92 protein-coding genes and 3 pseudogenes are annotated in these 115,343 nt (G+C 70.4%); 36 read left to right on the top strand and 59 right to left on the bottom strand.

The features are described 5' to 3' along the window. Window positions 1–114: 114 nt before the first annotated feature. The gene (locus AB0959_RS13565) at window positions 115–738 is read left to right on the top strand and encodes a TetR/AcrR family transcriptional regulator (RefSeq protein ID WP_366826546.1); all 624 of its coding nucleotides are present in this window, start codon (window positions 115–117) and stop codon (window positions 736–738) included. A gap of 214 nt (window positions 739–952) precedes the next feature. Further along, a complete protein-coding gene (locus AB0959_RS13560; protein WP_366826545.1) occupies window positions 953–1,681 on the top strand; it encodes a bifunctional DNA primase/polymerase in 729 nt (242 codons plus the stop codon). A 43-nt stretch (window positions 1,682–1,724) separates the two neighbouring features. Here AB0959_RS13560 and AB0959_RS13555 read toward each other — a convergent pair whose 3' ends face one another. Genes AB0959_RS13555 through efeO form a run of 4 tightly spaced genes read right to left on the bottom strand, consistent with a single transcriptional unit; the run spans window position 1,725 to window position 6,146 of the window. Further along, window positions 1,725–2,822: a hypothetical protein gene (locus AB0959_RS13555; RefSeq protein WP_366826544.1), complete on the bottom strand. Its 1,098-nt coding sequence runs from the start codon at window positions 2,820–2,822 to the stop codon at window positions 1,725–1,727. Then, complete coding sequence (gene efeU, locus AB0959_RS13550) at window positions 2,779–3,654, bottom strand: iron uptake transporter permease EfeU (protein ID WP_366826543.1); 876 nt, start codon at window positions 3,652–3,654, stop codon at window positions 2,779–2,781. Before efeU ends, AB0959_RS13555 begins: the two co-directional genes overlap by 44 nt. 4 nt (window positions 3,655–3,658) lie before the next feature. Then, complete coding sequence (efeB, locus tag AB0959_RS13545) at window positions 3,659–4,969, bottom strand: iron uptake transporter deferrochelatase/peroxidase subunit (RefSeq protein WP_366826542.1); 1,311 nt, start codon at window positions 4,967–4,969, stop codon at window positions 3,659–3,661. 22 nt (window positions 4,970–4,991) lie between these two features. Further along, the gene (efeO, locus tag AB0959_RS13540; RefSeq protein ID WP_366826541.1) at window positions 4,992–6,146 is read right to left on the bottom strand and encodes an iron uptake system protein EfeO; all 1,155 of its coding nucleotides are present in this window, start codon (window positions 6,144–6,146) and stop codon (window positions 4,992–4,994) included. A gap of 290 nt (window positions 6,147–6,436) precedes the next feature. Here efeO and AB0959_RS13535 point away from each other — a divergent pair, with 290 nt between their 5' ends. The 5 genes from AB0959_RS13535 (at window position 6,437) to AB0959_RS13515 (ending at window position 10,348) form a co-directional block, all read left to right on the top strand. Continuing rightward, on the top strand, window positions 6,437–7,114 hold the full coding sequence (locus tag AB0959_RS13535) for a PhzF family phenazine biosynthesis protein (RefSeq protein WP_366826540.1): 678 nt from the start codon (window positions 6,437–6,439) through the stop codon (window positions 7,112–7,114). 94 nt (window positions 7,115–7,208) lie between these two features. After that, window positions 7,209–8,123, top strand: a complete 915-nt coding sequence (locus AB0959_RS13530) for a carbohydrate kinase family protein (protein ID WP_366826539.1) — start codon at window positions 7,209–7,211, stop codon at window positions 8,121–8,123. Window positions 8,124–8,134: 11 nt separating this feature from the next. Further along, window positions 8,135–8,578: an NUDIX domain-containing protein gene (locus tag AB0959_RS13525; RefSeq protein WP_366826538.1), complete on the top strand. Its 444-nt coding sequence runs from the start codon at window positions 8,135–8,137 to the stop codon at window positions 8,576–8,578. 31 nt (window positions 8,579–8,609) lie between these two features. Further along, complete coding sequence (locus tag AB0959_RS13520) at window positions 8,610–9,374, top strand: hypothetical protein (RefSeq protein WP_366826537.1); 765 nt, start codon at window positions 8,610–8,612, stop codon at window positions 9,372–9,374. A gap of 23 nt (window positions 9,375–9,397) precedes the next feature. Continuing rightward, a complete protein-coding gene (locus AB0959_RS13515; RefSeq protein ID WP_366826536.1) occupies window positions 9,398–10,348 on the top strand; it encodes a beta-ribofuranosylaminobenzene 5'-phosphate synthase family protein in 951 nt (316 codons plus the stop codon). Window positions 10,349–10,357: 9 nt separating this feature from the next. Here AB0959_RS13515 and AB0959_RS13510 read toward each other — a convergent pair whose 3' ends face one another. Both AB0959_RS13510 and map read right to left on the bottom strand, forming a co-directional pair. Then, the gene (locus AB0959_RS13510; protein WP_366826535.1) at window positions 10,358–11,005 is read right to left on the bottom strand and encodes a biliverdin-producing heme oxygenase; all 648 of its coding nucleotides are present in this window, start codon (window positions 11,003–11,005) and stop codon (window positions 10,358–10,360) included. A gap of 189 nt (window positions 11,006–11,194) precedes the next feature. Then, on the bottom strand, window positions 11,195–12,052 hold the full coding sequence (map, locus tag AB0959_RS13505; RefSeq protein ID WP_366826534.1) for a type I methionyl aminopeptidase: 858 nt from the start codon (window positions 12,050–12,052) through the stop codon (window positions 11,195–11,197). Between the two features lie 61 nt (window positions 12,053–12,113). On the opposite strand from map, the gene AB0959_RS13500 reads away from it, so the two are divergent. Beyond that, on the top strand, window positions 12,114–12,344 hold the full coding sequence (locus AB0959_RS13500; protein ID WP_366826533.1) for a hypothetical protein: 231 nt from the start codon (window positions 12,114–12,116) through the stop codon (window positions 12,342–12,344). 295 nt (window positions 12,345–12,639) lie between these two features. Here the strand turns inward: AB0959_RS13500 and AB0959_RS13495 are convergent, their stop codons facing one another. Beyond that, a complete protein-coding gene (locus AB0959_RS13495) occupies window positions 12,640–13,242 on the bottom strand; it encodes a hypothetical protein (RefSeq protein WP_366826532.1) in 603 nt (200 codons plus the stop codon). A 125-nt stretch (window positions 13,243–13,367) separates the two neighbouring features. Between AB0959_RS13495 and AB0959_RS13490 the strand changes: the two genes are divergently transcribed. The 3 genes from AB0959_RS13490 to AB0959_RS13480 all read left to right on the top strand — a co-directional run bounded on the left by AB0959_RS13490 (window position 13,368) and on the right by AB0959_RS13480 (window position 15,471). Next, complete coding sequence (locus AB0959_RS13490) at window positions 13,368–14,441, top strand: sialidase family protein (RefSeq protein ID WP_366826531.1); 1,074 nt, start codon at window positions 13,368–13,370, stop codon at window positions 14,439–14,441. A 37-nt stretch (window positions 14,442–14,478) separates the two neighbouring features. Continuing rightward, window positions 14,479–15,195, top strand: a complete 717-nt coding sequence (npdG, locus tag AB0959_RS13485) for an NADPH-dependent F420 reductase (protein WP_366826530.1) — start codon at window positions 14,479–14,481, stop codon at window positions 15,193–15,195. 84 nt (window positions 15,196–15,279) lie between these two features. Beyond that, window positions 15,280–15,471, top strand: coding sequence for a hypothetical protein (locus tag AB0959_RS13480; protein ID WP_366826529.1), 192 nt, complete (start codon window positions 15,280–15,282; stop codon window positions 15,469–15,471). Here AB0959_RS13480 and AB0959_RS13475 read toward each other — a convergent pair. Beyond that, window positions 15,461–16,258: a site-2 protease family protein gene (locus tag AB0959_RS13475; protein WP_366826528.1), complete on the bottom strand. Its 798-nt coding sequence runs from the start codon at window positions 16,256–16,258 to the stop codon at window positions 15,461–15,463. The two genes, AB0959_RS13480 and AB0959_RS13475, sit on opposite strands and share 11 nt — an antisense overlap. A 216-nt stretch (window positions 16,259–16,474) precedes the next feature. Here AB0959_RS13475 and AB0959_RS13470 point away from each other — a divergent pair, with 216 nt between their 5' ends. Beyond that, entirely contained in the window at window positions 16,475–19,936 is a 3,462-nt protein-coding gene (locus AB0959_RS13470) for a BTAD domain-containing putative transcriptional regulator (RefSeq protein WP_366826527.1), read from the top strand. Between the two features lie 42 nt (window positions 19,937–19,978). Here AB0959_RS13470 and AB0959_RS13465 read toward each other — a convergent pair whose 3' ends face one another. The 4 genes from AB0959_RS13465 to AB0959_RS13450 all read right to left on the bottom strand — a co-directional run bounded on the left by AB0959_RS13465 (window position 19,979) and on the right by AB0959_RS13450 (window position 26,763). Continuing rightward, complete coding sequence (locus tag AB0959_RS13465) at window positions 19,979–20,809, bottom strand: ABC transporter permease (protein WP_366826526.1); 831 nt, start codon at window positions 20,807–20,809, stop codon at window positions 19,979–19,981. After that, a complete protein-coding gene (locus AB0959_RS13460) occupies window positions 20,806–21,831 on the bottom strand; it encodes an ATP-binding cassette domain-containing protein (protein ID WP_366826525.1) in 1,026 nt (341 codons plus the stop codon). The genes AB0959_RS13465 and AB0959_RS13460 overlap by 4 nt, the downstream gene beginning before the upstream one ends. 136 nt (window positions 21,832–21,967) lie before the next feature. Further along, a complete protein-coding gene (locus AB0959_RS13455; RefSeq protein WP_366826524.1) occupies window positions 21,968–22,558 on the bottom strand; it encodes a response regulator in 591 nt (196 codons plus the stop codon). Beyond that, window positions 22,555–26,763 (bottom strand): HAMP domain-containing protein, encoded by a 4,209-nt coding sequence (locus tag AB0959_RS13450; protein ID WP_366826662.1) that lies wholly within the window; start codon window positions 26,761–26,763, stop codon window positions 22,555–22,557. Before AB0959_RS13450 ends, AB0959_RS13455 begins: the two co-directional genes overlap by 4 nt. A gap of 290 nt (window positions 26,764–27,053) precedes the next feature. On the opposite strand from AB0959_RS13450, the gene AB0959_RS13445 reads away from it, so the two are divergent. Beyond that, window positions 27,054–28,976 carry a SpoIIE family protein phosphatase gene (locus tag AB0959_RS13445; RefSeq protein WP_366826522.1) on the top strand — a complete coding sequence of 641 codons (1,923 nt, stop codon included), beginning with the start codon at window positions 27,054–27,056 and terminating at the stop codon, window positions 28,974–28,976. A 263-nt stretch (window positions 28,977–29,239) separates the two neighbouring features. Here the strand turns inward: AB0959_RS13445 and AB0959_RS13440 are convergent, their stop codons facing one another. The 16 genes from AB0959_RS13440 to AB0959_RS13365 all read right to left on the bottom strand — a co-directional run bounded on the left by AB0959_RS13440 (window position 29,240) and on the right by AB0959_RS13365 (window position 50,890). Next, window positions 29,240–30,490, bottom strand: a complete 1,251-nt coding sequence (locus AB0959_RS13440) for an MFS transporter (protein WP_366826520.1) — start codon at window positions 30,488–30,490, stop codon at window positions 29,240–29,242. A gap of 109 nt (window positions 30,491–30,599) precedes the next feature. Beyond that, window positions 30,600–31,637, bottom strand: a complete 1,038-nt coding sequence (locus AB0959_RS13435; protein ID WP_366826519.1) for an endonuclease/exonuclease/phosphatase family protein — start codon at window positions 31,635–31,637, stop codon at window positions 30,600–30,602. A gap of 345 nt (window positions 31,638–31,982) precedes the next feature. Further along, window positions 31,983–32,621: a TetR/AcrR family transcriptional regulator gene (locus AB0959_RS13430; RefSeq protein ID WP_366826518.1), complete on the bottom strand. Its 639-nt coding sequence runs from the start codon at window positions 32,619–32,621 to the stop codon at window positions 31,983–31,985. 143 nt (window positions 32,622–32,764) lie between these two features. After that, window positions 32,765–34,348 carry an MFS transporter gene (locus AB0959_RS13425; RefSeq protein WP_366826517.1) on the bottom strand — a complete coding sequence of 528 codons (1,584 nt, stop codon included), beginning with the start codon at window positions 34,346–34,348 and terminating at the stop codon, window positions 32,765–32,767. Between the two features lie 101 nt (window positions 34,349–34,449). Continuing rightward, on the bottom strand, window positions 34,450–35,199 hold the full coding sequence (locus AB0959_RS13420; protein WP_366826661.1) for a phosphate ABC transporter ATP-binding protein: 750 nt from the start codon (window positions 35,197–35,199) through the stop codon (window positions 34,450–34,452). Window positions 35,200–35,475: 276 nt separating this feature from the next. After that, window positions 35,476–36,444 (bottom strand): sortase, encoded by a 969-nt coding sequence (locus AB0959_RS13415; RefSeq protein WP_366826516.1) that lies wholly within the window; start codon window positions 36,442–36,444, stop codon window positions 35,476–35,478. Then, the gene (locus tag AB0959_RS13410; RefSeq protein ID WP_366826515.1) at window positions 36,441–37,739 is read right to left on the bottom strand and encodes an Ig-like domain repeat protein; all 1,299 of its coding nucleotides are present in this window, start codon (window positions 37,737–37,739) and stop codon (window positions 36,441–36,443) included. Before AB0959_RS13410 ends, AB0959_RS13415 begins: the two co-directional genes overlap by 4 nt. Before the next feature lie 21 nt (window positions 37,740–37,760). Next, window positions 37,761–38,696 carry a hypothetical protein gene (locus AB0959_RS13405; RefSeq protein WP_366826514.1) on the bottom strand — a complete coding sequence of 312 codons (936 nt, stop codon included), beginning with the start codon at window positions 38,694–38,696 and terminating at the stop codon, window positions 37,761–37,763. Window positions 38,697–38,719: 23 nt separating this feature from the next. Next, window positions 38,720–40,630 (bottom strand): DUF916 domain-containing protein, encoded by a 1,911-nt coding sequence (locus tag AB0959_RS13400; protein WP_366826513.1) that lies wholly within the window; start codon window positions 40,628–40,630, stop codon window positions 38,720–38,722. A gap of 176 nt (window positions 40,631–40,806) precedes the next feature. Beyond that, complete coding sequence (locus tag AB0959_RS13395; RefSeq protein WP_366826512.1) at window positions 40,807–42,381, bottom strand: Ig-like domain-containing protein; 1,575 nt, start codon at window positions 42,379–42,381, stop codon at window positions 40,807–40,809. 41 nt (window positions 42,382–42,422) lie between these two features. Beyond that, entirely contained in the window at window positions 42,423–43,421 is a 999-nt protein-coding gene (locus AB0959_RS13390) for a substrate-binding domain-containing protein (protein ID WP_366826511.1), read from the bottom strand. A 101-nt stretch (window positions 43,422–43,522) separates the two neighbouring features. After that, entirely contained in the window at window positions 43,523–46,033 is a 2,511-nt protein-coding gene (locus AB0959_RS13385) for a hypothetical protein (protein ID WP_366826510.1), read from the bottom strand. Window positions 46,034–46,191: 158 nt separating this feature from the next. Further along, complete coding sequence (pstS, locus tag AB0959_RS13380) at window positions 46,192–47,883, bottom strand: phosphate ABC transporter substrate-binding protein PstS (RefSeq protein ID WP_366826509.1); 1,692 nt, start codon at window positions 47,881–47,883, stop codon at window positions 46,192–46,194. A 207-nt stretch (window positions 47,884–48,090) separates the two neighbouring features. After that, window positions 48,091–49,419, bottom strand: a complete 1,329-nt coding sequence (gene pstA / locus AB0959_RS13375; protein WP_366826508.1) for a phosphate ABC transporter permease PstA — start codon at window positions 49,417–49,419, stop codon at window positions 48,091–48,093. Window positions 49,420–49,421: 2 nt separating this feature from the next. Further along, window positions 49,422–50,447 carry a phosphate ABC transporter permease subunit PstC gene (gene pstC, locus AB0959_RS13370; protein ID WP_366826507.1) on the bottom strand — a complete coding sequence of 342 codons (1,026 nt, stop codon included), beginning with the start codon at window positions 50,445–50,447 and terminating at the stop codon, window positions 49,422–49,424. A gap of 8 nt (window positions 50,448–50,455) precedes the next feature. Next, window positions 50,456–50,890, bottom strand: a complete 435-nt coding sequence (locus AB0959_RS13365) for a hypothetical protein (protein WP_366826506.1) — start codon at window positions 50,888–50,890, stop codon at window positions 50,456–50,458. 313 nt (window positions 50,891–51,203) lie between these two features. On the opposite strand from AB0959_RS13365, the gene panB reads away from it, so the two are divergent. Further along, the gene (panB, locus tag AB0959_RS13360) at window positions 51,204–52,100 is read left to right on the top strand and encodes a 3-methyl-2-oxobutanoate hydroxymethyltransferase (RefSeq protein ID WP_366826505.1); all 897 of its coding nucleotides are present in this window, start codon (window positions 51,204–51,206) and stop codon (window positions 52,098–52,100) included. A gap of 343 nt (window positions 52,101–52,443) precedes the next feature. Here panB and AB0959_RS13355 read toward each other — a convergent pair whose 3' ends face one another. The 5 genes and pseudogenes from AB0959_RS13355 to AB0959_RS13335 form a co-directional block, all read right to left on the bottom strand. Continuing rightward, the gene (locus AB0959_RS13355) at window positions 52,444–54,378 is read right to left on the bottom strand and encodes a S53 family peptidase (protein WP_366826504.1); all 1,935 of its coding nucleotides are present in this window, start codon (window positions 54,376–54,378) and stop codon (window positions 52,444–52,446) included. Between the two features lie 227 nt (window positions 54,379–54,605). Then, entirely contained in the window at window positions 54,606–55,226 is a 621-nt protein-coding gene (locus AB0959_RS13350; RefSeq protein ID WP_366826503.1) for a DUF305 domain-containing protein, read from the bottom strand. 24 nt (window positions 55,227–55,250) lie between these two features. Further along, window positions 55,251–55,910 carry a DUF3105 domain-containing protein gene (locus AB0959_RS13345; RefSeq protein ID WP_366826502.1) on the bottom strand — a complete coding sequence of 220 codons (660 nt, stop codon included), beginning with the start codon at window positions 55,908–55,910 and terminating at the stop codon, window positions 55,251–55,253. A gap of 94 nt (window positions 55,911–56,004) precedes the next feature. Further along, window positions 56,005–57,226: pseudogene (locus AB0959_RS13340) on the bottom strand (transposase). 275 nt (window positions 57,227–57,501) lie between these two features. Then, window positions 57,502–57,714, bottom strand: a pseudogene (locus tag AB0959_RS13335) (MFS transporter); the annotation flags it as partial. A 43-nt stretch (window positions 57,715–57,757) separates the two neighbouring features. On the opposite strand from AB0959_RS13335, the gene AB0959_RS13330 reads away from it, so the two are divergent. Continuing rightward, entirely contained in the window at window positions 57,758–58,192 is a 435-nt protein-coding gene (locus tag AB0959_RS13330; RefSeq protein WP_366826501.1) for an Rrf2 family transcriptional regulator, read from the top strand. A gap of 266 nt (window positions 58,193–58,458) precedes the next feature. Next, window positions 58,459–59,334: a triacylglycerol lipase gene (locus AB0959_RS13325; protein WP_366826500.1), complete on the top strand. Its 876-nt coding sequence runs from the start codon at window positions 58,459–58,461 to the stop codon at window positions 59,332–59,334. A 109-nt stretch (window positions 59,335–59,443) separates the two neighbouring features. Here the strand turns inward: AB0959_RS13325 and AB0959_RS13320 are convergent, their stop codons facing one another. After that, entirely contained in the window at window positions 59,444–60,226 is a 783-nt protein-coding gene (locus tag AB0959_RS13320) for an IclR family transcriptional regulator (RefSeq protein WP_366826499.1), read from the bottom strand. Window positions 60,227–60,673: 447 nt separating this feature from the next. Between AB0959_RS13320 and AB0959_RS13315 the strand changes: the two genes are divergently transcribed. Next, on the top strand, window positions 60,674–62,053 hold the full coding sequence (locus tag AB0959_RS13315; RefSeq protein WP_366826498.1) for a PHB depolymerase family esterase: 1,380 nt from the start codon (window positions 60,674–60,676) through the stop codon (window positions 62,051–62,053). Between the two features lie 81 nt (window positions 62,054–62,134). Here AB0959_RS13315 and AB0959_RS13310 read toward each other — a convergent pair whose 3' ends face one another. Then, complete coding sequence (locus AB0959_RS13310) at window positions 62,135–63,328, bottom strand: globin domain-containing protein (protein ID WP_366826497.1); 1,194 nt, start codon at window positions 63,326–63,328, stop codon at window positions 62,135–62,137. Between the two features lie 342 nt (window positions 63,329–63,670). On the opposite strand from AB0959_RS13310, the gene glnA reads away from it, so the two are divergent. Beyond that, complete coding sequence (gene glnA, locus AB0959_RS13305; protein ID WP_366826496.1) at window positions 63,671–65,032, top strand: type I glutamate--ammonia ligase; 1,362 nt, start codon at window positions 63,671–63,673, stop codon at window positions 65,030–65,032. 111 nt (window positions 65,033–65,143) lie between these two features. Here glnA and AB0959_RS13300 read toward each other — a convergent pair whose 3' ends face one another. Together AB0959_RS13300 and AB0959_RS13295 are read right to left on the bottom strand one after the other, a co-directional pair. Then, window positions 65,144–65,590 (bottom strand): VOC family protein, encoded by a 447-nt coding sequence (locus AB0959_RS13300; protein WP_366826495.1) that lies wholly within the window; start codon window positions 65,588–65,590, stop codon window positions 65,144–65,146. 19 nt (window positions 65,591–65,609) lie between these two features. Next, entirely contained in the window at window positions 65,610–66,125 is a 516-nt protein-coding gene (locus AB0959_RS13295) for a pyridoxamine 5'-phosphate oxidase family protein (RefSeq protein WP_366826494.1), read from the bottom strand. A gap of 604 nt (window positions 66,126–66,729) precedes the next feature. Here AB0959_RS13295 and AB0959_RS13290 point away from each other — a divergent pair. Next, a complete protein-coding gene (locus tag AB0959_RS13290) occupies window positions 66,730–69,732 on the top strand; it encodes a bifunctional [glutamine synthetase] adenylyltransferase/[glutamine synthetase]-adenylyl-L-tyrosine phosphorylase (protein WP_366826493.1) in 3,003 nt (1,000 codons plus the stop codon). Between the two features lie 485 nt (window positions 69,733–70,217). Here the strand turns inward: AB0959_RS13290 and AB0959_RS13285 are convergent. Together AB0959_RS13285 and AB0959_RS13280 are read right to left on the bottom strand one after the other, a co-directional pair. After that, a pseudogene (locus AB0959_RS13285) lies at window positions 70,218–71,030 on the bottom strand (phosphatase PAP2 family protein); the annotation flags it as partial. 133 nt (window positions 71,031–71,163) lie between these two features. Then, window positions 71,164–72,198: a LacI family DNA-binding transcriptional regulator gene (locus tag AB0959_RS13280; protein WP_366826492.1), complete on the bottom strand. Its 1,035-nt coding sequence runs from the start codon at window positions 72,196–72,198 to the stop codon at window positions 71,164–71,166. A 416-nt stretch (window positions 72,199–72,614) separates the two neighbouring features. Between AB0959_RS13280 and AB0959_RS13275 the strand changes: the two genes are divergently transcribed. The 4 genes from AB0959_RS13275 to AB0959_RS13260 all read left to right on the top strand — a co-directional run bounded on the left by AB0959_RS13275 (window position 72,615) and on the right by AB0959_RS13260 (window position 77,800). Beyond that, a complete protein-coding gene (locus tag AB0959_RS13275; RefSeq protein ID WP_366826491.1) occupies window positions 72,615–73,886 on the top strand; it encodes an extracellular solute-binding protein in 1,272 nt (423 codons plus the stop codon). A 124-nt stretch (window positions 73,887–74,010) separates the two neighbouring features. Next, a complete protein-coding gene (locus tag AB0959_RS13270) occupies window positions 74,011–75,015 on the top strand; it encodes a sugar ABC transporter permease (protein ID WP_366826490.1) in 1,005 nt (334 codons plus the stop codon). A gap of 16 nt (window positions 75,016–75,031) precedes the next feature. Further along, window positions 75,032–75,943, top strand: a complete 912-nt coding sequence (locus AB0959_RS13265; protein ID WP_366826489.1) for an ABC transporter permease subunit — start codon at window positions 75,032–75,034, stop codon at window positions 75,941–75,943. Between the two features lie 153 nt (window positions 75,944–76,096). Beyond that, entirely contained in the window at window positions 76,097–77,800 is a 1,704-nt protein-coding gene (locus tag AB0959_RS13260; protein ID WP_366826488.1) for a glycoside hydrolase family 13 protein, read from the top strand. Window positions 77,801–78,315: 515 nt separating this feature from the next. Here the strand turns inward: AB0959_RS13260 and AB0959_RS13255 are convergent. Beyond that, window positions 78,316–79,374 (bottom strand): M4 family metallopeptidase, encoded by a 1,059-nt coding sequence (locus AB0959_RS13255; protein ID WP_366826487.1) that lies wholly within the window; start codon window positions 79,372–79,374, stop codon window positions 78,316–78,318. Between the two features lie 212 nt (window positions 79,375–79,586). Between AB0959_RS13255 and AB0959_RS13250 the strand changes: the two genes are divergently transcribed. From AB0959_RS13250 to AB0959_RS13220, 7 genes are all read left to right on the top strand, one after another. Beyond that, complete coding sequence (locus tag AB0959_RS13250; protein ID WP_366826486.1) at window positions 79,587–80,786, top strand: FAD-dependent oxidoreductase; 1,200 nt, start codon at window positions 79,587–79,589, stop codon at window positions 80,784–80,786. Between the two features lie 30 nt (window positions 80,787–80,816). Continuing rightward, entirely contained in the window at window positions 80,817–81,713 is an 897-nt protein-coding gene (locus AB0959_RS13245; RefSeq protein WP_366826485.1) for an RNA polymerase sigma-70 factor, read from the top strand. 201 nt (window positions 81,714–81,914) lie between these two features. After that, window positions 81,915–83,294: an alpha-amylase family protein gene (locus tag AB0959_RS13240; RefSeq protein WP_366826484.1), complete on the top strand. Its 1,380-nt coding sequence runs from the start codon at window positions 81,915–81,917 to the stop codon at window positions 83,292–83,294. A 224-nt stretch (window positions 83,295–83,518) separates the two neighbouring features. Continuing rightward, window positions 83,519–84,265 carry a class I SAM-dependent methyltransferase gene (locus AB0959_RS13235; protein WP_366826483.1) on the top strand — a complete coding sequence of 249 codons (747 nt, stop codon included), beginning with the start codon at window positions 83,519–83,521 and terminating at the stop codon, window positions 84,263–84,265. Window positions 84,266–84,889: 624 nt separating this feature from the next. Next, window positions 84,890–90,379, top strand: coding sequence for a pullulanase-type alpha-1,6-glucosidase (gene pulA, locus AB0959_RS13230; protein WP_366826482.1), 5,490 nt, complete (start codon window positions 84,890–84,892; stop codon window positions 90,377–90,379). Between the two features lie 90 nt (window positions 90,380–90,469). Next, window positions 90,470–92,074, top strand: a complete 1,605-nt coding sequence (locus tag AB0959_RS13225) for a SpoIIE family protein phosphatase (protein WP_366826481.1) — start codon at window positions 90,470–90,472, stop codon at window positions 92,072–92,074. A 29-nt stretch (window positions 92,075–92,103) separates the two neighbouring features. After that, window positions 92,104–92,460, top strand: a complete 357-nt coding sequence (locus AB0959_RS13220; RefSeq protein ID WP_366826480.1) for an isomerase — start codon at window positions 92,104–92,106, stop codon at window positions 92,458–92,460. A gap of 96 nt (window positions 92,461–92,556) precedes the next feature. Here AB0959_RS13220 and AB0959_RS13215 read toward each other — a convergent pair whose 3' ends face one another. Next, window positions 92,557–93,279, bottom strand: a complete 723-nt coding sequence (locus AB0959_RS13215) for a TetR/AcrR family transcriptional regulator (RefSeq protein WP_366826479.1) — start codon at window positions 93,277–93,279, stop codon at window positions 92,557–92,559. Window positions 93,280–93,369: 90 nt separating this feature from the next. Next, window positions 93,370–95,301, bottom strand: a complete 1,932-nt coding sequence (locus tag AB0959_RS13210; RefSeq protein WP_366826478.1) for a hypothetical protein — start codon at window positions 95,299–95,301, stop codon at window positions 93,370–93,372. A 164-nt stretch (window positions 95,302–95,465) separates the two neighbouring features. On the opposite strand from AB0959_RS13210, the gene AB0959_RS13205 reads away from it, so the two are divergent. Next, window positions 95,466–95,918 carry a hypothetical protein gene (locus tag AB0959_RS13205; RefSeq protein ID WP_366826476.1) on the top strand — a complete coding sequence of 151 codons (453 nt, stop codon included), beginning with the start codon at window positions 95,466–95,468 and terminating at the stop codon, window positions 95,916–95,918. Between the two features lie 80 nt (window positions 95,919–95,998). Here AB0959_RS13205 and AB0959_RS13200 read toward each other — a convergent pair whose 3' ends face one another. The 7 genes from AB0959_RS13200 to AB0959_RS13170 form a co-directional block, all read right to left on the bottom strand. Then, a complete protein-coding gene (locus tag AB0959_RS13200; RefSeq protein ID WP_366826475.1) occupies window positions 95,999–97,525 on the bottom strand; it encodes a DUF1996 domain-containing protein in 1,527 nt (508 codons plus the stop codon). A 235-nt stretch (window positions 97,526–97,760) separates the two neighbouring features. Further along, complete coding sequence (locus AB0959_RS13195) at window positions 97,761–98,414, bottom strand: response regulator transcription factor (protein ID WP_366826474.1); 654 nt, start codon at window positions 98,412–98,414, stop codon at window positions 97,761–97,763. Then, window positions 98,405–99,685 carry a sensor domain-containing protein gene (locus AB0959_RS13190; protein ID WP_366826473.1) on the bottom strand — a complete coding sequence of 427 codons (1,281 nt, stop codon included), beginning with the start codon at window positions 99,683–99,685 and terminating at the stop codon, window positions 98,405–98,407. The genes AB0959_RS13195 and AB0959_RS13190 overlap by 10 nt, the downstream gene beginning before the upstream one ends. Window positions 99,686–99,716: 31 nt before the next feature. Continuing rightward, complete coding sequence (locus AB0959_RS13185) at window positions 99,717–100,763, bottom strand: NAD-dependent epimerase/dehydratase family protein (protein ID WP_366826472.1); 1,047 nt, start codon at window positions 100,761–100,763, stop codon at window positions 99,717–99,719. 78 nt (window positions 100,764–100,841) lie between these two features. Next, a complete protein-coding gene (locus AB0959_RS13180; protein ID WP_366826471.1) occupies window positions 100,842–101,450 on the bottom strand; it encodes a winged helix-turn-helix domain-containing protein in 609 nt (202 codons plus the stop codon). 335 nt (window positions 101,451–101,785) lie between these two features. Continuing rightward, window positions 101,786–102,814, bottom strand: coding sequence for a glutamine synthetase (gene glnII, locus AB0959_RS13175; RefSeq protein WP_366826470.1), 1,029 nt, complete (start codon window positions 102,812–102,814; stop codon window positions 101,786–101,788). Between the two features lie 199 nt (window positions 102,815–103,013). After that, on the bottom strand, window positions 103,014–103,469 hold the full coding sequence (locus AB0959_RS13170; protein ID WP_366826660.1) for a MarR family transcriptional regulator: 456 nt from the start codon (window positions 103,467–103,469) through the stop codon (window positions 103,014–103,016). A 126-nt stretch (window positions 103,470–103,595) separates the two neighbouring features. Between AB0959_RS13170 and AB0959_RS13165 the strand changes: the two genes are divergently transcribed. Beyond that, on the top strand, window positions 103,596–104,471 hold the full coding sequence (locus AB0959_RS13165) for an alpha/beta fold hydrolase (RefSeq protein ID WP_366826469.1): 876 nt from the start codon (window positions 103,596–103,598) through the stop codon (window positions 104,469–104,471). A gap of 2 nt (window positions 104,472–104,473) precedes the next feature. Here the strand turns inward: AB0959_RS13165 and AB0959_RS13160 are convergent, their stop codons facing one another. After that, on the bottom strand, window positions 104,474–105,193 hold the full coding sequence (locus AB0959_RS13160; RefSeq protein WP_366826468.1) for a hypothetical protein: 720 nt from the start codon (window positions 105,191–105,193) through the stop codon (window positions 104,474–104,476). 144 nt (window positions 105,194–105,337) lie between these two features. Beyond that, on the bottom strand, window positions 105,338–105,697 hold the full coding sequence (locus tag AB0959_RS13155) for an arsenate reductase family protein (protein WP_366826467.1): 360 nt from the start codon (window positions 105,695–105,697) through the stop codon (window positions 105,338–105,340). A 112-nt stretch (window positions 105,698–105,809) separates the two neighbouring features. Between AB0959_RS13155 and AB0959_RS13150 the strand changes: the two genes are divergently transcribed. From AB0959_RS13150 to AB0959_RS13140, 3 genes are all read left to right on the top strand, one after another. Then, entirely contained in the window at window positions 105,810–106,208 is a 399-nt protein-coding gene (locus tag AB0959_RS13150) for an SgcJ/EcaC family oxidoreductase (RefSeq protein ID WP_366826466.1), read from the top strand. 226 nt (window positions 106,209–106,434) lie between these two features. Continuing rightward, window positions 106,435–106,749, top strand: a complete 315-nt coding sequence (locus AB0959_RS13145; RefSeq protein WP_366826465.1) for a hypothetical protein — start codon at window positions 106,435–106,437, stop codon at window positions 106,747–106,749. Window positions 106,750–107,113: 364 nt separating this feature from the next. Then, window positions 107,114–107,770, top strand: coding sequence for a DUF4360 domain-containing protein (locus AB0959_RS13140; protein WP_366826464.1), 657 nt, complete (start codon window positions 107,114–107,116; stop codon window positions 107,768–107,770). 108 nt (window positions 107,771–107,878) lie between these two features. Here the strand turns inward: AB0959_RS13140 and AB0959_RS13135 are convergent, their stop codons facing one another. Together AB0959_RS13135 and AB0959_RS13130 are read right to left on the bottom strand one after the other, a co-directional pair. Next, window positions 107,879–109,066: a winged helix DNA-binding domain-containing protein gene (locus AB0959_RS13135; RefSeq protein WP_366826463.1), complete on the bottom strand. Its 1,188-nt coding sequence runs from the start codon at window positions 109,064–109,066 to the stop codon at window positions 107,879–107,881. Between the two features lie 82 nt (window positions 109,067–109,148). Beyond that, entirely contained in the window at window positions 109,149–110,819 is a 1,671-nt protein-coding gene (locus AB0959_RS13130) for an alpha/beta fold hydrolase (protein ID WP_366826462.1), read from the bottom strand. A 194-nt stretch (window positions 110,820–111,013) separates the two neighbouring features. On the opposite strand from AB0959_RS13130, the gene AB0959_RS13125 reads away from it, so the two are divergent. After that, window positions 111,014–111,295, top strand: a complete 282-nt coding sequence (locus tag AB0959_RS13125) for a hypothetical protein (RefSeq protein WP_366826461.1) — start codon at window positions 111,014–111,016, stop codon at window positions 111,293–111,295. A gap of 16 nt (window positions 111,296–111,311) precedes the next feature. Here AB0959_RS13125 and AB0959_RS13120 read toward each other — a convergent pair whose 3' ends face one another. The 6 genes from AB0959_RS13120 to htpX form a co-directional block, all read right to left on the bottom strand. Next, a complete protein-coding gene (locus AB0959_RS13120; protein ID WP_366826670.1) occupies window positions 111,312–111,455 on the bottom strand; it encodes a hypothetical protein in 144 nt (47 codons plus the stop codon). Between the two features lie 263 nt (window positions 111,456–111,718). Next, window positions 111,719–112,183, bottom strand: coding sequence for a hypothetical protein (locus AB0959_RS13115; RefSeq protein WP_366826460.1), 465 nt, complete (start codon window positions 112,181–112,183; stop codon window positions 111,719–111,721). Then, a complete protein-coding gene (locus AB0959_RS13110) occupies window positions 112,180–113,007 on the bottom strand; it encodes a recombinase family protein (RefSeq protein ID WP_366826659.1) in 828 nt (275 codons plus the stop codon). The genes AB0959_RS13115 and AB0959_RS13110 overlap by 4 nt, the downstream gene beginning before the upstream one ends. A gap of 30 nt (window positions 113,008–113,037) precedes the next feature. Next, the gene (locus AB0959_RS13105) at window positions 113,038–113,301 is read right to left on the bottom strand and encodes a hypothetical protein (protein WP_366826459.1); all 264 of its coding nucleotides are present in this window, start codon (window positions 113,299–113,301) and stop codon (window positions 113,038–113,040) included. Window positions 113,302–113,358: 57 nt separating this feature from the next. After that, window positions 113,359–113,958, bottom strand: coding sequence for a hypothetical protein (locus AB0959_RS13100; RefSeq protein ID WP_366826458.1), 600 nt, complete (start codon window positions 113,956–113,958; stop codon window positions 113,359–113,361). 4 nt (window positions 113,959–113,962) lie between these two features. Further along, window positions 113,963–114,880, bottom strand: coding sequence for a zinc metalloprotease HtpX (gene htpX, locus AB0959_RS13095; protein WP_366826457.1), 918 nt, complete (start codon window positions 114,878–114,880; stop codon window positions 113,963–113,965). Window positions 114,881–115,343 lie beyond the last annotated feature (463 nt).

Below are 115,343 nucleotides of genomic sequence, written 5' to 3'. Positions count from 1 at the left end.
CGTTTCCACAGCTCGCGAGCCCGTGATTGGTGTGACGACACGTATCGTCTCGTGAACTCGCTCCACGAGCGTGCGGCGAGACGCTGCGTCTTGTCAACTGATAAATTTGGCCGCATGAGCCAGAAGACCGCCCCCGACTCCACCCGCCGCAGCGAGAAGTCGCGCCGCGCCATCTACGACGCCGCCCTCGCCCTCGTCGTGGAGGCCGGTTACGCGAAGACCACCATCGAGGGCATCGCCGCCCGCGCCGGAGTCGGCAAGCAGACGATCTACCGGTGGTGGCCGTCGAAGGCGGACGTACTGCTGGAGGCCTTCCTCGATCTGAGCGAGCAGTACGCCGAGGCCGTGGCCACGCCGGAGGAGTTGCAGCACGGGATCCCGGACACCGGTGACCTGGCCGCCGACCTCAAGTACGTTCTGCGCGCCACCGTCGACGAACTCCTGGAGCCGAGGTTCGAGGCGCCCTCCCGGGCCCTGGCCGCCGAGGGGGTCGTCAGCGAGCAGTTCGCCACCCAGGTCGTCTCCCGGCTGCTGGAACCCTCGCTCCAGCTCTACGTCCGGAGGCTGAAGGCCGCTCAGGACGCCGGAGACGTACGCCGCGACATCGACCCGCGCATCGCCCTCGAACTCTTCGTGTCCCCGCTCGCCCAGCGCTGGCTCCAGCGCACCGGGCCCATCACCTACGAGTACACGGACGCGCTCGTCGACTATGCCCTCAACGGACTGGCTCCTCGCTGAGCTTCAGCCGAAGGTGTGACCAAAGCGACCACGACGGTCCCGCAACGCCCCGGAACCGCGTGGCAAATCATGCCAAAGCGCTCAATAACCCTCGATCCCTGACGAGGGTTGGCATCACCCCACCTGCCCCGGATGCGGTCTCCGGCCACCCGAAGCGCAGGATGGTGGGACCATGGGGGCATGCTGTCCGCACCACAGCAAGGCGAGGGGATACATGAGCGCTGAGTTCGGCCGCCGCTCCGGCGGACAGGGCAGGATCTCCCAGTGGCTGCGCGGTCGTCGCACCGACCCCAAGGCCGAAGACAGTGGCCGTGAAGCCCTGTTGCTCGCCGCCGCCGGTGCGGGACTGCCGCTCGCGCCGGCCGCGTACCCGTCCGGTTACCGCTGTTCGTGCGACCGGGTCGGCTGTCCCACCCCCGCGCGTCACCCCGTCTCGTTCGCCTGGCAGACGCAGTCCACCACCGACCGCGCCCAGATCGAGCGCTGGGCCCGCCACCAGCCGCAGGCCAACTTCATCACCGCGACCGGCATGGTGCACGACGTGCTCGACGTGCCCTTCGACGCCGGACGTGAGGCGCTGGAGCGGCTCCTCGCCTCCGGGATCGAGGTCGGACCCGTGGCCGAGACCGGCGACGGGCGCATGCTGTTCTTCACCCTCACCCGCGGCACGCCCGAGGACGAGGACGAGTGGTGGCCCTGCGAACTGGACTGCCACCCCGAGACCATGGACGAGCACCCCGGACTGCGCTGGCACTGCCGCGGCAGTTACGTCCTCGTACCGCCCGCCCAGCTCCCCGGTGACCTCACCGTCCAGTGGGTGCGGGGCCCCGAGCATCCGCTGCCCGACCCGCTGAGCCTGCTGGAGATCCTCACCGACGAGTGCTCCCGGTACGTGGGGGAGGAGCAGGACCACGCGACGGCGGCCTGGCCCCTGCGCGGCTGAGCCGCTCCCGGCGGCCCGGCCCACCTCACCCCGTCCGGAAGCCCTATTCGCCCTTCACGCTCGTCAGCCCGTCCACCCGGCTCAGGAACTTCACCTGCTGGTCCGACGCCGACTTCGCCGGGTCCAGGACCACCTGGTTGGACACCCGCTGCAGCGTCAGCGCGGACTTGACCTCGCCGGTCAGCAGGGCCTGGACCGCGGGGTCGACGTCGAGGTCGACACCGGGTGCGGCCGTCTGCTTCTCGTAGTGGTGCGTGGCGAAGAAGACCAGGGCCCCGCCGTCCGTCGTGCGCAGACCCACGGGGGCGTAGTCGCCCTTCGACAGCGGCTCGTCGATGTACTGGCGGGCGAGCCCCGGCGTGTTCGCGTCCTTCTCGCGGTCGGACCGCCACACGGAGGTGTGCCTGCCGGGCGCGAAGGCCTCATCTCCGGTACCGGCGGAACCCTTCGCCTTCAGGTACGACGCGTACTCCTCGCCCAGCTCGTCCGGGGCTATCGCCAGTGCCGCGTCATCGGCCGGGACGGTCTGCGCGTAACCGTCCTTGTCCTTCTTGAACTCCGGTACGTCGTCGGAGGCGACGATCGTCAGGTACGACACCGCCCACACGTCGTTCGCGTCGGAGCGCGTGAACACCAGCAGCCAACGGGTGCTCTTCAGGCCCTTGTTGGCGGCCGTGTCGGCGACGAACCAGCGCGGCCAGCCCGCCTTCTCGGGGATCGTGAACTTCGCGTCCGTCAGCTTCAGCGGCGAGTACGACGGATTGCCGTCCGGGCTGTTCTTGCGGCCCGCCCTCAGCTTCGCGCCGTCGATGTCCCGGAGCGCGCCGGTGACCCGCTCCGCGTCCGCGGCCTGGTCGTACGTCTTGTCGGCCTTGTTGTACGCGTCCGTGAAGTCCCCCAGCGCGCGGGCGGCGTCGGCCCGCGTCGTCGTCGGAACGATCTCCCGCTCGCCGTGGACGACCACACAGCCGCTCGCCGTCACCGACAGCACGGCAACCGACGCGGTCGCCAGGGCGAATCGGCCGTGCCCGCCAAGACGTCCCCCGCCGAGACGTCGCGGACGGTCGTACGTGCCGAGCTGTCGGTGGCCTGTGCGCTCAACCAGCCCTCGACGGCTCCGAACCCCGCGATCCCTGCTCATCAGGTCCTTTCACCTTCCCCTTCCCGGAGGCGAACCCTACCGGGGCCAGGAAGAGCGCGAGCGTCGGGATCAGGTACAGGAGCCATACCGTGACCTGGAGAACGGTCGGATCGGGCTGGAAGTTGAAGATTCCCTTCAGAAGCGTCCCGTACCAACTCGACGGGTCCACGGTGTCGCTGATGTCGAACGCCTTGTCCGTCAGACCAGGCAGGAAGTCCGCCTCCTGCAGATCGTGGAAGCCGTACGCGAGCACGCCCGCCGCCACCACGACCAGCATGCCGCCGGTCCACGTGAAGAACCTGGAGAGATTGATGCGCAGGGCGCCCCGGTAGAAGAGCCAGCCGAGCACGACGGCCGTCAGGATGCCCAACAGCACACCGATCAGCGGGCCTTGGGTGCCGTCGCTGGAGGCGCGCACGGACGCCCACACGAACAGGGCGGTCTCCAGGCCCTCGCGGCCCACCGCGAGGAACGCCGTGGCGACCAGCGCGCCCGTGCCCATCCGCAGGGCAGCGTCCAGCTTGCCGTGCAGTTCGGACTTCAGGTGCCGCGCCGTACGGCGCATCCAGAAGACCATCCACGTCACCAGGCCCACCGCGATGATCGACAGTGAGCCGCCGAGGGCCTCCTGCGCCTCGAACGTCAGCTCCTGCGAGCCGAATTCGAGGACGCAGCCGAAGCCGAGGGCGAGCCCCACCGCGACGCCGATGCCGATCCAGATGGGCTTCAACGCGTCCCGGCGGTCGGTCTTGACCAGGTACGCGATGAGGATGCAGACGACGAGGCTGGCTTCCAGGCCCTCACGCAGACCGATCAGATAGTTCGCGAACACGGCGTCAGCCCTCCGTAGACGATGCGGAGAACAGCGCCCGGCCCCACCAGTCGTCCGCGTCCCGGACGCCCGGCGGGACCGCGAAGACCGCCGAACCCACGTGCTGGATGTACTCGTTGAGCGCGTCCGTGGCGAGGTTGCGCTGGATCGGGATGAAGCCCTCGCGCACGTCCCGCTGGTACGCGAGGAAGAACAGTCCCGCGTCCAGGCGGCCGAGGCCGTCCGTGCCGTCGGTGAAGGAGTAGCCGCGGCGCAGGATCCTCACGCCGTGGTTGGAGTCCGGGTGCGCGAGCCGTACGTGCGCGTCCGGCAGCATCGCCTTCAGGAACGGCTGGTCACGCTCCTTCGCCTTGCCGACGGGCGCGCCCTCGCCCTTGTCGCGGCCGAAGATGTCCTCCTGCTCCTGCAGCGAGGTGCGGTCCCAGGGCTCGATGTGCATCCGGATGCGCCGCGCCACCAGGTACGAGCCGCCGGCCATCCACTCCGGGCCGTCGGACTTCGCCACCCACACGTGCTTGTCCAGCCCGGCCGTGTCGGTGCCCGCGATGTTGCGGGTGCCGTCCTTGAAGCCCATGAGGTTGCGCGGGGTCTGGGCCTCCGGCGTCGTCGAGGACGTCTTGCCGAAGCCGAGCTGGGACCAGCGGACGGAGACCTTGCCGAAGCCGATACGGGCGAGGTTGCGGATCGCGTGCACCGCGACCTGCGGGTCGTCCGCGCACGCCTGGACGCACAGGTCGCCGTCGCTGCGGGCCTTGTCCAGGTTGTCGCCGGCGAACTGCGGCAGGTCCACCAGCGCTTCGGGGCGCGCGTCCTTCAGGCCGAACTTCTCGAAGAGCGAGGGCCCGAAGCCGACGGTGAGGGTCAGCCTGGACGGCTTCAGCCCCAGCGCCTCGCCGGTGTCGTCCGGCGGCGCCTCCGCGAGCCCGCCGTAGGCGCCCTCGCCGACCGCCTTACCGGCCGTCATCCGTCGCGCGGCCGCCGTCCAGTCCTTGAGCATCTGCACGAACTCGGCGCGGTCGTCCGTCTTCACGTCGAACGCGGCGAAATGCAGCCGGTCCTGCACCGCGGTGGCGATGCCGGCCTGGTGGGCGCCGTGGAAGGCGACCGGCGCCCCTGAATCGGTTCCGGCGGGGGCGGTGTCGTCGCCCGTCGTGGCCATGGCCACCGCGCCACCGGCCGCGGCGGCGCCGAGCGCGAGCCCGGCCCCGCCCCAGCCGATCAGTGAACGCCGCGACGGCGCACGGGAGTTGTCCTCGGCCGTGGTCGTGCTCTCGGCGATCTCTGTCCCGGTCTCTGTTGTGGTGCTGTCCGTCATCTCTGCAGGCCCTCGCTCACTGCTACTTGACGACGGCGGCGGCGAGGCGGGAGAGCGGCTCGGCGAGCGCGTTCACCGCGTCCGAGAGCTCCTTGCGCTCGTCCTTGCCGACCTTGTCGTAACTGACGAAGTCGTAACCGTTCTTGTCCTCGCGGTACTTGTCGAGGAGCGTGCTCAGCGCCGCGAACTGCTTGTCGAGCTCCTTCGTCAGCGCCGCGTCGTTCTCGGCGGCGACCGGCTTCAGCAGCTCGTAGGACTCCTCGGCGCCCTCGACGTTGGCCTTGAAGTCGACGAGGTCGGTGTGCGAGTAGCGCTCCTCCTCGCCGGTGACCTTGCCGGTGGAGACCTCGTCGAGGAGCTCCTTGGCGCCGTTGGCCATCGAGGTCGGGGTGATCTCGGCCTTGCCGACCCGCTTCTGCCAGTCCTGAAGGTCCTTAACCAGCTGGTCGGCGAGCTCGGAGTCGCGGGCGGTGAGCTTGCCGTCCTTCCACAGCGAGCGCTCCAGGCGGTGCCAGCCGGTCCAGTCCTTCTCCGGGTCCTGACCGTCCTCAAGACCGTCCTCGCGTACGTCGACCTTCGGGTCGATGTCACCGAAGGACTCGGCGACCGGCTCGGTGCGCTCCCAGCCGATGCGGGAGGGGGCGTACGCCTTCTTCGCGGCCTCGATGTCACCGGCCTTGACGGCATCGGCGAACACCTTGACCAGCGGGATGGTCGCGTCGGCCTGCTCCTGCGTGTACTTGCGGTAGGCGGCGACCGCCTTGTCCAGGCGCGGGTCGCGCTTCGCGGCCTGGCCACCGCCGGTGGCCGTGACCTTCTGCCGGATGCCGTCGCCCTTCATGCCCGGCTTGCAGGCGATCTGGTAGTCACCCGCCTTCACTTCGGCGGTGACCTTCTGCTTTGTGCCGGGGCCTATGTTCTCCCGCTCGGTGACCACCCGGTCGTCCGGGAAGAGGACGTAGACCTCGGTGACCTTGGAACCCTTGTTCTGGATGTCGAGTTCGACGTGCCCGGCCGGGAACTCCTTCTTCGACACCTCGCACTTGCTGTCGGTGGCGGTCACCTCGATGGCGCCGTCGCCGCCCTTGGCGCTGCTCTTCTCGGTGCAGCCGGTGACGGCGGTCAGGGCCGCCACGGTGGCGACGGCGGTGACGACGGACAGTCTGAGGGGGCGCATTTCGGCTCCAAGGAAGGACACGGGGGACGCACAGATAAGGTGAGGCTGCCCCAACTTATCTGAGGCTTACCTCACCAATTCCTGCTCGTCCAGTGAATCTCCTCTCATCGCGGGCGTACGAGCACGGCTTGATCACGGTGGCTTAAAACAGCCCTGATGATTCGGTCAAGCGCGGGTCAAGAACGCGAGTGTGGATCAAGAGCCCCGTTTCGGAGCGATCGGGACACCGACGGTCCGGGGATGCGGGAGCACCTCCACCGGCTGCCGGTCGACGATGTTTCAATGCCCGGGTGACTGATTACGACGTGCTGCGGGTCTTCTGTGGGCCCAGCGGGGGATACGGCAACGAACTGGGCGTCGTCCGCGAGGGTTCGGTCATGCCGGAGCGCGGCGACCGGCAGGCGTTCGCGGCGAAACTCGGCTTCAGCGAGACCGTGTTCGTGGACGACCCCGAGCGCGGGGTCGTGGACATCTACACGCCCACCCTCCGCCTGCCCTTCGCCGGGCACCCGTGCGTGGGCACGGCCTGGCTCCTGGACGTGCCCGAACTGGTCACACCCGCCGGAGTCGTCGGCGCCCGCCTGGACGGGGAGTTCAGCTGGATCGAGGCCCGCCCGGAGTGGGCCCCGCCGCGCACCCTGCGCCAGTACGGTTCGGCCGCCGAGGTGGACGCCTTGGCCGTGCCGCCCGAGGGGGTGGGGGTACCTCCCACGCCTTTCGGGCAGTGGGGGAGGATCTACGCCTGGGCGTGGCAGGACGAGGCGGCGGGCCGGGTCCGCGCCCGCGGCTTCCCCGGCCGCGGCGACGGCATCGACGAGGACGAGGCGACCGGGGCGGCCGCGCTGCTCCTGACGGACCGGCTGGGCCGCGCCCTGAACATCACGCAGGGTACGGGCTCACAGATCCTCACGGCACCGCAGCCGGGGGGCTGGATCGAGGTCGGGGGGCGCGTGTTCCTGGAGCGGTGACCGATGCCCGTCTTGCGCGTCTTGATGCCCCCTGGTGCGGGGGATCGGTGTACGTCACCATGGGTCCCGCCGGGTCGAAGCTGCGGGGGCTCATATGCCGGGGGAATCGGGCGAACCATCGATCGTGATTCTTGGCGATCTCCGTGTTGATTTCCGGTCACGGCTACGGGATCACAGTTTCGCGTTGTTGCCCACGGATCATCTTGAATACGCCGAGATAACCATGAAGGTGTCGGGAACGGCGGTCAATCTCGCCCGGCATGCTCGGTGTTCTTTCTCGGCGGTGGACGTCATCTCCTGCATCGGAACCGATCACTTCGCCGGTGTGATCCGCTCCGTCCTGGACGACCTGGGTGTTCGATGCCATCTTCAGGAAGTCCGGGATGTACAAAACGGCACCAGCCTGCTCGTACGGGAACCCGATGCACAAGGGCCGCGTCTCCTCGTCGCGAGCAGGGCCACCCCGGCCTCTCGGCTGTCGGTCGAGCACGTCCGGGGCGTTCGCCCGGTCATCGAAGGCGCTGACGTCCTGTTCGCGGATGGCTACCTCGCCCTGTATGAGGCTTCACGAGCGGCCATGACCGAAGCCGCTCACATGGCCCGCGCCGCCGGAGCCGTCTTCTGCTTCGACCTGCTGCCGCATCACGCCGAGAAGTATTTCTCGCTGACCGACCTCCAGGAAATACTCGAGGCGTCGGACATTGTCATCAGCAGCGCTCGGACGCTCGCTCGTTTGCTCGCACTGGACGATCCCTACCCCTACCGGGAGGAAGACGTGACGTCCCTGGTGCGGCACAACCTGAGCGACGGGCCGGGCAGCGGCGCCACCTGGCTCCTCCGATTCGGGGTCAAGGACTTGCAGAAGACGGCGGTCTGCCGGAAGGGCGCGGTCTCCGTCGTGTACGACACGGGGTACCTTGCCGCCAAGGAGAGGTCGGAATACGGGGACCGGCTGGCCGCACGAGAGCTCAGGAACCATGTACTTCACGGATACATCAGTCCGGAGTAGTCGGGGATGGCATGCGTAACGCACCGAGAAGTCTTCATCATGAAATCGACAGGATCTTCCCGTCTGTGGGTGTGGGAGCAATGGTGATCCGTGGCAACCGGGTCCTTCTGGGCAAGCGGAAGGGCGATCACGGCGCCGGCTCGTACGCCTGGTGCGGTGGCGGGCTTGAGTTCGGTGAGTCCTTGGAAGAGGCGGCCGAGCGGGAGTTGCTCGAGGAATCGGGCATGGTTGCGGCCCGTCTTTCCTTTCTCTGTGTCAGCAACGTTCGGGAATACGGCAGGCACTATGTCGACTTCGAATTCGTGGTCGAAGCCCTGGGGGAGCCGGAGGTGAGGGAGCCGGACAAAGTCGAGTCCTGGGGGTGGTACGACCTCGATGCCCTCCCCTCCCCGATCTTCAAGCCGGTCGAGATCGCGATCAACAGCTACCGCTCAGGGGTGATCTACAACCCTTAGAGGCCTTCTGAGGTGCAAAGGAAAGTGGGGGGTGACTGCACTGGGCAGACGAATGGGGCGTAGCTTCAGCCCGACGCAGTGGATTTATCTGCTTGTCCATGCGTTGATCTTCGCTGCGGGCATCGCGCTTTATCAGGTCAAGGGGGCATTGTCCTTCTCCGTCGCCACATCGCTGATCTCGACGGGAGTGGCCGGCTGGGTCATCTTCCTGTGGGTCAGGCAGAGCGAGAGTCGTTTCAGTACGGTGCAGGCTCTTGAGAGCCTGGGGATCATAAAGGCTTTCACTGCCCGGTCCATATCGATCCGTCACGAGTACGAACCCAGATTCTCGGCATCGCGCCGAGAGATCTCGATCATGGGGTTCGGGCTGCGGGCTCTGAGGGAGGATTTCGGCGACGAATTCGCCAACTGGGCGACGAGATCGAAGGTGCGTATCCTGCTCCTCGATCCGGACGCTCCTAGTGTTCACTGGTCCTACTCCGCCCAACGGGACCGCGAGGAAGGGAACTCCGCCGGCAGCATCGCCAACGACGTGAGGGCGTTTCTCGATTACACCCGGGAGGTTCGGGCTGCACACCCGCAGACGTTCCAAGTCCGGTTGTACCGGTGTATCCCCAGCATCAACCTCTGCATAGTCGACGACGACCTCTTCTGGGGGCCGTACCTGTTGGGCCGGCAGAGCCGGGACACCGCAACGCTCCTGTGTGGAAAGGGAGGGCCCTTGTACGCGACTTTCGTCAGGCATTTCGAGCAGATATGGAGTGACCCTGAGATGTCGTACGAGGCAGCACTGTGAGCGGCTTACACGGCACGGGGAGCATGATCGTCTGCCACCCGCGGCTTCATCTGGGGTTGCTGGACACCGCGGGTGTCAGCGGACGGGTGTTCGGAGGCGCGGGTTTCTCGATCGCGTTCGCGCCCATCGCGCTGAAGGGCCGTCGGGCCAGGCGCTGTGCTGTGACCGGAGGAACCCTGACCGTTGCGGAGCGCCGCTCGTTCACAGCGATGCTGGAGTCCCTGAGCTGCGACCCGGTGGAGGTGGAGATCGAACAGGAGTTGCCCAGGCACGTGGGTCTCGGCACGGGGACGGCGCTCAGCCTCGGGCTCGTCCGGCTTGCGGGGGAACTGAGTGGCGCCACGCCGTCAGAAGCCGACCTGCTGGTGCACAGCCGTCGGGCGGGAACCTCGGGCATCGGCTTCCACTCGTTCCTGAAGGGTGGCTTCATCATCGACGGAGGGCAGCCCAACCGCGGCCAGGAGCTCAGACCCAGTGGCGCTTCTCGGCCTCGGGAATCGCCACCGCTCATCGCGCGCATGGAACTGCCTGGCACCTGGCGGGTGGCGCTGATGCTTCCCGAGGCTGGGCGCAGGGTGTCGGGTGCGGCGGAGCGGGAGTTCTTCGCCAAGAACACGCCGACCTCTGCCGAGGAGTGCCTCCGCGCCTTTCCCGCGCTGTATCACGGGCTGGCCGTCGCGGTGGCCCAGGCGGACATCGGTCTGCTGAAGTCGAGCTTGCTGGAATACCAGAGGCTTGGTTTCAAGAGACTGGAGATCTCCGCGCAGTCACCACAGGTCCAGGATCTGCTCAGCGCCCTTCACGAGCTCCCGGACTGCGCTTCGGGGATGAGCAGCTTCGGCCCGCTGATTTTCACGGTCTACGACGGGGACGACCGAGAGAGCCGACGCAGAGTGGAGAAGGTGGCAGGGGAGCGCGCGGTGCCCGTGTACGGGCACGGACTGTGCAGGAACTACGGATATCAGCTCATGTGACGGTCGCTGTCACGCGCTCAGGGGGAACTCCTCGCCCAACGCGCCGAGCATCGTGATGTTCAGCGCGAACGCCTGCTTGCACTCCGCGATCATCCGCTGCTTCTCCAGGTCGTCCGCCCGCACCTGGTCCAGCAGCTCGCGGTACCCCCGCTTGAACGCGGCCGGGTTGGCGATGTCCTCGAACACGTAGAAGCGCACACCGTCGCCCTTCCTGGCGAAGCCCCACGTCTTCTCCGCCGTGTCGCGGACGACCTGGCCGCCGGAGAGGTCGCCGAGGTAGCGGGTGTAGTGGTGGGCGACGTATCCGCCCGGCCAGGTGCGCGCGCACGCGGTGATCCTCCGCGCGTAGTGCTCCGTCGTGGGCAGGGCGGCCATCGTCGACCGCCAGTTCGGACCCCGCAGGTGCGCCAGGTCCTGCTCCAGCGCGGACAGGCGCATCAGCTCGGGCTGGATGAACGGCCCCGCCACCGGGTCGTCGGCCAGCTCCCGCGCCGGGCCCTCCAGTGCCTCGTAGACGAACCACAGCTGCTCCGTGTACCGCGCGTACGCGTCGACGCCGAGTCGGCCGCCCAGCAGGTCGCTCATGAACGTCGCGTCGTGCGCGGCCGTGTGCTGGTCGCGCGACGCGGTGCGGATGAGCGTCGAGAACGAGTCCATGGTGTCTCCGGTGTCGAGGGGGCGGTACCGCCGACGATTTTCTTTGGTTAGCCTTACCTAAGTCAAGGAGATGCCGACGCCCTGTCGGTAACTGTGTACCCGGAAACATCACCGATCCCACACGAAAAGCCCGCCCTCCTGAGAGAGCGGGCCATGGCCGGGCGCAGTGCGGTGTGGTGCGGTGCGGAGCTACGGCAGCGTGAGGATGTCGGCGCCCGTGTCCGTCACGACCAGCGTGTGCTCGAACTGGGCGGTCCGCTTCCTGTCCTTGGTCAGGACCGTCCAGCCGTCGTCCCACATGTCGTACTCGTGCGTCCCGAGCGTGAGCATCGGCTCGATCGTGAACGTCATCCCGGGCTGCATGACGGTCGTCGCGTGCGGGCTGTCGTAGTGCGGGATGATCAGCCCGGAGTGGAACGACGAGTTGATCCCGTGCCCGGTGAAGTCCCGCACGACGCCGTACCCGAAGCGCTTCGCGTACGACTCGATGACCCGCCCGATGATGTTGATCTGCCGTCCCGGCTTGACCGCCTTGATCGCCCGGGTGAGGGACTCACGGGTCCGCTCCACCAGCAGCCTCGACTCCTCGTCGACGTCTCCGACGAGGTACGTGGCGTTGTTGTCGCCGTGGACGCCGCCGATGTACGCCGTCACGTCCAGGTTGATGATGTCGCCGTCGCGCAGGACCGTGGAGTCCGGAATGCCGTGGCAGATGACCTCGTTGACCGAGGTGCACAGCGACTTGGGGAAGCCGCGGTAGCCGAGCGTGGAGGGGTAGGCGCCGTGGTCGCACATGTACGCGTGCGCGACGCGGTCCAGCTCGTCCGTCGTCACGCCGGGCGCGATGAGCTTCGCGGCCTCCTCCATCGCCCGCGCGGCGATCCGCCCGGCGATCCGCATCGCCTCGATCGTCTCGGGCGTCTGGATCTCCGGGCCGGTGTACGGGGTGGGGGCGGGCCTGCCCACGTACTCGGGTCGGCGGATGTGGCCCGGGACGGTACGGGTGGGGGAGAGCTTCCCCGGGGCGAGCAGCGACTGGGCAGACATGCCAGCGAGTTTAACCAGCGGGTGTGGGGGACGATGTCCCTGGCGAAAGGAGCCGTGAGTCATGGCCCTGTTCAAGAGGCGCAAGGCGGTCGGGAAGCCGGGCGAGTGGTACTACTGCCTGGAGCACAGGAAGGTCGAGGAGGGGCCGGAGTGCCCCGGCAAGGACCGTATGGGGCCGTACGCCTCCCCCGACGAGGCGGCCCACGCGATGGAGACGGCCCGCGAACGGAATCTTGAGTGGGAGGGTGACGCCCGCTGGCAGAACGGTGCCACGCGGGAGGCCGACGACTGAGGGTGCCCCGGCTCAGTGAGCCAGCCCTCGCGGGGGCGCGCCGTTCTCTCCGGGGTGCCCCCGCGAGGGCGTCTCGTCTGCGGGGTGCCCCCGCGAGGGCGTCTCGTCTGCGGGGTTGTTGTCGGAGGGCGGCTGCGGGTGCGTCGTGGCCGCTCGCGCCCACGCGGCGGAGCCGCACATCGACACAGCCCCGCGCCCCTGAAAGCTCGGGCGCGCCCGAGTGCTTCTAAGGGGCGCGGGGAACTGCGCGACCAGCCACAACGCACCCGCAGCTACCCACCACCCGACAGCGCAGCTACCACCGCTCAGGCGGCGGAGCCGTCAGCTGGTCCGCCAGCCGGGCCAACCGGTCCCGCAGCCGCCGCCTCCCCCGCGGCAGCGGCACCGCGTTCTCGCCCGCCGCCGCGCTCACCAGGTGCTGGACCGTGTCCAGGTCCAGATCCGTGTCCGGCGGCACGGACAGCGCCTCGTGGGCCATCGCCCCCAGCTCACGATCCCCGGCATCGAGCGCGAGCACCCGCGCCCCGGCCCGCCGGGCGTCGTGCACCCGCTCCAGCAGCGCGTCGCCCGGAGCCGACGGGGACACCACGAGCAGCGTCTCGCCCCGCCGCGCCGCCGACACACGGCCCAGCCCCACCGCCAGATGCGCGGGGTCGCCGGGGCGCGCCCCGTGCCGTACGAGCGTGGGGGAGAGCTCCGGCGTGCCCGACCACGCCGCCTCGTCCACGAGGTGCGCGGCCAGATGCCACGGTTCGTACTCCGCCGTGCCCACGAGCAGCAGCCCGCCGCCGTACGACACCACGGAACCCCTGAGCGCCCCCGCGAACCGGCGCGTGGCGACCGGCCACTCGGTTCCGGCGAGCACTTCCCGCAACAACGCGACCCGTACGGCGTCCATGCGCACGCATCCTGACGCACGGCACCACTCGTGACGCGGCGTTCACCCCGAATTCGCCCGTGTGGGGCACAGGGTGAATCCAGCCGTCCTCCAAGGAGCCCTCGTCCTCCCCCAAGGAGCCCCCCATGACCGAGAGCAGCATCCCCTTCCGCGCCGGACGCGAGGGGTACGCGAGCTTCCGTATCCCCGCCGTCGTCGCCACCGCCGCCGGCACCCTGCTGGCCTTCTGCGAGGGCCGGGTCGGTTCGGGGGACGACTTCGGGAACATCGACGTCGTGCTGAAGCGGTCCACGGACGGCGGCCGCACCTGGGGCCCGCTCCAGGTGGCCGCGAAGAACGGCGACGACCTCGCGGGCAACCCGGCCCCCATCGTCCTCGACACCGGCCGCGTCCTGCTCGTCCACGTCCGCAACGCCGCCCACGCCACCGAGGACGCCATCCGTCGCGGTGTGGTGACCGCCGCGGACGGCCGGCGTGTCTGGGTGCAGCACAGCGACGACGACGGGGTCACCTGGTCCGAGGCGAAGGAGATCACCAAGGAGACCAAGAGGGCCACGTGGCGGTGGTACGCCACCACGCCCGGGCACGCGTTGCAGCTGAGCACGGGCCGGGTCGTCGTCCCCGCCAACCACTCCCTGCCCCCGGCCGGCGAGGACACCGGCACGGAGGGCAAGTACAACGGCGGCCACTGCCTGCTCAGCGACGACCGCGGCGCTACCTGGCGCATCGGATACGTCGACGACAACACCGACGGCTACATCAACGTCAACGAGACCACCGCGGCCGAACTCCCCGACGGCCGCGTCTACTTCAACACCCGCAACGACTCCCCGGCCCCCGGCACCCGCGCCGACGCCCACTCCGCCGACGGCGGCGCCACCCTCGTCAGGCCCTTCCGCCCCCAGGCCGGCCTCGTCGCCCCCGTCTGCGAGGGCAGCGTCCTCCAGCTCCAGGACCCCGACCTGCTCCTCTACTCCGGCCCGGCCGACCCCGGCTTCCGCGCCCTGATGACCGTACGGGTCTCCGAGGACGGCGGTACGACGTGGCGGTCCGCCCACACCGTCGACGGGCTGCCCGCCGCGTACTCCGACCTCGTCCGCGTCGACGCGGACACCGTCGGGCTGCTGTACGAGACGGGTGACTTCAGCGCGTACGAGACGATCACCTTCCGCCGGTTCCCCGTGACGGCCCTCACCTGATCGTCCCCGTCACCGGCCGCGCACGTACAGTCGGCCCATGACCTCTACCGACAGTGCACAGAAGGCCCCCGCCAAGGCTCCCGCGAAGGACCCGTGGGACCTGCCCGACGTGTCCGGGCTCGTCGTCGGCGTGCTCGGCGGCACCGGACCGCAGGGCAAGGGCCTCGCCTACCGGCTCGCCAGGGCCGGACAGAAGGTGATCATCGGTTCGCGGGCCGCCGACCGCGCGCGGTCCGCCGCCGAGGAGCTCGGGCACGGCGTCGAGGGCGCCGACAACGCCGAGACCGCGCGCCGCAGCGACATCGTGATCGTCGCGGTGCCGTGGGACGGCCACGGCAAGACCCTGGAGTCCCTGCGCGAGGAACTGGCCGGCAAGCTCGTCGTCGACTGCGTCAACCCGCTCGGCTTCGACAAGAAGGGCGCGTACGCCCTGAAGCCGGAGGAGGGCAGCGCCGCCGAGCAGGCCGCCGCCCTGCTGCCGGACTCGCGGGTCACCGCCGCCTTCCACCACCTCTCCGCCGTCCTCCTCCAGGACCCGGAGATCGAGGAGATCGACACGGACGTGATGGTGCTCGGCGAGGAGCGGGCCGACGTCGAGATCGTGCAGGCGCTCGCGAACCGCATCCCCGGCATGCGCGGCATCTTCGCGGGCCGCCTCCGCAACGCCCACCAGGTCGAGTCCCTGGTCGCCAACCTGATCTCCGTGAACCGGCGCTACAAGGCCCACGCGGGCCTCAGGCTGACCGACGTCTAGGACGCCGACGGGCATGGGGGACACTGGACGCCGTAGCTGTCACGTCCGTACCTCGTCCGACCGTTCTCCCAGGAGCCGACCCCCATGCCCCGCCTCGCCCTGTTCGCCCTCGCCTTCTGCCTGCTCTCCGTGGCCGCCGCCGTGGTCTCCTTCGTCCAGGGCAGCTGGCTGGGGATCGTGTGGGTGCTGCTGGCAGGGCTGTCGTCCAACATGACGTGGTACTACGCGCGGCGGGCGAGGATGACGAGGACGGGCCGCGGATCCGTCACCGAGTGACGCACACGCCGCTGCCCTCCTGCCAGAAGCGGTACAGGTCCTGGCCGCAGTACGTCTCGAGGTCGCCGATGCCCAGGACCCGCAGGATCGCGTCGACCGCGTCGAAGAACACGCCGTTCACCTGGGGGATCCACAGCACGGCGAACACCAGCAGCAGCCCGAACGGCGCCAGCGGCTCCATCTGGCGGCGGGCCTTGTGCGACAGCCAGGGCTCGATCACCCCGTAGCCGTCCAGACCCGGCACCGGCAGGAAGTTCAGGATCGCGGCCGTGACCTGGAGCAGCGCCAGGAAGGCCAGCGCGTACTGGAACGCCTCCGGGACGCCGTCCAGTGCGTCCAGCCAGAACGGCGCCGTGCAGACGACGGCGAACGCCACGTTGGTCAGCGGGCCCGCCGCCGAGATCAGGCTGTGCCTCCAGCGGCCCCGGATGCGCCCGCGCTCGATGAACACCGCGCCGCCGGGCAGACCGATCCCGCCCATGATCACGAAGAGGACGGGCAGCACGATGCTGAGCAGCGCGTGGGTGTACTTGAGCGGGTTGAGGGTCAGGTACCCCTTCGCGCCGATCGAGATGTCCCCGCTGTGCAGGGCCGTGCGGGCGTGCGCGTACTCGTGCAGACAGAGCGAGACGATCCAGGCCGCCGTCACGAAGAGGAAGACAGCGATCCCGGGCTGCTCGGCGAACCCGGTCCACGTGGCCCAGCCCGTGACCGCCATCACGGCCACGATGCCCAGGAAGACGGGGCTGATCCTCCGGTCGCTCCGGCGGGACGCGGCGGTGGTCATGGGGTGTGCTCCCTGGTGTGGGCCGATGATGCGATGTCCGGTGCGGGGGTGTGCGGGTCGACCGTACCGGGTGCTGAGGGGGCAACGTCCTGGGGGCCGTCCCGGGTTCCTGGCGGCCGTCATGTCACCGGCCGGACCCCTGGTCGGCGGTTACTCCCGGTTCACGGGGACATAAAACCCGCAAGAGATGCCGAGCCGACCAGAGACAATGGCCCTGTGCGCTATCGCATCCTCGGCACCACCCAGGCATTCCTGCCCGACGGCACCTCCGCCCCGGTCGGCGGAGCACGACTGCGTGCCCTGCTGACCGTGCTCGCCCTTCGGCCCGGGCGTACGGTTCCCGTGCGCCGGCTGGTCGACGAGGTGTGGGACGACGACCCGCCCGCGGACGCGTCCGGCGCCGTGCAGGCGCTCGTCGGCCGGCTGCGCAGGGCGCTCGGGCCGGACTCGGTCGCCTCGGTCGACGGCGGCTACCGGCTGGTCGCGGGCGCCGACGACGTCGACCTCCACCGTTTCGAACGGCTCGTCGGCGAGGGGACGCGCGCCCTGGCCGACGGGGACGCGGCGAAGGCGGCCGGGGTGCTGGACGACGCCCTGGACCTCTGGCAGGGGCCGGCCCTCGCCGACCTTCCCGACCGTACGGCCGTGGCGGGCCGCTGGGAGGCCCGGCGGCTCGACGCCCGCCGGGCCCGGCTCACGGCGGCCCTCGCCCTGGGCCAGGCCGAGCAGCACCTTCCCGAGCTCGCGGCGCTCAGCGACGCCCACCCGCTGGACGAGCCCCTCCAGGCCCTGCGGCTGCGGGCGCTGCGGGACGCGGGGCGTACGGCGCAGGCGCTGGCCGCGTACGAGGACGTACGGCAGCGGTTGGTGGACCGGCTGGGCACCGATCCCGGCGCCGAGTTGAGGGCGCTGCACGGGGAGTTGCTGAGGGGGGTTTCCTCGCCCCCGCCGCCCCTACCCGTCCCTCCCCCACTCTCGGCTCCGCTCGAGCGGGGGGACCCCCATCCGGGGCTCCGCCCCGGACCCCGCTCCTCAAACGCCGGAGGGGCTGACTCTTCAGCCGGTCCGGCGTTTGAGGACGAGGCCGCAAGGCCGATTGCGGGGGTCTGGGGGCGCAGCCCCCAGGGACAGGATGGGACGGGCAGGGGCGGCGGGGGCGACATCCACAAGCCCGGCAACCTCCGCGCCCGCCTCACCTCCTTCGTCGGCCGGGACGCCGACATCGACGCCATCCGGGGCGACCTGACGGCGGCCCGGCTCGTGACGCTGCTGGGCCCCGGAGGCGCCGGCAAGACCCGTCTGTCGCAGGAGGCCGGCGAGGCCGTCGCCGAGGCCGTCCCCGACGGCGTCTGGCTGGCCGAACTCGCCCCGGTCGACGACCCGGAGAACGTCCCGGAGGCCGTCCTGACCGCCATGGGCGCCCGTGAGACCGTGCTGCGCGGCGCGGGCGCCGAGGAGATGCGGGTGGTGACCGACCGGCACGACGACCCGGTCAGCCGTCTCGTCGAGCACTGCGGCAGGCGCCGCATGCTGCTCATCCTCGACAACTGCGAGCACGTGATCGACGCGGCGGCGCGTCTGACCGAGCGGCTGCTGGAGCGCTGCCCCGGACTGACCGTCCTGGCCACGAGCCGTGAACCCCTCGGCGTACCGGGGGAGTTGCTGCGTCCCGTGGAACCACTGGCGCGGCCGGACGCGCTGCGGCTGCTCGCCGACCGCGGCGCCGCCGCCCGCCCTGGCTTCGACCCCGCGGAGGACCCGGAGGCGGCCGAGGAGATCTGCCGGCGTCTCGACGGCCTGCCGCTCGCCATCGAGCTGGCGGCCGCCCGGCTCCGGATGCTGACGTTGCGTCAGATAGCGGTGCGGCTCGACGACCGGTTCCGGTTGCTCACCAGCGGCAGCCGGACCGTCCTGCCCCGCCAGCAGACCCTGCGGGCCGTCGTCGACTGGTCCTGGGACCTTCTCGACGAGGACGAACGGGACGTCCTGCGGCGGCTGTCGGTGTTCGCGGGCGGCTGCGACCTGGCCGCCGCCGAGGCCGTCTGCGGCGCCGCCGCACTGGAGGCACTGGGCTCGCTCGTCGACAAGTCCCTCGTGGCGGCGAGCCCCACCGACGACGGCGCGATGCGCTACCGGCTCCTGGAGACCGTCGCCGAGTACGCGCGCGAGCGGCTCCACGACGTGGGTGCGCGGGCCGCGGCCGAGCGCGCCCACCTCACGTACTACCGCGAACTCGCCCGCACCACCGACCCGCTGCTGCGCGGCCCCGGCCAGCGCGCGGCGATCGCGCTGCTGGAGCTGGAGTACGAGAACATCCGCAGCGCCCTGAGGCACGCCGTCGCCGAGCGCGACGAGCAGGAGGCTCTCAGCCTGGTGCTGTCACTGTGCTGGTACTGGCAGATGCGCGATCTGCGCAGCGAGGCCCGCACCTGGTCCACCGAGGTCAAGGAGCTCGGCCCCGACCCCTTCACCGCACCCCCGCGCCCCGCCCCGGACCTGCTCGATCGTCTCACCGACAGTCCGCCACCGCTGTCCCCCGAGGTCCTCGCCGAGGCCCGCCGCGGCGTGCACCTCATCCACCTCGCCGGCATGGACCTGGACGTGTCGGCCTGGGATACCCCCGAGGCCAAGGAGAAGCTGCGCGTCATCAGCGAGACCTACCGGCCGGGCCAGCCGCAGACCTGCCGTTTCCCCGGCTTCATGTGGTTCTTCGCCGCCCTGCTCAGCGCCGATCTGGAGCGTACCCGCGCCATCATCAACGAGACCGTGAACACCTGCCGCGAGCTCGGCTACTCCTGGGAGCTGGCCGCGGCCCTGCAGATGCGGGCCAACATCCTCGCCAACCGCACCGACTGGGCGGGCGACGCCACCCGCGACGCGGAGGAGGCGCTGGAGCTGTTCACCCGGATCGGCGACGACTGGGGCGCGGCCGAGGCCCTCTCCGCGCGAGGCGAGGCCCAGGAGCGCAACGGCGACTACGCGGGCGCCGCCACGGACTACTCACGGGCCCTGGAGTACGCCGAACGGCTCGGCGCCCGTGCCCAGCTGGGTGTCCTCAGAGCGCGCCTCGGCGGTGCGCTCCTCGAGGGCGGGGACGCCGAGCGGGGCGAGAAGATGCTGTTCGACGTGCTGGAGAGCGCTCACGGCAGCACCAACGAGGCCCTGCCGGCCGCCCGGCTCTTCCTCGCGGTCTGGCTCGGCCGCAGCGGGCGGTTCGAGGAGGCGTGGGAGCAGATCCGGCTGCTGCGTGAGGACTTCGACGCCGTCAACTTCGTGCTCTTCTCCAGCTTCGTCACCGGGGTCGAGGGCTGGCTGAAGGCGCTGGAGGGCCGCTACGAGGAGTCCCTGGCCAAGATGAGCGAGGCACTGGAACGGGCAGCGGACCCGCTCACCCGCAACATCGCGCCCCACTTCGTCTCCATCCAGCTCACCGGGGCCGCCATCGCCGTCGCCGGTATGGACGGCGGCAGCCGGGCGGCGGACGCGGCCCGGCTGTTGGGCGCCGCCGACGCGATGCTCCCGCCCGGCCACTTCTGCAGCCCCATGGAAGTCGAGAACCGAAGCCGGGCCGAGTCCGCGGCCCGGGCCGCACTGGGCGACGCGGCGTACGAGACGGGGTACGCCGAGGGCGGTGGGCTCTCCGTGGAGGAGGCCACCGCCCTGGTCCGACCGTCGTGAACCGGCCGTCCGGCTCCACGCCCCCGTGCGCGTGGACCCACGTCAGCTCTTCGTACGGAACTTGTGGATCGCGACCGGCGCCATCACCGCCGTGATGGCCACCGACCAGCCCAGCGTCACCCACAGGTCGTGCGCGACGGGGCCGCCCACCATCAGTCCGCGCGCCGCGTCCGCGAGCGTGGACAGCGGGTTGTAGTCGGTGAAGGCCTGGAGCCAGCCCGGCATCGACTGCGTCGGCGCGAAGATCGACGAGCCGAACTGCAGCGGGAACAGCACCAGGAAGCCCATCGCCTGCACGGACTGGGCGTTCTTCAGGACCACGCCCAGGGTGAGGAACACCCACATGATCGACGAGGCGAACGCCGCGGACAGGGCCACGGTCGCGAACAGACCGGGCCAGTTGGTGATGTCGAACCCGACCAGAAGGGCGACGACCATCAGTACGGCCGTCGCGAACAGCATCCGCCCCAGCTCCACCGTGATCTTCGCGAAGAGCACCGAGCCGCGCCCGATCGGCAGGGACCGGAAGCGGTCCATGACACCGGAGTTGAAGTCCTGGCTGAACCCGGTGCCGACGCCCTGGGACAGCGTCATGCTCATCATCGCGATCATGCCGGGGATCACGTACTGCACGTAGCCGTCCTGCCCGCCGCCGAGCGCCTGGCCGATCGAGCCGCCGAAGACGTACACGAACAGCAGGGTGAAGACGACCGGCATCAGCACCGCGTCGAACATCGACTCGGGGTCCTGCCGGATCCACAGCAGGTTGCGCCGGATGAGGGCGCCGGTGTGCCGCAGGTGCCCGCGCAGCCCGATGCGGGCGTCGGCGGTGGGCGCAGTGGTGGGGACGTCGGTGATGGTGGCGGCGCTCATACGGCGACCTCCTCGCGGGTGTCGGCGGGCGTGGTGTCCTGCGGGGCACTGGCGCGGTGGCCGGTGAGGGACAGGAACACCTCGTCCAGGCTGGGCAGTTCGGTGGAGATGGAGGCGAGTGTGATGCCGCGCGCGGTGACGGCGCCGACGATCGCGGTGAGCTGCTCGTCGCTGAGGACCGGGACGAGGAGCGTGCCGGACTGGGGGTCCACGGTGGTGGAGGCGAGCCCGGTGATGCCGAGGTCGTCGAGGTACTCGGCGAGGGGCCGCAGCTGCAGCGGATCGACCGGCCGCACTCGCAGGGTCCGCCCGCCGACCTTGGCCTTGAGCTCCTCGATACCGCCCTGGGCGATGACCTTGCCCCGGTCGACGACGGTCAGCTCGGAGGCGAGCTGCTCGGCCTCCTCCATGTACTGCGTGGTCAGCAGCACGGTGACACCGTCACCGACCATGGCCTTGACCTCGTCCCACACCTCGTTGCGGGTGCGCGGGTCGAGCCCGGTGGTCGGCTCGTCGAGATACAGGACGGCGGGCCGCCCGATCATCGAGGCGGCGAGGTCGAGCCGCCGCCGCATACCGCCGGAGTAGGTGCTGGTGGGCCGCTTGGCGGCCTCGGTGAGCGAGAACCGCTCCAGCAGCTCGTCGGCACGTGTGCGTGCCTCCTTGCGGGGCAGGTCGAGCAGCCGCCCGATCATGTAGAGGTTCTCCCAGCCGGGGAGCTTCTCGTCCACCGATGCGTACTGCCCGGTGAGCCCGATCACCTTCCGCAACTGCCGGGGCTGCCGTACGACGTCGTAGCCGGCGACGACGGCCTGCCCCGCGTCGGGAGCCAGCAGGGTGGACAGGATCCGTACGAGGGTGGTCTTCCCGGCGCCGTTCGGCCCGAGCACCCCCATCACGGTGCCCTCCCGCACATCCAGGTCGACGCCGTCCAGCGCCTTGGTCTCGCCGTAGTGCTTGACCAGTCCCCGGACGGTGACGGCGTTCTTACGGCCGCTTGGGTTCTTGTCGTTTCGCGTCATGTGGATGACGGTGTCAGGGCCCACCGACAAACCACCGACAGCCCGCCGACAACCTCCGAGGTCCGCCGACAGCCCGCCGACACGTCACCGACAGGGCTTTGCCGTGCGGCGTGGCAGCGTGCTTCCACAGGGTCTGCTACCGGGTCGTCCCGGTGCGATCCGGCAGGAGGGTCCCCACGGCGCGTTCCAGCTCCGCGATGCGGTCGGCGAGGCCGGGCGGGTCGGTGTCCGGCCTGTCGCGCAGCAGCAGCTCGATCCGGCTGAGCCGGTCGGTGATCTCCGTGAGCCGGTCCGCGTCCCCCGTCACCGTGCGCACCGCCAGTTGGCGGTTCTTGCGGTACAGGTCGAGGAAGACGTTGACCTTGGTGCGCAGCACCCACGGGTCGACGGGCTTGGCGATGAAGTCGGCGGCTCCGATCGCGTAGCCCCGGTAGGCGTGGTCCGCCCCGCCCTCGGACCCGGTCACCAGGATGATGGGCACGTCCTTGGTCTGGTCGAGGCGCTTGATGTTGGCGGCGGTCTCGAAGCCGTCCATGCCGGGCATCCGGACGTCCAGCAGGACGACCGCGAACTCCTGGCGCAGCATCGCCTTCAGCGCCTGCTCTCCCGAGCGCGCGCGGACCAGGTGCTGGTGCAGCGGGCCGAGTACGGCCTCGAACGCGATGAGGTTCTCCTCCATGTCATCGACGATGAGGATGCTGCTCGGGTCGGCGTGGCTGGTGCTCATGGCGTGCCCCCGGGCTGGTCGTCGGGACTGTCGTCGGCGCCCGGCGTCTCGTCGAGTTCGTCGAGTTCATCCAGTTCGTCGAGTTCGTCGACGACGCCGGGTTCCTCCTCCGGTGCCGGAGCGTCGCTCTGCGGGTCGAGCAGATCGCAGATGACCGACAGCAGGCGGTCGACGTTCACCGGCTTGGGCACGTAACCGTCGGCGCCGCTGTCGATCGCCTTGTCGCGGTCTCCGGGCATCGCCTTGGCGGTGAGCGCGATGATCGGCAGGTGGGCGAGCCGAGGGGTGTCCCGGATGGTGCGGATGGCCTCGTATCCGTCCATCTCGGGCATCATGATGTCCATCAGGACCAGGGACAGGTCGGGGGACCGCTCCAGGACCTCGAGGCCCTCCCGGCCGTTCTCCGCGTACCGCACGGTGACGCCGACACGGCCCAGCGCGTGCGTGAGGGCGAAGACGTTGCGGATGTCGTCGTCGACGATCAGGATGCGCCGGCCCTCCAGGACGCGTCCGGGGCGGCCCCTGAGCCATTCCTTGAGCCGCGTCGTCTCCGGCCAGGTGTCCTCGCGGCTGTCCGCGGCCGCCGCGGTTCCCCGGCCCTCCTGGTCGTCCGTGAGAGGGGCCGGCGCCAGGACGCCGGTACCGAGGCCGCTCGCGCTGTCGAGCACGTGCTCGGGTGACCCGTCCCCGGCGGCGGCCGCCGCCAGCGCCTGGGCCTCCACGGGAAGGGCGGGCGGGACACCGACGGCGGGCAGTTCCCCCGGGTCCTGCTCGGCGAGGGAGCCGGGGTGGTGCGAGGGAACGTAGAGGGTGAACTGCGAGCCCACACCCGGCTCGCTCTCGGCGACGATCTTGCCGCCGAGCATCCCGGCGATCTCCCGGCTGATGGACAGGCCGAGGCCGGTGCCGCCGTACTTGCGGTTGGCGTTGCCGTCGGACTGCTGGAACGCCTCGAAGATCATCGGAAGCTTCTCGGGGGCGATACCGATCCCCGTGTCCTTCACGCAGAACGCGATGACGGCTTCCGCGTCCTTGAGCGTCTCCTCGGCGAACCCCTGCGCCGGCAGCCGGCTGACACGCAGCTCCACGCTGCCGGAGTGGGTGAACTTCACCGCGTTGGACAGCAGGTTGCGCAGCACCTGCTGGAGGCGCTGCTCGTCGGAGTACAGCTCGGCCGGTACCTCCTTCTCGACCGCGATCTCGAAGCCCAGGCCGCGATCGATGGTGAGCGGCCGGAAGGTCGCGTGGACGTAGTCCAGCAGCTTGATCAGCGGGAGCGTCTTCGGGCGTACGTCCATCCGCCCGGCCTCGATCTTCGACAGGTCGAGGATGTCGCTGATCAGCTGGAGCAGGTCCGAACCCGAGCGGTGGATGGTGGTCGCGAACTGCACCTCCTGTTCGGTCAGGTGCCCGTCGGGGTTGTCGGCGAGCAGCCGGGCCAGGATCAGCAGCGAGTTGAGCGGTGTGCGCAGTTCGTGGGACATGTTCGCGAGGAACTCCGACTTGTACTGCGAGGCGGTCGCGAGCAGGGCGGCCTTCTCCTCCAACTCGGCGTTGGAGCGCTGGAGTTCGTCCGACCGCTCACGCAACTCGGAGGTGAGCCGCTGGGACTGCGACAGCAGCGACTCCGTACGCGAGTTGGCGATGATCGTGTTGATCGAGACGCCGATCGTGTTGGCGAACTGGTCGATGAAGGCCAGGTGCACATCGCTGAACTTGCTGAGCGAGGCCAGCTCGATCACTCCGAGCACCTGGTCCTCGAAGAGGACGGGCCGGATGACGATGCTGGCCGGGCGGGCCGTGCCGAGCCCCGAGTTGATGGTGATGTAGTCGGGCGGGGCGTTCATGATGATGATGCGCTGTTTCTCCTGCGCGGCCTGTGCGATCAGTCCCCGGCCCGGCGTGCCGGTGCCCGGGAGCGGGCTGCCCCCGCCGGCCTGGTCGGTGCCGTACCCGGCGATGAACTGCAGGCCCTTGCCGGGCGCCGCCCCCGCCTCGGCCAGGAAGAACGCGCCGAACTGCGCGTTCACCAACGGGGTCAGCTCGCGCAGGATCAGGTCGGCGACCTCCACCAGGTCGCGGTGGCCCTGCATGAGCGCGGCCATGCGGGTGAGGTTGGACTCCAGCCAGTCCTTGGCGCGGGTGGTCTCCCGGAGGTTGGAGACCATGAGGTTGATGTTGTTCTTCAGTTCGGCGACCTCACCCTCCGCCTCGACCGTGATGGCGCGGGACATGTCGCCCTGGGTGACCGCGCTGGCCACCTCCGCGATCGCCCGGACCTGGGTGGTGAGGTTCAGGGCCAGCTCGTTCACGTTCGTCGTCAGGCGCTTCCACGTGCCGTACACGCCCTCGACACGGGCCTGACCGCCCAGCTGCCCCTCGGTGCCGACCTCGCGGGCGACACGGGTGACCTCGCCCGCGAACGAGGAGAGCGTGTCGACCATCGTGTTGATCGTGGTCTTCAGCTCCAGGATCTCGCCGCGCGCGTCCACGTCGATCTTCTTCGACAGGTCGCCCTGGGCGACGGCCGTGGCGACCTGGGCGATGTTGCGGACCTGGGAGGTGAGGTTGTCCGCCATGAAGTTGACGTTCTCCGTGAGGTCCTTCCAGACCCCGGAGACGCCCCGGACCTGTGCCCGGCCGCCCAGCCGTCCCTCCGTGCCGACCTCGCGGGACACCCTCGTGACCTCGTCGGCGAACGCGCGCAGCTGCTCGACCATCGTGTTCACGGTGTCCTTCAGCTGCAGGATCTCCCCGCGCGCGTCGACCGTGATCTTCTTCGACAGGTCACCGTTGGCGACCGACGTGGTCACCTGGGCGATGTTGCGGACCTGAGAGGTCAGGTTCGACGCCATGAAGTTGACGTTGTCCGTCAGCTCCTTCCACACGCCCGACACCCCTCGGACCTGCGCCTGTCCGCCCAGGTTGCCCTCGGTGCCGACCTCGCGGGCGACACGGGTGACCTCGTCGGCGAACGCGGACAGCTGGTCGACCATCGTGTTGATCGTCGACTTGAGCTCCAGGATCTCGCCCTTCGCCTCCACCGTGATCGTCTTGCCGAGGTCGCCCTGGGCGACGGCCGTGGCGACCTGGGCGATGTTGCGGACCTGGGAGGTGAGGTTGTCCGCCATGAAGTTGACGTTCTCCGTGAGGTCCTTCCAGACCCCGGAGACGCCCCGGACCTGTGCCCGGCCGCCGAGCTGCCCCTCGGTGCCGACCTCGCGGGCGACACGGGTGACCTCGCCCGCGAACGCGGACAGCTGGTCGACCATCGTGTTCACGGTGCTCTTGAGCTGCAGGATCTCGCCGCGCGCGTCCACCGTGATCTTCTGGCTCAGATCGCCGGTGGCCACCGCCGTGGTCACCTGGGCGATGTTGCGGACCTGCGAGGTCAGGTTCGACGCCATGAAGTTGACGTTGTCGGTGAGGTCCTTCCACACCCCGGAGACGCCCGGCACCTGGGCCCGGCCGCCCAGCTGTCCTTCCGTGCCGACCTCACGGGACACCCGGGTCACCTCGTCGGCGAACGCGCGCAGCTGGTCGACCATCGTGTTCACGGTGAGCTTCAGCTCCAGCAGCTCGCCGGTCGCCTCGACCGTGACCTGCCGGGCCAGATCGCCGCGCGCGACCGCCGTGGTCACCACCGCGATGTCGCGCACCTGCGCGGTCAGCCGGGAGGCCATCGTGTTGACGGCCTCGGTCACGTAACGCCAGTCGCCGGACAGCCCCTGCACCGTGGCACGTCCACCGAGACGGCCCTCGGTGCCGACCTCACGGGAGACGCGGGTCAGCTCGCCGGTGAACAGCGACAGCTGTTCCACCATGCGGTTCACCCCGCGCCCCAGGCGCCGTAGATCGCCGCGGAGCTGGCGTCTGCCGTCGTGCAGCTCGGCGCGCTGCGTCAGATCACCGTCCGCCACCGCGTCCAGGACGCGCGTGGCGTTCACGATCGGGACGGCCAGCGCTTCCAGCAGCGCGTTGGCCGCGTCCACGCTCGTCGTCCACCCGCCCTGGCCGGGACTGGCCGCGAGCCGTTCGTCCAGGTGCCCCTGCCGGACCACCTCCCGGCGCACCCGCTCCAGCTCCGAGGCAAGGTGCGCGTTCCGCGTGACGACCTGGTTGAACAGCCCCGCGATCTCGGCAAGGATTCCTTCGGGCATATTTCCCGTTCGTACGGTGAAGTCACCGTCACTAAGGGAATTCATGGCCGCGAGCAGCGGACGCAGCTCGGCCGCGCGCACCCACTCGCCGTCCCGGACGGGAGCGGGCCGACCTGTGGCCTCGGGGCCGATTTCCGTGGGCTCCCGCCCCCGCAGTTCGGGCTCAGGGGAAGTGAGTTCGGGCTGGGTGGCAGATTCCATGGCGCTACATTTCTCGGGACAAAAATACGATTTCTTCCCATTTAGGCTACATTCGTCCTGTATTTATCGGTGGCGAATCTGGCAGGGAGGCGTCAGTGGGTTCATCCCTTGACCCGCGTGCGACCGTGGCGCGGATGCGCGTACCCGCCAACGAGCTGGCGGCCTCGGCGGCGCGCAAGTTCCTGCGCGCCGTGTTCGCCGAGCGGACCGAACTGCGCTTCCCGGGGACGCCGACGATCAGCGGCCGGTCCGTCGACGACGCCGTGCTCCTCGTCAGTGAGCTGGTGACCAGCGCCGTCGCGCACGCCGGGTTCGAGATCGAGGTGGCCTTCCGCCTCGAGGCCGGCCCCGGCCCCCCGGCCGCTCCCGCTCCCGCACGGGCCGGGCCCGGGTACGTGGGCGTCGTGGTCGAGGTGCTGCAGCGCGGCACCTCCGGCTGCCTCGACGAGGGAAAGGGCGAGGGAGAGGGAGAGGGCGAGGGGAAGCGCGTACGGAGCCATCTGCGCGGCTATGGCCGTCAGCTGATGTGCTCCCTGGCCGAGTCCTGGGGGGTGACCTTCCGGGACACCGGGGAGGCCACGTGGTTCCGTCTGGAGTGCGCGACGGCGACCCCGCCCGTCACCACGGAGCAAGATGTCACCGGCGCTCTCACCGGCACCCTCAGCGAGGCCGCTCGTCGTGGCCTGCCCGTCCCCGGGCCCGCCCTGCCGCGCGACCTCCCGGGCCGCGGAGCCGACTGGGCCGAGCGTGAAGGACAGTGGTTCCTCGCCGAGGCCGGAGAGCTCCTCGCCGGCCAGCTGGACGAGGACATGGTCGCGGCCCTCGCCGGACAGCTCCTCGTTCCGAGGCTCGCCGACTGGTGCGGCGTATGGCTGACCACGGACAATGCCGAGATGCGGCTCTCCCGTGTCTGGCACATGGACGAGCGGCGGATCCGCACACTCCGCCTGGCCCTGGAGAAGGAGCGCCCGTCCGCCGGGCTGAGCACGACCGGTGTCCCCTGGCCGTGGCCCGAGGAGGGAGGCACCGAGAACACGGGCGGCTCGGCGCTGGCGTTCCCGCTCGTCGCGGGCGGCAGATGCCACGGCATGCTCCTGATCGGCCGAGGGGGACTGCTCCGGCTGACCGACGCCGTCGTACGGCTCGCGGAGGACGTGGCCCGGCGCATGGCCCAGGCGGTGGTCACCGCCCGCCACTACACGCGGCAGGCGAGCATCAGCCGGACGCTCCAGCGCAGGCAGCTCCCCACCTCCCTCGCCGCCATCCCGGGTGTCGACACGGCGCTCGTCTACGAGCCCTGGGGCGAGGGCCAGACGGTCGGCGGGGACTTCTACGACCTGTTCCCGATCGGGGACCGCCGGTGGTGCTTCCTGCTCGGTGACGTCGCCGGCCATGACGTGGAGGCGATGTCCGTCACCGGCCTGACCCGGCACCTCGTACGGCTGCTGGCACGTGAGGGCCACGGCGTCGAGTCCCTGCTCAACCGGCTGAACCTCGCCATGGCGGAGGAGGCGGCCGAGCTCATGACGCCCCGCGGCGAGCGGGAGGGCTCGCCCTTCCTGAGCCTGCTGTACGGGGAGTTGGAGCCCGACCGGTTCGCCGGCGGCGCTCGGTGCACGATAGCCAGCGCCGGGCACCCGCCACCGTTGCGGCTGGCGACGGACGGCTCGGTGACGCCGGTCGCGGGCCCGCAGATGCTGCTGGGCATCGAGGAACACACGGAGTTCCAGGCCGACTCCTTCAGCCTGGCACCGGGTGAGACGCTGCTGTGCGTGACCGACGGGGTGACCGAACGCCGCAGAGGCACACGGCAGTTGGACGACGACGACGGCCTGGCGGAGGTACTGCGCGGATGCGTGGGCCTCGGCGCGAAGGCCGTCGCGGAACGGGTCCGGCGAGCCGCCCACGACTTCAGTACCGAGCCGATCGACGACGACCTCGCCGTACTGGTACTGGAGGCGGTACCGCTGCCCAGAAGCGCGGCAACGGTGACGACACCTTTCCACGACGACCGCCCGGGCTTGACCCTGCCGAGGCGCCGCACCCCGGAATCCTGAGCGGAGGGCACGGAAGATTCAGCCCCTTGGGGGCACCTCCCAGCGGTAGCTGGGGGAGTTTGAGGAGCGGGGGTCCGGGGGCCGGCCCCCGAACGGGGTCCGGAGCGGAGCCCCGAAAGGATGGGGGCTCCAGGGGCGCAGCCCCCTTGGCCGGGGTCGAAGGGGCGGACCCCCTGGGGATGATGGGGGTCCCCCCGCTCGAGCGAAGCCGAGAGTGGGGGAGGGTAGGGGCGGCGGGGGCGAAAACCCCCGGTACCGACCCCTCAGCGCACCACCGACTCCGACTCCGACTCCGACTCGGACTTCCGCGGCACATACGAAGCCACCAAACGCCCCGGCCCACTCGGCCGCACCACAAGCCCCCGCCGCACATCAACCACGTACGACACGACCGCGACACCGAGCCCCAGCACAGCCAGCCCCGCCCCCGCGACCGCGGGAGACGTCACCCCGAACCCGGCCGCGAGCGTCAGCCCACCGATCCACGCACCCCCGGCGTTCGCCAGGTTGAAGGCCGCCTGGTTGGCGGAGGAGGCCAGGGACGGAGCGGTGGACGCCTTCTCCATGACCATCAGCTGCAGAGGCGAACCCGTGGCGAAGGCCGCCATCCCGAGCAGCGTCACCGCGAGCGCCGCCGTCCACGCCGACTCCATCAGCAGCGGGAACAGACCCAGCACGACCACCAGCGACACCAGACCGCCGAACAGCGTCCCGCGCAGCGAGTGGTCCGCCAGCCGGCCCCCCATGAGGTTGCCCACCGTCGCACCCACACCGAACAGCGCCAGCAGCAGCGTCACGCTCGCCTCCGCGTACCCGGCGGCAGCCGTCAGCATGGGCGCGATGTAGCTGTACGCGGCGAAGAGGGCACCGAAACCGGCGACCGTCGTCCCCAGCGCCAGCCAGACGGGCAGCGAACGCAGAGCGGCCAGTTCACCGCGCAGACCGCCACCGGCCGACACACCGCTCGCGTGGTCACGCGGCAGCAGCATCGCCAGGGAGCCGATCGCGGCCAGCCCGATCACGCTCACACCGAGGAACGCGGCACGCCAGCCGAGGTGCTGGCCCACCAGCGTCGCGACGGGCACCCCGGCGACGTTCGCGACCGTCAGCCCCAGGAACATCAGCGAGACCGAACGGGCCTTGCGCTCGGGCGCCACCAGGCTCGTGGCGACGACGGCACCCACACCGAAGAAGGCACCGTGCGGCAGCCCGCTCAGGAAACGGGCGGCCAACAGCCAGTTCTCGTCAGGCGCGAGGGCCGACAGGGCGTTACCGAAGACGAACAGCGCCATCAGCGCGATCAGGACCGTACGGCGGGGCATGCGGGCCGTCACCGCGGCGAGCAGCGGAGCACCGATCACCACGCCCAGCGCGTACGCCGACACGAGATGCCCGGCGGTGGGGATGGAGACGCGCAGGTCGACCGCGACATCGGGCAGCAGGCCCATCATCACGAACTCGGTCGTACCGATCCCGAACGCGCCCACGGCAAGGGCGAGCAGGGCGAGGGGCATGGAGCAACCTTTCAAAGGGAGGGATTCGTTCCATCGTATGTTCATCTTCGGAACAAACTCTCCCCGGCCCACTATTCCAGCGGGTGGGGCCCCAGTTTCAGACGGGTGGTCAGGAGCCCGACGTGCCGAGCTTCACACGCGCCGCGATCGGCAGATGGTCGCTCCCCGTCGCCGGCAGCGTCCACGACGCCTCGGGCTCGGCGTCCCGCACCATGATCTGGTCGATGCGGGCCATCGGGAACGACGCCGGCCAGCTGAAGCCGAAGCCGCTGCCGGCCGCTCCCTGCGTGGAACGCATCTGCGCGGTGACCGCGTTGAGCGCGCGGTCGTTCATCGTGCCGTTGAGGTCGCCGAGCAGGACGACCTGCTTGATCGGCTCGTGCGAGATGGCGGCGCCCAGGGCGTTGGCGCTCTTGTCGCGCTGCCGCGCGGTGAACCCGGCCTCCAGCTTCACCCGCACCGAGGGCAGATGGGCCACGTAGACGGCGACCTGTCCTTCCGGCGTCGTCACGGTCGAGCGCATCGCGCGCTCCCAGCCCAGCTCGATGTCGACGGCCTTGGTGCCGCTCATCGGGTACTTGCTCCACAGCCCGACGGTGCCGACCACCTCGTGGTACTTGTACGTCGGGTCCAGCGCCTTCTCGTAGACCGGCACGGCCTCCTCGGTCAGCTCCTCCAGCGCCACCACGTCCGCCCCGGACGCGGCCACGTCGCGGGCCGTGCCGGACGGGTCCGGGTTGTCCGCGTTGACGTTGTGCGTGGCGACGGTCAGCTCACCGCCGCTGCCGGCCTTGTCGGTGACCAGCCCGCCGAAGAGGTTCAGCCAGACGATCGTGGGCAGGGTCACGGCGACGAGCGCGGTGGCGGACCGGCGGACGAGCGCGAGGATCAGGAGCACCGGCACGAACACGCCGAGCCACGGCAGAAACGTGTCAGTGAGGCTGCCGAGGTTGCCGATCGTGTTGGGGATCCGGGCGTGCAGCACCATCACCAGCGCGAGGACCACCGCGAGGGCGGCGATCACGACGCCGCGGCGCCAGATGCCCCGGTCCCGCCTCCAGCCGTCCCACAGGCGCCGGAACCGGGACCCCTCGCGGCCCGACCCCGAGCCGCCGCTGCCCGTCTCCGTCACAAACGCCTGCGCCATACCGTCGCCTCACAACCTGCCGTGCACGTCGTCACCCGCCCTACGACCCTAGGGGATGATCGCCGTCGTTCCCGCCGTCCCATGACGGCCGTACGGGCACGATGACGAACATCCCGGTGTTCGGAGTTCCGAACCGGCGGCCGGAGAACGTGCTCTGTGACGAATCCCGCACATTCCCCGGGAGTTGTGAGCGGTGGTGTGGTGACGTCGCCTCAGGAACGGCTCGCCATTTCAAGTTTCAAGCGAAATCGCGACCCGGCGACGGGGCTCGCATGCCTCTGCGAGAAATGTCACTCACGTGTGAATGGGGCGCCACGACGAGCGCGGCGAAAGGGAGCGAAAGAGTTATCCGCCGTCCGGCCGCAGCCCCTCCAGGACCGTGTCGACGATGTGTTCGGCCAGGGCCTCGTCGAGTGTGGCGTCCGGCCGCATGACGGTGCGTACGAGCATCGGGCCGACGAACAGGTCGCTGATCAGCTCGATGTCGAGATCGGCGCGGAGTTCGCCGTTCTCCCGGCCCCGGCGCAGCACGTCGAAGGTGGTGCGGCGCCGGGGTTCGATCACGACGGCGTGGTAGGCGGCCCAGATCTTCGGGCTGCTCTTCATCTGCGCGTGGACGTTGTGCAGGATCGCCGAGGAACGGCTCATCAGGGCGCGCCGGCGCATCGACTCCAGCAGGGCGACCAGGTCGTCGCGCACGGAGGTGCCGGGGAGCACGGGGTCCGGGGGTTCGGACGCGCGCAGGACGTCGACGAAGAGCTCCTCCTTGCCCCTCCACCGGCGGTAGATGGTGGCCTTGCCGACGCCCGCGGTGCGCGCCACCCGCTCGATGGACAGCTCCGCGAGCGGCACGCCGTCCTCAAGGAGCCTCATCACCCCTTCGATGATGGAGCGTTCCACGGCCTCGCTGCGCGGGCGTCCCCGGACGGGACTCCCGGGAGTCCCGGGGTTCCCGTCCCTGGCTCGGCTGTCGGCGAGGCTCACGATCGGCTCCGTCCCTGTGTCGTCGGCGTCGGGCAATTCTCCCGTCTGAACGACCGTGAGGGGCACGCGGTGCCCGAACAGGCCCCTCACGTCCGCCGAACGGCGCCACCGCCGCCCTCCGCCCTGTTGGCGCCACCGCCGCCCTACTGATCCGTCGTCACCAGTTCCGTCTCCCCGGGCGCCTGCTGCGGCTGCGGTACCTTCCCCGGCAGGAACAGCGCCACCACCACCGCCCCGAACACGGCCACTGCCGCCCCGCACAGCGCGGTCACGTGCATCGCGTGCAGGAAGGCGTCGTGGGCCGGGGCGATCAGCGCCTCGCCCCTGGCGCCGAGCTTCCCGGCGAAGCCGAGGGTGGCCTCGATGGACTCGCCCGCCTCGTGCCGGGCGGCAACCGGCAACTTGTCCTCGATGCCCGAGCGGTACACCGTCGACAGCACCGAACCGAGGACCGCGATACCGAGTGCACCGCCGACCTGGCGGAAGGTGTTGCTGAGCGCGGACGCCGAGCCGGCCTTCTCGCGCGGCAGCGCCTGCATGATGACGACGCTCACCGGGGTCATGATGTGCGCCATGCCGGTCCCCATGCAGAAGAAGATCACTTCGAGGATCCAGATCGGCGTGTCCGCCTCCAGCGTGGCGAAGGCGGCCAGCATCGCCGCGATCACCAACAGCCCCGCCGTGCACACCGCCTTGTTGCCGAACCGGTCCACGACCAGCCGGGCCCGCGGCGCGAACACCATCTGCGCGACGGCCAGCGGCAGCATCAGCAGACCGGTCTGCAAAGGCGTGTAGCCGCGCACGCTCTGGGTGTAGAAGACCGAGAAGAAGGTCACGCCCATGAGCGCGAAGAACACGAGCGCGATGGCGCCTATCGCCGCCGAGAAGACCTTGTTCTTGAAGTACGTGACGTCGATGGACGGATGGTCGCTGCGCTTCTCGAACACGACGAAGGCCGCGAGCACCGCGAGTCCGGCCCCGATGGTCGCGAGCACGGTGGCGTCCGTGAAGTCGGCGAGCTGGCCGCCCTTGATGATGCCGTACACGAGCAGCACGAGCCCGACGACGGAGAGCACCACACCGACCGGGTCGACGCGCCCCGGACTCGGGTCCCGGGAGTCGGGCACCAGCCACAGCATCAGCGCCAGCGCGATGAGGACGATCGGCACGTTGATGAGGAAGACGGACCCCCACCAGAAGTGGTCGAGGAGGATCCCTCCGGTGATGGGCCCGATGGCGATGGCGAGTCCGACGCCACCGGCCCATATACCGATGGCCTTCGGCTGCTCGTCCCGCTCGAAGACGTTCATCAGGACGGCGAGGGTCGCGGGCATCACGAAGGCGGCCCCGAGGCCCATCACGGCACGGAACGCGATGAGTTCGCCGGGGGAGCCCGACTGGGCCGCCAGCGCCGACCCGGCACCGAACACCACGAGCCCGGCGAGCAGCACCTTCTTCCGCCCGAGCCGGTCTCCCAGGAGCCCCGCGCTGAACAGCAGCCCGGCGAAGACGAGCGTGTAGGCGTTGATCGCCCACTCCAGCTCGCTCTGGGTGGCGCCGAGACCGGTCGGCGCGGGCGTGGAGATCGTCTTGATGGCGACGTTCAGGATCGAGTTGTCCAGCACGACGATCAACAGGCTCAGCATCAGAACGCCGAGGATCGCCCAGCGGCGCCTGTGCACGGCTTCCGGGACCCGTCGTTGGTCCGGGGCGGCAGGAGAAGTCATGCGCCCGACCCTAATGGACTTTCGATACGGCACCGTATCGTATTGAAATTCTTTGCGGAGTCCTTAAGGAGGGAGGGCGCTCGGCCCTGTCGTTTCCCTGCCTAACCGAAGCGCCCCTCCACGTAGTCGGCGGTGCGGGGGTCCGAGGGGGTGGAGAACATCGCCGGGGTCGGGCCGTGTTCGATGACGGCGCCGGGCGTGTTCTGTTCGGCGAGGAAGAAGGCGCACTGGTCGGAGACCCGGGCGGCCTGCTGCATGTTGTGGGTGACGATCACGATGGTGACCTCGTGGGCCAGTTCGCGGATCGTCTCCTCGATCCGGCGGGTGGAGGTGGGGTCCAGGGCCGAGCAGGGCTCGTCCATCAGCAGGACCTTCGGGCGTACGGCGAGGGAGCGGGCGATGCACAGACGCTGCTGCTGCCCGCCCGAGAGCGCGCCCCCAGGCTGGCGGAGGCGGTCCCTGACCTCCTTCCACAGGCCCGCCTTGGCCAGACACTCCTCGACCAGATCGTCCTTGCCGTCGCCGCTCATCCTCGTACCGGTGAGCTTCAGGCCGGCGGTGACGTTGTCGTAGATGGACATCGCGGGGAACGGGTTCGGCTTCTGGAAGACCATGCCGACCGCGCGCCGCGCCTGGGTCAGCCGCTGGCCCGGGGCGTAGATGTCGCTGCCGTCGACCAGCACCTCGCCCGCGAGCGAGGCGGACGGGACCAGTTCGTGCATGCGGTTGAGGATGCGCAGGAACGTCGACTTGCCGCAGCCGGACGGGCCGATGAGGGCCGTGACCAGACCGGCCGGCATGGTCAGGGACACGCGGTCGAGGACCTTGTGGTCGCCGAACCAGGCCGAGATCCGGCGCGCCTCAAGGGAGGCCCCGGTGGCCCCGGTGGCACCGGTCGCTCCGGTGGCCCCCGTCCCCCCGGTCTCGGTGACTGCCGGGAGGGGAAGTGTGGTCGCGGTCGCGGTCGCGGTCTCGGTCCGGGTTGTCTGGTCGGTCACGGCTTGTCCTTCGTCAGCAGCGGGGGCTCGTCAGCAGCGGGGGCTCGTCAGCGGCGGGGTTCATGGGCGGTGGGAAACACGGGCAGTGGGAGAACATGGGTCGGCAGGGCCCACGGGCCCCGGCACGCGTCACAGCAGGTTCGGCAGCAGCAGCAACGTCTGGTCGGCCACCGCCAGGCCCAGCGCGCCCAGCAGCGGGACGCCGACCACCCAGGTGTGCGGCCGGCCCCAGCGGGCGTGTGCCCAGGCGAGGGCCGCGGCGGCCAGGACGAGGGCCTGCCCCCACAGCACCAGCGCCAGCCAGGCCGTCTGCTGCCCGGCCATCGCCGTCTCGTCCTGCGGCAGGGCACCGGGCGCGACGGCGGGCGCCGGTGTGGGCTGGACGTTCGAGACCAGGTCGGCGTCCACCCGCAGGACGCCGCGGGGCATGAACGGGGTGCCGTCGGCCGTGATGAGCGTGAGACGGCCCCGGCCCGCGGCGGGCGCGGGCGGCTGGGGATCGCCGGCCCGGCGCGGCCCGATGACCCGGTACGTGTGCTTGCCCTGCCCCGTGGTCACGGTGAACGTGTCACCCGTGCTCAGCTCGCCCAGCCGCCGGAAGGGCCCGCCGTACGTGGCCTGGCGGCCCATGATGACGCTGACTCCCGACTGGCCCGGCAGGGGCGTGTCCCGGCGGTGGCCAGGTCCCCGGGCCAGGTCCTCGGCGGTGGTGCCCTCCCGGACGACCTCACGCAGATGGAGCGCGGGGACATCCAGGAGCGCCACGGGCTCGCCCTGTTCCGGAGCCTGGCCGCCTCCCGCCGACCGCCCGACGGGGGCGACCCCGTTGGCCAGGGCCGAGCGGAAGCCGGCGTAGTCGACCTGCCGGTCGCGGGCGTGCCGCAGGTTGCCGACCAGGCCCGCGTCGGCGACGAAACCGAGCAGCAGAGCGGCCAGGATGCTGAGCGCGGCGCCGGCGACGCGCAGTCCGGGGCCGGCGGCCGGGCGGCCCGACCGCGCGTGGCGCGCCGTGCGGGCCGGCCGCGCCCGGCCGGGCCCGGAAGCCGACGCGGTGTCGGCTGTCGCGGGCCCGGCCTGGGAGGTCACGGGTGCCGTCATCCGATCCTCACCGAGGCGGAGGTGGCGGTGCCCTTGGCGTATCCGGCGCGCTTCGCCGTGACGGTCACGGTGAGCAGGTGGCCGCGGTCCGAGCGGGTCGGGGTGTACGTCGAGTGGGTGGCGCCGGTGATCGCCCGCCCGTCGCGCTTCCAGACGTAGCTGTACGAGGTGGCCGTCGGGTTCCAGCTGCCGGGCTTGGCGGTCTGCCGGTAGCCCACCCGGTGGGTGCCGCTGATCGAGGGCTTGGTGAGGTTCTTCAGGGCGGGGCCCAGAGCCACTGTCACGGCCGCGCTGGTCGAGGTCGTGCTGCCGGTGCTGTTGGTGGCCTTCGCCCGGCAGGCGGTCTTGTGCGGGTAGTCGGCGGCGACGAGCGTACGGGTGCTCCCGGTCGCGCCGCTGATCACCGTGCCGTCCCGGAGCCAGGCGTACGACACGGAGGTCGCGCCGCTGAACGACACCGAGCAGGTCACCTTGGAGCCGACCCGCACGGTGCCGGTCACCTTCGCGGGCGTGACGACCGCCGGGGGCTTGATCTTGACCGTGTACGACAGCGGCGCGGAGACGGAGGCGCCGTACGCCGCCGCGTCGGACGGTGTGAACGCGGCCTTCAGGGTGTGGGTGCCGACGGCCAGGGTGCTGGTGGTCAGGGTGGCCGTTCCGCCGGACACGGCGACCGGGCTGCCGAGCTGTCCGGCTCCGTCGAGGAAGCGCACCGTGCCGGCCGCGGTCGCCGGTGCGACGGTCGCCGTCAGCTTCACGGAGGTGCCCTGGACGACGGGGCTCGCCGGGCTCGCCGCGAACGTGGTGGTCGTGGCGGTGGGTGGAGCGCTGTTCTGGTAGGCGGTGTTGGAGGTGAACCAGATCGGCGCGGTGAAGTCGCCGTACGCCGTCGAGCCGAACGCGCCCCGGCAGGTCAGCGTGAAGTCGTAGCGGCCCTGGAGGGTGGAGAAACCGGCCGTGTTGGCGTAGTCCCGCATCGTCTGCGTCAACGGCACCACGATGCCGCCGTTCGGCGCGGCCTGGTACGCGCTGGTCGGCGAGTTGCCGACGACGATCTGGCCGTCGGCCGGGAAGCCCGAGCCCTTCACCGCGACGATGAGGTTGGTCGCCGGGTCGGGGCAGGGTGCGGCCGTGGTCAGGGTGATTCCGCTGGTGTCCGTGCCGGTGGCGGGGGACACCTCCATCGAGCCGAGGACGTCGGCCTCGGCGCCGCCCGCGCCCAGCGCGAGGGCGCCGGTGGCGAGCACGGACACGAGGGTGGCCGCCAGCAGGCGGCGTACGGCCTTGAAATGCATGGTGTGTCGTCTCTCCCAGGCTCAGGCGTCGTGGATGTCGGTGCCGGTGTCGGTCGTGGTGGCGGGGAAGTCCTCGCGGAGGCGGGCCCGGCGGACCACGAGGACGCCCGCGAGGACCAGCGCGGCCGACACGGCGCCGAGCGCGCCCGCGTCGACACCGGTGGACGCCAGGGAGCCCTTGCCGCCGCCCGAACCGCTCCCGGACGAGCCGCCGCTGACGTCGGTCGAGACGTCCTGCGAGCCGCCGCCCGTGGTACCGCCGTCCGTGGAGCCGCCGTCGGCCCCGGACGTGTCCGTCGGGGTGGCGGTGTCGGTGGGCGTGGACGTGTCGGTCGGATCCGTGCTGTCCGAGGGCAGGCCGGTGTCCGTCGGCGTGGCCGTGTCCGTCGGCGTGGCCGTGTCCGTGGGGGTCGCGGAGGACGAGGTGGACGGAGAGCCGCTCGGGCCGGCCGGGTCGTTGGTCTGGTAGGCGGTGTTGGAGGTGAACCAGATCGGCGCGGTGAAGTCGCCGAGGCTGGTGCCGTTGAAGGCCGTACGGCAGGTCAGGGTGAAGTCGTAACGGCCCTCCAGCTTGGAGAAGCCGGCCGTGTTGGCGTAGTCCCGCATGGTCTGCGTCAGCGGAACCGCGATGCCGCCGTTCGGCGCGGCCTGGTAGGCGTTGATCGGCGAGTTGCCCACCACGTTCTGGCCGTCGGCGGGGAAGCCCGAGCCCTTCACGGCGACGATGACATTGGTCGCCTCGGCCGGGCAGGCCGCCGACGTGGTGAGGGTGATCCCGCTGGTGTCGGTGCCGGTGGCGGGCGTCACCTCGATCTTGCCGGGGGCCTCGGCGGCCGACGCCTGGGCGACGGTCGCGGCGGTCACGATCAGCCCCGCCGTGCCGCAGGCCGCGATCAGCGATCCGGCCCGGACGGCGGCAGCCCGGGACATCCGGGGTCTGTGGAGTGTGAAGGACACGGTGTTCTCTCCTTGGCAGTGGATCAGGACGTGGTGGCGGTGGTGTTCGATCGCTCGGTGCGGGCCCGGCGTCCCCGCGCCCAGAAGCCGACGCCGGTCAGGAGCGCCAGCAGACAGACGGCGAATCCGCCCACCGACAAGGCGGTGAGCGAGGTGCCGGAGGAGTCTCGGGCGGCGCTCGTCCGCGCTGCGGTGAGGGGCGCGGCGCCGGGCGCGCCGGAGCCGTCGGGCGTGGACGGCGGCACGGGCAGCCCCGGCAGTTGCCCGGACTCCCCGGACTCCCCGGACTGCCCGGACTGCCCGGACTGCCCGGGTGACGCCGTCGCCGCGGGTGCCGGGCCCTTCGGGACCGCGGCCTTGGGGAACGCGACCTCGGTGCCGTCCCGGTACGCGGTCTTCCCGGTGAACCGCAGCGAGCCCTTGAAGTCCCGCAGGCTCGTCAGGTCGAAGGGGCCCTTGAGGCAGCTGACGGTGAAGGTGTAGGTGCCGCGCAGGGTGGTGAACCCCGCTGTGCTGGCGTAGTCCCGCATCGTGTACGTCAGCGGGACCGCCGGACCGCCGCCCGGAGCCTTCGGGTACGTGGCGAGGGGCGCGTTGCCGACGACGATCTGCCCGCCGCGCGGGAAGCCCGCTCCGGTGACGCGGGCGATGACGTTGACGGTCTTCGCGGGGCAGGAAGCGCCGGCGACGAGGGTGAGGGGCTGGGTGTCGCTGCCCTTGCCCGGGGTGACCGCGAGCTTCCCGGCGTCCGCGGCCCGCGCGTCGGCCGGGGTGCCGAGTACGGCCCCACTGGCGGCCAGCAGCACGGCGGCCAGACCGACGGCCTGCTTGGCACCGGACGTCGCGCCGGACTTCGCGCCCGAGGTCGCGCCGGACTTCGTACCGGACTTCGCGCCGGATGCCTTGCGTACGGGCTTGACGCCCCCGGTCGTGGCCCTCCGGCGTCGCCTGCGGCGCAGCAGCAGCACCGTGGCGGCCGCGGCGAGCACCAGCAGCAGGACCAGCAGGCCCCACGGCACGGCGGAGAAGGCTCCGGTGCGGGTGACGCGGGGCAGGATGCGGTGCTTGATGTCGCCGCGCACCGGCTCGGGGTCGACGGTGACCGTCGTGGTGTCCCGGAACGCGGGGAGGACGCCGGTGGCCGACGTCGTGATCCTCACGGCGTCGCCCGGCAGCAGCTCGGGGAGGTCACGGAGCCTCGCCACCTTCGCCGCGCCGCCCATCCCGTCGCGGACGCCGACCGCCTGACGGGCTGCCAGCCGCACGTTGCCGGTGTTGCGGATGGTGTACGTCACCGTCGCGGAGCCGGAGCCGAAGGGGTTGGCGGTGCCGTGGTAGGCCGTGTGAAGGTCCTCGACGGCCAGCCGGGGCGTGAGCTCGCCGGCCACCCGGAGGTAGACGCGCGCGCCGACCCGCTGGTCGACCGCGACCTTGTTGCCCTTCGTGTCGGCGCCGGCGGCCGACAGCGAGGCCACGATGCCGCCCGTGTGGTCGCCGGGGGTCGCCTTCTGCGGGACGGTCAGCGTGAAGGGCACGATGACGTGGGAGCGGGCCGGGACCTTCACCTGGTTCCTGCGGAGCTTGATCCAGGAGCCGGCGCCCGTGGGTTTGTGCTGGGCCGCGAACAGATCGAAGCCGCCGTCGGCGGTGGTGAAGGCGTCCTGTGCGTAGACCCTCAACGTGAGTGCGCTGGTGCCGTAGTTGAAGACGGCGATGTGGTCCTTGACGGCGGCGCCCGGAGTGGCGCCGTAGGAGAAGTTCGGCCGCGCGTCCGGCTTCTTCGCGGACGAGGGCTGGACACCGAACGTCGTACGCCCCGTGCCCGTCCGCCCCCCGTCGCCCGGCGCGGTGGCCGACGCGGTCGCGGCCGGGAGGACGGCGAGGAGGCAGGCGGCCAGGACGGCGGCGATGCGGCGGGCTGAGGTCGTGATCATGTCGGGTCGTCCGTTCGGGCGCGGGCGGGACCGGTGCACGGGTGAGTGGAGGTGGCCGAGTGGGCCAAGGTGACGGGGTGAGTGGAGGTGACCGGGACGGGAGGGGTCTCCCGTCCCGGCCCGGGGCGGATCCTCAGAGGGAGTGGAGGTTCCGCCCCGTCAGCCGTCCGCCCGGGTCAGATGGCCGTGAGGGTGAGCGTCGCGGTGTAGGTGCCGGCCACGGTCGAGGTCGGCACGTTGAGGGCCAGGTCGGCGCCGAGGTGGGCGGTGCCCAGACCGGTGCCGTTGGCGAGGGAGCGGGAGGACTTGAGGCCGGCCGATCCCGCGTCGGCGGGAGCGACACCCTGGGCGGCGGCGACCGCCGAACCGGCGGTGACGGTCTGGGACGCGCCCTTGTCGGTCACCTTCGGGGTCCAGCCCAGGTTCTGACCGTTGATGGTGTGCGAGCCGCCGTCGGAGAAGTCGGTCACCTGGCCGCTGACCGTCCAGCCGGGGTTGCCGGCACGGGTGTCGGTCAGCGTGACCGCGTTGATCGCGCCGCCGGTGGTGAGCAGGTCACCGTTGGCGTTGAGCTGCGGGGAGGGCAGCGTGACGTGCGGGTTGTCCACGCTGATGACCAGGGCACCCGACTCCACGGTGGTGGTGATGTCCTGGGAGGCGGTGACCCCCTTGAAGGCGCCGATCAGGTACGGGACCGCGCCGGAGGTGGAGCCGGTGTACGCGGCGGAGTCCGCCGGGACGAAGACCGCCGTGAAGGAGTGGTCGCCCTCGGCCAGGCTGCTGGTGGAGAACGACGCCTGTCCGCCGACGACCTGCACCGTGCCCAGCGTGGTCGTGGTGGTGCCCACGGTGTCCTGGAACTTCACGGAACCGGCCGCCGAGGCGGGCGACACCGAGGCCGTCATGCTGACCGGGCTGAACTTGTCCGCCGTACCGGCCGGGGAGACGGCCAGCGCGGTGGTCGTGGCGGTCGCGGGGCCGGCCTGGACGGCGTACGCGACCGCGCTGGACGTGGAGCCGTTGTAGGCGGCGCTGGACGGGGTGAAGACGGCGGTCAGCGAGTGGCTGCCGACGCCCAGGGTGCTCGTGGTGAGCTGCGCCTGGCTGCCGGAGACGGTCACCGGGGCGCCGAGCGCCTGGCCGTTGTCGCGGAACTGGACCGTGCCCGCCGCGCCCGCGGGGGCGACGTTCGCGGTCAGCGTCACGGCGGTGCCGGCCTGGACCGGGCCGCCCGGGGAGACGGCGAGGGAGGTGGTGGTGTCGGTCTGCGCGGCCGGGTCGGTGTTCTGGTACGCCGTGTTGGACGTGAACCACACCGAGGCCGGGAAGTCACCGAGGCTGGTGGCGTTGAACGCCGTACGGCAGGTGACGACGAACGTGTACTTGCCGGTCAGGTTGGTGAAACCGGCCGTGTTGGCGTAGTCCCGCATGGTCTGGGACAGCGGGATGACAAGTCCGCCGCTCGCCGCCGTGCCGTAGGTGGTGATCGGCGAGTTGCCGACCACGTTCTGGCCGCCGGCCGGGAAGCCCGAACCGGTCACCGAGACGATGACGTTGGTGGCGTTGTCCGGGCAGGCACCCGAGGTGGTCAGTGTCATGCTGGACGTGTCGCTGCCGGTCGCCGGGGTGACCGCGGCCGTGCCGAGGTCGGCGGCCTGCGCGGAGGGCGCCAGCATCAGGCCGCCCGCCAGCACGGCGACCAGGCTCGCGAGACCACCCGTCAGGGCCCGCGAGAGAGTCTTCTTCAGCACTGTCGTGCTCTCCTTCAGAAGAGGAACCGAGAAGCGTCGGGTCAGGGGGTCTGCTTGCTGGTGTCGCCGCAGTTGGCGTTGGCCGCGAAGCCGTAGGTGTTGATCACCTGGGTCTGCTGGCAGATCAGGGAGTTCGAGCCGACGAAGACCGTGCTCCACGGCGCCGTGCCGATCTTGCTGGTCGGGATGACGTTGTAGACGTCGCGCTTCACACCGAAGTTGGTGTTGAGGACGGTCGGCGCGAGACCGTCGATCGTGCCGAGGATGGCCCGGCCGCGGAGGTCGGCGATCGTCTGGGAGGACTGCGAGTTGTACTGCGCGATGGAGAACGGGGCGATCGACTTGTCGTCGAGGACGCGGCCGTCGTGCTCCTGGACCGGGGCACCGTTCTTGGTGTCCTTGATGCAGGGGTAGACACCGGCGACCACGTCGGCGTCGGTGATGCCCATCTGGGACTCCCAGAAGCTGCGGGTGCCCGACCCGGCCTGCGGCAGGTACACCGTGAGGCTGTAGTTCGGGGCGCTGCCCACGTAGTTGGGGTCGCAGCGGTAGATGGCCTTGAGGTCGGCCAGCGAGAGCTTGCGCGGAATGGTGCTGGTGGGCGTGATCGCGTAGCTCACGGCGTCCACGGCGAACGGGACGTACGTCAGGCCCGGGCTGGCGGCGGCCAGGTTGAGGCTGGAGGAACGGGAGAAGTCCAGGCAGCCGTTGCCCGCCTGCAGCGAGTTCGACAGGGCCGTGCGGCCGGCGCCGGAGCCGTTCGGGCGGGCGATGGTGCAGCCCGGGGTGGTGGCCGGGTCCTTGGTGGTGATCTGGGCCGAGCCGGTGGCGTCGTACGAGCCGATGACCTTGGTGCCGTTGATGGTGATGGCCTGGGCCATCCCGTTCATCACGTCCTGCGTGGTGTCGGACCCCACGCCGGAGAGCTGACGGTAGGTGGGCGTGCCGGAGGGGTCGGCGGAGGCCTGGGTGGCGCTGAGGGTGCCGGTGACCAGGCCGGCGAGACCCACGGCGGCGACGGCGGCCATTCTCTTGTTCACGTGCTGTACCTCTCGATTAGGCTTGCGCCGGGTGGTGGTGCCCGGCGCGGTGTTTCGGACAGTTCGTTGGCGCGGACCTGTCGGTGTGTCGGGTGCGGGCATCACCTCCCTCGGCCGGCGGACGTCTTGTCCCTGGCGCGCCAGGCCGCGATCCCGGCGGCGAGTCGCGGCACGGCCCTCGGCAGGAGCGGGCCGCAGACCGCGGCGGCGAGGCCGGTGACCAGGGCGATCAGAAGGGCGTAGCGCACGGCGCCGAGCGCCCAGGCCGGGGTGCGCAGCAGCGGGCTGTCGGAGGCGGCGGCCGGCGCCGCGGACGGCGAACCCGACGGTGTGCCGCTCGCGGAGACGGACGGAGAGGCCCCGGCGGCCCCGGCGGCCTTGCCGGACGACTCGCCGGACGCCCCGGCGCCACCGACCGAGGCACCGCCCGAGCCCGACACACCCCCGCCTCCCGCGCCGCCGGAGCCCGAACCACCGGAACCCGAACCGCCGGAGTCCGTTCCGCCCGCCGTGCCGCCGGCCGCCGATCCCGCCGGCGAGGTACCGGCCCGGGAGGCGATGGCCTGGGCGGCGTCGCGGGTGCGGGTGCGCAGGCCGGCGGGCAGCGGGGCGTAGCCCTCCGGCAGGGTGCCCTCCGACACGCCGGGCCGCTGTCCGGAGCCCGCCGCGTACCGCAGCAGGGCCGCGTAGTCCCCGCCCTCCTGCTTGGTGAGCTTCTCGGGCACGGTCGCGGCGTAGGTGAGGAGGGTGAGCGGGTAGGCGCTCGGGCTCTTCGTGGCCGGGTCGGGGATCGTCACCCCGCTGACGCCGCTGGGCTTCATGGCGGCCTGCCCGGCGAGCAGTCCGCGGGAGTCGGGGGCCACGAAACGGCCGGCCGCGTTCTGGAGCCTCACCGTCACCAGGCCGTAGCGCGCGGCGGTCGCCGTGTCGGTCAGGGCGAGGACGGCCCGCTTGCCGGTGGGCTGCGGCGGGTCCTTCTTGTAGCCGGGCGGCGTCGCGGTGTTGTCCCAGCTGGTGCGGGCCAGGGTGTCTCCGCGCGCGGCGGCGCGGGCCGCGGCGTGCAGGTCGGTGGCGTACGGGTGCTTGTCCTGGATGCACAGCGGGTGGTCGGGGTGGTCGGCGAACTCCTGGCAGAACGGGTCGCTCTTCGGGAACTCCTCCCGCGGCAGCGCGAGGCCCTTGTAGTGCGGGTTGACCTTCATCCCCGAGAAGCCCTGGTCCCCGTACCGCCCCTCGTTGTCGGGCGTACCGCTCAGGAACTCGCGGGCGGCCGGGTCGCTCTTCACCCAGCTCCACAGCTCCCACGCCGCGTCGGACAGGGGCTCGGGCACGAGCACGTCACCGAGGTTGCCGAGGAAGTCCAGGTCCTTGTAGGCGGGGTTGTACTTGAGGAACTCCGGGTCGCGGGCCAGGTTGAAGGGGTTGGTCCCGGTGCTCTGCGCGAAGCGTGAGTTGCCGTCCTGGTACGACTCGGTGAGCAGCTTGGCGACCAGGCGCGGGGTGAGATCGAGCGAGGTCAGCCGTCTTCCGTCGCGTGCCCTGACCGCGGCGGGCGCGCCGAATCCCGCCTGGCTCTCGACGAAGAAGCCGATGGTCAGTCCGGACAGTGCCAGGGGCGCGTAGACGGGACGCTGTCCGGGCGGGATCTGGTCGCCGGTGGCCGGACGGCCGAGGAAGACCATGCCGGGCGAGCCGGAGACCAGCTTGGCGCGGGCGGTGTCGTCGGTGACCTGGGCGTAGCCGTAGATCGTCTTGTTCGCGGACTGACACAGGGCGGGCTGCCAGCGGGTGATGGCCTCGGCGGCGATCTCGTTGCCGAGCGTGCCCCGCTCGTCGGCGCCGATCGGGCAGAAGCTGCCCATCGGTTCGAAGTTCAGCGGCAGGACGAGACGGTGCTTCCAGTTGCTCGCGCTGAGCGGCGAGGACTGCAGGAGGCCGCTGGGCTGGGAGGTGTACGAGGTGTCGTCCACCTCGCTCTCGCCGCGCGGCACCACGACCAGCCAGCATGTGCGCCCGGAGGTCGCGCCGGAGGCCCCGGCGGGCACTTCGCCGCAGCCGAGGCCGGGTGCCTCCAGGCCCGTCTGGGTCTCGAAGTAGACCTCGCCGGTGCCGTCGGGGCCGGTGCGGGCGTAGGGGACCTCGTTGGTGGTGTTGACGTCGTAGAACTCGTTCCAGTTGCCCTTCTTGCTCACATCGCCGGTCACGGAGCGGAAGGGAACGTACGAGATGCCCGAGCCGCTCGCCGGCGGCAGTTGCTGGCCCGGGTCCTTGAGGGTGCCGTACGTCAGTTGCCGGGTGTTGGTGTACGCGCCCGCGGCCTGGCTGCCGGCGCCCGCGCCCAGCGCGGAGGAGCCGCCGAACTGGCACTGCTCGGGGTCGGGGCCGTCGCCGCTGTCGCCCCAGCACTGCATGATCTGCAGATAGTCGGCGGCGTACGTGGTGTCGGAGACCGTGGGGGCGGCGCCCTTCCAGGAGATCCTGACGACCTGGTCGACGAGGTTGCGGGTCTGGCTGACGGTGAGCTTCAGGTCCGCGTACGGGCCCTTGCCGGAGACGGTCACCGCGGATCCGGCGTCGGCGGCCTCGGCGGGCCGGGGCGCCGAAGCGAGCACGGCAACCCCGATCGCCGAGAACAGGGTGACGGCAACGGCGAGTGAGGTTGCGAGAAATCGCCGTACCGCGGCGCCCCAAAGGGGCGCGGGTCTGTATCGATATGCGGCTCCGCCGCGGGGCGCGACCAGCCATGACGGCGCCGCAGACAGTCGACGCCTCATCGCTGCCCTCCCAGCGGAGCGCCCCGCTTCAGCCGCCGGCTCAGCAGCGGCGGCCCGACCGTGACCCCCAGCAGCAGCACTCCGGCGAGCGTCATGAGCACGGTGCGTGTGCCGCTGCCGATGCTCCGGGAGGTGTTGACCGGCACGGCGAACGCGTCGGCGCCCGCACCGTCGGCCGAGGCGCCGTTCGCCGCGATGACCTGCCCGGTGTCCGGGTCGATCGAGGCCCCGCCTGCGGCAGCCGGGGTTCCGGAGGCGCCACCGCTCCCGGCACCGCCTGAGCCACCGGACGCCCCCGAGGACGTTCCGCCCTTGCCGGAACCGCCCGAACCGCCCGAGGCCGACCCGCCGGAGCCCGCACCGGAGCCGCCCCCGCCGCCGGAGGCTCCTCCGCCGCCCGACCCACCCCCGACCTGGGTCGGGGTCTTGGCACCGCCCGTGCCGGTCGAGCACTGGGACGCGCCCTTCTTGTCACAGGCGGGCGGGTAAGGGGCCGTCTTGGCCAGGGTGTTGGTGCCGTCGGAGGAGAAGGTCGGGTTGTGGCAGTCCTTGATGTTGATCCGCTCGACGTCGACCCCGGGAATCCTGCGGACCTGGTTCAGGCCCGCCTGCACCAGGTTGATCGGCAGCGGCGAATAGCCGAGGTTGTCGACCCGCTGCTGCCCCTGGCACAGGAAGTAGTACGCGAAGGCGCCGAGGGTCTTGCCCTTCTGGGCGTTGAAGTTCGACTCCAGCTTCGTCGGGATGATCATGTAGCTGTAGCTGGAGAGCGGGTAGGCGCGCGGGTCGCTGTCGTTGTAGACGTCGTCGAGGATCTGCGTCAGATAGCCGGGCGAGGAACTGTTCTCGTTGATCCGCGCCTTCAGCAGCGACACCGCCACGTTCTTCGCGGTCGGCTCGACGTAGTACCCGCCTTTGTTGAGCACCTTGGCCACGGGGAACCCGGTCGTGTAGACCGCGTACGAGTACTCGACGTAGGTGATGGTGCCGACGTTGCCGCCCTGGGCCACATAGCCGGAGACACCGTTCGAGCCCGACTGGGCGACGAAGCCGCCGCCGGGGACGAGCGGGTAGTTCGAGGTCGCCCCGCACGGGGTGCCGCGGCCGGCCCGGCGGCAGTAGGCGTCCCATAGCGACGGGTACTGCTTGCTCATCCAGGTGGTGAACTGCGCGCTGGTGCCGGAGCCGTCGGAGCGCACCACCGGGACGACCCGGCGGGCGGGCAGCGCGGAGGCGATCGCGGGGTTGTCGGCCTTGATCGCGGGGTCGTTCCAGGTCCTGATCTGACCGGTGAAGATCTTGGCGATGACATCACCGGACAGCCGCAGGTTGGTCACCCGCCGGTTGCCGATGGTGAGGTTGTACATGAACGACGTACCACCGGCCACGATCGGCATGTACGCGTACTTGCGGGACGGGGGCGGGTCGACGACGCCCGAGTCCTTGATGCCGTAGGGGATCTCGGAGACGCCGTAGTCCACGGTGCCGTTGCGGAACTGGTTGCGGCCGTCGGAGGAACCTGTTCCGTTGTAGTTCACGGTCATGCCGTACTGCTTGACGTTGGCCCGCCACTGGTCGAGCGCGTTCTGGCTCCAGGTGGACCCCGCGCCGGAGATCGGGACGTAGGTGGCGCTCTGGGCGGGCGCGGCACCGAACAGGAGGGCGGCCAGGAGGAGGAGAGCGGTCATGACTCTCCGGCTTCTCAGGCGACTTGGGAGTCCTGGGAGTCCTGGGAGTCCTGGGAGTCCTGGGCGTCTCGGGTGGGGCGTTGCGCGGGGTGCCGGAGGGGATCCGGGCATGGCTGATGACTCCTGGTCGGTGGGCGGGGCGGGGCGGGGCGGGTACGGGGGTGCTCCGCTTGAGGGGTTGCTCGGCCGGGGCGACTCGGCCGGGGGCTACTCGGTGGCCGGGTCCAGGGCGGTCGGCGGCGTCGAGGGCCGTGGCCCGAGCCGGTCACGCCCGCTCATGCGCTCGGCGTCGCGGCGCGAGGCCTGGACACGCCGGTGGCGCTGGTTGCGGGTCAGCTCGCCCGGCCCGCGTCCGCCGATCACGCGGGCCAGCACGAACAGCAGCAGGACGAGGGCCATCAGCAGGGCGGCGGAACCGAACCCGCGGGCGACGTAGGCGGGTTGGGGCGAGCGCACCAGATCGAAGGTGGCCAGCGGCAGCGAGATCTGCGGACCGTCGAGCGGGTCGGCGTTCAGTCCCGCGTTGACCCCGGAGGTGAGCAGTACGGGCGAGGTCTCTCCGATGCCGCGGGCGGTGCCCAGGATCACGGCGGTGGTCAGACCGGAGCGCGCGGTGGGCAGCACCACCGTCCACACCGTGCGCCACCGGCTCGAACCCAGGGCGTACGAGGCCTCGCGCAGCGAGCCCGGCACCAGCCTGATCACCACGTCGGCGGCTCGGATGATGATCGGCAGCATCATCACGCCGAGCGCCAGCGCGGCGGCGAACCCGGACTTGTCGAGGCCGAGGATGAGGATCACGGTGGCGTAGATGAACAGGCCCGCCACAATCGACGGCAGGGCCGTCATCGCTTCGACGATGGTCCGTACGAAACGGGCGTAGCGGCCGGGCACCTCGTTGAGGAACACCGCGCAGGCCAGCCCGAGCGGCACGGTGATCGCCAGCGAGATGCTGATCTGCTCCAGCGTGCCCACGATCGCGTGCACCACGCCGCCCTGACTGAGCGGCTGCAGCGGGCCGGTGCGTGCCATGTCCTCGGTGAAGAAGCTGAGGTGGACCAGCGCCGACTTTCCGCGCCACAGCGTGTACGCCACCACCAGCACCAGCGCGCCCAGCAGGAGCACGGCGAGGCTCTGCCACAGGACGGCCGCGACCTTGTCCCGTACCACCACACCGTCCTCGTCGAAGGAGACCAGGACGGCGTACACCCCGAGGAAGAGCAGGTACGCGACGACGACGAAGCCCAGGGCGGAGTCGAACGGGGCGATCCAGACGAACAGCAGCACGGTCAGCGACAGGGAACCCACTGCCGCGCCCGCGAGGGCGAGCAGGTCCGAGGCGTGGACGGAGGAGGTGTTCCGGCGGACCTCAGGGGCGTCGTCCCGACCGTCGTCGTCGGCGTCGGCGTCGGCGTCGGCGTCGGTGGCGGGGCCGGCGGCCGATACCGGTCGTACGGTCGTGGACTCCGCGGGCTCCGCGGGCTCCGCGGGCTCCGCGGGCTCCGAGGGTTCCTTCAGGAGCTCGGTGGTCGTCATGCTCAGGCCTCCGTTCCGGTGCCCGACCGGCCACGGGCCGCGATCGAGGACGCGATGAAGTTCACGACGAGGGTCATGAGGAAGAGCGCGAGACCCGCGGCCATCAGGGCCGACATGCCGAAGTCGGACGCGGAGCCGTAGCGCAGCGCGATCAGCGCGGAGACCGAGTTGGCGCCGTTCTGCAGGATGTGCGGCTGCACGGCGAAGACCGGCGAGATGATCATGTAGACGGCGATCGTCTCGCCCAGGGCCCGGCCGAGGCCCAGCATGGTGCCGCCGATCACGCCACCCAGGCCGTACGGCAGGACGACCGCGCGGATCGCCCCCCACCGGGTCGCGCCCAGCGCCAGGGCTCCCTCGCGCTCACCGGCCGGCGCCTGCGAGAAGGTCTCCCGCATCACCGAGCAGGCGATCGGGGTGACCATCAGCGCCACGACGATCCCGGCGATGAAGGTGGAGGACGTGTAGACCGTCACCGTCTGCAGCGGATCGCGTGGATCGGCACCGTCGACCTTGAAGAGGGGGAACCAGGAGAAGTACGTGGCGATCCAGCGGGAGAGCCCCACCACGTGCCCCTGGAGGAAGAAGGCGCCCCACAGTCCGAACACCACGCTCGGCACGGCGGCCATCAGGTCCACCAGGCTGACCAGGGTCCGCTTCAGCTTCCGCGGCGCGTACTCCGAGATGTACAGCGCGGTGCCCAGCGCCAGCGGTACGGCGATGCTGATCGCCGTCACACCGATGAGCACCGTACCGGTCAGGACGGCGGCGATGCCGAAGTGGTGCGAGTCCGGCTCCCACGCGGAGGTGGTGAGGAACGAACCCCCGGCGACCTCCAGCGCCTGGAACGCGCGGTAGGTCAGGAAGAGCCCGACCAGCAGCATGATCAGCAGCACCAGGGCGCCACTGCCGCGGAGCGCCCCGCGGAAGAGGCGGTCCACCGGTTCGGTCCTGCCCCGCGGCGCTCGCCGCACGTCCTCGCGGCCGGGCTCCGGATCCGGCTCGGACGGCTGCCCGAGTCTGGGCATGACAACGCTCATCGCATGCCCGCCCCGGCCCGGTCACCGGCACCGGCACCGCCCCCGCGCGGTCGATGCGGTGCCGGCTCCGTCAGTTCGCCCACCGGGACCGCCTTCAGGAACTGGCCGAGGTTGAACTGGCAGTCCCGCTGGCGCTGGTACAGCCGTCCCGCCACCGCGATGACGTGGCCGTCGATCTCCAGCCGCCAGCTCCAGCCGCCCGCCGCCTCCGTCGTGGTCAGCAGCACCCTGGCGTCCGCGATCCGCTCCCGAAGCAGCAGCACCGAGGCCCGGCACTCCGTGAGACCTGCGAACACCTCGGCGCTGCGCCCCAGTTCACGGTGGTTGGCACCGACGAGCCGCCAGCCGACCGACGGTTCGACCGCCCTGAGATCCCGGTGCGCGTCCCGGTGCGCTCCACGCACCATGTACAGGAAACGTGACGGAACCATCCAAACCACCCCCTCTCCCCTTCACTCCATGGACCGTTTTCCGCCACAGGCGAAAAATCTCCCAAAGCGCACTGAGAGTCGCGGGTCTGTGTGGGGGCTGTGGGCACGGTTGGGTTAAGGCCGAACGGAGGGCAGATGAACGAGCGGCTCCAGAGGCGACACACATCGCCCATCAGGGGCGACGCGCGCTTCACGGCTGTACGTGACACACATCCCTGGCGCTGGTCTGGCCGCGCGTGGCACGAGGTGCCACCATGGAGACGGTCCGGGGACGCCGTGAGGGCGCCTCGAGATGACAGAAGGAGCCGTTGCGATGACGCAGCTTCCGGCTGCCCCGAAGCAGCCCGCGCCGTCCGCGCAGGGTGCACCGGGGCCCTCCGACAGCAGCAAGGCGCTGTACGGGGGCAAGAGCACCCGGCGCATCACCGTGCGCGACCTCGCCGCCGCCAAGGAACGCGGCGAGAAGTGGCCCATGCTCACCGCGTACGACGCGATGACCGCGTCCGTCTTCGACGAGGCCGGCATTCCGGTGATGCTCGTCGGCGACTCGGCGGGCAACTGCCACCTCGGCTACGAGACGACCGTGCCCGTCACCCTCGACGAGATGACGATGCTGTCCGCGGCGGTCGTCCGTGGCACCAGCCGCGCCCTGATCGTGGGCGACCTGCCCTTCGGGTCGTACCAGGAAGGCCCCGTCCAGGCCCTGCGCTCGGCGACGCGCCTCATCAAGGAGGCGGGCGTCGGGGCGGTCAAGCTGGAGGGCGGCGAACGCTCCCACCGGCAGATCGAGCTCCTCGTGGAGTCCGGCATCCCCGTCATGGCGCACATCGGCCTGACGCCGCAGTCGGTCAACGCGATGGGCTACCGCGTGCAGGGGCGTGGTGAGGAGGCGGCCGCGCAGCTGCTGCGCGACGCGAAGGCCGTGCAGGACGCCGGCGCCTTCGCCGTCGTCCTCGAACTGGTTCCGGCGGAGCTGGCGGCCGAGGTCACGCGGGTGCTCCACATCCCGACGATCGGTATCGGGGCCGGGCCCGAGACGGACGCGCAGGTACTGGTCTGGACGGACATGCTGGGGCTGACGGAGGGCCGGGTACCGAAGTTCGTGAAGCAGTACGCCAACCTCCGCGAGGTCATGGCCGGGGCGGCCAAGGCCTTCGCCGAGGACGTCGTCGGCGGAACGTTCCCCCAGGAGCAGCACTCCGTCCACTGATCCACCACGGCACCACCCAGCAGCCCGCCGGTCTTCCCCCGCCGGCGGGCTGCGCCGTTGTTCGAGCGGGGTTTGTTTCGCCCCCGCCGCCCCTACCCGTCCCATCCTGTCCCTGGGGGCTGCGCCCCCAGACCCCCGCAATCGGCCTTGCGGCCTCGTCCTCAAACGCCGGACGGGCTGGATTTTCCAGCCCCTTGGGGGCACCTCCCAGCGGCAGCCGGGGGAGTTTGAGGAGCGGGGTCCGGGGCGGGGCCCCCGGGGATGGGACGGTTAGGGGCGGCGGGCGCGAGAAACGCGGAGGGCGCCCCCTCACCGGAGGCGCCCCACACGTGCCCGGAGACCGTCAGCGACGCCACGACTCCACGTAACCCCTGGCGGGCGAGCCCACCCCGGTCACGTCGTCGTAGCCGCGCACGGCCTGCAGCGAGCTGTCCTTGCCGAGGCTGCGCACCGACGTGGCCAGCCCGTCCGTCGCGTCGTAGCCGTTGACGAAGTCGACGCGCGCCACGGCGAGACCACTGCCCGTCGGGTTGTCGGTCACGTCGTGGTACACCTTCGACCCGTAGCGGGCGTAGATCGCCGGGTTCGCGAACCCGATCGCCTTGCCGCCCCGCGCCTCCTGGGCCAGCGCCTGCACGGCCGCGACGACCGGCGCGGCCAGCGAGGTGCCGCCGATGCGGTACTCGCTGTACGCCTGCCCGCCCTCCGGCAGGGTCTGCGTCTGGCCCACCAGGAACCCGGTGTTGGGGTCGGCTATCGCCGCGATGTCCGGCACGGTGCGCATGGCCGTCGTGCCGTTCGCCTTGGCGAGCGCGTCCGGGACCACGCCCTTCTGGTACGAGGGCTGCGAGACCGTGGCGCTCGTGCCGCCGCCCGCGCCCGACGTGAACGCGCCGGGGAAGCCCGTCCAGCTCTTGCCGTCGGCCGACAGCGTGGCCTTGAGCGTGCCCCAGCCGGTCTCCCACTGGTACGTGTCGCCCTTGCCGACCGCCAGCGACGTACCGCCGACGCCCGTCACCCACGCCGAGTTGGCCGGGGTGTCGACCTGCTTCGTGCCGGTGTTGGCGACCTCGTCGCCGTTGTCACCGGAGGAGAAGTAGAAGCCGATGCCCTCGACCGCGCCGAACTGGAACACCTGGTCGTAGGCGGCCGCGACGTCGGTCGTCTCGGCCGACTCGATGCTGCCCCAGGAGTTGGACACGATGTCGGCGAGGTGCCCGTCGACGACCTTGCCGAGCGAGTCGAGCAGGTCGTCGTCGTAGCAGGACGCGGCGCCCACGTACGTGATGTCCGCGGCGGGCGCGACCGCGTGCACGGCCTCGACGTCGAGGGTCTCCTCGCCGTACCAGCCGGACGCCCCGCACTCGTCGGTGTGGATGTACTTGTTCGGCAGTACCTGGCGCAGCTGGTCGCTGCGGTAGGTCGCGTCACCGTGCTTCTTCGCGTAGGTGGCCGCGTCGAAGGCGATCGTCGGCGAGGCGTACGCGTCGGTGATGGCGACCCGCACCCCCTTGCCCGTGCGGGTGCCCGCGCCGTACGCGGCCCGCAGCTGCTTGCCCGTGTAGCCCTTGATCGCGTACGGGATCTTCGTACCGTACGCGTCCGGGAGCGTGCTCGCGGTGTTCGAGCCGTAGTACGAGGAGAACGGCCCGGAGTTGCGGAACACGGTGTCCGGAGGCGGCAGTTGGTCGTCGTGGGTGGCCTTGTGGGGCGCGTTGTCCAGGCCGGTGACGGTCAGGACGGCACCCTTCAGACCGGTCGGGACCGAGGCCGTCGAGACGGGCGCGCGGTAGGTCTTCCCGCCCTTGGTGTAGTTGTGCAGCTGGGTGCCGAACGCCTTCTCCGCGGCGGCCACGTCACCGGTGACGGTGACGTAGTGCCTGGTGACACCGGTGACCTTCAGGCCGGCCGCCGTCAGCCAGGACTTCACGGCCTTCACCTGCGCCGGGGTCGCGCCGTAACGTGCCTGCGCCTGCTTGGCCGAGAGGTACTTCCCGTACGAGGCCGAGTTCGGGTCCGACACGGCCTTGGCGTACGCGGCCAGCCCGGCGGCGTTCCGTCCGGCGAGGTAGACCCGGGCGGAGACCCCGGAGTCGTTCGAGGTGGCGCCCTTGTCGGCCTTGGTCGTGGCCCACGCGGGCTTCGTGCCCTTGAGCACGTCGCGGGCCGGGCCGTCCGCGGCGTGCGCGGATGTGCCGAGCGCCAGCGCGCCCGCGAGCAGGGGCAGTGTCGCTGCCAAGCTCGCTCCGGCGCGCATCCTGGCGCGTTTTGATCTCATGGAACCCCCTGAGTGCGGTTCGTCGCGAGTGATCACTCGACGCTCGCCACTCTCGCGATGAACCGTTCATGCCAGGGGAATGCCATGGCATGGGCTGGGCCAAGAAGCCTTCAAGTAAACGTATGGGAGCCCAAAGGACCGTATATTCAAGGGTTTTCCCCCTGTGTCCCGCGCGGGAACCACCGAGGGATCGCCCTTGAAGACCTCTTAAAGACCCCTAAAGACCCCTAACGAGCCGTCGCGCCCCGCTCCTTGAGCATGTCGGCCATGAGCTGGATCTCCGACTCCTGCGCGTCGACCATGCCCTGCGCGAGCTTCTTCTCCACACCGACCGTGCACTTGGCGACGCAGCCCTCCGCCATGTGGATACCGCCCTTGTGGTGGTCGGTCATCAGCTGGAGGTAGAAGATCTCCGCCTGCTTGCCGTTGAGCTTGCCGAGCTTGGCCATCTCCGCGTTGGTCGCCATGCCGGGCATCAGGGAGCCGTCCTTGCCGGAGGCCATGTCACCCATGCCCATCCACGACATGGGCGCCTCGGACGACACCTTCGGCAGCCCCCACAGGTCGAGCCAGCCGATCATCATGCCGCGCTGGTTGGCCTGGGTCTGCGCGATGTCGTACGCGAGCCGCCGCACCTCCACGTCGTCGGTGCGGTCGCGGACGATGTACGACATCTCGACGGCCTGCTGGTGGTGGACCGCCATGTCCCGGGCGAAGCCCGCGTCCGCGGAGTCCGCGGTGGGCACCTTGGTCGCGGAGTCGTCCCCGTCGGCGACCGCGTACGTGATCGCCCCGGCCGCGACGAGTACCGCCGCGGCCCCGGAGGCGATCCAGCCGATGTGCTTCATCTTCCCCACTGTGTCAGACAGTTGCTACGAGATGCCGTTGGTGCAGGCCGCACCCGGCTCGGGGGTCTGCTTGCCCTGCACGTACGTCTCGAAGAACTTGCCGACGTTCGGGTCGCTCGCACTGGTCACCGTGCGCTGGACACCCCACGCGCTCAGCATGATCGGGTCCTTCTGGTCGTCGACCGGACTCATCAGCGAGTACGGGGTCTTCTTGACCTTCGCCGCCAGGGCCTTGACGTCGGCCTCGGACGCCTTGCCGTTGTACGTCACCCAGACCGCGCCGTGCTCCAGGGAGTGCACGGCGTTCTCGTTCTTGATCGCCTTGTCGTAGACGTCGCCGTTGCAGTTCTGCCACACCGGGTTGTGGTCGCCGCCGACCGGGGGCTCCATCGGGTACTTCACGGCCTTGGTCACGTGGTTCTGGGTCAGCTTCGCCGACCACTTCTTCACGCCGTCCTTCTCGGTGACGAACTTGCCCGAGGTGGCCTTCGCGTCACTGGCCGTGTCGCTGCCGTCGGACTGGGACCGTATGAGGACCGTGCCGCCGACGACGAGACCGGCGACTATGACCACGCTCGCGCCGATGGTGAGGATGCGGCTGCGGCGCTCGCGGGAGCGCTCGGCGCGCCGCATCTCCTCTATGCGCGCCTTGCGCGCCGCGGAGCTGCTCTTCTTGGCGGACATGAGGATGAGTCCTTATGTGGGGATGGGACGGTCGGGTTAGCTGATCGTAATTTGAATCCTCCCCTCCCTGAAGCGCAGGGTGGGGATTTCTGGCTCAGGCCGCCTCCTGGAGCAGCGCTCCAGGAGGTCTTGCGCCCTCGGCACCAGCCGGGTTGAGACCAGCCCGGACGAGCATGACGAGGGCGGAGTTCTTGTCCCGTGGGGACACGTATCCGCACGCGGTGCAGGTGTAGGTGCGTTCACCCAGCGGCAGTGCGTGCTTGGCTCTCGCATCGCAGTGCGCGCAGTCCATCGTGGTGTGCGCGGGGTGGACCAGGCGGATGTCCCGCCCATGTTTGCGGCCCATCTCGATCAGAGCGGCTTTGGTGGCGCCGATGGCGGCGTCCGCGGCCTTGCGGGCCATGGATGCTCTTGGCCAGGAACTTCGGGCGGAAGTCCTCGACAGCGACGGCGTCGTGGTCGCGGACCACCTTGTTGGCCCATTTGCGGCCGGTGTCCTGACGCTGCCTGGCGACCTTCTTATGTGCCTTCGCCCGCCGCTTCTTCGCCGCGCGGTAGCCCTTCGATCCGGGCTGTCCCTTCTTCGGCTTGCGGCGGGCCATCATCCGGTCGTACCGGGTCAGCTTCGTGTGGGCCTTCTTGCCGTGCTCGGCGTGCGGCAGGTCGTGCGCGTCGGACGTGGTGGTCGCGGTCTCCTTCACGCCCCAGTCGACGCCGAGTACACGGCCGGTCTCCGGCAGCGGCTCGACCTGGGCGGGGACAACGAAGGAGCAGTACCAGTGCCCGAGGCTGTCCTGGTACACGCGCACCGAGGACGGCTCAGCCGGCAGTACCCGCGACCACACCACCGCCACCACGATGCCGCCCGCCAGGTGCAGTCGGCCGTCCTTCAACCGGAAACTTCTCTTCGTGTAGGTGAGGGTTGGCAGTGCCTCGCGCTTGGTCTTCCACTTCGGCATCCCCGCCCGCTGCCGAACCGACCGACATTCCTGGATGTCCTTCTGCGCCTTGACCCGGGACTTGCCGAAGTCACGGATGACCTGCTGCTGGACGACCGACGAGCCCTCACGCAGCCACGGCGTCGTCCGCCGGGCTTCGGTCAGCGTCCTGTCGAGCTGAGCCGGGCCGCATGTCTTTTTCTCGCCCGTCGTCTTGTTGTGCAGATGCACGGCTCTGGACTTGGCCACACATTCGTTCCACACCCACCGGCACCGGTCCCACTCCGCCTCCAGGACGGTGCGGGCAGTGGACGACACGCGCAGCCGGTAGGTGTAGCGGGCGTGCGCAGCCTTCGCAGCCGCCCTCACCTGTGTCATCGCGCCCCCTCACGATCACCGACAGTAACGCCGTGGCATCCCGAATCCTCGATGGGGCCATACGTGCGACCGTCGTACACACTGATCCAGATCCCTTATCCGCCACCACTATCAGCGATCATGGGCACGCATGTTCGCATCAGCTTGAACGCCGTCATCCTCGACCAGCAGCGACCGCTTGGTCCGCGATTTCCCGCAGCACACAATGACAGGGACCCGCCTTGTCTCAGGCTGTGCCCGGCCGGACCGCCCGACGGGCGCAGCCCTGCCCAAGATCACCCAGGCGTTTCCTCCATTGCCGCGACGGGCAGGGAGATCCGCCATGTGACGAACCCAGCCGCGACGAGCCCGGTGATGGCCAGGAATCTACTGGTAACGAACGGGTCGGTGCCGTCCAGGGCGGGAGCGAACCCGATGCCGATGTAGAGCGTGATGTCGGTGGAACCGCCCAGTTGGTCGGCGGCTCGCTGAACGCCGGAGGTGATGCCCGGATAATTTGAACTTGAGATGCGTGTTATCTACCCTTCCGGCATGCGGCTCCTGCGCTCCACCGACCTGGCCCTGCGCGTCCTGATGCGGCTCGCCGTCACGGACGAGCACATCCCGACGACCCGCCAGGTCGCCGAGGGGATGGACGTGCCCTACACGCACGCGGCGAAGGTCGTCGCCGAGCTCCAGCACATGGGGCTGCTGTCCGCGCGGCGCGGGAGGGGCGGAGGCCTCGCGCTCAGCGAGAAGGGCCGTACCACGTCGGTCGGTGCCGTCGTCCGAGCCTTCGAGGGGGACGGCGACGTCGTCGACTGCGAGGGCGCCACGCCGTGCCCGCTCCACTCCGGGTGCCGTCTGCGGGTCGCCCTGCGGCGGGCCCAGGAGGCCTTCTACGCCTCGCTGGACCCGCTGACGGTCGCGGACGTGGTGGCGGCGCCGACGGGCCCGCTGCTGCTGGGGATCTCGCGCACGCCTTAGTGCTCCTGCGTCGGCTCGAGCACTGAGCGTGGAAGCACTCCGGTGCAGGACGACACCTCGGCTCCGCAGGAGAGTCCCGCACGCGGATTTCCTTCCACTGGATAGAAAACCGACTTCCAGGTGTACGCGGCGCACCCTACGGTGCGGTCGCGCTGCGCTTTCGGCAGCGCGCACCCGCAGCGCCTCCTGGAGGTCCATCGATGCGTCCAACCCGCCGTCCGTCCAGAGCGACTTCGCCGTTACGGTCCCGGTCCCGTGTCCTGGCCGTGCTGATCGTGATGGCGACCACCCTCGCCTCCACGCTGTTGACCGTCTCCGTCACACCGGCCGCAACCGCAGCGCGGCAGTCACTCCGCGCGACGATCCCGAATCCGACCACTGCTTCACTCGAGGCCACGAATGGGCCGCTGGCCACCGCCACTTACACCGTTCCCCAGCCGAGCGGGTACGGGTCCGGCACGATCACCTACCCGACGGCAAGCGGCTCGTACCCGGCCGTCGTGCTGATGCCGGGCTACCAAGGTACCCAGCAGAACCTGCAGTGGCTCGCGCCCCGCCTGGCTTCCTGGGGCTTCGTCGTCATCAACGTCGGCACCAAGACGCTGGGCGACGATCCCGCGTCGCGCGGCCGCCAGATCAGCGCCGCCGGCACCCAGCTGCTCTCGTTCGGTTCCGTCGTCGGCAACCCCCTCTACGGGAAGGTGAACGGCACGCTCGGTGCGGCCGGTCACTCGATGGGCGGGGGCGGTGTGATGGCGGCTCTCCGGGAGGACTCCCGCTTCAAAGCGGGCATGCCCCTGGCCCCGTACTACCCGAACCAGGACTTCTCCGGAGTCACCGACCCCACCTTCTTCCTGACCTGTAAGAGCGACCCCGTCGCCCATGGCAACACCTACGCTCTGCCCTGGTACAACTCCATGTCCCAGGCCGAGAAGCTCTACGTCGAGGTTCCCGGCGACCATCTCTGCCCGATGACCGGCTACGGCAACAAGGCCAAGCAGGGCAAGTGGATCGTGTCGTTCTTCAGCCGCTGGTTGTACGGCGACACCCGCTTCAGCCCGTTCCTGTGCGGTGCCGCGCGGGAAGCGGACAAGAACACCCCCTCCCTGGTGACGCGCTGGCAGGACACCTGCCCGTTCTGAACGACTTCCGTCAGGGCTCCTGCGGTCCGCCGCGGGGGCCCTCCTCACCCCTCCTCACGAGCTCGCCCTGCTCGCTCCGCCCGCGTCCGCGCCCCCGGACGCGGGCGGCTCACACACCGTTCTGCCGCTGGAACAACGCGCGGGAGATGGCTCCGCCGGCAGCCAGGACGGGCGCGAGCGTCCTCTGCCCGGCGTCATGGGCCCCCGGGACGACGGACACGGCGGCCACGACCTCACCCGTCGCGTCCCGCACGGGAGCCGCGGCCGACACCGTGCCCCCCGGACCTGGCCACCGGCCCTTCACCGCGAAGCCGCTCTCCCGCACCTCGGTGAGAACGCGGCGCAGGCCGGTCGCCGGGGCGTGGTGGGCCAGATAGCGTTCCTGGACGGTCGCCCCCGCGTACGCGAGGAGCAGCAGGCCCTCACCTGTGGCGTGCGCCGGGCGCCGGGCGCCGACCGGTTCGCCTGTTCCGCCGGTGTCCGGGGCGCCGATCTGCTCGACGAGTACCGTCTCCATGCCGTCCAGCACCGCCAGCCGAACGTGCTGCCGCCCGCTCTTGCGGTACAGGTCACGGAGGAAAGGCATCGCCACGTCTCTCAGCTCCAGCCATCGTGGGGCCATGGCGGCGACCGCCCACAAGTGCAGGCCGATCTCGTAGCGGCCGCTCCGGTTCCGCTCGAGTGCCCCCCAGGACAACAGCTCGCCGACAAGCCGGTGAGTGGTGGCCAGCGGCATCCCGGTCCTTCGGCTGATGTCCGAGAGAGTCAGTCGGCGGTGTTCTCCGGCGAACGCGTCCAGCACGCTGAGAACCCGGCCGGTCACCGAGCGGGCGGCTGGTCCCTTCTCCGCGGGCGCGCCGCTGGGGGGAGGTGGAGGCGGCGCTGAACGCATCTGGCGATCCTTTCGGCGGAGGGGGACCGCGTGCCGCACAAACAGGCATGTGTTGGCATGCATATAACAAAAGCATCAGATATGCGCGGAGGCGGGACCACCCTTCGTCCCTGGATATGAAGCTGTCGTTTGCGCATAAGACCGTCGTTCACGCTGTGCACCGTCCGGCCGAATTCCCCTACAGGGGAGCACGAGCACGCCGCCCGATTGATGCACATGACGCATTGACAGATCCCGGTTCGATGCTGGACACCGTTCGGACACGGCTTGGAGACTCACGCATGACACGGCGGCGCCCGCCCCCTGCCCCGCCCCTGGACGACAGGCCCGGCCACACGTCGGCGCTCACCCAGCACCCCGCAGTACCGCTCATCCAAGGTTCCCCGCACCAGGCGACCGGCTCCACATCCGGCCCCCTCGGGCCGCCCGACACCCTACGGAGGACCCATGAGGAAGATCAGCAGACGTACGGCGCTCACCATGGCCGCGGGTACCGTCACCGCGTCGACGGTGATCAACACGGCCACTGCGGCGGCCGATGCCCCGGCGTCCGGCCGACCGGTGGCGTCGGGAGCCAATCCCGTTGTGCGGACCGCCCTCATCACACGGGTGACGCCCAGGAACAACTGGCGGGTGACCGCCGTCGCCCTCCGCTACGCGCACCCCATCAACTTACGCGGCGGTGTCATCCCGCCCTCCGCCTTCCAGGTCACCGCCTCCCGCGGCGGGCAGAGCGCGGGCCGTACGGTCACCCGGGTCTACCCGAACACGGTGGCCGGGACGGACGACCACCCTCGCGCCGGACGGCCGGGCAGGCACCTCATCATCGAACTCGACCCGGCCGACACCAACGCGCAGGCCTCCGGCACCGACCCTCTTCCGCTCCATCGTGCCTACGCCGTCAGGCAGGTGGCCGATGTGACGACCCCCGACGGCGGCCTGGTACTCGCGGCCGGTCCGTGGGCGATCCGGAACGACGACGTCATCACCCCGGTGGTCGACGACTTCACGGCGGGAACGTTCACCGACTCCACGGGATTCCAGCTGGCCTTCCGGCTGTACCAGCCGGAAGGGTTCGTGCGCAGTCCGGGGGCCGCCACCCGGTATCCGCTCGTCGTCACCCTGCACGGCGGCGGCGAGGTCGCCGACAACAACGTGACCCAGCTCACCGGCAATCGAGTCGCCGTCACCTTCGCCAAGCCGGAACGCCAGCGTCGGCACCCGGCGTTCGTGCTCGCCCCCCAGATCCCACTGCCCCGCCCCATGGACGGACCCGACGGTACGGACTGGACAGACGCCAAAGTCCGAGCGGCGCTGGAGGAACTCATCGACACCTTCACCACGCAGCGCCCCGTCGACACGGACCGGCTCTACCTCGTCGGCCTGTCATCGGGTGCGCGAGGCATCTTCAACCTGCTCCCGAGGCGTCCCGACACCTTCGCCGGGGCCCTGGCCACCGCCGGCTGGGGTGACCCGTCCACAATGGACAGGATCGCGCACATCCCGATCTGGGCCGATCACTCCATCGACGACCCGGTGGTCCCCTACCGCGAGGGACGGTTCGGGAAGCCCGGCACCTGGACGCTGATGAACGCGCTGGAGAGCGCCGGTGCGCAGGTCACCCGCGGGGAGTGGGCCAACGACCTGCCGAAAGCGGAGTTCGAGGCCCGGTCCAGGGCTCTGCTGAAACAGGCTCGCCGGGCCGGAGGCCATGTGCTGTTCACGAGCTACACGCCCGGAACGACACCGGTGAGCCCGCACTTGTGCTGGGCACAGACGTACGAGAACGACGTCGTCATCGACTGGCTCTTCGACCAGTCCCGTTAGGCCCCGACGCCGACGCCGACGCCGACGCCGACGCCGACGCCGACGTCCCGCGTGCCCCGCGGCACGGGGCACGCCAGCCCCTCAGGGCTGCGCCAGCCAGAGGTCCGGCCCGAACACCTCGTAGTGGATGTCGGCGGGCGCCGCACCCTTGCCGATCAGCTGGGCCCTCACCGCCCGCATGAAGGGCACCGGCCCGCACAGGTACGCGCGCGTGCCCGAGGGGATGTCGAGCGAGGACAGGTCCACCAGGCCCGTGCGGTCGGCCGGGTGGCCGGGCTCCGGCTGCTCGTACCAGACGTGCAGGGAGGCGTCCGGGAGCTTCGCCGCGTACCCCTCGTGGTCGGAGCGCAGGGCGTGGTCGGCGGGGGAGCGGTCGGCGTGCACGACGGTGACCGGGGCCGCGTGCCCGGAGAGCGCGAGCTGCTCCAGCATGGCGATCATCGGGGTCACCCCGATGCCGGCGGAGGCGAGCAGCAGGGGCGCGTCCGTGTCCTGGTCGAGGACGAGATCGCCGTACGGGGCCGACACACGCAGCCGGTCGCCGACGTCCACGCGCGCGTGGAGGTGGTTCGAGACCTCACCGTCCGGCGTGCCGTCGCCGTGCACCCGCTTCACGCCGATCCGGAGCGTGCCCGATCCGGCCGCGCCCACCACGCTGTACTGCCGTATCTGCCGGGCGCCGTCCGGCAGTGTGACCCGCACGGACACGTACTGCCCTGCGCGGTGGGCGGGCACGGGCGAGCCGTCGGCCGGCCGGAGCTCGAACACGGCCACGTCCTCGGTCTCCCGGACGCGCCCGACGACCTCCCACTCGCGCCATCCGCCCCCGGCGCCGCCCTCCTCGTACAGCCGTCGCTCGATCGCGATCAGCGCGTTCGCCATCAGCCAGTAGACCTCGTCCCAGGCATCCGCGACCTCCTCCGTGACGGCCTCGCCCAGCACCTCGGCGATGGCGGCGAAGAGGTGCTCGTGCACGACGTCGTACTGCTCGGGGGTCACGCCCAGGGAGGCGTGCTTGTGGGCGATGCGGCGCAGCATCACGTCGGGCCGGTCGTCCGGGCGCTCGACGAGATGGGTGGCGAAGGCGGCGATGGAGCCGGCGAGGGCCTGACGCTGGGTGCCCGCCGCCTGGTTGCCGCGGTTGAAGAGGTCGCGCAGCAGCTCGGGGTGGGCCGTGAACAGCCGGTCGTAGAAGCGCGCGCTGATCTCACCGATGGCCGCGCCGACGGCGGGGAGGGTGGCGCGCACGGTGGCGGCGGACTGCTCGGACAGCATCGGGACTCCTCGGGTTCAGCTGCTCCGTGATCACACGCACGGTATTAAAACTTGCATCCAAGATGCAAATTAAAGGGATCGGAACGAGACAACGGAGAAGGGCGGGAGCCGAGGGAGTGTCGAGAGGGAGCGCCGGGGCATTACACAGGGGCGGCCCAGCAGGCAATATGGGCTCAGAGCCGTACACCTGCCGTACCCGAGGCGTTCATGCCGGGGACGGTCGGCCGATCAAGGTCCGCAACACGCATGAAATGGTGTTGTGGTGGGATGCTCAGGTGCCGGACCGTTTCCCGTGGCACGGGAGTAGGTGGCCTGACCAGCAAGGATGGGTGGAAGCTAGACATGGACAAGCAGCAGGAGTTCGTGCTCCGCACATTGGAGGAGCGCGACATCCGGTTCGTACGCCTGTGGTTCACGGACGTGCTGGGCTTCCTCAAGTCCGTGGCCGTGGCCCCTGCCGAGCTGGAACAGGCCTTCGACGAGGGCATCGGCTTCGACGGCTCGGCCATCGAGGGCTTCGCCCGCGTCTACGAGTCCGACATGATCGCCAAGCCGGACCCCTCCACCTTCCAGATCCTGCCCTGGCGCGCGGAGGCCCCCGGCACGGCCCGCATGTTCTGCGACATCCTCATGCCGGACGGCTCGCCGTCCTTCGCGGACCCGCGCTACGTCCTCAAGCGCGCCCTCGCCCGCACCTCCGACCTGGGCTTCACCTTCTACACCCACCCGGAGATCGAGTTCTTCCTCCTGAAGGACCGCCCGCTCGACGGCTCGCGCCCGACCCCGGCCGACAACTCCGGCTACTTCGACCACACCCCCCAGAACATCGGCATGGACTTCCGCCGCCAGGCGATCACCATGCTGGAGTCCATGGGCATCTCGGTCGAGTTCTCCCACCACGAGGGCGCGCCGGGCCAGCAGGAGATCGACCTGCGTTACGCCGACGCGCTCTCCACGGCCGACAACATCATGACGTTCCGCCTGGTCATGAAGCAGGTAGCGCTGGAGCAGGGCGTCCAGGCGACGTTCATGCCGAAGCCGTTCTCCGAGCACCCGGGCAGCGGCATGCACACGCACCTCTCGCTCTTCGAGGGCGACCGCAACGCGTTCTACGAGTCCGGCTCGGAGTACCAGCTCTCCAAGGTCGGCCGCTCCTTCATCGCGGGCCTGCTCAGGCACGCGGCGGAGACCTCGGCCGTGACGAACCAGTGGGTCAACTCCTACAAGCGCATCTGGGGCGGCTCCGAGCGCACCGCGGGCGCGGGCGGCGAGGCCCCCTCGTACATCTGCTGGGGCCACAACAACCGCTCCGCCCTGGTCCGCGTCCCGATGTACAAGCCGGGCAAGACGGGCTCGGCGCGGGTCGAGGTCCGCTCCCTGGACTCCGGCGCGAACCCGTACCTGGCCTACGCCGTCCTCCTCGCCGCCGGTCTCAAGGGCATCGAGGAGGGCTACGAGCTCCCGCCGGGCGCCGAGGACGACGTCTGGGCCCTGTCCAACTCCGAGCGCCGCGCGATGGGCATCGAGCCGCTGCCCCAGAACCTCGGCGAGGCCCTGTCCCTGATGGAGCACAGCGACCTCGTCGCCGAGACCCTCGGCGAGCACGTCTTCGACTTCTTCCTCCGCAACAAGCGGCAGGAGTGGGAGGAGTACCGCAGCGAGGTGACGGCGTTCGAGCTGCGGAAGAGCCTGCCTGTGCTCTGACGCTCCGCTGAGGGCGGGTGGGTTTGTCGCTGCCCGTTTCTCAGTGCGGGTTCGTTGTGGTTGCTCGCGCAGTTCCCCGCGCCCCTGACAGGGGCGCGGGTGACCGTGCCCTTACCGCTGCTGTGCCGCCAGCTCCGTCAGCAGTTCGTGGAGGGGCTTCTCCACTCGCCGGCGGTACTCCTGGATGGCCCAGCCGTTGCCGTCCGGGTCCTTGAAGTACATGAAGGTGGCGCCGTCGGCGGGGGCGTACTGGACCGGGTCGGAGACCTGCAGACCGCGCTCGACGAGTTCGGTGTGGGCCGCCTTGATGTCGGGGACGCACAGCTGGAGGCCCTGGTACGAGCCGGGCGCGGGCCGCGGGCCCTGCACCGTCTCCCAGATGGTGTCACCCAGGGCGATCGAGCAGCCCGAGCCCGGGGGTGTCAGCTGGACGATGCGCATCCCCGGCATGACCTCCTGGTCGATGTCGACGTGGAAGCCGACCCTGTCCCTGTAGAAGTCCCGTGCACGGTCGATGTCGCTGACGGGCAGGGGGATCACCTCGAGCGTGTACTGCATCGTCGTCCTCCGGGTCGTGTCAGTCGAACCGCCAGCGGGTCTGGCTGAATGGCTCCCCCTTACCGAAGCCGAAAACCAGGTGGGGCGCCACCGAGAAAACGACGGCTTGTCCCCCGCCGTGGTGGAAGTGACCGTTCCGCACCTCGAAGTGCCAGAAACTGCCGTATTTGGCCTCCCAGGCCGCGGCCAGCTCGCGCAGCCGGTCGTTGTCGGTGACCCGGGCCGCCTCGCCCTCCACCACCAGGTCGTATCCCTGGTCCCAGGTGTTCGTGCCGGTGGTGAGCACGACCTGTGGGTTCTCGGCGAGGTTCTGTGCCTTGCGCTCCTCGGGGCCGGTGCAGAAGTGCAGGGCGCCGTCCGCCCATACCGCGGGCAGCGGGGTCACGTGCGGGCGCCCGTCGGGTCGTACGGTCGAGATCCAGAACAGTTCGGCCTCGGTGATCAATGACTCGGCCTCCGGCCAGGCGGGTGCGGTGGCTCCTTCGCTGCTGTACCTGGTGTCGAGGTGGGTCTGCGGGGTCATGGTGTGCGTCATGGGTGCCTCCTGGGGGAACGGGATGCTCCTCCTAAGGGAGACTGCGCGAGCCCGTGTGACTCATCGGTGGTGGTCGGTACGTCTCGGCTGCCGGGTTCTTGTCGGTGGTCGGCTGCGGGTGCGTCGTGGCTTGTCGCGCAGTTCCCCGCGCCCCTTAAAAGCACGGGCGCGCCCTGCATCACACCGCACCGCCACGACCTCGCACGGCCGTCACCACGACGCAGCCGCAGTCGCGTACGCGCCGCAGGGGGTGTGCCGGGAGGTGTCCGCCCGCAGCGGCCGGCGTCCGCCACCGAGCACCGAAGGCACCCACAGCACCGCCGGACCGAGGACGGAGACCTCGCGGCGCGCCCCCGACCCAGGAACAAACCGCAGGCGCCCAAGCCACCATGGCGCCGCAGGCACTCGACGACCCGCAGGGACGCGCCCCCCAGGGGCGCGGGGAACTGCGCGACAAGCCACGACGACCTCGCAGCTACCCACCATCCCGCAGTCCCCCAAGGCCGCACCCACCGACAACCCTCACGCCGCCCAACCCAGCGGCCGCGCACCCCGCGGGGTTACGCTCATGGCCTTACGACCTTGAACCGAGGGGAGGCCGGGGATGACGGCGCCGGGGCGCAGGAGCAGTACCTTCTCGCGGCTGCTGCGGCACGGCTTCATCGATCCGTCGGCCGCCGAGCGCCTCCTGGAGAGCGGCGAGCTGACGCCGGTACGGAACGACCCGGTCCTGCTCGACGCGCTCGGCGCCACCGCCGACCCCGACCTGGCGCTCCTCGGTCTCGTCCGGCTGGTGGAGGCGCAGCCCGACCACACCGCGCGGCGCGAGCTGCTGGACACGCTGATCGCGGCGAAGCCGTTGCGTGACCGGCTCCTCGGCGTGCTCGGCGCGTCGGCCGCGCTCGGCGACCACCTCGCACGGCACCCGCACGACTGGCAGGCCCTCGTCATGTACGAGCCGGAGGACCTGCACCCGGGAGTGGAGGAGTTCGAGCGGGGGCTCGACGAGGCCACCGACCCCGTCTCCCTGCGCGTCGCCTACCGCCGCTGCCTGCTCTCCATCGCCGCCCGGGACGTGTGCGGCACCACCGACGTCGCACAGACCGCAGCCGAGCTCGCCGACCTCGCCACCGCCACCCTCCGCGCCGCCCTCTCCCTCGCCCGCGCGGCCGCGCCCGAGGACGCCGCCCTGTGCCGGCTCGCGGTCATCGCGATGGGCAAGTGCGGCGGCCACGAGCTGAACTACGTGTCCGACGTCGACGTCATCTTCGTCGGCGAGGCCACGGACGGCGCCGACGAACAGAAGGCGGTGCGCGCCGCCACCCGCCTCGCCTCCCACCTGATGCGGATCTGTTCGGAGACGACCGTCGAGGGGAGCATCTGGCCCGTCGACGCGAATCTCCGTCCCGAGGGGCGCAACGGCCCTCTCGTCCGCACCCTCAGCAGCCACCTCGCCTACTACCAGCGCTGGGCCAAGACCTGGGAGTTCCAGGCCCTGCTGAAGGCCCGGCCCGTCGCGGGGGACATCGAACTCGGCGAGGAGTACATCGCCGCCCTCGAACCCCTCGTCTGGCAGGCCGCCGAGCGCGAGAACTTCGTCCCCGACGTGCAGAAGATGCGGCGCAGGGTCGTCGAGAACATCCCCGCCGCCGAGATCGAGCGCGAACTGAAGCTCGGCCCCGGCGGCCTGCGCGACGTCGAGTTCGCCGTGCAGCTCCTGCAACTGGTGCACGGGCGCGGGGACACGTCACTGCGCAGCGGGACCACGCTCGACGCGCTGGGTGCCCTCGCCTCGGGCGGGTACGTGGGGCGGACCGACGCCGTGCAGCTCGACGAGGCGTACCGCTTCCTGCGCTCCATGGAGCACCGCATCCAGCTCTTCCGGCTGCGGCGCACCCACCTCGTCCCCGAGGCCGAGGAGGACCAGCGCCGCATCGGCCGGTCCCTGGGGCTGCGTACGGACCCGGTCGCCGAGCTGAGCCGCGAGTGGAAGCGGCACGCGGCCGTCGTACGGCGCCTGCACGAGAAGCTCTTCTACCGGCCCCTGCTCGACGCCGTCGCCCAACTCGCTCCGGGCGAGAGCAGGCTGCGCGCCGAGGCGGCCCGCGAGCGGCTGGTCGCCCTCGGGTACGCGGACCCGGCGTCGGCCCTCAGGCACCTGGAGGCGCTCGCGTCGGGCGTCACCCGCAAGGCCGCGATCCAGCGCACCCTGCTGCCCGTCCTGCTCGGCTGGTTCGCGGACTCGGCCGACCCGGACGCGGGACTGCTGAACTTCCGCAAGGTGTCGGACGCGCTCGGCAAGACCCCCTGGTACCTGCGCCTCCTGAGGGACGAGGGAGCCGCCGCCGAGAACCTCGCCCGCGTGCTGTCGGCCGGCCGCCTCGCCCCCGACCTGCTGCTGCGCGCCCCCGAGGCCGTCGCCCTGCTCGGCGACGGGGACGGCGGCACCGGCGGCCTCGAACCCCGCGAACGCGAACACCTGGAACAGGAGATCCTCGCCGCCGTCGGACGCTCCGCGGGCCCCGAGCAGGCGGTCACCTTCGCCCGCGGAGTGCGCCGCCGCGAGCTGTTCCGCACGGCCGCCGCCGACATCGTCGCCTCCTACGGCACCGAGGAGACACCGGTCGACGCCGACCAGGGCGAGCTGGTGGAACTGGTGGGCGGCGCGGTGTCCGACCTCACCGCGGCCACCCTCGCCGGGACACTGCGCGCGGTCGTACGCGCCGGCTGGGGCGACACGCTGCCGACCAGGTTCGCGATCATCGGCATGGGCCGGTTCGGCGGGCACGAACTCGGCTACGGCTCCGACGCGGACGTCCTCTTCGTGCACGAGCCGCGCGACGGGGTCGACGAGCAGGAGGCCGCACGCGCCGCGAACACCGTCGTCGAGGAGATGCGCCGCCTGCTCCAGCTGCCCAGCACCGATCCGCCGCTGCTGATCGACGCCGACCTGCGGCCCGAGGGCAAGTCCGGGCCGCTCGTGCGGACCCTCACGTCGTACGAGGCGTACTACCGCCGCTGGTCGCTGGTGTGGGAGTCACAGGCGCTGCTGCGCGCGGAGCCCGTCGCGGGCGACGAGGACCTGGGCCGCCGTTTCATCGACCTCGTCGACCCACTGCGGTACCCGGCCAAGGGACTGGCCGAGGACGCCGTGCGGGAGATCCGGCGGCTCAAGGCCCGCATGGAGTCGGAGCGGCTGCCCCGCGGCGCCGATCCCACGCTGCACACCAAGCTGGGGCGCGGCGGACTCTCCGACGTCGAGTGGACCATACAGCTCCTCCAGCTCCGCCACGGCTGGGCCGAGCCGGGCCTGCGCACCACGCGGACCCGTCGCGCCCTGGCCGCCGCGTGCGGCGCCGGACTGATCTCCGAGGAGGACGCGGCGACCCTGGACGAGGCATGGGTACTGGCCACACGCGTGCGGAACGCCGTGATGCTCGTACGGGGGCGGGCCGGCGACACGTTCCCCTCGCACGGCCGTGAGCTCGCCGCGGTGGGGCGCTACCTGGGGTACGGCGACGGACACGTGGGCGACATGCTCGACGACTACCGGCGCACGACGCGCCGGGCTCGGGCCGTGGTGGAGCACCTGTTCTACGGAGCGTGATGCCTCCGGCGGTCAGCCGCTGGAGAGCTCGGGTGGTTGTGGTGCTTTGGCGGGTGCGGGTTTGTTGTGGCTGGTCGCGCCCACGCGGCGGAGCCGCATATCGACACAGCCCCGCGCCCCTCACGGGGCGCGGTCCCGCAGGTCCTCGGGTGTCTGCGGCGCCGTGGTGGCTGGGACGCCTACGTGTGGGAGGCGGGTCGGGGGCGCGCCGGGAGGTCTCCGTCCTCGGTCCGGCGGGGCTGTGGGTGCGTCATGGGCTCGGCGGCGGACGCCGGCCGCTGCGGGCTGACACCTCCCGGCACACCCCCTTGCGTACGTACGCGGCCGCCGGTCGCGTCGTGGCGCCGGGTGCGTGCGATCCACTTAGGGGCGCGGGGCTGTGTCGACGTGCGGCTACGCCGCGGGGCGCGACCAGCCACAGCCAACCCGCGGAGGGCCACCGGCAGGGACCCGGCAGACGAGCCCCCCTGAACCGCCGGAGGCACCCGCGGCAGCGCGTACGGCAACCTCCCGTACCAGAGCCGGGCAACCGTGAAGCCGAAGGCGAGGCAGATCAGGCCGCCCACCGCGTCGAGCCAGAAGTGGTTGGCGGTGGCGACGATGACGACGAGGGTGGCCGCCGGGTAGAGGAGGCCCAGGACGCGGGCCCACGGAACCGAGGAGAGCGCGAAGATCGTCAGCCCGCACCACACGGACCAGCCGATGTGCATGGAGGGCATCGCCGCGTACTGGTTCGACATGTGTTTCAGGTCCCCGGAGGCCATGGAGCCCCAGGTCTGGTGGACCACGACGGTGTCGATGAAGTCGCCGCCCGTCATCAGGCGGGGCGGGGCCAGCGGGTAGAAGTAGTAGCCGACCAGCGCCACGGCCGTCGTCGCGAAGAGCACCAGACGGGTCGCCGCGTAGCGGCCGGGGTGACGGCGGTAGAGCCAGACCAGGACGCCGAGCGTGATCACGAAGTGCAGCGTCGCGTAGTAGTAGTTCATGCCCACGACCAGCCACTTCACCGAGTTCACGGCGTGGTTCACCGAGTCCTCGACCGCGATCCCGAGGTGCTGCTCCACCTTCCAGAGCCAGTCGGCGTTGGCGAGGGCCTCGTGCTTCTGCTCCGGCACCGCGTTGCGGATGAGGGAGTACGTCCAGTAGCTGACCGCGATCAGCAGGATCTCGAACCAGAAGCGGGGGCGCCGAGGGGTGCGCAACCGGCGCAGGCGGGTCCGTCCCGTCGTCTCGTCCGCGACAGGAAGTGGAGCGGCCGATTCCCGGCCGCCCAATGTCGTCACGGTCGTGTCACCCATGGGCACAGAGTTTGCCAGAAAAGACTTCCCCTCCAGATCATCCCTCGGTTGGGTCCCGGACGCACGTTGTTCGTCGTAGACAGGGGTGGACGCCTACTGCCGACGTACCGGTGCGGGCCCCCGGTCCTCCGACCTACGGACGAGACCGGTCCCCAGGGGCCGAAGCGGTCGAACCGCGCACCACCAGCTCCGGCATGAACACGAACTCGCTGTGGGGTGCCGGTGTCCCGCCGATCTCCTCCAGGAGCGTACGGACGGCGGCCTGGCCCATGGCCGGGACCGGCTTGCGGACCGTGGTCAGGGGCGGGTCCGTGAAGGCGATCAGGGGGGAGTCGTCGAAGCCGACCACCGAGACGTCCCGTGGGACCTCCAGGCCCCGCTGCCGAGCCGCCCTGATCGCGCCCAGCGCCATCATGTCGCTCGCGCACACCACCGCCGTGCAGTCCCGCTCGATGAGCGCGGTCGCCGCCGCCTGGCCGCCCTCCAGGGTGTACAGCGAGTGCTGGACGAGCTCCGTCTCGACGGACTCGGCCGACAGGCCCAGCTGGTCCTGCATCGTGCGGACGAAGCCCTCGATCTTGCGCTGCACCGGCACGAAACGCTTCGGGCCCAGCGCGAGGCCTATGCGCGTGTGGCCGAGGGAGACGAGATGCGTCACCGCGAGGGTCATGGCCGCACGGTCGTCCGGAGAGATGAAGGGGGCCTGGACCTTCGGCGAGAAGCCGTCCACGAGGACGAAGGGCACGCCCTGGGCGCGCAGCTGCTCGTAGCGCTGCGTGTCGGCGGTGGTGTCCGCGTGCAGCCCCGAGACGTAGATGATGCCGGCGACCCCGCGGTCCACCAGCATCTCCGTCAGCTCGTCCTCGGTGGAGCCGCCGGGTGTCTGCGTGGCCAGCACCGGGGTGTAGCCCTGCCGGGTCAGCGCCTGGCCGATGACCTGCGCCAGGGCCGGGAAGATCGGGTTCTCCAGCTCCGGGGTGATCAGGCCCACCAGGCCCGCGCTGCGCTGTCGCAGTCGTACGGGCCGCTCGTAGCCCAGCACGTCGAGCGCGGCCAGCACGGACTCGCGGGTGGTCGCGGCGACGCCCGGCTTCCCGTTCAGGACGCGGCTGACGGTCGCCTCGCTGACTCCCGCCTGGGCCGCGATGTCGGCAAGCCGTGTGGTCACAGCACCGGACTGTACCGGCCGGGTGTCCGCTTGCCCACCGGCCCGTTGCCCACCGGCCCGTCGCCGGGTACGGGCGGGGGTGCGGCCCGCTGCGGGCTGCTGCGTCATCGAGGTCCCTCGTGATTCTGGTCGGAGTCCGGTCCGCAACGGATGATCCCCGCCCCCGCACCGTATGGCAAGTGCTTGCAGGGCCTTGCACAAGCGTCCGAGAGCCCGCCGATCCCGCGAAAGGCGATCTCAGGGCGGTCGAGTGCAGGTCACGCGAAGGTAACTCTCGCGCTCTCTTGCGGTTTTTTGCTGCAAGGTCTTTCGCAACGGTTGCAACGCTGTTACGTTCACGTCGCCCGGCGGCCTCCCCCCGACTCCCGGCTCTCGACCTCGACCGGGCGGGGGGACCTCACCCTCAAGGAGAACTCATGCGGCGTGGCATAGCGGCCACCGCGCTGGTGGCGTCCCTCGCCCTCGCGGCGACGGCCTGCGGCGGAAGCGACAGCGGCGACAGTGCCGGCGGTCCGGTCACCATCACCTGGTGGGACACCTCCAACGCCACCAACGAGGCGCCGACGTACCAGGCCCTGGTCAAGGAATTCGAAAAGACCAACAAGGACATCAAGGTCAAGTACGTCAACGTCCCCTTCGACCAGGCGCAGAACAAGTTCGACACGGCCGCCGGCTCCAAGGGCGCCCCCGACGTGCTGCGCTCCGAGGTCGGCTGGACGCCCGCCTTCGCCAAGAAGAGCTACTTCCTGCCGCTGGACGGTACCGAGGCCCTCGCCGACAAGGACACGTTCCAGCCCAGCCTGATCCAGCAGGCCCAGTACGAGGGCAAGACGTACGGCGTCCCGTTCACCACCGACACCCTCGCCCTCGTCTACAACAAGAAGCTCTTCGAGAAGGCCGGCATCAAGGAAGCCCCCAAGACCTGGGGCGACCTGAAGAAGGCCGCCGCCACGATCAAGGACAAGACCGGCGTCGACGGCTACTGGGGCTCCACCCAGGCGTACTACGCCCAGACCTTCCTCTACGGCGAGGGCACCGACACCGTCGACGCCGCCGCCAAGAAGATCACCGTCACCTCGCCCGCCGCCAAGAAGGGCTACGAGACCTGGCTGGGCCTCTTCGACGGCAAGGGCCTGCACAAGGCCGACACCACCGCCGACGCCTACGCCCACATCCAGGAGGCGTTCGTCAGCGGCAAGGTCGCCGCGATCATCCAGGGCCCCTGGGAGATCACGAACTTCTACAAGGGCTCGGCCTTCAAGGACAAGGCCAACCTCGGCATCGCCACCGTCCCGGCCGGCTCCACCGGCAAGGCGGGCGCCCCGACCGGCGGCCACAACCTGTCCGTGTACGCGGGCTCGGACAAGGCGCACCAGGAGGCCGCGCTGAAGTTCGTGAAGTTCATGACCTCGGCGAAGTCCCAGGAGACCATCGCCCTGAAGAACTCCACGCTGCCGACACGTGACGACGCCTACACCGCCGAGGTCAAGGCGGACCCGGGCATCGCCGGCTATCAGGCCGTCCTCCCCGCCGCCCAGCCGCGCCCGGCCCTGCCCGAGTACAGCTCCCTGTGGACCCCGCTCGACACCGAGCTGAACCAGATCGCCGGCGGCAGGGAGTCCCTCGACAAGGGGCTGAACAACGGCGAGACCGCGATCGCGAAGCTGGTCCCGGACTTCAGCAAGTGACTCACCACTGACACCCAAGTGACTCCGAGTGGCCGCCGGATCCGCCTGCAAACGGGGGGCGGATCCGACGGTCACCGGCCTGTACACCGGCTCACCCCCCTGATCTCCCAGAAGGTGTCGAACCATGACAGTCGTCATCGACCGCGCGACCGGCAAGCGCCGCGGTGAGCGGGCGCCGCGCCCCGGTCCGCTGACGCGTCTGAAGCACGCGTACCAGAAGTACTGGTACGCGTACGCCATGATCGCCCCCGTGGCCGTCGTGCTCGGCGTCCTGGTGCTCTACCCCCTGGTGTACGGCGTCTACCTGTCGCTCACCGACGCCGACAGCCTCAACTCGGCCCGCACCATCGGCGTCAACCACATCGCGGCCACCTACAAGTTCATCGGCCTCGACAACTACGCCGACATCCTGTGGGGCGACACCGCCTACGACCGCTTCTGGTCGCACTTCATCTGGACGATCGTCTGGACGGCCGCCTGCGTGACGCTGCACTACTGCATCGGCCTCGGACTCGCGCTGCTGCTCAACCAGAAGATCCGCGGGCGGACCCTCTACCGCCTGGTCCTGGTCCTGCCGTGGGCCGTGCCCACCTTCGTGACCGTCTTCGGCTGGCGCTTCATGCTCGCCGACAGCGGCATCATCAACACGGCCCTCGACGCCCTCCACCTGCCCGCGCCTCAGTGGCTGGAGGACACCTTCTGGCAGCGGTTCGCCGCGATCATGGTCAACACCTGGTGCGGTGTGCCGTTCATGATGGTCTCGCTGCTCGGCGGACTGCAGTCCATCGACACGACCCTCTACGAGGCCTCCGAGATGGACGGCGCGAGCGCCTGGCAGCGGTTCCGGTACGTCACCCTGCCGGGCCTGCGGTCCGTCAGCTCCACCGTGGTCCTGCTCGGCGTGATCTGGACCTTCAACCAGTTCGCGATCATCTTCCTGCTGTTCGGCAACACCGCCCCGGACGCCAGCATCCTCGTGACCTGGGCGTACTACCTGGGCTTCGGGCAGCAGCCGCGCGACTTCGCGCAGTCGGCGGCCTACGGCATCCTGCTCCTCTCCATCCTGGTCGTCTTCACCGCCGTCTACCGCCGCTGGCTGAACCGCGACGAGCAGCAGCTCGCGATCTGAGGCAGGAGCCCCCCCCATGAGCACCACGACCCTCAAGACCGCCTCCGAGGCGGCGGACCAGGCTCCCTCCACCGCCCCGCCGCGCAGGGCGCGCCGACGCGGAGAGCAGAGCCCCGGCGCCTCCCTCGCCACGCACGGCATCCTCGTCGTCGCGAGCCTCGTCGCGCTCTTCCCGGTGGCCTGGCTGGTCTTCCTGTCCCTCGGCCCGGACCAGGACGACTACCTCCACCCGGGGGGCATCTTCGGGAAGATGACCTTCGACAACTACGTCTTCGTGCTGCGGGAGACGAAGTTCTTCGACTGGCTGTGGAGCACCCTCGTCGTCTCGCTCGGCACCACGGTCATCGGTGTCCTGGCCGCCGCGACGACCGGTTACGCGGTCTCGCGGATGCGCTTCCCTGGCTACAAGAAGTTCATGTGGGTGCTGCTGGTGACCCAGATGTTCCCGATAGCCGTACTCATCGTGCCGATGTACCAGATTCTGTCGGACCTCCAGCTCATCGACAGTTACCTTGGCCTCGTCCTCGTCTACTGCTCGACGGCCGTGCCGTACTGTGCCTGGCTCCTCAAGGGGTACTTCGACACGATCCCGTTCGAGATCGACGAGGCCGGACGCGTCGACGGGCTGACCCCCTTCGGCACGTTCGCGCGGCTGATCCTGCCGCTGGCCAAACCCGGCCTGGCGGTCGCCGCGTTCTACAGCTTCATCACCGCGTTCGGCGAGGTCGCCTTCGCCTCGACGTTCATGCTGTCCGACACGAAGTACACCTTCGCCGTCGGTCTGCAGAGCTTCGTCAGCGAGCACGACGCACAGCGCCAGTACATGGCCGCGACCGCCGTGCTGATCGCCGTCCCCGTCTCGGTGTTCTTCTACCTCGTGCAGAAGAACCTGGTGACCGGGCTGACGGCGGGAGGCACCAAGGGCTGACCCCCGCCGGACTCCCCACGGACTCCCGCGTGCCTTGCCGCGCGGGTGGCGGCCGTGGTGCTCTTCCGACCCCGCTGCACCACGGCCGCCTTCGTCACCCGATCCGAGACACCGATGACCCGAACCCCACCCCCCTTACGCACCAAGGACGCCATGAGCCAGCACTCCGCCGACCCTGCCCCGTCCCCGGCCCCCTCTTCGACGACGGCCCTCGCCACCGTCGCCGGACACCGCGACTGGTGGCGCGACGCGGTGATCTACCAGGTGTACCCGCGCAGCTTCGCCGACAGCGACGGCGACGGCATGGGCGACCTGGAGGGCGTACGCTCCCGCCTGCCGTACCTGCGCGACCTGGGCGTGGACGCCGTCTGGCTGTCCCCCTTCTACGCCTCGCCGCAGGCCGACGCCGGCTACGACGTGGCCGACTACCGCGCCGTTGACCCCATGTTCGGCAACCTCCTCGACGCCGACGCCCTGATCCGCGACGCCCACGCGCTGGGGCTCCGCGTCATCGTCGACCTGGTCCCCAACCACTCCTCCGACCAGCACGAGTGGTTCAAGCGGGCGGTGGCGGAGGGGCCCGATTCGCCCCTGCGCGACCGCTACCACTTCCTCCCCGGCAAGGGCCCGAAGGGCGACCTCCCGCCGAACGACTGGGAGTCCATCTTCGGCGGACCGGCGTGGACGCGGGTCACCGAGCCGGACGGCACACCCGGCGAGTGGTACCTGCACCTCTTCGCCCCCGAGCAGCCCGACTTCGACTGGGACCACCCGGCGGTCGGCGACGAGTTCCGCTCGATCCTGCGCTTCTGGCTGGACATGGGCGTGGACGGCTTCCGCATCGACGTCGCCCACGGCCTGGTGAAGGAGGCCGGACTGCCGGACATCGGGGGCCACGACCAGGTGAAGCTGCTGGGCAACGATGTCATGCCGTTCTTCGACCAGGACGGTGTGCACGAGATCTACCGCCAGTGGCGGCTGATCCTCGACGAGTACGCGGACGAGAGGATCTTCGTCGCCGAGGCCTGGACCCCGACCATCGAGCGCACCGCGCACTACGTCCGCCCGGACGAGCTGCACCAGGCGTTCAACTTCCAGTACCTGAGCACCCATTGGGACGCCGCCGAGCTCCGTACGGTCATCGACCGCACCCTGGACGCGATGCGCCCGGTCGGTGCCCCCGCCACCTGGGTGCTGTCGAACCACGACGTCACCCGCCACGCCACGCGCTTCGCCAACGAGGCGGGCCTCGGCACCCAGATCCGCTCGGCGGGCGACCGCGAGCTGGGCCTGCGCAGGGCGCGTGCGGCGACCCTCCTGATGCTGGCCCTGCCCGGTTCGGCGTACCTCTACCAGGGTGAGGAGCTGGGCCTGCCCGACGTGGTGGACCTGCCGGACGAGGTGCGTCAGGACCCCGCGTACTTCCGGGGCGCGGGCCAGGACGGCTTCCGCGACGGCTGCCGGGTGCCGATCCCGTGGACGCGCGAGGGCTCGTCGTACGGCTTCGGCACGGGTGGATCGTGGCTGCCGCAGCCCGCGGGCTGGGGCGAGCTGAGCGTCGAGGCGCAGACCGGGGCGCCGGACTCCACCCTGGAGCTGTACCGGGCCATGCTCGCCGTGCGCCGGGAGCGGCCCGACCTGGGCGCGGGCGACTCGGTGGAGTGGCTGAAGGCCCCCGAGGGCGTCCTCGCCTTCCGGCGCGGTGAGTTCGTGTGTGTCGCGAACACGACGGGTGAGGCGGTGCGGATCCCGGCGTACGGACGTGTCCTGGTCGCCAGTGGTGAGGTGACGGTCGCCGCGGCGGACGACGAGGCGAAGCTGCCCGCGGACACGACGGTGTGGTGGACGAGGGGCTGACGCTCCGGCGCCCGGGGCCCTTCTCCCACGGAGATCCGGCAGAGGGGCCCTAGCTCCAGGCGGGGGAGCCGGGCCCTTCCCAGGTGACGTCGCAGGCGTCACAGTTCCAGTGGAAGTGCTGATGGGACCGGCTCCTGCGCGGCACGAGCTTTCCCACCGGGATGCCGCACGACCAACAGGCGGCCTGGATCCTGGTGTGATTGTTGTCGAGGGCAGCGGTCACGGGCCCGGACACGGGCAGTGAATCCGGCGATGAGACGGTGGTCAAGATCAGTTCCTCGGCATGCAGGGCTATGAATGTTTACCATTGGACCACATTCACCGTGCATTCAGGTCCGGGGATCTTCACCACGCGTAGGAGAATGGCGGATCGGGACAGGAAGCAGTCCTGTCATTGCTGTGTGTGACGGAATCGCGGGTGGGTCGGTGGCACCGCCCTTTCCCACCCGGATCCGTCATCCAGTCGGCCAGTCGGCCAGTCGGCCAGTCGGCCAGTCGGCCAGTCGGTCGTTCGGTCAGAGAATTCCGACGTCCCGGAATGCCGAGCGCACCGTTTGCGGGGCATTCCTCGCCACCTTGTTCTCGCGGGCGAGAATGCGCGCCTGTGCGCTGAGCACCGTGGCCGCGTCGGTGAATTTGGCGGTCGCCCAGAGATTCTGGAGCCCGGCGTACCAGATCAGACCGGCCTGGGTGGTTCCGATCTCCGTCGCCACCAGGTAGAAGGCCCGGTTCGGGATGCCGCTGTTGATGTGCACACCCCCGTTGTCCTCCGACCCCGGGAAGTAGCCGCTCATGTGCGCGGGCTGCGGGTCCTTGCCCATGATGGGGTTGTCGAAGGCCGTGCCGGGGTGGGCCATCGATCTGAGGGCCTCACCGAACAGGTCCTCGGCCATCACTTCGTCGCCGATGAGCCAGTTGGCCGTCCCCGCGTCCTCCTTGCGCATGTGCTGCTCGACCAAGCTCCCGAACACGTCGGCGAAATGCTCGTTGAGGGCTCCGGACTGACCCTGGTACTCGAGTTTGGCGGTGTACTGCACGATGCCGTGCGTCATCTCGTGGCCCAGGACGTCGGGTGACTTGGTGAAGTCCGTGAAGATCATTTCGTCGCCGTTGCCCAGAACGATGTTCTTCTCGTCCCAGAAGGCGTTGTCGAAATCGACGCCGTAATTGACGTAGATGTTGATGTCCATGCCGCGGTTGTCGATGCTGTCGCGACCGAGGACCTCGGTGTAGAACGTTCGCACCGCTCCGGCGTGGTCGTACGCGGTGTTCGCGTTCTTGGGGCTGCCGACCGCGGGATCGTTCTCTCCGCGGACCATCTGGGCCGAGGGCAGTTCCCACTGGTTCTGGGCGTCATAGATGACGCGGTCCGACTTCCCCGGCCGGGGAGTCGTCAGCGACGCGAGATCGATCGTGCTTCGCGCCCTGCGGTCGCGGATCTGCTTGCTCGCGGTCGCCGACAGGGTGGCCGGGTGAGGCTCCCTGGTGTCGACTCCCGTGACTTTCGCGATGTGGTCGAGGACGTGGGGAGGGACGAACTGGCACTTCGGGCCGCTGTGACGGTGGCATCGCATGCGACGGGACCTTTCGGGCCGGGTGTGGGGGGACATCCCAGGGCTACCCCGCCGCCCGGTGATGCGGTGGCCCTCGCCGCGTCAATCACCCCTCCGGCCCTGCACCCCACCCGGAGAGGAGGGAGTGATCTGACTCACGTGCTGTCACAGCGATCGTCCACCCGGTGTCTTGTGGCCGAACCCCTGGAATCGCTGGAAACGAGGGAGACACCATGAACACCGATGTGATCGTGATCGGCGGCGGATACGCGGGCGTCATGGCGGCCAACCGCCTGACACGGCGCGACGACCTGACAGTGACGCTGATCAACCCGCGCCCGGACTTCGTCGAGCGGATCCGCCTGCACCAGCTGGTGGGCGGGACCCACGACGCGGTCGTCGACTACCGGGACGTCCTGGCCGACGGCGTCCGGCTGGTCGTCGACACCGTGACCCGGATCGACGCGGCCGGGCGCGGTCTGACGCTGGAGAGCGGCGGCACGGTCGGCTACGACTACCTGATCTACGCGGTGGGCAGCGGCAGCGCCGACCCGCGCGTGCCCGGAGCGGCCGAGTTCGCCCACCCGATCGCCACCCTGGAGGACGCCCGGCGGCTGCGGCCGGTCGTCGAGGCCGCGTCCGCCAAGGCCCCCCTTACCGTCGTCGGAGCCGGCCCGACCGGCATCGAGACCGCCGCCGAGCTCGCCGAGCAGGGCCACACCGTGACGCTGGCCTGCGGCGGCGTCCTCGGCCCGTATCTCCACCCTCGGGGCCGGCGCTCGGTCGCCGGACGGCTGGCCGCGCTCGGGGTGACCGTCCTCGACGGCCCCGGCGCCAAGGTGACGGCCGTGACCCGCGACTCCGTCACGCTCGCCGACGGCCGTACGCTGCCGAGCGAGGTGACCGTGTGGACCGCCGGCTTCGGCGTGCCGGACCTGGCCACGCGCAGCGGGCTGAGCACCGACGCCCTCGGCCGGCTCCTCACCGACGAGACGCTCACCAGCGTGGACGACGCGCGCATCGTCGCGGCCGGGGACTCGGCGGCGCCGTCGGACCTGCCGCTGCGGATGAGCTGCCAGGCCGCGATCCCCCTGGGAGCGCGGGCCGCCGACACGGTGCTCAGCCGGATCGCGGGTGAGCGGCCCTCGGCCCTCAACCAGGCTTTCGCCGGCCAGTGCATCAGCCTGGGCCGGGGCGCCGGCATCTTCCAGTTCGCCCGCCGGTACGACGTCGCGGTGGGCTTCCACATCGGCGGTCGACCTGGTGCGAAGATCAAGGAGTTCGTGTGCAAGGGCATCATCGAGCACCTGGCCGGTGAGGGGCGCAAGCCCGGTTCGTACCGTCTGCACAAGGTCTCGGGAGGACCCAGGCGACAGCAGTCGCTCCAGGCCGAGCGCGGCGAGGCCCCGGTCATCGCCGAACACGTGGCCTAGACCACATACGAACGGGGGAGGGACCCGGACATGAGCGAGCACACCGCCGACCCGGCGACCGAGGCGTTCGTCGCCCACCGCAACCTGCTCTTCACCGTCGCCTACGAGATGCTCGGCTCGGCGGCCGACGCCGAGGACGTCCTGCAGGAGACCTGGCTGCGCTGGGTCGACGCAGACCTGGACGAGGTGCGCGACCGGCGCGCGTACCTCGTCCGGATCACGACCCGCCAGGCGCTCAACCGGCTGCGCACCATGACCCGCCGCAAGGAGGCCTACGTCGGCAACTGGCTGCCCGAGCCGCTGCTCACGACCCCGGACGTGGCCGAGGACGTCGAGCTCGCCGAGAGCGTGTCCATGGCGCTGATGCTCGTCCTGGAGACGCTGTCGCCGACCGAGCGGGCCGTCTTCGTGCTCCGCGAGGTCTTCGACGTCGGCTACGACGAGATCGCGGCCGCCGTCGACAAGAGCCCCGCGGCCGTCCGCCAGATCGCGCACCGCGCACGCCGGCACGTCGACGCCCGCCGTCCGCGCGAGGTGGTCTCCGAGCGCAGGACCCGGGCGGCCCTGGAGTCGTTCCAGCGCGCGCTCGCCACCGGGGACCTCCAGGGCTTCCTCGACGTGCTCGCCCCCGAGGTCGTCCTGATGAGCGACGGCGGCGGTCTCAAGCAGGCCGCGCCCCGGCCGATCACCGGCGCCGACAAGGTGGCCCGCTTCATCATCGGCGGCACCCGCAAGACCCCGGCGACGCTCACCAGCGAGTTCACCATGGTCAACGGCGGCCCGGCGCTCGTCCTGCGGCTGGACGGCGAGATCGACGGTGTCGTCGCGATCCGCTTCGAGAGCGACCGCATCACCGGCCTCTACTACGTCCGCAACCCGGAGAAACTGACCCGCGTCGAATCCGAGACCCGGCTCACCCTGCGCTGAAGGCGCCGCGCCGACCCCGCTGGTCCCAGGAGCAGCGGGTGGCGCGGACGGGCCCCTGCGAGGGCGCCCAACTGTGTTCCGAGGGTTGACCGTTGAACAAGGGGCTCGTACGGTCTGCTTGGCTGAAATTTTTCAGTCGTTTTGCAGCAAGAAACTTCAACGCCACCTTCCGTGGCGCCTTCAATGAAGAAGGACCCCCACATGGCCAGCAGAACCCTCTCCGGCGCCCTCGCGCTCACGGCAGCCGCAGCTTCACTTGTCATGTTCCCGACCATCGCGGAGGCCTCTCCGCCCGGCGGCAAGGACGTCACCGCCGTCCTCTTCGAGTGGAAGTTCGACTCGGTCGCCAGGGAGTGCACCAACACCCTCGGCCCCGCCGGATACGGATACGTCCAGGTCTCCCCGCCCGCCGAGCACATCCAGGGCTCCCAGTGGTGGACCTCGTACCAGCCGGTGAGCTACAAGATCGCGGGCCGGCTCGGTGACGCGACCGCGTTCCAGAACATGGTGAACACCTGTCACGCGGCCGGTGTGAAGGTCGTCGTCGACACGGTCGTCAACCACATGTCGGCGGGCAGCGGCACCGGCACGGGCGGCTCCTCGTACAGCAAGTACACCTACCCCGGCCTGTACTCCTCGTACGACTTCGACGACTGCACCGCGCAGATCACCAACTACCAGGACCGCTGGAACGTCCAGCACTGCGAACTCGTCGGCCTCGCCGACCTGGACACCGGCGAGGACTACGTCCGCTCGGCGATAGCCGGCTACATGAACAGCCTGCTCGGCTACGGCGTCGACGGCTTCCGCATCGACGCGGCCAAGCACATCGACACCGCCGACCTCGCGAACATCAAGTCCCGCCTGACCAACCCGAACGCGTACTGGAAACAGGAGGTCATCTACGGCAGCGGAGAGGCCGTCCAGCCCACCGAGTACACGGGCAACGGCGACGTCCAGGAGTTCCGCTACGCCTACGACCTCAAGCGCGTCTTCAACAACGAGAACCTCGCCTACCTCAAGAACTACGGCGAGGGCTGGGGCTACATGAGCAGCTCCGTCGTCGGCGTCTTCGTCGACAACCACGACACCGAGCGCAACGGCTCCACGCTCAGCTACAAGGACAACGCCAACTACACCCTGGCGAACGTCTTCATGCTCGCCTGGCCGTACGGCGCGCCCGACATCAACTCCGGCTACGAGTTCTCCGACACGGACGCCGGCCCGCCCAACGGGGGCACGGTGAACGCCTGTTGGCAGGACGGCTGGAAGTGCCAGCACGCCTGGCCCGAGATCCTGCGCATGGTCGCCTTCCGCAACGCCACGCGCGGCGAGTCCGTCACCAACTGGTGGGACAACGGGGGCGACGCCATCGCCTTCGGGCGGGGCACCAAGGGCTTCGTGGCCATCAACCACGAGTCCGGCTCCCTGAGCCGGACGTACCAGACCTCGCTGCCGGCCGGTACCTACTGCAACGTCCAGAACAACACGACCGTGACGGTCAACGGCTCCGGCCAACTCACCGCGACCCTGGGCTCCAACACCGCCCTGGCGATCTACGCGGGCAAGTCGAGCTGCTGAGCCGCCGCTTCCCTCCGGGGATCCGGGAAAGGTCCGGGGCGGCGCGCGCCAAAACCAGTGGACGTGCCGCCCCGCAGCGCCCTAGTCTCACCGGCGTCCTGAGTCCACACGTCCTGGTGGGGTGCGTTTGATGACGGTCCGAGTCACGGCGGCCGACTGCGGTCGCCCGTCCTCCGAAGACGCCATGACCTCATCCAACGTGTCGAACGTAAGGACTCCCACTCGTGGATCTTCCACGCATCCATACCATTCAAGAGAGCACTCACCGCGTCCTCAACCCCATCACCGGTGACAAGCTCGCCACCCTCGGTCAGGCACTGAACCTGGCACCGGGGACGCGTGCCCTCGATCTCGCCTGCGGAAAGGGCGAGATGCTGTGCACCTGGGCGCGCGACCATCACCTCACCGGGACCGGAGTGGACATCAGCACGGTGTTCACCGCGCGGGCCCGTGCCCGTGCCGCCGAACTCGGCGTCGCCGAGCGGGTGCGCTTCGTCCACGGGGACGCGTCCGGGTACGTCGCGGACGAGCCGGTCGACCTCGCCGCGTGCGTCGGTGCCACGTGGATCGGTGGCGGGGTGCCCGGCACGGTCGAGTTGCTGGGCCGCAGCCTCCGGCCCGGAGGACTGATGCTGATCGGCGAGCCGTACTGGCGTCGGGAACCGCTGGACCAGGAGACCATCGAGGCCTGCCACGCCGAGCGGGAGGACGACTTCCGGTTGCTTCCCGGTCTGATCGAGCAGTTCGGTGAACTCGGCTACGACGTCGTCGAGATGGTGCTGGCCGACCAGGACAGCTGGGATCGGTACCGGGCGGCGCAGTGGTTCAACATGCGTCGCTGGCTCGATCAGAACCCCGACGACGAGTTGGCCGCCGAGCTGCGGGACGAGCTCACGGTGGGGCCGGCTCGGTATGTGCGGTACGAGCGTGAGTATCTGGGGTGGGGGGTGTTCGCGCTGATGGGGCGCTGACGGCTGCGTCGCCTGGGGGTTGTTTCGCCCCCGCCGCCCCTACCCGTCCCATCCTGTATCTGGGGGCTCCGCCCCCAGGCCCCCGGGCGGGTGGGGGTGGTTGGGGTGGATGGGTTGGCTGCGGGTCGGGTGTGGCTGGTCGCGCAGTTCCCCGCGCCCCTAAAAGCCGTGCGGTTGCCCGCGGCTCTGAGAGTCGCGCCGCTCCCCGGTGCTCTGGAATCGATCCATTCCCCGGGGCTCTGAGAGTCGCGCAGCTTCCCGCGTCTCTGAAGGCCGCGGGGTGCCCCGCAGCCCCGAAAACCCGCCCCCGCTCCCTGAAAACCAGCCCCGGGCCGCGCAAATCCAGCCCCTCCGGCGTTTGAGGGGCCGGGGGTCCGGGGGCTGGCCTCCGAAAACGGGGTCGAAGGGGCGGAGCCCCTGGAGGATGGGACGGGTAGGGCCGCGGGGCGAGAACCGTGTGGGGTGGCGCCACGTGAAAATTCTTGCCCGAGTTTTCACGACTCTTGCTGTAAGGCTTTCGTTGGCGATACGGTCACGCCGACGCCCGGCAGCGAAGCCGCCACCTGCCGTGCCGTGGCGCGGGGTCGGACCCGATCGAGCCGTAGTCGCAAGGAGTTCAGGCCTGTGATACCCAGATGGCCGGCGCCCCGGACGCGCCGTTCCACCCACGCCAGACACGCCGGAAGAATCGCGGCCGCCACCGCGACCGCCCTCGTCGCCCTGCTCGTCCAGCCCGTCGAGTCGGGCGCCGCCACCCGGCCCGCGCCCCCACCCCCCTCCGACGCCGAACTCGCCCGCACCGCCGCCCGCCACGACCTCACCCGCGAGCAGTTCTACTTCGTCCTGCCGGACCGTTTCGCCAACGGGGACACCGGCAACGACAAGGGCGGACTGACCGGCTCCCGCCTCAGCACCGGCTACGACCCCACCGACAAGGGCTTCTACCAGGGCGGCGACCTCAAGGGCCTGACCAAGAGGCTCGACTACATCAAGGGGCTGGGCACCACCGCCATCTGGATGGCCCCGATCTTCAAGAACCGTCCCGTGCAGGGCGCCGGGAGCAACGCCTCCGCCGGCTACCACGGCTACTGGATCACCGACTTCACCCAGGTCGATCCGCACTTCGGGACCAACAAGGACCTGGAAACCCTCATCTCCAAGGCGCACGCCAAGGGCATGAAGGTCTTCTTCGACGTCATCACCAACCACACCGCCGATGTCGTCGACTATGAGGAGAAGTCGTACGACTACCTCTCCAAGGGCGCCTTCCCGTACCTGACCAAGGACGGCAAGCCCTTCGACGACGCCGACTACGCGGACGGTGGCAGGAAGTTCCCGCCCGTCGACGTCGACTCCTTCCCGCGCACACCGACGGTCGCCGCCGCGGACAAGAACGCCAAGGTCCCGTCCTGGCTCAACGACCCGACGATGTACCACAACCGCGGCGACTCCACCTTCGCCGGCGAGAGCGCCACGTACGGCGACTTCGGAGGCCTCGACGACCTGTGGACCGAGCGTCCCGAGGTGGTCCGGGGCATGGAGAGGATCTACGAGCGCTGGGTGCGCGACTTCGACATCGACGGCTTCCGGATCGACACCGTGAAACACGTCGACATGGACTTCTGGACCCAGTGGGCGACCGCGCTCGACGCCTACGCGGCCAAGCGGGGGCGCAAGAACTTCTTCATGTTCGGCGAGGTCTACTCAGCCGACACGTCCGTCACCGCGCCGTACGTCACGCGGGGACGCCTCGACTCCACGCTCGACTTCCCCTTCCAGGATGCGGCCCGCCAGTACGCCTCCCAGGGCGGCAGCGCCCAGAAGCTGGCGTCGGTCTTCGGCGACGACTACAAGTACACGACCGACAAGGCCAACGCCTACGAACAGGTCACCTTCCTCGGCAACCACGACATGGGCCGCATCGGGTACTTCCTGAAACAGGACAACCCGAAGGCGACGGACGCCGAGCTACTGGCCAAGGACAGGTTCGCCAACGAGCTGATGTTCCTCAGCCGCGGCAACCCCGTCGTCTACTACGGCGACGAGCAGGGCTTCACCGGCTCCGGGGGCGACAAGGACGCCCGCCAGACGATGTTCGCCTCCAAGGTCGCCGACTACCTCGACGACGACGAGATCGGCACCGACCGCACGCACGCGAGCGACTCGTACGACGCGAGCGCCCCGCTCTACCGGCAGATCGCCGCGCTCAGCAAGCTGCGCAAGGACAACCCCGCCCTGACGGACGGCGTCCAGACACAGCGGTACGCGGCTGACGGCTCCGGCGTCTACGCCTTCTCGCGCACCAGCACCAGCACCAGCACCAGCACCAGCACCGGGACCGACAGGACCGAGTACGTCGTCGCCTTCAACAACGCCGACGGGGAGAGGACGGTCACCTTCGCGACCGGCTCGGCGGGCATGAAGTTCCGCGGTATCTACGGGACTTCGGGCGATGTCACCTCCGACGCCGACAAGAAGGTCACCGTCACCGTCCCGGCGGGTTCGGCGATCGTCCTCAAGGCGGCGGGCAAGCTCGCCGAGCCCGCCACCAAGCCCACCCTCACCCTCCGGGCCCCCGCCCCCGGAGCCACCGGCACCGTCGAGATCGGCGCCGATGTCGACGGCGGGCAGCTCAACCGCGTCGTCCTCGCCGCCCAGACCGGCAACGGAAAGTGGAAGACCCTCGGGTCCGCCGACCACGCGCCGTACAAGGTCACCCAGACCATCGGCAAGGACGTGGCGCCCGGAACAGCCCTGCGGTACAAGGCAGTGGTGAGGGACTCCGCCGGCCGTACGGCGAGCGCCACCGCCGCCTCGACCACCGGTCCCCCGCCCGCCCCCGAGACGCCCACCGCCTCCTCCCGCGACTACGCGGTCATCCACTACCAGCGCACCGACGGCGACTACGACGACTGGGGCCTGTACGCCTGGGGCGACCTCGCCGAGGGGGAGGGGACCACCTGGCCCGACAGCCACCCCTTCACCGGCCGCGACGCGTACGGCGCCTTCGCCTACGTCAAGCTCAAGCCGGGCGCCTCGACCGTGGGCTTCCTCGTCATCGACAAGGACGGGAACAAGGACGTCTCCGCCGACCGCACGATCGACGTCACGAAGACCGGCGAGGTCTGGATCCAGCAGGGCAAGGAGGCCGTCCGCACGGAGAAGCCGACGGCCGACTACCCCGAGCAGGACAAGAGCAAGGCCGTCCTCCACTACCACCGCGCCGACGGGAACTACGACGGCTGGGGACTGCACGTGTGGACCGGCGCCGCCCGGCCCACGGACTGGTCCACGCCCCTGAAGCCGGTGCGGACCGACCCGTACGGCGCGGTCTTCGAGGTACCGCTCACCGACGGCGCCACCAGCCTGAGTTACATCCTCCACAAGGGCGACGAGAAGGACCTCCCCTCCGACCAGTCGCTCGACCTCAAGGCCAACGGCCATGAGGTGTGGCTCCTGAACGGTCAGGAGAAGTACCTGCTCCCGCAGCCCGCCGGCTCCGCCGCCGCGCTCGACCTGACCACCTCCAAGGCGGTCTGGATCGACCGGAACACGGTCGCCTGGAACGGTGTCGACACGGCCGCCTCCACCCAGCTGCTGTACTCGCCCACCGGCTCGATCACGGTCGAGGACGGCACGCTGACGAGCGACGACGAGCGCTGGCTGCGCCTGGAGAGGACCAGCCTCACCGACGCACAGAAGGCGAAGTTCCCGCATTTGGCGTCGTACACCGCCTGGTCGGTCGACCCGCGCGACCGCGACCGGGTGCGCGAGGCCCTGCACGGCCAGCTCGTGGCCTCGCAGCGGGCTGTTGGGGGCACCTCCCAGGCTTTCGGCACTGGGGGAGGGGCTGTCCTGACGGCGACCGGCGTCCAGATCGCCGGCGTGCTGGACGACCTGTACGACGCCACGAAGGCGGACCTCGGGCCCACCGTCCGCGGCGGCCGTCCCACGCTCGCCGTATGGGCGCCCACCGCGCAGTCCGTCGCCCTCGACCTCGACGGCACGAGCGTGACCATGAAGCGGGACGACACCACCGGCGTCTGGTCCGTCACCGGCGGGAAGTCGTGGAAGGGGAAGCCGTACCGGTACGTCGTCAAGGTCTGGGCCCCGAGCGTCGGCAAGATCGTCACCAACCGCGTCACCGACCCGTACTCACTCGCCCTGACCGCCGACTCCGAGCGCAGCCTCGTCGTCGACCTGGACGACCGGTCACTGGCCCCCGGCGGCTGGTCGTCCTACCGGAAACCCGAGGCCGTGCCGCTGAAGGACGCGCAGATCCAGGAGCTGCACGTCCGGGACTTCTCGATCGCGGACGACACCGTCCCCGCCAAGGACCGGGGCACGTACGTCGCCTTCACCGACAAGGGCAGCGACGGCTCACGGCACCTGCGGAAGCTGGCCGCGTCGGGGACGTCGTACGTGCATCTGCTGCCCGCCTTCGACATCGCCACCATCCCCGAGAGGAAGGCCGACCAGGCGGGAGTCGACTGCGATCTCGGCTCCTACGCCGCCGACTCGGACCAACAGCAGGAGTGCGTGGCGAAGGCCGCCGCGAAGGACGCGTTCAACTGGGGCTACGACCCGTACCACTACACGGTCCCGGAGGGCTCGTACGCGAGCGACCCGGACGGGACGCGGCGCACGGTCGAGTTCCGGAAGATGGTCAGGGCGCTGAACGACGACGGGCTCAGGGTCGTGATGGACGTGGTCTACAACCACACCACCGCCAGTGGGCAGGCCGCCACCTCCGTGCTCGACAAGGTGGTGCCCGGCTACTACCAACGGCTCCTCGCGGACGGCTCGGTGGCCACCTCCACCTGCTGCGCGAACACCGCGCCCGAGAACGCCATGATGGGCAAGCTCGTCGTGGACTCGATCGTCACCTGGGCCAGGGAGTACAAGGTCGACGGGTTCCGCTTCGACCTGATGGGCCATCACCCGAAGGCCAACATCCTCGCCGTCCGCAAGGCACTCGACGCGCTGACCCCCGAGAAGGACGGCGTGGACGGCAAGAAGATCATCCTGTACGGGGAGGGCTGGAACTTCGGCGAGGTCGCCGACGACGCCCGGTTCGTCCAGGCCACGCAGCAGCACATGGCGGGGACGGGCGTCGCGACCTTCTCCGACCGGGCGCGTGACGCCGTGCGCGGCGGCGGCCCCTTCGACGACGACCCGCGGGTGCAGGGCTTCGCGTCCGGCCTGTACACCGACCCCAACTCCTCGGCGGCCAACGGCAGTCCGGCCGAGCAGAAGGCACGGCTGCTGCACTACCAGGACCTGATCAAGGTGGGCCTCAGCGGCAACCTGAAGTCCTTCACCTTCACCGACACCAGCGGCAGGCGGGTCAGGGGCTCCGAGGTCGACTACAACGGCTCGCCCGCCGGTTACGCGGACGCGCCCGGTGACGCCCTCGCCTACGCCGACGCCCACGACAACGAGTCGCTGTTCGACGCGCTCACCTACAAGCTGCCGCCGTCCACCACTGCCGACGACCGGGCCCGCATGCAGGTCCTCGCCCTCGCGACGGCCGCCCTCTCCCAGGGACCCGCGCTCTCCCAGGCGGGCAGCGACCTGCTGCGCTCCAAGTCCCTGGACCGCAACTCGTACGACAGCGGCGACTGGTTCAACGCCATCCACTGGGACTGCCGGGACGGCAACGGCTTCGGGCGCGGACTGCCGATGGCCACCGACAACGAGTCCAAGTGGCCCTATGCCAAGCCCTTGTTGACGTCGGTCAAGGTGGGCTGTGAGCAGATCGATGGGGCCTCGGCCGCCTACCGGGACCTGCTGCGCATCCGCACCACCGAGGACGTCTTCTCGCTCGGCACCGCCGGCCAGGTGCAGACGGCGCTGTCCTTCCCGCTCTCCGGTGAGGACGAGACGCCCGGCGTCATCACCATGGGCCTCGGCGACCTCGTCGTCGTCCTCAACGCGACGCCCGAGCGGCAGGAGCAGCGGATCGCGGAGCTGTCCGGAACGGCGTACGCGCTGCACCCCGTACAGGCCTCGGGCGCGGACCCTATCGTCAAGTCCTCGTCGTACGCGGCGGAATCGGGCACGTTCGCCGTTCCGGGGCGTACTGTCGCAGTGTTCGCCCGGGGCGCGCGGTAGAGCATTAGCGTGAGTGGCGCGGGTCCCCGTACTCCAGCAGTCCAGGGGCCCGCGTCACCGACCGCGTCCCCGGCAGCCCGCGAGGATCGCATGGCCGAGCAAGAAGACAGCACAGTCCTGGTGGTCGACGACGCGGCCGCCAGCCGGTACGCGATGGGTGCCGTCCTGAGCCGCGCGGGGCACCGGGTCGTCCCCGTCGCCAGCGCCGGTGAGGCGCTCGTCGAACTCGACGTACGGCTGCGCACGGGCGCCCTGCCCGACGTGGCCCTCGTCGACGTCGGGCTGCCCGACATGAGCGGCTTCGAGCTCTGCCGCCGGCTCAAGGCGGTGCCGCCGACGGCCGCGCTGCCCGTCGTCCACTTCTCCGCCGCCTCCGTCGCGCCCAGCGACCGGTGCCGGGGCCTGGACGCGGGCGGTGAGGCGTACCTGACGGTGCCCGCCGAACCCGAGGAGATCCAGGCGGTGGTCCGGGCCGCCGTGCGCGGCGCCCGGATGCTCAGTGACGCCGAGGCCGTCGCACGGCATCTGACGCTGCTGTCGGAGACCATCGTCTCCGTCCAGGCGGCACGCTGCCCGCGCGAGCTCGCGGACGCGGCCGCCGAGGGAACCTCCCGGCTCAGCGGCGGCCCGGCCGCCGTCTTCGTCGTCGGCGACAGCGGCGAGCTGTACTGCGGCACCCGGCGCGGCCGGGCCGCCACGGGGCTCCCGGACATCGCAGCGCGCGAGACCGTGGTCCGGCTGATCAGGGGGATCGCGGCGCGGACCGGCGGACCGCACGTCACCGTCGTGCCCGCACCGCTCTGGCCGCCCGGCTTCTTCCACCCCCGGTCCACCGCCGACGTCCGCCTCGTCGTGACCCGCACCCAGGGCGGCAAGGCCGCCGTCTGCCTGGCCACCCCCGCACACGGCCCCAGATCCCGGACACCGCGCGCCGACACCCTGGTCGCCCGCCTCGCCCAGGCCACCGCACTCGCCGCGGAACCCCTGCTCCTCTACCAGGCGGAACGCCACCTCGCGCTCACCCTCCAGAACAGCTTCCTGCCCAGGAGACTGCCGGAACTGCCCGGCGTCGACGTCGTCGTCCGCTACGTGCCGGCCTCCCGGGACACCGAGATCGGCGGCGACTTCTACGCGGCCCTGCGCACCTCGCACGGCGTGCTCACCGCGGTCGGCGACGTCGTCGGGCACTCCCTGGACGCGGCCACCGTCATGGTCGAGATCCGGCACGCCCTGCGCGCCTACTGCGTCGAGGAACCCGACCCCCGCGCGCTCGCCCGGCGACTCGACCGGATGCTGCAGCAGTACCACCCCGACAGCACGGCCACCGTCTGCCTGGCCCTGGTCGACCCCGCCACCGGGCACACCCGGATCGCCAACGCCGGCCACATCCCCCCGCTGGTCATCAGCGACCAGGGAGGCGCCGAGTACGTCGAGGCGGCCGGGCCGCTGCTCGGGCTCGGGCTCGACCGGCCCGCGCCCACGGAGATCGTCCTCAAGCCCACCGACCGGCTCCTCATGGTCACCGACGGCCTCGTGGAGAGCCGGGGTACGGACCTCGCGGTCTCGCTGGACCAGTTGCGCACCGCCGCCGCCGAGGCCCCGCACGGCCCGGCCGCCCTGTGCGACACGCTGCTGGACTGCTTCGGGCGGGACCGGGAGGACGACATCGCGCTGCTGGCGCTGCGGCTAGGGTGAGCGGCAACGGTCCCAGAACAGGAGTGCCCATGCCGCAGATCACCGTCGACTACTCCGCGCCGCTCTCCGAGGGCTTCGACCGGCGCGGGTTCGCGCTCGCCCTGCACGACGAGGTGGTGGAGATCGCCGCCGCGAAGTACGAGGCGTGCAAGACGCAGTTCCGTGCCACCGAGGACACGACGGTGGGGCGGGACGAGGGCGGACATGCGGTCGTCCACGTGACGCTGGGGTTGCTGGCCGGGCGTACGGAGGAGACGAAGGTGCGGCTCACGGAAGCGGTGCTTGAGTTGCTCCGCAGGTTTGTGAAGCCGGAGGCGGGGCTGGCGTTGCACGCCTCGGCCGAGGTGCGGGATCTTGACGCGTCGTACCGGAAGTTTGATGCGTAGTCGCGCCGTTGGGGGTGCGGATGGTTTTCGGCTGCGGGGCCGTCGTGGCTTGTCGCGCCCGCGCGGCGGAGCCGCACATGTCACAGCCCCGCGCCCCTAACGCGGCGCCCCCAGCGCTACCAAGCGGTCCACCAGGTCCGTGAACGGACCGTCCGTCGGTTCGTCCTTGAGTATGCGGCGCAGGAGGTCCGCCATCTCCTCGTCGTACGCGGCGCTCACCGCTGTCAACGCGGCGAAGTCGTGGACGAGTTGGGCCTCCAGCTCCTGGCGGGGGATGCGGCGGCCGTCCAGCCAGATCAGGGCCGTGGACTCGGCGAGGGAGATCCAGGAGCGGATCACCAGCTCCAGCCGGGCGGGCGGGTTGTCGATGCGCAGGTGGGTGAGGATCTGGTCGTACGCCGCCTGGCGTACGCCGTCGATGAGCGCGTTGGTGCGGGAGACCGCGTCCCGGGAGCGGAGGCCGTCCCGGGGGACCGCCGGGCCGCCGCGCATCAGCGCCGAGAAGCCGGGCCCGTGCTCCTCGACGAAGTCGAAGAAGCGGCGCATCACGCGCAGCAGCCGGGCGCCCAGGGGGCCCTCCCGCGGTTCCATGAAGCGCGCGGCCAAGTCGTCGGAGGCGCGCTTCAACGCGGCCTCGTAGAGGCTGAGTTTGCCGGGAAAGTAGTGGTAGACCAGCGGCCGCGAGATGCCCGCGGCCGACGCTATCTCGTCGATGGAGACCTCGTCGGGTGAGCGTCGGCTGAACAGTTCAAGGGCCACGCCGATCAACTGCTGCCGCCGCTCCTCGACACCCATTCTGCGGCGAACCCCGGTCGTCATGCGAACACCTTACCGATCGGATCCGGCCGCCAACGGACCCGACCGGCCAAGGTTGTTCACATCTTCAGTGCAAAGCGGTCACCGGCACGCTCACCTCAGTCCAGTGATCGAACGGCCGTCGGGCAGCGTGCCCTTCAGGTCGGCCAGGGCACCCTGCCGCGCGCGTACCGCCAGCAGGTTGCCCTCGGCGGATCCGCTGAACCTGCCCTTCGCGCTGACCGAGGTCGTGCCCCGGTCGCCGGCGGCGAGCAGGTACCAGGTCCCCTCGCCCGACTTCCACAGCACACCGGCCAGGACGTGCGGGGCACGGGCGCCGCACGCGGGGGAGTCGTCGGCCTTGGCGGCGACGGCCCCGTACCGTGCGCCCGGCGTCTGGAGCTGGGCCAGCACCCGCGTGCCGCCACTGCGCCAGGTCTCGGCCCTGGTGCACACCCAGGTCGCCGTGCCGGCCCAGTCGGGCAGTGACTGCCGGGCGTAACTCCAGGCGTTCACGGACCGCACGCCCCGCGCCCGCGCGGCCGCCAGCGAGCACGCGTACGGCGACCAGGTACCGAGCCGCTCCCCTGTCGCCTCGCGAGGAGCGGACGGCCGCCCGGTGGTCAGGTGCGCGGGAGTCAACTCGGCGAGGTCGGTCAGCAGACTGGCGCCGTCGGCGTCGCTCAGCTGGAGCACGGTCCACGACCGGCACTTGCCGGCGCGCAGCGCGGGACTCCCGAACGCGCCCGTCACCCCGTCCTTCGACACCGGGAGCTCCGACGTCCCGCCGTCCGGCTTCATCAGGTCCCGTACGGCCGCCTTCGTCACCCAGGGCGCCGTCAGATAGCGGACGTTGCCGTCGGTCCGGTCGAGCACCACCGCGCTCGCCTCGGCCCCACTCGCCCCGTCCACCCGCGCGAAGTCCAGCGCGGCCCCGCCCGTGCCCTTCTTCGGCTCGGCGTACCGCGCGACGCGCAGCCCGTCGTAGAGCAGCACGACCCGGGCGGAGTCGACCACGCCCGCGTACAGCAGCTGCGGCGGGCCGGGGGGCCCGCCGGCCGGGGTGCCGGGGGTCGACGAGACCTGTACGGACCCTCCGGGACGCGCCCACACGGCGAGGGCCCGTCGCAGCAGGGCCTTGTCCCCGGTGAGCTCTCCGCGTGCGGGCCACACCCCGAAGTCGGTGCGGGCGGACTTCTTCCATGCGGTGGCCGACGCCTTCGTCAACGTGCCCGGGTCCAGGGCGGCTTCGGCCGCCGGGTTCCGCGCGTACGGCGGTGCGGCCGCGCCGTCGGGGCCCCAGCCGCCCCCGGGAATGACGAACAACGCGCCGCACACGGCCGCCGCGGCCGTGGCGGCGAGAGCGGCCTTCACGTGCTGTCTGCGCCGCATCAGGTCGGTGGGGCGGGCCTGGAGCGAACAGGGGTCGAACTCGGGGGAGTCGAGCAGGGCGGCTTCCCGCGGTGGGATGTCGCCCGCTTCGGTCAGTGCCGTCTGCGGGTCCTCGACTCCGGCCGCGTCCAGCACGCCCCGTACGTCCGCGGCGGTCAGCTTCTCCAGGCCCCGCAGGACGTACGCCGCCCGTGCCGGGCCCGAGAGGGCCGACAGGCGTTGGTCCAAGGCGAGTTCGTCGGCTCCGCCCGAGCGGGGGAAGAGGCGCAGTCCCCACACCTGGGGGAGCAGGGGTGGCAGCTGGGAGCGCTTGGGCCAGGGCCGGAGCCGCAGGGGGTGGCCGGCCTCCAGCGCGGTGCGCAGGACCTGGAGGCGGACGTAGGTGTAGCCCGGGCCGCCGTCACCGCCCGTCGCCGGGGCCGGGATCGCCGGGATCGCCGGGGCCGATGTACGGCCCCGGGGGAGGGCCCGCTGGGTGAGGGCGTGGGCCGTCAGGACGCGGCGGGTGCGGCCGAGGGTCGGTGGCAGCACGAGGTAGGCCAGCCGGACGAGGCGCGGGTAGTGCTCGACGAGCGCGGCTTCGGCCTGGCCGACGTCTACGGTCGGTTCGGTGGAGGGGGCTGGGGGGCGTGGGGCGACATCCTGTGACTGCACGTTCAGCAGAACGAGCGAATCCTTTGATGGTCACTTGCCGTGAGCGGCGGCGGCGGGGGCGAGAATCGATTGAGCGGTGAGCGCTCGTGGGCCGTATCGAAGGACAGGGCCCTTGCCGGGGCTCTCAGCGACATGGGCCGGAACGGTCCCGGAGGTAGGTACGGATGAGTGTGACGCGGAAGAGGCTGGCAGGGAGCGCGCTCGGAGCGCTCGCCGCCCTGCTGGTGCTGACCGGCTGCGGCTCCGACGGCGGCAAGAAGGAGGCCAAGGAGGCGAAGGTCCCCCAGACCGCGACCGGCAGCCTGGAGCACATCGCCAGCCAGGCGGGCTGCAAGCCGAACATGCAGACGGACGCGGACACGATCCGCCAGGCCATCTGCAAGAACTCCGACGGCAAGTTCGTCCTCGCGACCTTCGCCACCGACCGCGGCCAGGCCGAGTGGCTGAGCGGGGCCAAGGACTACGGCGGCTACTACCTCGTCGGCCGCAAGTGGGTCGCCGTCGGCGAGCAGAAGACGGTCAACGCGCTGCGCGGCACGCTCGGCGGGACCATGGAAGAGGGCTCCGCCCACATGAATCCTGGTGGCAGTCACAACAGTGGCTCTCACAACGGTTGACCGCGCGGGCCGGGGGACGAGCGAAAGCCGGCGGTGGGATCTCCCACCGCCGGCTTTCGCTCATGCGCTACCGGGTGCCTCTACTGGCAGTTCTGGCCGCCGTTGATGCACTGGACCATCTCGTTCATCGTGTTCTCGTCGAAGAAGTTGATGAAGTCGTTGTGGTCGGTGATCGGCTTGTGCAGCTGGTCCGGGAAGGAGTCCACCGCGAACGCGTTCTGGACCTGCCCGTTCTGGATCTGCGGGGCCTGCACGTCGTAGACCAGGCGGACCTGGAGCTGGGGGATGGCCTGGAAGCCGTTGCCGCAGCTGCCGTCCTCCTGGACGAAGGACACGTGCGTACGGTGGTTGGCGCTGTCGATGTTCTGGCCGTCCCAGCAGCTCTGGAAGTTGGACGTCCGCACCACGGAGCTGCCGTCGGGGCAGATCGGGTACTTGTCCGTCAGCTGCCTGTCCTCGAAGCCGGTGCAGCTCCAGTTCGTGTTGGCGTTGGCGAGGCCGTTCACGAAGGACTTGGCGTCACCGGTGATGATGCGCAGGGCCTGCGGCATCGCGACGACGTCGCTCTTCTTGTTGCCGACGAACTTCAGCTGGGCCTCGCTGGCCTGGATGATCGTGCCGACGTTGCCGTCCTGACCACCACCGGGGGCGTTGGCGTCGACGTCGTCCTGACCGTCCTGGACACGCAGCACCGGCCAGAAGTACGACGACTTGTCGCCCTGGTTCTGGCAGCTCGTCTGGCCGTTCAGCAGGTCCTGGTCGCTCGCGAAGGCGTCGTTGCCCTGGTTGCCGACGTAGTCGTGCTGGTGCTGGGCACCGTTGCTGACACCGGGAGCGACGATCACGTTGTCCGAGTTGCGGTTCTCGTTCTCGTTGGTGCCGCAGTCGGTGGTGAAGGTGCCCGTCGAACCGCCGTCGCCGTTCGCGGGGAGGCCGTTGCCGCCCACGCCCTTGGCGCCGCCGTTCGGCTGAACCTGGGTGATGTCCTGGAAGTCGGCCGCAGCCGGGCCGTTGCCGCCCTGACCGCCGTTCCCGCCCTGGTCCTGGCCGCCCTGGTCCTGACCACCTTGGTCCTGGCCGCCCTGCTGCTGACCGTCCTGGTTCTGGCCGTCCTGCTGCTGGCCCTCGCCCGCGGCCGTCTCGGCCTCCACACCCTGGCACTCGGCCATCTGGTCGGCTCCCTGCGGAGCCTTACCACCGGCGCGCTGGATGTTCTGGCCGATCCGGTCGATCGTGGCCGTCCGCTTGGACTTCAGCGGGCTGAGGATGGCGTTGTTGACATAACCGGGGTCGGCCGCCTGGTCCCGGCGCGTGTCGGCGAGTCGCTTGTAGGCCTCGGTGACCTGCTGGTCGAGCGTCGCCAGCTCCTTGTCGACGCCCGCGCGAGCACCATCCGGCACATCGGAGAGCTGCTGGCCGACATCGGGGCAGTCGATCGTCGCGACCTGCGCGCCCGCGGCCTTGACATTGTTCTGGTCCGACGACTCGCCTGCCGAGGCGTAGAAATTCGCCCAGACCAGCCCACCGCCCGCGACCGCCAGTGCCGCGGAGGCGGCAATGGCGCGAACGGCCAGCGGTGAGCGACGTTTCCTTGTATTGCGTCCCATGGAACTCCTCTGACTTCCTTGCGGGGCATCGAGGCGCCCGACAGGAGTGAAGCGGCTCCATCACATACGGGTGGTGCTCGTGGGGTGTTCAGAAACCTTGGAAAAAATCAGAAGTCCATGAGGTCAATTCGGGCGCAATGGGCACAGAGACCCATGCTTCAACGGCAGTTGAGGGGGGTAGCGTGTCGACTTTTGAATGAGGTTCAGCAATCGCCGCCGAACCGCTGAATCAAGTTCAGCGACCGTGATCCAAATACGCGAGGACCGCGAGCACACGACGATTGTCGTCGTCCGACACCTCAAGTCCCAATTTGGCGAAGATATTGGAGGTGTGTTTGGCGATAGCCCGTTCCGTCACCACAAGTCGCTCGGCGATCGCCGCGTTCGAGCGCCCCTGCGCCATCAGCTCCAGAACCTCCCGTTCGCGCGGGGTGAGACGGCCGAGCGGCTGGTCGTCCGCCGCCCGCCGGGTGAGCAGCTGCTGGATCACCTGGGGGTCCATCGCCGTACCGCCCGCGGCGACCCGCCGCACGGCGTCGATGAACTGGTCGGCGTCGAACACCCGGTCCTTCAGCAGATACCCGATCCCGCCCGTGCCGTCGGCGAGCAACTCCCGTGCGTACAACTGCTCCACGTGCTGCGACAGCACCAGCACGGGCAGTCCGGGCCGCTCCCGCCGGGCCTGGAGGGCGCACTGGAGCCCCTCGTCGGTGTGCGAGGGCGGCAGCCGGACGTCGACGACGGCGACGTCCGGCCGTAACTCGGCCAGGGCGCGGGCGAGTTCGGGCCCGCTCTCGACCGCCGCGGCGATCTCGAAGTCGTACGCCTCCAGAAGCCGGACCAGTCCGTCACGGAGCAGGAACAGGTCCTCGGCCAGGACTACGCGCAAGGGATCTCCATGGTGACCATGGTGGGGCCGCCCTCAGGACTGCTGACGGCCAGGACGCCGTCGAATGTACCCAGTCGCCGCTCCACTCCGGTCAGACCCGAACCGGCACCGATCCGCGCGCCGCCCCGGCCGTTGTCGGTGACCGTGATGCGGAGCGTGCCCGCGTCGTCCTTCACCTCATGGAGGTCGATCCAGATCCGGTCCGCTCCGGAGTGCTTGACCGCGTTGGTGAGCACCTCGCTGACGGCGAAGTAGGCCGCCGACTCCACCGGGGCGCCGGCGCGGCCGTCGAGGTCGACGTCCACCTCGGTGCTGATCGGCAGCCGCAGCGCCAACGCCCGTACGGCGTCACCGAGTCCGCGTTCGGCGAGCACGGGCGGGTGGATTCCGCGCACCAGGTCACGCAGCTCGGTGAGCGCCTCGGCGGAGTTCCGGCGGGCCTGGGCGAGCAGGTGCCTGGCCTTCTCCGGGTCCTTGTCGAGGAACGCCTCGACGGTGCCGAGGTCCATGCCCATCGCCACCAGCCGCGCCTGCGCCCCGTCGTGCAGATCCCGTTCGATGCGCCGCAGTTCGGCGGCCGAGGTGTCCACCGCGTCCCGCCGGGTCTCGGTCAGGACGCGGACCCGCTCGGCCAACTCGCCCTGGCGCGGGGCGAGGAAGGCGCGGGTGAGCTGGAAGTGGACCTTCAGCAGCCGCGGGTTGACGATGCGAGCCACGACGAGGAGGGCGAGGGCCAGGGCGGCGGCGCCGAACGCGGAGGCCTGGCCCGTGACCGGCACGAAGCCGTACCAGTACGCGCCGTCCATGGAGTCCGCCAGGATCCGCCACAGCCCGGCCGCCAGCGCGAACCCCTCCAGGGGGTACAGGAACAGCGCCGCCGGCAGCAGCGCGGTGAGGAACCCCGCCGTCATGTCGACCGGCAGCCACCGCAGGTCCCGCCAGGTCGCCGGGTCGCCCAGCATCCCGAAGGTGCGCCCCCAGGGGTTGGCGTCCTTCGGGATCTCCCGGTACGACGAGGGGATCCGCACCCCGCCCCACTCGGCCGCGAGGACCCGCCGCCAGTCCGCGAACGCCCGCACCCCCGTGAGCACCCACGGCGTCGTGACGATCCCGACCCCGATGGGTATCAGCACGATCGACACGGCGGAGAGCACGAAACAGAGCACCGCCCCCGGTAACGCCACCAGTGCCAGCGCGAGCCCCCGCACGGCCGCCAGGCCGGCCCCCCGCACCCTCGTACGGCTCTCGCCGCTCTTCGTCTCCGTGGTCATGGCGTCAGTCTCGCCGAGCGGGGAGCGGGGGTCACGGGGGTTGGGCGCCCGGTGCGGAGGTGGTGTCAGGTACACCACCGCCGACCGCGAGCACCTTCGCCTCCAGCGCCGGATCCAGGCCCACCGTCGGCCGGTCCGGGCGCAGGGGTGCCGTGCCGCCGATGGCCTGGAGCCAGGTCCAGGTGTCGGCCACGGTCTCGGTGACGGGGCGGCAGCGCAGGCCCGCCTCGACGGCCCGCGACACATCGGCGCCGTGCAGGGCGGCGTGCAGGTCGCTGCCCGGCGGCACCCACACCGGCAGTTGGGTCCACGGCTCGATGCCCGCGCCGAGGACGACGTCCGGGTCGGTCCACCTCAGCTCGGCGGCGTTGCCGGTGACGTCCACGCACGCGTCGAGCAGGGTGCCCATGGTGGCGTGTCCCCGGGGACTGATCAGGTTGTACGGCCCGCCCAGCTCCCGCTCCACCGCGCCGAGGATCCACTCCGCGAGGTCGCGGACGTCGACGTACTGGAGGGGCAGGTCGCGCGGCCCGGGAGCCAGTACGGGGCCGCCCCGGGCGATCCGGGTCAGCCACCAGGGCAGCCGGCCGATGTTCTCGTACGGACCGAGGATCAGACCGGCCCGCACGAGCAGCGAGCGGTCCGTGCCGAAGGCGTCCAGCGCCGCCAGCTCACCGCCCCGCTTGTCCCGGGCGTAGTCGGTCTGTTCCGAGTCCGCCGACGCGCCCTCCACCAGCCGCGCCTCCTCCGTGTACCCGGCGAGCCGGGGCCAGGCGTACACGGAGCTGCTCGACACGTACACGTACCGCCGTGCGCGGTCCCGCAGCAGCCGCGCCGCGTCACACACCGCCCTGGGTGCCGCCGACCAGGTGTCGACGACGACGTCCCACGTGTCCGGGGCACCGGCCAGGGAGGCAAGCCCGCCGGGCTCCGAGCGGTCACCCCGCAACGGCCGTACACCGGGCGGGGGTTCGTGCCGGCCCCGGTGAAAGACCGTCACGTCCCAGCCCCGCCCGAGCGCCGCCTCCACCACGGCTCGTCCCACGAACTCCGTACCGCCCAGCACCAGAAGCCTCATACCGCAGACTCTGCACACGGAAGTGGTGGTGCGGAAGCGGGATCTGCCGTCGGCAGAGCGGCAGATCCGGACGGACCGTCAGCGAGCGGTCGGCGGCGTGTACTTGTAGCCGACCCGGCGCACCGTCTGGATGGCCTGGCGGTGTTCGGCGCCGAGCTTGCGGCGCAGCCGGGCGATGTGCACGTCGACCGTCCGGCCGTCGCCCACGTGCCCGTAGCCCCACACCGTGGTGACCAGCTGGTCGCGGGTGTGCACCCGGTTCGGGTGCGCCACGAGGTGCGCCAGCAGCTCGAACTCCAGGTAGGTGAGGTCGAGCGGACGCCCGTCGACCTCGGCGGTGCGCTGCACGGTGTCGATGCGGACGAGGCCGTCCTCACCGGCGTCCGGCCCGGCCGGGCCGGAGGAGTCCGGAACCGCGAACGGCAGCACCGGCGGCTGCTGGTCGGCCGGTACCAGGACCAGGTAGCCGATCATCGGTGGCTGTCCCGGCAGCGTGGGCAGGGTGTGCTGGGGCGCGGGCAGCCAGGTGGCGCCCGGCGGCAGGAAGTCCGCGACATCGACCACCTCGTCGCGGTCCACGGCACGCAGCCGGTGGCGTGCGGAGCCGTTCGCCGGGGGAGCGGTGGGAGCGGTGGGAGCGGTCGGGGCGGTGAGGGTGGCGGTGGAGAGAGAACGAGTGGTCGCCATGAGAGGTCAGCTCTTTCGCGCGAGGAGTTCGTCGGGAAGGACGTACGGCGTTGCGCGCTGGCCGAAGGCCGGGTGGTGTACGGCTTTAGAGGGCCGGCGCGATCGTCGCGCGACAACACACCCGGTCGAAGTCGTGGTGCTGACGGGAAGGCCAGAACGGCTCGAGGTCATGGCGACCCGTCGCGGTGTACTTCTGGAAGCCGGCCATGGGCCCATTGAAGCAGACGGACGGCTGTCACAGGAGCCTCCTCTCACTGCTTGGACGCTCTGTGACACACGAAGGGGGCGCCCACCGCGAACGGCGGGCGCCCCCTTTCGGAGCCATGGGCCTCGGATCAGACCTGGCCGGCCTTCTCCAGGGCGGAGCAGCAGGTGTCGACGAGCAGACGCGTCACGACGTACGGGTCGACGTTGGCGTTCGGGCGGCGGTCCTCGATGTAGCCCTTGCCGTCCTTCTCGACCTGCCACGGGATACGGACCGAGGCACCGCGGTTGGAGACGCCGTAGGAGTACTGGTCCCACGGGGCGGTCTCGTGCAGACCCGTCAGGCGGTCGTCGATGCCGGCGCCGTAGTTCTTGACGTGGTCGAGCGGCTTGGAGCCCTCACCGAGCGACTCGGCCGCGGTGATGATCGCGTCGTAGCCCTCGCGCATCGCCTTGGTGGAGAAGTTGGTGTGCGCGCCGGCGCCGTTCCAGTCGCCCTTGACCGGCTTGGGGTCGAGGGTGGCGGAGACACCGAAGTCCTCGGCGGTGCGGTAGAGCAGCCAGCGGGCCACCCACAGGTGGTCGGAGACCTCCAGCGGGGAGACCGGGCCGACCTGGAACTCCCACTGGCCGGGCATGACCTCGGCGTTGATGCCGGAGATCGCGAGGCCCGCCTTCAGGCAGTTGTCCAGGTGGGCCTCGACGATGTCACGGCCGAAGATCTCGTCGGCGCCGACACCGCAGTAGTAGCCGCCCTGGGGGGCCGGGAAGCCGCCCTCGGGGAAGCCCAGGGGGCGGGTGCCGTCGAAGAAGGTGTACTCCTGCTCGATGCCGAAGATCGGCTCCTGCGCGGCGAACTTCTCCGCGACCTCGCTCAGCGCGGCACGGGTGTTGGACGCGTGCGGGGTGAAGTCGATGTTCAGGACCTCGCACAGGACGAGGATGTCGTCGCCGCCGCGGATCGGGTCCGGGCAGGAGAAGACCGGCTTGAGGACACAGTCGGAGGCGTGGCCCTCGGCCTGGTTCGTGGAGGACCCGTCGAAGCCCCAGATCGGCAGCTCGGCACCCTTGGCGTCGTCGGCGAAGATCTTCGTCTTGGAACGCAGCTTGGCCGTCGGCTCGGTGCCGTCGATCCAGATGTACTCAGCCTTGAAGCTCACGGGCCACATCCTTCGGGTGTGTCTTTGAGTCGCAGTCATGCGGGTGCTGCGGCGGCGCTGCGGCACTGGGGCGCCGCGGGGAATATGCCCGGAAGCCTGTCAACGGGCGATTACCCGGTCATTGCCCATGTGTGAACCCCGTGTTACCTGGGGCTTCTGTGGGCGGGATCACGCCGCGCCGGGCTCCCTCCAGGGGCGCTCACGAAGGCTGCGCCCCCGACCCCCGGTCCCGCTCCCCGTCGGTGGCGTCCCGTACGCCCGTGAGGAACCCCCGGATCGCCGCCAGTTCCCGCTCGTCGTACCCCTCCAGCAGCTGCACCGCGCGGCCGATCAGCGGGCCGAAGAAGGCCTCCCCCAGTTCCACCGCCCGCTCGTCGATCTCCACGAGGACCCGGCGCCGGTCCCGTTCGTCCCGCACGCGCCGTACGTGCCCGAGCCGCTCCAGCCGGTCGACGACGGCGGTCGTGCCCGCCGAGTTCAGCCCGAGGAGGGCGCCGAGGCGGCCCGCCGTCATCTCCGAGCCCGCCCGCGACGCGTCCATGAGCGCGATCAGGGCCCGCACGTCCGTCGGGTGCATGCCGTTCCGGCTCGCGAAACGGGCGCTGTGCAGGCCGAGTTCGACGGTGGCCGCGCGCAGCAGGTGCACGATCTCCATCTCGCGCTCGTGGTCGGGCACGTCGTCCTCCGGTTATCATCTCGCTCAACAAGTATCTCGCTGAGCGAGATAATAGGCCGGACGGGGGAGGACTGGACGCATGACCGGACAGGGGAGGGCGGGGCGATGAGCGGCCGCGGCACGTACGACATGCGGGGTTTCCGGGCGGCGTACGACAAGGTCATCGCCAAGTGGCCCGCCGACCGGGAGGCGCTCGACGTCACCACCCGGTACGGCACGACCCACGTGAACGCCTGCGGACCGCGCGACGCGCCCCCGCTCCTGCTCCTGCCGGGCGGCGGCGGAGCGACCTCGGCGTCCTGGTTCGCGAACGTCGGGGCGCTCTCACGCGACCACCGGGTGTACGCCGTCGACCTGATCGGCGAGCCCGGCCTCAGCACGCGTGAGGCCGGCCACCCCCTCCGTACGGTGGCCGACCTCACAGCCTGGCTGGACCTGCTCCTGGAGGGCCTGGGCGCCGGCCCGACCGCGTTGTGCGGTCACTCGTACGGCGCCTGGATCGCCCTCCACTACACCCTGCACGCGCCCCACCGGGTCCGCCGGCTGGCGCTGCTCGACCCGACGGGGTGCTTCACGCGGTTCGCGCCCGCGTACCTCCTGCGGGCCGCCCCGATGATGCTCCGCCGCTCCGCCGCCGCTACCCGGGCCTTCCTGGAATGGGAGACCCGCGGCACCCCCGTGGACCCGGAGTGGCTCCGGCTCCAGGAGGCGGCCGCCGGTTTCCCCTTCGTACGACCGGTCACCGCTCCGGCCCCCGACCGTGCGGCCTCGTCCGCGCTGGACGTGCCGGCCCTGCTGCTCCTCGCCGGGAACAGCAGGGCCCACGACGCCCGCAGGGTGGCGGCCCTCTCCGTCAGACGGCTGCCGCGTGCGGAGGTGACATTCCTCCCGGACGCCACCCACCACACGCTGCCGCACGCGAACTCAAACGAGCTCGACGACCATCTGACGGCCTTCCTGAAAAGCCGCACACCCGGGTGACCTCATCCCACCCTTTCGATGAGGGCCCTGCGAATCAGAAACTTGCCAGGCTCCCTGACCTGCTCGAACGCCGCGTCGTTCAGCAGGACGCAGCTGCCGGACACCGAGGTGACCTCCACCGTCGTGGACTTGTCGTTGTCCAGGTTGGTGACCTTCAGCTTCGTGCCGGCCGGGAACTGGTTGCTGGACGCCGCCGGGGCGCCCGCCTCGCCGGAGAGAGTGACGGTGGAGCCGTTGCAGACCTGCTCCCCGGAGCCCGCGGCGGCGTCGCCGTCCGCGGCGCCGTCGTCCGCGGGCGGGGCGGTCGCGGGATCCGAGGCCTGAGAGCCCGCGGCCTCCTCGGAGCCCTGGGGGTCCTGAGCCGACCCCCCGGTCTCCGCGGCTCCGCCGTTCTGCCCGGCCTGGGTGCCCTGGGAGTCCTGAGCCGACTCCCCGGCCACGCAGCCGGACGCCTCCTGCTTGCGCTCGATCTCGGCGATGACCGCCTCGCGGTTGGCGATCCGCGCCTCCGACTGGGCGTCGGGGCTGGCCTTCTGTCCCGCGATGAACCGCTGGTTGTTGCCGAGCGCGGTGGCCAGTCCCTGGCAGACGGTCGAGTCCGCGGCGGTCTGCGCCGCGTTCGACGTGGCCGCCATCGCGAAGGCGCTGCCTCCCGCCACGGCCACCGCGCTCACCAGCAGCGCGACCTTCTTCCTCGTACTGATCGTTCTCCTACGCGACATGCGCGCCTCCTGTCCCCGGCCGCGTCGGCGGGCCGGATCGGGTGAGTACGCCGCTAGGTACGAGATCTCGAACGAAGTTACTCAAGGGTTATAGAGGTCTCTCAAGTAACGTGCGTCACACGGCACTTGAGCGCGAACCCTCCCTTACCGCTCCAAGGCGTCCCGAACCGCCTCCTCCGTGCGGCCCACCACCGCGCTGCCGTCGTCGGCGGTGATGATCGGCCGCTGGATGAGCTTCGGATGCTCGGCGAGCGCCCGCACCCACCGGTCCCGTGACGCGGCGTCCCGGTCCCACGACGTCATGTCCAGCTCCTTGGCGGCGGCTTCCTGGGTCCGCGTGATGTCCCACGGCTCCAGCCCGAGCCGTGCGAGCACGTCCCGGATCTCGTCCTCGGTCGGCACGTCCTCCAGGTACCGCCGCACGGTGTAATCGGCCCCCTCCGCGTCCAGCAGGGTGAGCGCGCTGCGGCACTTCGAACAGGCCGGATTGATCCAGATCTCCATGCGGGACACGGTACGCGCGTGTCCCTTCGGGTCGGCCCGCCCACCGGCGATGAGTCTTGGTGCCGACGGCGGTCTGCAGTGATGCCGTCCCGATGACAGGGAGAGAGGCATCATGTCCGACGACGAACAGCAGATCCGCCGCCTGATCGAGCACTGGGCCGCGGCCGTGCACGGGGGTGACCTGGACGGCGTCCTGGTCGACCACGCGGACGACATCGTGATGTTCGACGTGCCGCCGCCCTACGAGGGCGCCCGCGGCATCGACGCCTACCGCGAGACGTGGCCGCCCTTCTTCGACTGGCAGGCGCGGGGCGCCTCGTTCGACATCGAGTCGCTGGAGGTCACCGCCGGCGCCGATGTCGCGTTCGCCTACGCCCTGCTGCGCTGCGGCACTCCGCGTGAGCTGGCCGAGCGGCCGGAGAACCGCCTGCGGCTCACCCTGGGGCTGCGCAAGCAGCGGGGACGCTGGGTGGTGGCGCACGAGCACCACTCGTTCCCGGATGTCTCCTGAGGCGCGGCGGCGAGGGGGTGGCGCACCGGTCGCCGAGGGGTGGTTAGTCGTCTCACGCGCCCCTCGCGGACCTCGGGTGACACAGCGCCAATTTCCTTGCCCACCTGGGCTTTTGCCGCAGCTCCAGGCCTCCTGATTGTCAGTGGTGGCCAGTAAAATAGAAGCAGTGTTCGAGGGTGTCGCCGGAGATCCCGGACGACGCCCTGACCGCGACAGGAGGATGCCCGTGCCCGCTGCCGCACTGAAGCCGAAGCCGCTGCCCACCCAGCCCACGGCCAGGAGGCCGGTCCAACTCGACCTTCCGTACGCACCCGTCGAGAAGCGCCCGCTGCCGCCCGGCCGCCCCCGCGAGTGGTACGTCACGCACAACCGCCGGCTGAAGGCGATGCGCCTCGCCATCGCCCTGCTCGACTCCGGCGTCCACCTCCCGAACCAGGCCCGCAACGAGACGATCCGCAGCACGGCCGAACTCATCGGCGTCCACCCGCCGTCGGACACGACGTGCCACATGGTGCGGGCGCTGATGCGCTACAGCCGCTGAGGCGGCGCGACCCTTCCGGTGCCGTCCGCTCCGCGAGGGTGGACGGCACCGGTGTGTCCGGAGACGGGGAGGGTGGGGGACGGCCGGGGGGAGATGGGAGAAGGCGGGGGAAGGTAGGGGATCGCGCCAGAGTTGGCCGGAGATCGCCCTAGCCGTACCGCCCGGGTATCCATACGATTCGGTCGCTCCCGGTCTTCACAGCCCCTTCACAGGCTGGGTGTCGGTGTACGCGCCAGCTTGGCATGTACATGACCTCTGTGTTTCGGTCCGCGACGGCCCACGCGGTGGGCCGCACCCCCCCGGTTCCGGCGGTGCGCATCCGCACCCGTGCCGCCGGAACACCGAAAGAACGGATTGGAGAACCATGGCTCGTGGGCTCCTGCTGGGCGGCGCGATCGCCGCTCTGCTCGCCACCGCGTTCCCGGCGCAGGCCTCGTCCTCGTCACCGATCTTCACCGACCCGCCCCCGGACAAGATCATCATCAAGCTCGCCACGGTGAACGGGTCCGGCTGTCCCGCGGGCACGACGGCGGTCGCCGTCTCCCCGGACAACACCGCCTTCACCGTGACCTACAGCGACTACCTCGCCCAGGTCGGCGGCGGCGCCAACTCCACCGCGTTCCGCAAGAACTGCCAGCTCAGCCTGAACGTCCACGTGCCCGGGGGCTTCACCTACGCCATCGCCAGCGCCGACTACCGGGGCTTCGCCTCGCTCCAGCGCGGCGCGACCGCCACCCAGAAGGCCTCGTACTACTTCCAGGGCTCCCCGGAGACGGCCTCCAGAACGCACCCGTTCAGCGGCCCGCTCGAGGACAACTGGCAGGCCACCGACGAGACCGACTGGGCCCAGATCGTCTGGGCGCCCTGCGGTGTCGAGCGCAACTTCAACATCAACACCGAGCTGCGGGTCGCCAAGGGCACGTCACCGGCCAACAGCACCAGCTTCATGACCATGGACTCCACGGACGGCGATATCAGCACGACGTACCACCTGGCCTGGAAGGAGTGCGAGCAGAAGTGAGCCGGGGCGCCGGGTGCCCCCACCTCTTCGGGTGCCCGGCGCTGTGGTGAGCCTCGCCGGGGACCTCGCCGGGATCTGCCGCGTCACCAACCTGTCCGGACAGCACACCTAGGCCGCCAGCTCCCGCTCCAGCGGTGTCCGGAACCGCGGCGTGATCCGGGTGTCCGCCACCCAGGCGCGCAGCCGTTCCGCCTCCGCCTCGATCGCCGCGTGCGCCTCGCCGCCCACGCCCTCCGTCTCCAGCAGCCGCCACACGATCTCGCCGTCCGGGCGCTGGGCCCAGCCGCCGATCACCCGGCCGTTCCACCACACCGTCGGCCCGACGTTGCCGCTCCCGTCGAACAGGGCCGGACGGAGGGCGGGCGCGAGGTACCAGTCGCGGTCCTGCCAGCCCATCGCCGTCGGGTCCAGTCCCGGAAGCAGCGCGGCCCACGGTTCAGTGGGCCCGGCGACAGGCTCCACGTCCCCGTCCGCCACGTATCCCGTGCCCCCGTCGTCCAGCGACACGGCGTGGGCGCCGATCGCGGCGAGCGCCTTGCGCACCTCGGTCACGCGCCAGCCCGTCCACCACTTCAGGTCGGCCTCGGTGGCCGGTCCGCAGGCCGTGAGCCACCGCCTCAGCAACTCCGACTGCGCCTCGGCGGACGGCAGTTCGGGGTGCGGGGGCGCCACCGCCCAGCGGAACTGCGTCGACGTCCAGGAGCCGAGCGGCCGGCCCCGCACCACCCTGCCCTCCACGCCCAACACCCGCATGAGCCGGGACGACACGGTGTGCTCGTACTTCCCGCCCGCCCCGTGCGCGAACCGCTCCCGCAACCGCGGCTCGTCGCGCACGAGTTCGTTCACCGTGGCCTCTCCCCGGCGGGCGAGCGCGGCGAGCGCGGCCTCCTCGACCTCCGCGAGCCACTCGGGGCCCAGCCGCCCGCCGCTGCCGGTGATCATGTCCTTGGCCAGGGCGGCCCGCGCCCGCGCGGCGACCGTGAGCCCAGTCGAGGCGTGCACCACCGCGGTCAGCTCCGCCGGGAACACGAACACGGTGTGCCGCATCCCGTGCATCCGCACCAGCGACCGGTCCCCGTACAACGCCCGGTCGAGCTCCGTGACCGTCCCGCCGGTGTCCGTGAGGCGCGCCCCGACCGCCAGGTACACCGTCGCCGGGTCCGTCCCGTGCAGCGCCACCAGGGAACGGGCCACCTCCTCCGGCGTGGCCGCCCGCGCACCCGGTGCCAGCATGTGCCGCAGCGCGAGCCGGGCCCGGCGCTCCGCCGTCGTGACCAGCCGCCGTCGTTCACCCATGCCGCGTCCATCCATGCCGCGTTCGCCCATGCCGCGCTCACCCCGTCCCCGTGGCCGCCCCGTCGCCGGGCCGGACAGCACGTTACGCGTACCGCTCCAGCAACCCCGCCACATACGCCTCCAGCCGTGCCCCCAGGACCTGAGGCGTCAGGTCGGTGCGGCCGAGCTCCCTCCAGGGCCCCGCGAGCTTCGCCGCGTCCGGCGCGTAGCCGAGCGCGTCCAGCAGCCTCCAGTACAGGTGATCGGGGTCCTCGGCGAGGCGACGGCCCCCTTGGGCCTCGTAGCGGGCGCGGAAGCCGAGTCCGTGCTCCGGCCCGTGCAGCAGCGCGAGCGCCGTCGAGCAGTGCGCCACGTCGAGGTCCGCGGGCCCCCACGAGGTCTCCACCCAGTCGACCACCCCACTGATCCGCAGGGTCTCGCCGGAACCGGTGAACAGCACGTTCCCGGGGTGGAAGTCCCGGTGCAGGAAGCAGCCCTCGTACGCGGGTGCCGGGCGCCGGATCACGTCCACCGCCCGCTCCCACAGCCCGCCACCGGGCGCGTCGACCCGTTCGGGAGACGTCCACGCCTGGTACGTGCGGGGTGCTTCGTCCGGTACGACCGCGTGGACACGGGCCAGTTGACCGGCCAACAGGTCCAGGCGCCGTTCAAGGTCCTCGTCGTCCTCGTCGTCGACCCGCACGCTGCCCGGCAGCAGCGACATCAACAGCGAAGGGTGGTCGGTGTGTTCGGCGGTCGCGTCGACCGCGCGCAGCTCCGGCACCGGCACACCGTCGTACGACGCCAGCAGCGTGAGCACGGACGCCTCGCGGGCCAGCAGACCCGGCGCGTGACGCCGGAAGAAGGGCCGTACGAAGGAACGCAGCACCAGCCCCGAGCCGTCGTCGAGGGTGAGCCGGCGCATCTGGGAGCTCCAGCCCCCGCGCAGAACCGTGGTGTCACGGACGCCCCGCCCCTGCGGAAGCTGCTTGGCCACCCACGCCCGCGTCGCCGTCCACCCCTGGTCGCCCAGCCCCGTCAGCAAGGCGTCCACGAACTCCCGCCGGTCGTCGGCCTGATCCCGGAACCACAGGCCCAAGAAGTGATCCGCGTCGGGCAGTTCGAGCCGGGTGAACTGGGCGCGGGCGGACAGCGCGTCGCTCACCGCCTCGGTCACGGCCGGCGGGATGACATGGTCCGTGCCGGGCACGGCGAGCACCGCCCGCCCGGCGTACGCCCGCAGCGCGTCCAGCGCCGGGGACGCCCGCCACCCCTCCGGCGCCCGGATGATGGTGCTGAACTCCCCGTCACCCTCCCCGAACGGCACCGGCCACGCCTCGGCCGCGTACACCGCGGGCGCGCACAGCCCGATCGCCACCACCCTCTCCCCGTAGTGGCGGGCGAGATCCGCCGCCGTCTGCCCGCTCATGCTGAACCCGATGACGACCAGCGGACCGTCCTCGGGCACCCGCGCGTCGATGACGGCGACGGCCTGCTCGAAACGCCGACGCAGGCTCAACTCCCGCAGCTCACCCGTGCTTTCACCGTGCCCCGAGAAGTCGAACGCAAGGCCCCGGCAGCCGCGCGCCACGAACTCGTCGAGCATCGGCAGCAGGCGTTCCTTGCTGCCGTTGCCGGCGCCGTGCAGGAGGACGGCCGTGGGGGAGGCGTCCGGGGCACCCGCGTGCACCCCGCTGAGCCGTTCGCCGTCGTGGCCGTGCGAGAAAGCGTCGTGCGAGAAAGCGTCGTGCGTGCCAGAGATGGGTCGGCTCATGCCCGTATTCATTCACGGTGCACGCGTGGCGCGCCTGTTAATTGGGATGCGGGCGCCGCGACAGGAAGAGCATCCTGGAGCTGTCGGTCACCCACCGCACCGCACCCATCACGCACTGCACCCATCACCCGCCACACTCGACCCTCGATCCTCGACACTCGTCAACCACCCACCACGCCCGAAGGAGGTCAGCCATGAACACCGTGATCCTCTCGGCGACCGCCGTCCTGGTCGTCCTGGGTTTCTCCGACAGCGTCTACTGGCTCGCCGCGGTCGCTCTGCTGTACGTGTACATCCGGTACGCCCGTAGCGGGAGCGGAACCTCGGCCACGCCCTCGTCCGGTTCGGCGAGCAGCCCCGCGGGCACGCCGTCCACCTACCGCGCGTACCGCGCGCGCCGTGACCAGCAGGCCAAGTGGGAGCGCCGCTACCGCCGGGAGCGGCCGTTCGAGACGCGTCGGCAGGAGCGCAAGTAGGGGCTCACCACCCGGCTCACCACCCCGGCGCGCCCCAGATCGGGAACCAGCGGCTCAGGTCCCGTTCGATCCGCAGATCGTCCGTGAGTGCGGCCTTCACCTGCAGTTCCAGCGGGTGATCGCGCCGCTGGCCCGAACCGGCCAGCGGCGCGAATGGCACTCAACGGCCGGAGGGTCTAGCTTCTCAGTGTGACCACCTTCACGGTAGTCGTTCTTTCGTAAGGGGTTGCGGAGCGCCAAGTCGGTACTCTCCTCGCGGCAACGTGAGTCTGCGGCGGGGGTGGCGCGGCGGCGAGCGCCGTCACCAGCGACATGGCTTCCTGCAACTGCTCGGATGTAATGCCCGACCGGGTGATGACTTCCATGAGCGCGTCAGGAATCCCCTGGGGACTCGGTAGCACGAACTCAGCTCCCTTCGCGTCCTCACACCTTGAGACGTGCGGGGATGAACAGCTCGAACGAGTCTTGGTAGCAGTGGAACTGCACACCGTTCTTCCGCATCAGCTTCTCCAGGTCGGGCACTTCGCTCGTCTCCCAGAGCTGTCGCCACGTCTTCCCGAGGCTGCGGTATTCCCACCGGTCCCCGGTCGGCAGCTTGCTCAGGGCCTCATACTCGGCGTTCAATCTGTCGAGCATCCTCTCGGCCTCAGGCCGCGTCAGAGCCGTCCCGTACCGTCGATGAGGCTCCATGTCCGCCATGATGACCGCGACCAGCTCTTCAATCTCGCGCATACGACTCAGGTTGTCCGCGCCTGCAACGTAGATCCGTTCCTCTACCTTCTGATAACCGAACTGCTCCAAGAGGTGATGTTCGAAGGTGGCGAGCAGCCTCCCGGGATCCCACGACACCTGGTCCTCGCAGCCGTGCCGGGTGCGGTCGCCCATCATGCGCGGGCTGACGCACCGAAATTCGGGTACTCCTTGCGGCCGTTCTTCGTCTCCCTTCGAGACACGTGCAGGCGCATCTTTCCTTTGCAGTACCCGCAGAGGATCACTTCCAGGAATGGGGTCACGTTGGTAGGCGAGGAGACCGAGAAGGAGCGTTGGTTGAGGTGAGCCTGAAGCGCCTTCCACTGCCCGTCAGTGAAGATCGGCTCAGCAAGACGGACTTTGTTGCCAGTAGAGTCGATGACGGGGATGGTCTCGTAGTACTTCTTGCCGGGGACAGGACGACTCTCCATCTTCCAGCCCATAAGAGCTTCGCTCTTGAGCATCTTCCGGATGCCGGAAGCCGTCCACTTGTACTCGCGCCCAGAGTCCTGGATGCGCTTGGACGGGCGGGCACCCCGTGGCGTCGGTTCCTTCCGCGCGTTGAGGTGGTCGGCGATGACCGCTGGAGTGTCCTCGGTGGTGAGCAGACGGTTGGCGATCTCTCGAATGACGTTCACCTGGTGTCGGTTCTGGCGAAGGTGTGCAGCTCCGTCGTCGCCCTTGTAGACCTCGAAGCCGTAGGCTGGCATGCCTCCGGGCCAGCGCTGCTGCTCCCGGACACTCTCACGGAAGCTCCTCACCCGCACGGCCGTGTTGCTGGCTTCCATTTCCGCGAGGGCGGAGAAGAGGGAGATGATCACGTGCCGGAACGGACCGGTCATGTCGAAGATCGGCTCAGTGACGGAGGCGAAAGCCTTCTTGCCGTGCTTGTCCGCCCAATGGATCATGTCTTGCATGTCCATGGCCTTGCGAATGAACCGGTCCAGCTTCCAGAACAGGATGAGATCGAATTCCGGAGCCCGCTCATTGAGTCAGTGACCCAACTCCTGCCTCTCGAATAGGCTTTGTTTCGTGGCGGACACGTGTGCGTCTCGCGCAACACCGACCTCGATCCAGTTAATTCCCTGGAGGACCTTCTTTTCGATGTGCTGGCGAGCGTCTGCAAGTTGCCGTTCGAGGCTGGTGGATTCGTCGGTCAGTTGGCTGATGCGCAGGGCTACGAGGACCCTGGTGGCCTGCTGTCGCCCGAAAGGGTCTGCGGCCATGTCAAGGGTGGTCACGACGAAGGAGCGCATGCGCCTACTGGCATGTGCGAGGCTCTTTTGTATCTGTAGACACCTTCGGGTGATTGGTCAGTTGATCAGACCGGGTGCGTCCCAAAGTGGAAACCAGTGCGCCTTCTCTTTCTCGATGCGTAGGTCGTCCTTCAGTAGGGCGGCTACCTGTAGTTCCAGCGCGTTATCGCGCTTGGGCCGGCCAGAGAGCATACATAGTGGATAGAACGTGCCACGCTTGTACAGATATACGAGCCCGAGTCGCCGCTCGTCCCCCGAATTCCGTACGTCGTGGAAGGCGACCACCGAGCACAGCAGCTGCGGGCCGAACCCGCTGCTCTCCAGCGCGCTGTTGACCGCGTGCAGGTCACTCACCAGCGCGGGCAGGTCCTCCGGCCCGCGCCGGGAGACCAGCCACGAGTAGCCGTACTCGTCCCGGACCGCCTCGACGGGCGGCCCCTGGCGTTCCGTGTCCGCGTCGAGCAGGGCCTGCACGTCCTCGCGCGCCTCGGCGAAGGCCTGGCCCTCGACGGTGGCGAAGCACACCGCTCCCGTTCCCGTCGGAGTGAGGGAAACCGCCGCCTCGAGCGTCAGCGCGGCCGACGGCAGCGCGAACAGCTGGTCGAGATCGGGCGCGACCGGCCTCGTACGGCCGAGGAGGACGTCCAGGAACCCCATACAGTCAGCTCGCCTTCTCGGGTGCCGCCGCCTCACCCAGCTCGTTCGAGATCCGCCCCAGCTGGTCGAGACGCTCCTCCAGGCTCGGGTGGGTCGAGAAGAGCCGCGCGACTCCGGGCTCCCGGCCCAGCGCGGGCGTGAAGTAGAAGGCGTTGAAGGCCTGCGCCGTCCGCAGGTCCTTGGACGGGATCCGGGCGATGTCGCCGGAGACCTTGGTGAGTGCGGAGGCCAGCGACGAGGGCCGGCCGGTGAGCAGCGCCGCCGCCCGGTCCGCCGCCAGCTCCCGGTACCGGGACAGGGCCCTGATCAGCAGGAAGCTGATCGCGTAGACGGCCGCGGAGACGGCCATCACGGCGGCGAGGATCGCGGCGGTGTTCTGGTCCCGTCGCCCGCCGAACATCCCGGAGTAGAAGGCGAACCGCACGATCAGCCCCGCGATCACTCCGAGGAACGACGCGACCGTGATCACCGCGACGTCCTTGTGCGCCACGTGCGACAACTCGTGCGCGAGGACACCCTCCAGCTCGTCCGGTTCCAGCCGCCGCAGCAGCCCGGTGGTCACGCACACCACGGCATGGTCGGCGTTCCGGCCGGTGGCGAACGCGTTGGGCATGTCCATATCCGACACGGCCACGACCGGCTTCGGCATGTCCGCCACGGCGCACAAACGGTCCACAACCCCGTGGAGCTGCGGGTATTCCTCCCGCTCCACCACGCGGCCGCGCATCGCGAACAGCGCGATGCGGTCCGAGAACCAGTACTGCGCGCCCAGCAGCCCGGCGGCGATCACGACGACCAGTACCCAGCTCTTCAACAGCACGATCAACGCGGCGACGAAAGCCACGTACAACAATCCGAGCAGGAACAGCGTGACCCCCATCCGGGTGGTCAACCGCCGATCGCTCCGGAACCGGTTCTGCATCTGCGACACCCCGCATTCAGGCACTCGTCCCCTAGCCAGTGTGCACCTCAGGACCCCCATGAAGCGGTCGCGATCAGTCCTAGGCGGGGCAAAGGGTTCCTGTGAGCCGTTTGCCGTCCGCGTTCGCCCCCGCCGCCCCTACGCGTCCCATCCCGGGGGGCTCCGCCCACAGGCCCCCCGGGGGGTGGGGTGGCTGGGGTGGGTTGATTGCGTGCGGGTGGGTGGGGGCTGGTCGCGCAGTTCCCCGCGCCCCTAAAAGCCGTGCGGTTCCCCGCGGCCCTGAAAGCCGGCCCCGGCCGAAAAGATTCGGCGCCGCTTCGCACCATCCAGTGCCGCCAGCGCACCATCCAGCGCCGCCCGCGCATATCCAGCCCCTCCGGCGCTTGAGGAGCGGGGTCCGGGGCGGAGCCCCGGGGAGGGGACGGGTAGGGGCGGCGGGGGCGAGAACAAAAGAAGAACCGCC

It is taken from the genome of Streptomyces sp. NPDC046862 (assembly GCF_040704615.1).
GTDB lineage: Bacteria > Actinomycetota > Actinomycetes > Streptomycetales > Streptomycetaceae > Streptomyces.
Note: the sequence above shows the minus strand (reverse complement) of the source record. Positions and strands in the feature narration are given on the sequence as shown.

Bases quoted from the DNA above. Each gene is read 5' to 3' on its own strand.
- AB0959_RS13160 (WP_366826468.1), bottom strand. From the start codon at position 105,193: ATGTCGCGTAGGAGAACGATCAGTACGAGGAAGAAGGTCGCGCTGCTG.
- efeB (WP_366826542.1), bottom strand. From the start codon at position 4,969: ATGACGGACAGCACCACAACAGAGACCGGGACAGAGATCGCCGAGAGC.
- AB0959_RS13275 (WP_366826491.1), top strand. From the start codon at position 72,615: ATGCGGCGTGGCATAGCGGCCACCGCGCTGGTGGCGTCCCTCGCCCTC.
- AB0959_RS13150 (WP_366826466.1), top strand. From the start codon at position 105,810: ATGTCCGACGACGAACAGCAGATCCGCCGCCTGATCGAGCACTGGGCC.
- AB0959_RS13255 (WP_366826487.1), bottom strand. From the start codon at position 79,374: ATGCGATGCCACCGTCACAGCGGCCCGAAGTGCCAGTTCGTCCCTCCC.
- AB0959_RS13525 (WP_366826538.1), top strand. From the start codon at position 8,135: ATGCGTAACGCACCGAGAAGTCTTCATCATGAAATCGACAGGATCTTC.
- AB0959_RS13185 (WP_366826472.1), bottom strand. From the start codon at position 100,763: ATGAGGCTTCTGGTGCTGGGCGGTACGGAGTTCGTGGGACGAGCCGTG.
- AB0959_RS13135 (WP_366826463.1), bottom strand. From the start codon at position 109,066: ATGGGTGAACGACGGCGGCTGGTCACGACGGCGGAGCGCCGGGCCCGG.
- AB0959_RS13555 (WP_366826544.1), bottom strand. From the start codon at position 2,822: ATGAGCAGGGATCGCGGGGTTCGGAGCCGTCGAGGGCTGGTTGAGCGC.
- AB0959_RS13350 (WP_366826503.1), bottom strand. From the start codon at position 55,226: ATGAAGCACATCGGCTGGATCGCCTCCGGGGCCGCGGCGGTACTCGTC.
- npdG (WP_366826530.1), top strand. From the start codon at position 14,479: ATGACCTCTACCGACAGTGCACAGAAGGCCCCCGCCAAGGCTCCCGCG.
- AB0959_RS13115 (WP_366826460.1), bottom strand. From the start codon at position 112,183: ATGATGGGCGACCGCACCCGGCACGGCTGCGAGGACCAGGTGTCGTGG.
- AB0959_RS13265 (WP_366826489.1), top strand. From the start codon at position 75,032: ATGAGCACCACGACCCTCAAGACCGCCTCCGAGGCGGCGGACCAGGCT.
- AB0959_RS13445 (WP_366826522.1), top strand. From the start codon at position 27,054: ATGCGCGTACCCGCCAACGAGCTGGCGGCCTCGGCGGCGCGCAAGTTC.
- AB0959_RS13515 (WP_366826536.1), top strand. From the start codon at position 9,398: ATGATCGTCTGCCACCCGCGGCTTCATCTGGGGTTGCTGGACACCGCG.
- AB0959_RS13465 (WP_366826526.1), bottom strand. From the start codon at position 20,809: ATGAGCGCCGCCACCATCACCGACGTCCCCACCACTGCGCCCACCGCC.
- AB0959_RS13365 (WP_366826506.1), bottom strand. From the start codon at position 50,890: ATGGTTCCGTCACGTTTCCTGTACATGGTGCGTGGAGCGCACCGGGAC.
- AB0959_RS13425 (WP_366826517.1), bottom strand. From the start codon at position 34,348: ATGACTTCTCCTGCCGCCCCGGACCAACGACGGGTCCCGGAAGCCGTG.
- AB0959_RS13155 (WP_366826467.1), bottom strand. From the start codon at position 105,697: ATGGAGATCTGGATCAATCCGGCCTGTTCGAAGTGCCGCAGCGCGCTC.
- AB0959_RS13180 (WP_366826471.1), bottom strand. From the start codon at position 101,450: ATGGCGACCACTCGTTCTCTCTCCACCGCCACCCTCACCGCCCCGACC.
- AB0959_RS13330 (WP_366826501.1), top strand. From the start codon at position 57,758: ATGCGGCTCCTGCGCTCCACCGACCTGGCCCTGCGCGTCCTGATGCGG.
- AB0959_RS13480 (WP_366826529.1), top strand. From the start codon at position 15,280: ATGCCCCGCCTCGCCCTGTTCGCCCTCGCCTTCTGCCTGCTCTCCGTG.
- AB0959_RS13225 (WP_366826481.1), top strand. From the start codon at position 90,470: ATGGCCGAGCAAGAAGACAGCACAGTCCTGGTGGTCGACGACGCGGCC.
- AB0959_RS13355 (WP_366826504.1), bottom strand. From the start codon at position 54,378: ATGAGATCAAAACGCGCCAGGATGCGCGCCGGAGCGAGCTTGGCAGCG.
- AB0959_RS13490 (WP_366826531.1), top strand. From the start codon at position 13,368: ATGACCGAGAGCAGCATCCCCTTCCGCGCCGGACGCGAGGGGTACGCG.
- pstS (WP_366826509.1), bottom strand. From the start codon at position 47,883: ATGACCGCTCTCCTCCTCCTGGCCGCCCTCCTGTTCGGTGCCGCGCCC.
- glnA (WP_366826496.1), top strand. From the start codon at position 63,671: ATGGACAAGCAGCAGGAGTTCGTGCTCCGCACATTGGAGGAGCGCGAC.
- AB0959_RS13500 (WP_366826533.1), top strand. From the start codon at position 12,114: ATGGCCCTGTTCAAGAGGCGCAAGGCGGTCGGGAAGCCGGGCGAGTGG.
- AB0959_RS13215 (WP_366826479.1), bottom strand. From the start codon at position 93,279: ATGACGACCGGGGTTCGCCGCAGAATGGGTGTCGAGGAGCGGCGGCAG.
- AB0959_RS13140 (WP_366826464.1), top strand. From the start codon at position 107,114: ATGGCTCGTGGGCTCCTGCTGGGCGGCGCGATCGCCGCTCTGCTCGCC.
- panB (WP_366826505.1), top strand. From the start codon at position 51,204: ATGACGCAGCTTCCGGCTGCCCCGAAGCAGCCCGCGCCGTCCGCGCAG.
- AB0959_RS13530 (WP_366826539.1), top strand. From the start codon at position 7,209: ATGCCGGGGGAATCGGGCGAACCATCGATCGTGATTCTTGGCGATCTC.
- pstA (WP_366826508.1), bottom strand. From the start codon at position 49,419: ATGACGACCACCGAGCTCCTGAAGGAACCCTCGGAGCCCGCGGAGCCC.
- AB0959_RS13415 (WP_366826516.1), bottom strand. From the start codon at position 36,444: ATGACGGCACCCGTGACCTCCCAGGCCGGGCCCGCGACAGCCGACACC.
- AB0959_RS13455 (WP_366826524.1), bottom strand. From the start codon at position 22,558: ATGAGCACCAGCCACGCCGACCCGAGCAGCATCCTCATCGTCGATGAC.
- AB0959_RS13290 (WP_366826493.1), top strand. From the start codon at position 66,730: ATGACGGCGCCGGGGCGCAGGAGCAGTACCTTCTCGCGGCTGCTGCGG.
- efeO (WP_366826541.1), bottom strand. From the start codon at position 6,146: ATGCGCCCCCTCAGACTGTCCGTCGTCACCGCCGTCGCCACCGTGGCG.
- AB0959_RS13295 (WP_366826494.1), bottom strand. From the start codon at position 66,125: ATGACGCACACCATGACCCCGCAGACCCACCTCGACACCAGGTACAGC.
- AB0959_RS13200 (WP_366826475.1), bottom strand. From the start codon at position 97,525: ATGGGACGCAATACAAGGAAACGTCGCTCACCGCTGGCCGTTCGCGCC.
- AB0959_RS13240 (WP_366826484.1), top strand. From the start codon at position 81,915: ATGGCCAGCAGAACCCTCTCCGGCGCCCTCGCGCTCACGGCAGCCGCA.
- AB0959_RS13100 (WP_366826458.1), bottom strand. From the start codon at position 113,958: ATGGGGTTCCTGGACGTCCTCCTCGGCCGTACGAGGCCGGTCGCGCCC.
- AB0959_RS13170 (WP_366826660.1), bottom strand. From the start codon at position 103,469: ATGGAGATCGTGCACCTGCTGCGCGCGGCCACCGTCGAACTCGGCCTG.
- AB0959_RS13460 (WP_366826525.1), bottom strand. From the start codon at position 21,831: ATGACGCGAAACGACAAGAACCCAAGCGGCCGTAAGAACGCCGTCACC.
- AB0959_RS13105 (WP_366826459.1), bottom strand. From the start codon at position 113,301: ATGCGCTCCTTCGTCGTGACCACCCTTGACATGGCCGCAGACCCTTTC.
- AB0959_RS13310 (WP_366826497.1), bottom strand. From the start codon at position 63,328: ATGCTGTCCGAGCAGTCCGCCGCCACCGTGCGCGCCACCCTCCCCGCC.
- AB0959_RS13345 (WP_366826502.1), bottom strand. From the start codon at position 55,910: ATGTCCGCCAAGAAGAGCAGCTCCGCGGCGCGCAAGGCGCGCATAGAG.
- AB0959_RS13475 (WP_366826528.1), bottom strand. From the start codon at position 16,258: ATGACCACCGCCGCGTCCCGCCGGAGCGACCGGAGGATCAGCCCCGTC.
- AB0959_RS13435 (WP_366826519.1), bottom strand. From the start codon at position 31,637: ATGGCGCAGGCGTTTGTGACGGAGACGGGCAGCGGCGGCTCGGGGTCG.
- AB0959_RS13250 (WP_366826486.1), top strand. From the start codon at position 79,587: ATGAACACCGATGTGATCGTGATCGGCGGCGGATACGCGGGCGTCATG.
- AB0959_RS13560 (WP_366826545.1), top strand. From the start codon at position 953: ATGAGCGCTGAGTTCGGCCGCCGCTCCGGCGGACAGGGCAGGATCTCC.
- AB0959_RS13125 (WP_366826461.1), top strand. From the start codon at position 111,014: ATGAACACCGTGATCCTCTCGGCGACCGCCGTCCTGGTCGTCCTGGGT.
- AB0959_RS13220 (WP_366826480.1), top strand. From the start codon at position 92,104: ATGCCGCAGATCACCGTCGACTACTCCGCGCCGCTCTCCGAGGGCTTC.
- AB0959_RS13450 (WP_366826662.1), bottom strand. From the start codon at position 26,763: ATGAATTCCCTTAGTGACGGTGACTTCACCGTACGAACGGGAAATATG.
- pstC (WP_366826507.1), bottom strand. From the start codon at position 50,447: ATGCCCAGACTCGGGCAGCCGTCCGAGCCGGATCCGGAGCCCGGCCGC.
- AB0959_RS13130 (WP_366826462.1), bottom strand. From the start codon at position 110,819: ATGAGCCGACCCATCTCTGGCACGCACGACGCTTTCTCGCACGACGCT.
- AB0959_RS13400 (WP_366826513.1), bottom strand. From the start codon at position 40,630: ATGATCACGACCTCAGCCCGCCGCATCGCCGCCGTCCTGGCCGCCTGC.
- AB0959_RS13165 (WP_366826469.1), top strand. From the start codon at position 103,596: ATGAGCGGCCGCGGCACGTACGACATGCGGGGTTTCCGGGCGGCGTAC.
- AB0959_RS13495 (WP_366826532.1), bottom strand. From the start codon at position 13,242: ATGGACGCCGTACGGGTCGCGTTGTTGCGGGAAGTGCTCGCCGGAACC.
- map (WP_366826534.1), bottom strand. From the start codon at position 12,052: ATGTCTGCCCAGTCGCTGCTCGCCCCGGGGAAGCTCTCCCCCACCCGT.
- AB0959_RS13315 (WP_366826498.1), top strand. From the start codon at position 60,674: ATGAGGAAGATCAGCAGACGTACGGCGCTCACCATGGCCGCGGGTACC.
- AB0959_RS13440 (WP_366826520.1), bottom strand. From the start codon at position 30,490: ATGCCCCTCGCCCTGCTCGCCCTTGCCGTGGGCGCGTTCGGGATCGGT.
- AB0959_RS13410 (WP_366826515.1), bottom strand. From the start codon at position 37,739: ATGCATTTCAAGGCCGTACGCCGCCTGCTGGCGGCCACCCTCGTGTCC.
- AB0959_RS13190 (WP_366826473.1), bottom strand. From the start codon at position 99,685: ATGACCACGGAGACGAAGAGCGGCGAGAGCCGTACGAGGGTGCGGGGG.
- AB0959_RS13320 (WP_366826499.1), bottom strand. From the start codon at position 60,226: ATGCGTTCAGCGCCGCCTCCACCTCCCCCCAGCGGCGCGCCCGCGGAG.
- AB0959_RS13205 (WP_366826476.1), top strand. From the start codon at position 95,466: ATGAGTGTGACGCGGAAGAGGCTGGCAGGGAGCGCGCTCGGAGCGCTC.
- AB0959_RS13245 (WP_366826485.1), top strand. From the start codon at position 80,817: ATGAGCGAGCACACCGCCGACCCGGCGACCGAGGCGTTCGTCGCCCAC.
- AB0959_RS13270 (WP_366826490.1), top strand. From the start codon at position 74,011: ATGACAGTCGTCATCGACCGCGCGACCGGCAAGCGCCGCGGTGAGCGG.
- AB0959_RS13260 (WP_366826488.1), top strand. From the start codon at position 76,097: ATGAGCCAGCACTCCGCCGACCCTGCCCCGTCCCCGGCCCCCTCTTCG.
- AB0959_RS13300 (WP_366826495.1), bottom strand. From the start codon at position 65,590: ATGCAGTACACGCTCGAGGTGATCCCCCTGCCCGTCAGCGACATCGAC.
- htpX (WP_366826457.1), bottom strand. From the start codon at position 114,880: ATGCAGAACCGGTTCCGGAGCGATCGGCGGTTGACCACCCGGATGGGG.
- AB0959_RS13510 (WP_366826535.1), bottom strand. From the start codon at position 11,005: ATGGACTCGTTCTCGACGCTCATCCGCACCGCGTCGCGCGACCAGCAC.
- AB0959_RS13565 (WP_366826546.1), top strand. From the start codon at position 115: ATGAGCCAGAAGACCGCCCCCGACTCCACCCGCCGCAGCGAGAAGTCG.